Genomic DNA, 86217 nt, shown 5'->3' with positions numbered 1-86217 from the left:
CATCACCGGGATCGACACCGCGGCGATGATGCCGTCGATCATGTCCGGATCCGACATGCGGGACACGCCACCCTGGGCGCGGATGTCGGCCGGCACCCGCTCGAGCGCCATGACGGCGACGGCGCCGGCGTCCTCGGCGATCTTCGCCTGCTCCGGGGTGACGACGTCCATGATGACGCCGCCCTTGAGCATCTCGGCCATCCCCCGCTTGACGCGGGCAGTTCCAGTCGTGGGGGCGGTATCGGGGGTGCTCACGGCAAACTCCATCAGTTGTGGCCTGTACACGGGACCGCCCGGACGGGCGCCGAAGATCGACTGCCGCCGGTGCGTACCGTCGATCCTAGTGCCTCAGCGAATCGACCGAACCCCGGGTTCGTCGCCGCGCGCGAGCAGCCCACGCACCTCCGCGACCAGGTCCGGAAGGTCTTCCGGGTACACCGTCTCGCCGCCCGCCGCGATCTGCCGCATGTCCTCCGGCGTGCACCAGCGATGCCCGGAGATCGCGCGGCGTTCGAGTTCGGTGAACCCGCTCCGCTGCGGCGTGAAGGCCGGGTGCGCCAGCGCGAAGAAGAGCTCCTCGGACCGGATCAGGTCACCGTCGTACGGGAACACCGCGACACGCCGCCAGATCGGCCCCCGCAACTGTGCGGCGTCGACAGCGAGACCGGTCTCCTCCCGGATCTCCCGCACCGCGGTCTCGCGCAACGACTCCCCCGACTCCACACCGCCGCCGATCGTGAACCAGAAGTACACGTCCGGGACCTGCGGGTCGTGCCCGCGCAGCAGCAGCACCCGGCCGTCCTCGTCGACCAGGACGACGCGCGCCGACGTGCGCATCTCGTCGACCCCCTGACCGGCACCCGCCGACGGCGTGGTCCGCTCGGCGATCTCGAAATACGTGGGCAGCGGCGCGGTTCCACCGAGGTGCAGCAGTCGCACCGACCGCCGGGTTCGCAGCGCGAGGGTGTCGCGGACGGCGTCGTTGTGGAACCGGCGGGCGATCAGCACCCGCGCCTCCGCGTCGGCGAGTTCGGCGACGAGCTGCGGCGCGAGGACGTCGGACGGCACCGCCGACAGCGCCGACGACAGGCGGTTCTCGGCCTGCTCCCGTCCGGACCGGTCGGCCCGCTCCGCCTGATCGGCCAACGCGGCCAAGCGTTTTCCGTCCAGTTCCGGTGGCGGCTGGGAACCGAACGTGTACCCGGTCGGCACCACCGCGGCCGCCACCGCGCGGGCCACGACCGCCCGCCGTCCGAGCGCCGCGTCCAGCGCCTGCCACGACAGGTCGGACCGGACGTGCAGCCGATCCAGCCGATTCGCGGTCGAGTACGCCCACACCCCGGCCGCCACGAGCACCGCCACGACGAGCGCGAGCACCAGCACCGTGGTCGCCGAGAACGTCATCACGCCTCCACCCGGACACCGTGCGCACCGACGGTCACGGTCTCGTACACCCGCAGGATCTGCTCCGCGACCACCGGCCAGTCGTACTCGGCCACCACTTCGGAGGCCACGTCGATCAGTGCCCGGCGGCGGTCCGGGTCCGACAGCACGGCGTCGAGCGCCGCCGCGAGGGCATCCGAATCCCCGACCGGAGTCAGCATCCCGGCGGTCCCGTCGCGCAGCACCCGGCGGAACGCGTCGAGCTCGCTCGCCACGACCGGCGTCCGCGCGGCCATGGCCTCGACCAGCACGATCCCGAACGACTCGCCGCCGAGGTTCGGCGCGCAGTACACGTCGGCGCTGCGCAACGCCGACGCCTTCTCCTCGTCACTGACCTGGCCGAGCAGCCGCAGGTGCGACGCGTACCGGCCGGCCTCCTTGCGCAACCGGTCCTCGTCGCCGCGACCGACGACCAGCACCTGCAGGTCCGGATGGCGTTCGACCAGCGCCGGCAGCGCGCCGAGCAGGACCGCCATTCCCTTGCGTGGTTCGTCGTACCGGCCGAGGAACAGCACGGTGCCACCATCACGGGGGTACCCGTCCAGTGGCCGCGCGTTCGCGAAGGCTGGCACGTCGACGCCGTTCGGGATCTCCACCGCGTCCGAGCCGAGCGAGGTCACCTGCCACCGCCGGGCCAGCTCGGACACCGCGATCCGGCCGGTGATCTTCTCCAGGTACGGCTGCAGCACACCCTGAAAGGTGCTCAGCACCAACGACTTCGTCGTCGACGTGTGGAACGTCGCGACGATCGGGCCCTCCGCGATCTTCATCGCCAGCATGGACAGGCTCGGCGCGTTCGGCTCGTGGATGTGCAGGACGTCGAAGTCGTTGTCGGCGATCCAGCGCCGCACCCGCGCATACGACACCGGCCCGAAGGTCAACCGCGCGACGGACCCGTTGTACGGGATCGCGACCGCCCGTCCCGCCGAGACGACGAAGTCGGGCAGTTCGGTGCCGTCCGACGCCGGGGCCAGCACGCTGACCTGGTGACCACGTTCGATCATCACCTGCGCCAACTCGACGACATGCGCCTGCACCCCGCCGGGCACGTCGAACGAGTAGGGGCACACCATCCCGATCCGCACGTCATGACTCCATTCGGGCCCGGCGCGCCGCGGACAGGTCCGACAGCCACAGCGGCTGCAGCATGTGCCAGTCCGCCGGATGCGCCGCGATGTTGACTGCGAACCGGTCCGCGAGGGCCTGCGTGGCGGCCGCCACCCCACCGCTCGTGTCGATCGCGGGATCCACCGAGAAGCCCCAGTCGTCCCCCTCGAACCAGCAGTGCACCGGCAGCAGTACCGCACCGGTGTCGATCGCCAGCTTCGCGGGACCGGCCGGCATCCGGGTCGGCTCCCCGAAGAACGTCACCGGCACACCGCGTTCGGCGAGGTCGCGTTCGCCGAGCAGGCACACGACACGGTTGTCGCGCAGCCTGTCCGCGAGCTGCTCGAACGGCGGGGTCTCGCCGCCACTGAGCGGGAAGATCTCGAACCCGAGGCTCTCCCGGTACTCGACGAAGCGCTGGTACAGCGACTCCGGCTTCAGACGCTCGGCGACGGTCGACAGCCGGCCGTGGGACTGCACCAGCCAGACACCGGCCATGTCCCAGTTGCCGCTGTGCGGCAACGCCAGCACGACGCCCTTGCCCGCGGCCAGGCCGGCCTCGAGGTGCTCCTGGCCGAGAACCTTCGAGTCCAGCCGGCGTCCGAGCTCGGCCTGGTCCATCGACGGCAGCCGGAACGCCTCCCGCCAGTACCGCGCGTAGGAGCGCACCGACGCCCGGATCAGGTCGTCGGGCACCCGCTCCGGCGGGACACCCAGCACGCGGGCGAGGTTGCGCCGCAACTGAACCGGGCCGCCCCCGCGGCGAGCCGCGCGTTCGATACGGCGGCAGGCGAAATCGGCGCCGAGATCGAAGAGCCCGGTGGCGACCCGGTCCGGCAGGGCGCGGACCAGGCGCCATCCAGCGGCGTACCCGAGGTCGCTCACCCGCTCCGCGAGACTCACTGCGCCTGCCCGTCGGCACCGCCGACTTGCGCCTGCCCGTCGGCACCGCCGACTTGCGCCTGACCGTCGGCACCGCCGACCCCCGCCTGCCCGTCGGCACCGCCGACCCCCGCCTGCCCGTCAGGCTTGGCGATCGGCAGCAGTTCCCGGGCACCGGGCGAGTTCCGCACCGCGAGCACGCGCTGGAACACGGTGATCACGCTGGCGACGGCGAGGATCCACATCGCGACGTACACCGCCCACTCGAGCCAGCCGATCCCGAAATAGCCGGCGATACCGGTCAATCCGGCGCCGACGAGCACGATGATCAGACGGTCGGGGCGCTCGATCAGGCCGCCGTCGGCGGACAGGCCACTGGCCTCCGCGCGGGCCTTCGCATACGAGATGACCTGGGAGGTCACCAGGCAGATCAGCGTCGCAACGAACAGCGACGTGCTGTTCTCGTGGTAGACCGCCCACCACGCCAGGCCGGCGAAGATCGCGCCGTCGGCAATCCGGTCGCAGGTCGCGTCGAGGACCGCACCGTAGCGCGTGCCACCGCCCCGCGCCCGGGCCATCGCGCCGTCGAGCATGTCGAACATGACGAAGAACCAGATGAACATGGCCCCCCAGAACAGGTGCCCGGACGGGAACAAGGTCAGCGCACCCGCGACGCTGGCGACGGTGCCGAACACCGTCACCGCGTCCGGCGTCAGCCCGGTGCCGACCAGCGCACGACCCAGTGGCGCCGTCGCCTTCGACACCGACGCCCGACCCAGAATGCTCAGCATCGGTCCACGCTCCCGTTCGGCATCTACCGACCTCCGCCGACGGACAGCTCCTGCCACGCGGACGACAACAGGGCCCGGGTCTCCCGCAGCAGCTGCGGCATCACCTTGGTGCCACCGAGGATGGTGATGAAGTTCGCGTCCCCGCCCCACCGCGGCACGATGTGCTGGTGCAGGTGCTCTGCGAGCGAACCACCCGCTGCCGCACCGAGATTGAGGCCGACGTTGAACGCGTCCGGTCGTGACACACGTTTGATGACGCGGATCGCCTGCTGCGTGAACGCCATGAGCTCGGCCGATTCACCGGGCGTGAGGTCCTCGAGCGCAGCCACCTGCCGGTACGGCACGACCATCATGTGCCCGGGGTTGTACGGGTACAGGTTGAGCACCGCGTAGACGTGTTCGCCGCGAGCGACGATCAGTCCCTCCTCGTCGCTCATCTTCGGGATCGCGGTGAACGGTCCCTCGTCGGTCTCCGCGGCCTTCGGCGCCTCCGCGATGTACGACATCCGGTGCGGAGACCACAACCGCTGCAGGCGGTCCGGGTCCCCGGGGCCGGTGTCGACCATCGGCGACTCCCGCTGGTCCGGGGTCTCGCTCATCCGAGGTCACCGATCAGGTCGGCGGTCGGCGAGGCGTTGTCCCGGCGCCCGATCCAGTCGACGATCACCTCGACCGCCTTCGCCACGGGCACCCCGTTGACCTGGGTGCCGTCCCGGAACCGGAAGCTGACCGCGCCCGCTTCGACGTCGCGTTCGCCGGCGAGCAGCATGAACGGCACCTTCTGCGTGGTGTGGTTGCGGATCTTCTTCTGCATCCGGTCGTCGCTGACGTCGACCTCGGCACGGACGCCGGCCCTGCGGAGCCCGGCGACCACGTGGTGGAGATGGTCCTCGAACGCCTCCGCAACGGGGATGCCGACCACCTGCACCGGCGACAGCCACGCCGGGAACGCGCCGGCGTAGTGCTCGGTGAGCACGCCGAAGAACCGCTCGATCGACCCGAACAGCGCGCGGTGGATCATCACCGGTCGCTGCTTGGTGCCGTCGGTGCCGGTGTACTCGAGGTCGAAACGCTCGGGCAGGTTGAAGTCGAGCTGGATCGTGGACATCTGCCAGCTGCGGCCGAGCGCGTCCTGCACCTGAACGGAGATCTTCGGACCGTAGAACGCGGCGCCGCCCGGGTCCGGAACCAGGTTCAGGCCCGACGCCTCGCCGACCTCGCGCAGCGTGTCGGTGGCCTCCTCCCACAGCGCGTCGTCACCGACGAACTTGTCGGGATTCTTGGTCGACAGCTCGAGATGGAAGTCGTCGAGGCCGTAGTCCTTCAACAGGCCGAGCACGAACTGCAGCGTGGTGGTCAGCTCGTCGCGCATCTGCTCCTTGGTGCAGTAGATGTGCGCATCGTCCTGCGTCATGCCGCGGACCCGGGTCAGGCCGTGCACCACGCCGGACTTCTCGTAGCGGTACACCGAGCCGAACTCGAACAGCCGCAACGGCAGCTCCCGGTAGGACCGCCCCCGCGACCGGAAGATCAGGTTGTGCATCGGGCAGTTCATCGGCTTGAGGTAGTAGTTCTGCCCCGGCTTGCGCACGGTGCCGTCCTCGTTCAGCTCCTCGTCGATGTGCATCGCCGGGAACATGCCGTCGCGGTACCAGTCCAGGTGACCGGACACCTCGTAGAGGTGCTGCTTGGTGATGTGCGGCGAGTAGACGAACTCGTAACCCTCCTGCACGTGCCGCTGCCGCGAGTAGTTCTCCATCTCCTGCCGGATGATGCCGCCCTTGGGGTGGAACACCGGAAGACCCGAGCCGAGCTCGTCGGGGAAGGAGAACAGGTCCAGCTCGGCGCCGACCTTGCGGTGGTCGCGGCGTTCGGCCTCCGCGAGCAGCTCGAGGTGGTTGTCGAGCGCCTCGGTCGACTCCCACGCGGTGCCGTAGATGCGCTGCAGGTCCTCACGGGACTGGTCGCCGCGCCAATAGGCCGCGGAGCTGCGGGTGATCTTGAACGCCGGGATGTACTTGGTGGTCGGGATGTGCGGGCCGCGGCACAGGTCCTTCCAGATCACCTCGCCGGTCCGCGGATTGAGGTTGTCGTAGATCGTCAGCTCACCGCCGCCGACCTCCATCACCTCGGGATCGTCGATACCCGACTTGTCGTCGATGAGCTCGAGCTTGAACGGCTCCTTCGCCAGCTCGGTGCGCGCGTCCTCGATGTCGTCGACGACCCGGCGCGAGAAGCGCTGCGCGTCCTTGACGATCTTCTTCATCCGCTTCTCGAGGCGGGCGAGGTCCTCGGGCGTGAACGGCTCGGCGACCTGGAAGTCGTAGTAGAAGCCGTCCTTGATCGGCGGGCCGATGCCGAGCTTGGCCTCCGGGAACTCCTGCTGGACGGCCTGGGCGAGGACGTGCGCGCACGAATGCCGGATCACGCTGCGGCCGTCCTCGGTGTCGGCGGCGACCGCCTCGACCTCCACGTCGGTGTCGGGAATCCAGGACAGGTCCTTGAGGTTGCCCTCGGCGTCGCGCACGACGACGATCGCGTCGGAGCCCTTACCGGGCAGTCCGGCCTCCCGAACCGCCGTGCCGGCGGTAGTCCCGGCAGGCACCCGGACGCGGGCGGCTGGGGCTACTGATGCAGGCGTGGTCACGGCGATGTGCTCCTCGGTTGGTGGGCCGACCTTGGCGTCGGCGTCGGCAGTGCGCCCTCATGCTATCGGCAAAGCGGATCGGTTCCGCTCCTCACCCGAGCAGCGCGCGCAGCCGCGCCGTCCGCAGCTCGGGTACCTGGCGGGGACAGCTGACACACTTGGCGTGTTCTCCCGCCGCGGGGTCGTCGGCGCTCTGGGTCGGCACCGTCTCGTAGATCAGGCAGCAGGACGATCGCCAGACGAACCGGCGGGCCCCGTCCGCCGGCGCCGCGAACGGATCCGCGGTGATCCGGCCCACGGCGTCGACGTCGACGAACCGGGGCGACGGCAGCGGGCGTCCGATCGCCTCGCCGAGCCGCACCGCCAACGCGCTGCCTGCCGCCGGGCTGCCGAGCGCGGTGCCTGCGTCGAGCGCCCGGTTGCCGAGCGAGTCGGTGGCGATCGCCCACAGCGCGCGCTCACCCGCGCCCCCGAGTTCCGCGAGCACCTCGATCACCGATCCGAGGGCCCCGCGCAGCCCTCGGCCGACGTCGCGGGCCTCGGCGAGCGCCCGATCGGACCGGACCGTGCCCAGGTAGCCGTCCGGCCGCAGCGTGCAGCGCGACCGCGCCGGAGCCGGGTCCGGCGCGACACCGGCGGTCAGGAGCAACGTCACCGGGATCGTCAGCAGCGTGGAGCTGGCCGAGTACCACCACAGCGTCGCGTTCACCCGACGATCGGTGCTGTCCCAGCGGCGGCCGGTGTCGGCGATCCGGTCCGCGAGCCAGGCCCGGTCGGTGAGTGCGGCGCCGTCGAACTCGGTCGCGCCCGGCTCGGGGCACAGCGCACCGCGCAGCGACGGCACCGCGTCCAGCGCTCGCCGGTACGCCGACTCCAGGTCCCGATTCGTCATGACAGGTCCGCCGATTCCTCCGCCGCCAGCCCGCGCACCGACAGCGTCGGCCGACCGACGACGGGATCGGTGCGCACGACACCGATTATCCCGAACACCCGGGCCAGCAGCTCGGTGTCGAGCACCACGCCGGGCTCCCCCACCCCGACCACGGCACCACCGGACATCACCGCGATCCGGTCGCAGTACTCGACGGCCAGCCGCAGGTCGTGCAGCGTCACCACCACCGCGAGCCCGTCCGCGGCGAGGCTCCGCAGCAACTCCATCACCGTCAATTGATGGCGCAGGTCCAGATGATTGGTCGGCTCGTCGAGCAGCAACACCCGCGGCTCCTGCGCCAGGGCGCGGGCGATCGACACCCGCTGACGCTCTCCGCCGGACAGCTCGCGCACGTCACGTCCGGCGAGCTCGGTGAGACCGACCTGCGCGAGCACCCGGTCGACGATCACGCGGTCGGCCGCACCGGCCGGCTGCAGCCAGCCCAGGTGCGCCGCCCGGCCCAGGCCCACGGACTGGCGCACGGTCAGCCCCCCGGACACCGGCGGCTCCTGGGTGCCTGCCGCCAGATCACGGGCCACCGCGCGACGGGAGAGCCCGGCGACGTCACGCCCGGCGAGCGTGATCAGGCCGGCCCGCGGCCGCACGGCCCGATAGCAACAGCGCAGTGCGGTGGTCTTCCCGCTCCCGTTCGGGCCGACCAGCGCCAACACCTGACCGGCGCGGGCCTCCAGCTCGACTCCCGACAGCACCTCACGTCCACCGAGGTCAGCGCGCAGCTCGTGGATTCGCAACGCCGCGTTCATGATTCGGTCCTCCGATACTGACGAATCAGCATCACCACGAACACCGGCGCGCCGACCAGCGCCGTCACCACGCCCACCGGGAGTTCCGTGCTCGCGCTCACCGCACGCGCAGCGAGGTCGGCCAGCACCAGCACGACCGCACCGAGCAAGGCCGCGACCGGCAGCAACCGGGCCGCGCCGAGCCCGACGAGGAAACCGGCGACGTGCGGCACCAGCAGCCCGACGAAACCGATCCCACCCGCGACCGCCACCGCCGCACCGGCGAGCACCGAGACACCGAGCAGCACCAGCACCCGGAAACGACGCACGTTCATCCCGAGCGCGGCCGCCCCGTCGTCACCGGCGTGCAGCAGATCGAGCCACCGCGCGGAGGCCATCGACACCACCCCGACCACCGCCAGCGTGATCGCGGGCCACCACAGCGTCGACCAGCGGGCGTCGCCGAATCCGCCTGTCAGCCAACGCAACACCGCGGACAGCTGACGCTCGTCGGCGATCACCAGCAGCACGAACATGGTCAGCGCGGAGAACACCTGCGCCATCGCGACACCGACGAGAACCACGCCCGTCACGTTCTGGTGGCGGCCACCGATCGCGAGAGCGGCGAACAGCGGCACCATCGCGCCCAGGAATGCCGCGACCGGCAGCGTGAACGCCCCCAGCGCACCGGCGCCGACCCCGAGCACCGTCACCACGACCACACCGAACCCGGCGCCGGAGGACACCCCGAGCAGATACGGATCGGCGAGCGGGTTGCGGGTGACCGCCTGCGCGAGCGCACCGCCGAGGGCCAGCGCGGCGCCGACGACCGCGGCCGTGAGCGCCCGCGGCAACCGCGAATCGAGCACGATCCGCTCCCGCACCGGCGACCACCACGGCTCGAAAGCACCGCCGCTGACCCGGTGCCCGACGATCGCCCACACGTCACCGAGCGGGATCCGCACCGACCCGAACGACACGGCCAGCGCGAGCGCCATCAGCAACGCGCCGACGAGCCCCGCCACCAGCGCCACATACCGCACCCGCGCCGCGGTGGCGCCCGTGGCGGTACGCACCTCGCGTCCGGCCGCGGAACGCACCTCGCGGCCCGTGGCGGTAGCGGCCGCGCTCATCCCGCGGCGCCGAACACGTCCGGGTGCAGCGCCCGCGCGAGAGTGCGCACCGACCGGACCATCCGCGGTCCCTCGAAGAAGTCGTCCAGCGGGAGCGCCACGATCCGGTCGTTGCGGATCGCCGGTGTCACCGAGGCGATCGGCTGATTGCGCAGGTGGCTGCGCTTCTGCTCGACCGAGGCGGTGCCGTAGTCGAGGATCACGACCGCTTCCGGTGCGCGTTCGCCCACCGTCTCCCAGGTGGTGGGCGCGTACGGCCTGCGGCCGTCCGCGGTGATGTTGCGGGCGCCCGCGTACTCGGCGATCAGGTTGCCGATCCCGACCCCGCCGACGGACAGCGGCTCCTGCTCGCCGCTGTCGTAGAAGAACGTGGGCACCGGCGCCGCGTTCGCCGCGGTGAGGGTGTCGCGGATCTCGGCCAGCGGCGTCACGATCCGCTCCGTGAGGGCGGCCGCCGCTTCCTCGGTGCCGAGCAGTGCGCCGAGATCGGCGAAGTCCTTCTCCAGCAACCCGATCGAGGGGAACCCCTGCCCGCAGTACTCCGAGAACAGGAAGGTCGCGATGCCCTCCTTCTCGAGCGTGTCACGGTCGCGGCCCGCCTTCTCGTCGAAGGCGCTGCGCATCCCGCCGACCACCAGGTCCGGCTCGAGATCCCGGATCTGTTCCGCGCTCGGGTATTCCTTCGCCAGGCTCGGAATCGCTCGGAACTGCTCGGCGACCTCCGGCATCGGGTTCGGTTGTTCGCCGTAGCCCATGCCGACGATCCGGTCGCCCACGCCGAGCAGGATGAGCACCTCGGTGACGTGATCGTTCATCGACACGATGCGTCGTGGCGGGGACGCGAAGGTGGCGGTGCGGTCGCAGTTCGTCACGGTGACGGGCTCGGCGAAGGGCGCTGCCACGGGCCGATCACGGTCGGCGGCGCCGGTCGAACAGCCGGCGAGGGCCAGAGCGCACACGAGGACGAGGGAAGCGATGCCGCGTCGCTTGCCGGTGAGATTCACAGCAGACCTCTGGTTCAGGGGCCTGCCGAACAGTGGCCGGCGGATCACCCGGGCGTGCCGGGACTGACCGACCGGACCCCGCTTCGCAGACCACGACGAGTGGGAGTCACGAGGCGCGCGGCAGGTAATCGGGCTTGCCGCCTGAGGGCGGCCTACCGTTGCGGGCCAGCGCCGGACTTCGACCGGACTTCCCCTGCGCGAACGCCAGTAGTGCGGTGTCCAGTATGCCCGGTCAGAGTGGCGACCGAAGGAGCGGGTGGTCGAGCCCGACCCAGCCCCCGACCATGCCGAACAGGCCCAGCACCCACATCGTCGCGACGACGATCACGGCGGTCGCCAGCACCGACAACCCCTTGACCCAGGTCGACTGCCGCGCGAACCACGTCATGAACTGGTCGTATCGGGCCCGGGCGAACCGGAGCAGCCGGTACGCCCAGCCGAACTCCGAGCCGAGGATGCCCAGGCCGGCGAACACGATCAACCAACCCGGGCCGGGATACGGGATCGCGATGATGCCGACGACCAGGACTGCCGTCCCGACGACACCGACCGCGATCCGGTACCCGAGATTGAGCACCGGGTTGCCGGCGATCCGTCGCCGCAGCCGGAGCCACCTGTTCTCGGTGCGAGCCTGATCGATCACCGGATCCACGGTACCGCCGTCGTCAGCCGACGAGCGCCCGCCAGGCGGTGACCTTCGAGGGAACCGACGTCGCCGCATTGGCCGGGCTCGTCGACGGCAGCCGTGCCAGTGTCACGCCTGACGGGTGCACCCCGGCGGACACGACGGACCGCCGGTAGGCCATCTCCGCCTTCGCCCCGTTGAAGAAGACCCGGTCGATGCGGGAGTGCCGGGCGTACAGCCCGGCGAAGTCGTTGGCGACCTCGGACCCGGCTTCGATGGCGGCATCGGCGCTGCCCCGGCGCCGACAGACCTTGAACACGTCCCACAGTGCGACACCGTTGTCCTGCAGTGTCCGTACCCGCATCGCGTAGGGCTGGTCCGGGCCGGCCCCGAACAGCTCGCCCATGATCGGCCAGAAGGAGTTGCGCGGGTTTGCGTAGTACTTGCCGGCGACCAGCGAGGGAACGCCTGGCATCGAACCGAGGATAAGCGTGTGTGCGTTGTCGTCGATGACGGCAGGAAATCCGTGAACCAGCGTCATGACGATCCATTAGACAGCAAAAAGCCGGTGGCGAGAACCCTCGCCACCGGCCTGTCGCATTGTGGTCCCGGCTGGGATCGAACCAGCGACCTTCCGCGTGTGAAGCGGACGCTCTCCCACTGAGCCACGGGACCGTGCGTGTCGAACAGCGAGAAGCGCGGTGCGCCCTCGCGGCTGAACGAGGAGAAACCTAGCACGCCCCGGCGGAAGTGACGAAACCCGCAGGTCATGCCCGGAACGACAGCGCCCTGTCACCGATCCGACCCATTCTCACCGGGTCCACGCGCGTCGCCCGAGCCCGGGCATCGCCGGCACCGCGGCCCGCGGACGCCGAACCGCTCCGCTCGCCCCGAATTCCACCGGTGTAGTTCACGTCCACCGGTGGTGACCTGCGGATTTGGCGGTCCACAGCCGGTCGGCTACTGTTTGCATCGCAGCACGGAGGCAGCAACGCCCCCGAGTGAGCATGCGGATGTAGCGCAGCTGGTAGCGCATCACCTTGCCAAGGTGAGGGTCGCGGGTTCGAATCCCGTCATCCGCTCGAGAGGTTGGACTCGACCTTGCGGTGGAGTGGCCGAGTGGTGAGGCAACGGCCTGCAAAGCCGTGCACACGGGTTCGATTCCCGTCTCCACCTCTGCAAATGAAGTCTCGCGACGAACAACTGCGATGACAACCTGCGCGATTAGCTCAGCGGGAGAGCGCTTCCCTGACACGGAAGAGGTCACTGGTTCAATCCCAGTATCGCGCACCACGAGCACGAGAAGGGCCCCGGAAATTTTCCGGGGCCCTTCTTGCATTCGCACCGGTTCTGCAATTCCCACCGGCTTCCGGGCGGCGCACTCCCCTCCTCACCCCTCCGCGCCACCTGCCATGCCGGCGGGTCCACCCGAAATCCGATCCGCCACCCGCGAGCCCGACCCACGAGCGTCCGGCCACGGGAGCGCAGCCGCGGGAGGAACGGACATCTTCCCTGGTCAGGACACGAATTGGTGTTCGCGCCGTCCGTGGGCTAATGTTCCTTCTCGCAGCACGGAGGCGGCAACGCCCCCGAGCAAGCATGCGGATGTAGCGCAGCTGGTAGCGCATCACCTTGCCAAGGTGAGGGTCGCGGGTTCGAATCCCGTCATCCGCTCGAGAGGTTGGAGAGCAGCCTCACGGTGGAGTGGCCGAGTGGTGAGGCAACGGCCTGCAAAGCCGTGCACACGGGTTCGATTCCCGTCTCCACCTCAACGTGAAGAAACCGCTTCACGAGATCCTGCGCGATTAGCTCAGCGGGAGAGCGCTTCCCTGACACGGAAGAGGTCACTGGTTCAATCCCAGTATCGCGCACCAGAACGAAACCGAAGGGCCCCCGGAAACTCCGGGGGCCCTTCGGGCATTCTCGGCCCACTTTCGGGTATCTACTGACAGGGAGAACTCCGTCCGCCCCGAAGGGAGCCCCTCGTGGCAATCATGCCCGGCGAACCCGCGTTGCCCGCCGGCCCCGCCGCCGGCGGCGTCCTCCGCGTGACGGCGGGAACACTCGCCGCCGCCACCGACATCGTCGCCTGGTCCGGGCGCACCACGCTCGGCGTGCTGCGCAGGCTTCCCGGTGTCGCGGGCCCGCTGGACGACGTCGCTGCCGGGCTCGCGGCCCGCGGCGACGCGGCGCTGCAGACCGCGACCGGGATCGCGCGGGTCGTCCTGCGGACGATCGTCCGGGAAGTGGTCGCGGCCGCGCTGCTCGAGGTCGACCTGACCCGTGTCGTCCGCGACTACGTGGACCTGGACCTGATTGCCGCGGGCATCGACGTCGACGCGATCGCCGCGCGTGTCGACGTCGCCGCGATCGTCCGGCGCCTCGACCTGGACGCGATCGTCGACACCGTCGACCTGGAACGGCAGGTGCGGCGTGTCGACCTCGACGCGATCGCCGCCTCGCTGGACGTGAACGCGGTCGCCGCGTCGCTCGACCTCGACGCCGTCATCGCCCGCCTCGACCTGATCGGGTTGGCGGACACCATCATCGAGGGCGTCGACCTACCGCAGATCATCCGCGACTCGACCGGTTCCCTGTCCGAGGAGGCGGTACGCGGAATGCGCAGTCAGGGGATGCAGGCCGACGACGCGGTCGCCGGGTTCGTCGGCAAGCTGTTCGGCCGCGACCGGCACCACCCGGGCGTCCCGTCGACGGACCGAACGGCGATTGACGAGGAGCCCGGGCGATGAGTCACGGCACGGGAGGACACGGCGTCCCCGCACGACGGCCGGCGGGCATCGTGACCCGCGGTCTGGCCGCGGCGATCGACCTCGGTGTGGTCCTTGGCCTGCTCGGCGTCGGCTACCTGTCGCTGGTCTTCCTCCAACTTCTGTTGTCGCCGCAGACCTTCCGATTCCCGGAGCCCCGCCTGGTGATGTCGATCAGCGCGTGGCTCGCGGTGTCGGTGGTGTATCTGACCGGCTGCTGGGCGACGACGGGGCGGACCGTCGGATCGCTCGCGATGGGACTGCGTGTCACCATGCGATCACACCGGAGGGTCCGGTGGATCGTCGCCGCGGCCAGGGCGGTCACGTACGTGTTCTTCCCGGTCGGCCTGATGTGGGTCGCCGTCGACCCGCAACGACGCTCGGTGCAGGACATCGTCCTGCGCACCGAGGTCGTCTACGACTGGCGACAGGATCTCGACGCCGTCACCGTCTGAGAAATCCGGCCGGGCGTCACCGCGCACGACCGTCGTGCGCGGCGATCAGGTTGCGATACCAGTGGTAGGAGTCCTTCGGCGTCCGCTCGAGGGTGTCGTAGTCGACGTGCACGAGACCGAACCGCTCCTGGTATCCGGCCGCCCACTCGAAGTTGTCGAGAATCGACCACACGAAGTAGCCGCGCACGTCGACTCCGGCGTCGACCGCCTGCCGCAGCGCGGTGAGGTGGGCGCGGTGGTAGTCGATCCGCCGGGTGTCGCGGATCCGCCCGTCGGCGTCCGGGCCGCCGTCGTGGAACGACGCCCCGGACTCGGTGATGTAGATCGGGGGCAGCGAATCGCCGTAGCGGTCGGCGAACGTCTGGACGATCTCGCGCAGACCGTCGGGCACGATCGGCCAGCCGAAATCGGTGCGGGGGTAGCCGTCGAGTGCGACCGGACGGAACGGCATGCCCGGCGGCAGGTCCACCTCGAGCACCCCGGCCGTCCCCTCCTCGGAGTCCGGGGCGGCGATCACGGTCGGCTCGTAGTAGTTGATTCCGAACCAGTCCAACGGCTGCGAGATGATCGCCAGGTCGTCCTCGACCGGGCCCTGCAGCAGGGCCGCCAGTTCCGGGGCCGGGTAGCTGCCGCGCAGCACCGGGTCCGCGAACGTCCAGTTGACGATGTGGTCGTAGATGTCGGCGGCGTCGACGTCACCGGGCGCGTCGCTCGCGGCGTGCACGGGCGCGTGATTCGACGCGATCCCGATGTTGCCGCACCCGGCCGCCCGCAGCGCCTGCACCGCGAGCCCGTGCCCGAGCAACTGGTGGTGCGCGGCCTGCAGAGCCCCGAAGCCCAGTTCCAGCCCGGGGGCGTGCACCCCGAGGGCGTGCCCGTACAGCGTGTGCACCACCGGCTCGTTGAGCGGCATCCACATCGCCACCCGATCGCCGAGCCGGCGCCCCACGATGTCCGCGTACTCGGCCAGTCGTGCGGCGGTGTCCCGCTCGAGCCACCCGCCGGTGTCCTGCAACGCCTGCGGCAGGTCCCAGTGGAACAGCGTGACCGCCGGCCGGATCCCGGCCGCACACAGTTCGTCGATCAGCCGGTCGTAGAAGTCCAGGCCGGCCTCGTTGACGGCGCCGCGCCCGTCCGGCTGCACCCGGGACCACGACACCGACAGCCGGTACGCACCCACGCCCAGGTCCCGCATCAGCGCCACGTCCTCGCGGTACCGCCGGTAGTGGTCGGTCGCGAGGACCCCGGTCTCGCCGCGCACGATCGCGCCCGGACGTTCGCAGAAGACGTCCCAGATGGATCGGCCGCGCCCGTCCGCGTCGACCGCGCCCTCGATCTGATAGGCGGCCGCCGCGACGCCCCAGAGGAAGTCGGCGGGAAAATGCGGGTCCTGCTGTTGCGTGGTCATGGCAGCGAGTCTGACCAATCTTTGGACATCCGTCCAGTTCCGATTGTGTCGTCGGCCACACGTGGTTGAATGTCGCGAATGAGCTCCCCCACTCCCGCGGATCGGACCGCCCGGACGGCCGCCGCGACCGCGTTCGGCCTGCAGGGGTTCTTCCTCGCCTCGGTACTGACGCAGCTTCCGGCGATCAAGGACCGGTTCGGGTTCGACGACACGGTCATCGTGATCGCCGTGGTCACGGTGTCGCTGGTCGCCGGGGTGGGCAGCGTTCTGGCCGAGCGGCTGGCGACCCGCACCGACAGCCGCACCACCCTGCGCGTCGGTCTCGGCGTGGTCGTCGCCGCCGGTGTCCTGCTTGCCCTCTCGCACACGACGGTGCCGTTCTTCGCCGCGTTCGGCATCTACGGCATCGGCCTGGGCATGGTCGACGCCGCCACGAACATGCAGGCGGTGGCCATCCAGCACCGGTACGGGCGCTCGATCCTGTCGTCCTTCCACGCCGTCTGGAGCGTCGGCGCGATCATCGGCGCCCTGACCGTCTCGCTCGCCTCCGGACTCGACGTCGGGCTGACGGCGACGATCCTGGTGGGGGCCGCGGTGGTGGCGGCCGGGACGCTGCGGCTCGGGCCGCGGCTGCACCAGGCCGACGGCGAGGACCCGCTCGCGACGATGAATCCGGTTGGCGGCGTGCAGATCCCGTGGCGCCCGTTCCTGATGCTGGGGGCGGCGATGGCGCTGTTCTACGCGATCGACTTCGGCATCGGCAACTGGTCCGCGCTGTACCTGACGGACATGCTGCTGTCGAGCGCCAGCACCGCCGCACTCGCGATGGCGGCATACCAGGGCGCGGGCCTCGTGTCGCGGCTGACCGGCGACCTGTGGGTGCGCCGGTTCGGGGAGACCACCGTCGTCCGCGTCGGCGCGATCATCGGCGCGATCGGCCTGCTCGTCGCGGTCGCGGCGCCGACCCCGGCCGTCGCGATCGCCGGATTCGGTGTCGCCGGACTCGGCCTGCCCGTCGTCGCGCCACTGTGCTTCAGCGCCGCCGGCCAACTTGCGCCGCCCGAGCAGACGGACGCGATCATCGCCCGGCTGAATCTGTTCAACTACGCCGGAACCGTCATCGGCGGCGGCGTGGTCGGCGCGGTCGCGGCGGCCACCGATCTACGTGCCGGCTTCGGGGTGCTGCTCGCGTTCGCCGTCGTTCTGGTCGTTCTCGCACCCGCGTTCCACCCGAGTCGAGTGAAGGCGGCACCGGCTCCCGTCGATCCGGTCGGGTAGTGGTTGACTGGCCTCATGCCGAACTGGGGCTGGCTCATCGTGATGCTGATACTCGTCGACCTCGCCGTGGTCACCGCGTGGCTGCTCACGCGCCGCAAGACCGCCGTCGCCAACCCGTACAACCTCGCCTTCGTGCGCAATCTCGATCTCGAGACCCGGGACCGCATCGAGCGTCTCGTCGCCGACCACCGGCAGATCCACGCCATCACACTCCTGCGGGAACGGACCGGGCTCGGACTCGCGGACGCGAAAGCCGCGATCGACGCCATCGCCCGCGGCGAGTGGGTTCCGACCGCCGGACCCGACAGCGCTCCCCCGGCGGGGGGCTGGTCCGATCTGGTACCGGAGCTGCGGGAGCTGAAGGCGCAGGGTCGGCTGGACAAGGCCGCGCGACTGCTACGCGATCACACCGGGATGAGCCCGAGTCAGGCCAAGGACGCGGTGGCGCGGCTGTGACCGTCTCCGTCGCCAGGGCGACCGAAGCGGATGCTGCCGAACTGGCGGCCGTCGCAGCCGTCACCTTCCCCCTCGCGTGCCCGCCGTCCGTCACCGACGACGACGTCGCCGACTTCCTCGACACGGTGCTGTCCCGGTCGCGGTTCAGCGAATACGTGGCCGCACCCGACCGGACCGTGCTCGCGGCGACGGCCGGTGGCACGATCCTCGGCTACGCGATGCTCGTCGACGGCCTGCCCGACGACCCGGACGTCCGGGAGGCCGTGACGATCCTGCCGACGGTCGAGATCAGCAAGCTGTACGTGCTGCCCGATCATCACGGCGAGGGGGTGTCGCACCGGCTCATGGACGCCGCGCTCGCCCACGCCCGCGCCTCGGGGGCGGCGGGCGTGTGGCTCGGCGTGAATCAGCAGAACGTGCGGGCCCAGCGCTTCTACGCGAAGCAGGGCTTCGTGACGGTCGGGACGAAACGGTTCAAGGTGGGCGACCAGCTGCACCACGACTTCGTGATGCAGAAGCGCCTGCGGCGCTAGGCGGCGACCTCGAAGCGCGAGAGCGCCAGCAGACGCGACGTGGCGCGGAGGTACTTCTTGCGGTAGCCGCCGGCCAGCATCTCGGGGGTGAAGATCTCGTCGAGCTTCGCTCCGGACACGGTCACCGGGATGCTCGCGTCGTACAGGCGGTCGGCGAGGACCACGAGCCGCAGCGCCACCGACTGATCCTGCGCCGGGTGCACCCCGTCCAGGAACACCGCGGTGATGTCCTGGATCAGCTTGTTGTACCGCGAGGGATGCAGGGTGCTCAGGTGCGTGCACAGCTCGTCGAAGTCGTCGAGCGTGGCGCCCGGTGTCGCGTCGGCGCGCTCGCGCAGCTCCTCCGAGGAGATCGGCTCCGGGGCGGGCGGCAGGTCACGGTGCCGGTAGTCGGGGCCGTCGACGCGGATCGTCTCGAAGATCGAGCCGAGCTTCTTGATCTCACGCAGGAAGTCCTGGGCGGCGAAGCGGCCCTCGCCGAGCTGGCCGGGCAGCGTGTTCGACGTCGCGACGATCGACACCCCACGCGCCGACAGCTCGGTCAACAGGCGCGACACCAGCATCGTGTCGCCCGGATCGTCGAGTTCGAACTCGTCGATGCACAGGACGCTGTGGCTCGACAGCTGCTCGACCGCGTTGTTGAAGCCGAGGGCGCCGACGACGTGGGTGAGTTCGACGAACGTGCCGAACGCCTTCGGGCTCGGTGAGCTGTGGAAGATCGAGGCGAGCAGGTGGGTCTTGCCGACACCGAAGCCGCCGTCGAGGTAGAGGCCCGCGCCCGTGGCGGGGGCCTTCTTGCCGAACAGGCCGCGACGTCCGCCGGAACGGATCTTGGTGACCTTGCCCGCGAACTCCTCGGCCTTGCGGACGGCCGCGGCCTGACTGGGTTCGTTGGGATCCGGAATGTACGAGCCGAAACTCACCTCGTCGAACATCGCCGGCGGGACCATCTGTGCGATCAACTGGTCGGCCTGGACCACCGGATTGCGATCAACGAGACGCTCGTGCATGTGAACAGCGTATCGACGTGCTGTTATCGACAGTATGCGCCGCATCGATTTTGAGGGAAACCTCACATTGCTCCACGACGACGCGATCCGCGAGCTGTACGCCTACCCCGCGGACCCGGCCGCACCGTGGATCCGGGTGAACTTCGTCGCCAGCATCGACGGGGCGGTGTCAGCCGACGGTACCTCGGGTGGCCTCGGCACACCCGCGGATCGGCGGTTGTTCACGATCCTGCGCGAACTCGCCGACGTGGTCCTCGTCGGCGCGGCGACCGTGCGTGCCGAGAACTACGGCGGCGCGAAGCCGGGTGCGGCCGCCCGGCGCCGGCGCCGGGAGCGCGGTCAGGCGCCGGTCCCGCCGATCGCGGTCGTGACCGCGAGCGCCCACCTCGATCCACGGTCGCGGCTGCTGACCGACACCGCCGTCGCTCCCCTGGTGCTCACCGGCCGCGCGGCGCCGGCGGAGCGGACGGCAGCACTGTCGGCCGCGGGCGCGACCGTGCTGACGATCGGCGACGACACAGTGCCGAGCACCGGAATCCTGGCGGCACTGGCGGAGCGGGGACTGCACCGGGTGCTCTGCGAGGGCGGGCCGACGCTGTTCGGGCAGCTGCTCGCCGACGACGCCGTCGACGAACTGTGCCTGACCACCTCACCGGTGCTCGTGGCCGGGCGCTCCGGCCGGATCGCCGCGTCACCGGCGGCCACCCCGACACCGATGCGGCGCGCCCACCTGCTCGCCGACGACGACGGCACGATCCTGACCCGCTGGGTGCGCGATCGACCTGGCAGGCTGTGACGCATGCGCACACTGGGGTTGGCGGCACTGGTCATGGCGGTGTGTTGTGCCTGCGGCGCCGGACCGAGCGTGCGGCCGGACGTCGCGGTCGTCGAGCACCGCGACGGCGCCACCACCGAACCGTCCGGTGTCGACTCCGCGACCGCGACTCGGCTGCCGGCCCCCGCACATGATCTCGCCTGGCGCGACTGCACCGACAGCACCCTGGACGCCGGCGGTCTTCGTCCCGGTCCGGCGGGGCTGGTGTTCGAGTGCGCGGACGTCGTGGCACCGATCGACTCCGCCGGACCCGCCCTCGGGGTGTTCACGTTGGGCGTGCTGCGGGCGAGGCTGCCGCAGACCCCGGTCGACGCCGCGCCGCTGGTGGTGACGTCCGGCGCCGACCGGGCGTCGACCGCGACGCTGGCCGCGCTGGCCGCCGGCCCGGTCGGCACCCTGCTGTCGACCCGGCCGCTGGTCGCGGTCGACCGTCGCGGCACCGGCACCTCCACCCCGATCGAGTGCGGTAAGCCGATGACCGCGGAACTGCGCCGCCAGATGCTGGACCTCGGCCAGTTCACCCCGCCGCCGGTTGCCGGCGGCGACGCCGCCGACACCGTTCTCACGCTGGGCCGCGACGCGACCACCGCGTGCACCGATTTCCTCCAGCCCCACGAACTCGCGTTCGACGCCGCGCACGCCGCCGACGACCTCGAGCAGGTGCGCCGCGCCTGGGAGGTGGACCGGATCGGGTTGCTGGCGACCGGCAGCGGCGCCGACGTCGCGGTCGCGTACGCGACCGCGCACCCCGGCGCGCTCGGACGCCTGGTGCTCGACTCGCCTGCGGTCGTGCGGGCCGACGCCACGACGACCGCCGAGGCACGGATCCGCGGCGCGCAGGCCGCGTTGGCCGCGTTCGCGCGGCAGTGCGTCGCACTGGAGTGCTCGCTGGGGCCCGACCCGGTCGCGGCGGTGACGGACCTGACGAACCGGGCCCGCCGCGGCGAGCTCGGAACGATCTCCTCGAACGCGCTGCTCACCGCGATCTCGGACCACCTCGGGTCCCCGCGTGCGGACGTCACCGCCCAGGTCCGCGAGTTCGCCGACGTGCTCGCCGCCGCCGGCCGCGGCGACACCGGTGCGCTGCAGTCGCGGATCGACGCCGCCGCGGCGGCCACCGGTTCGGACGGCCTGTTCGTCGCGCGGTGCTCGGACGGACGTCAGTGGCCGACACCGGGGCGGGTGCGCGAGCTGATGCGCGACTGGGGTGAGAAGTACCCCGTGTTCGGCCCGGAAGGCGTGCTGCAACTGCTGCTCTGCGCATCGTGGCCGACCACCCCGACGCCGTCGGCGCCCACCACGGCGACGACCTCGGCACTGGCGATCGCCGGGGTCGCCGATCCGGTGGCCGGTGCCGGAGCACCGTCGGTGACGGGTGTCCTCGCGTCGGTCGGCACGCCCACGTCCACGGTCGCGTGGCTCGGGTCCGGCCATCCCGCGGTGTCCCATTCGCAGTGCGTCCAGCTGGCGGTCGCGGGCTACGCCCAGACCGCGGCGCTGCCCCCGGACGGCGGAGCCTGTCCCGGCTGAGCCGACGGCGGAGCCTGTCCCGGCTGAGCGGACGGCGGAGCCCGGCTGGGCGGGCGGCGGAGCCGGGGTGTCCCGACCTGGGCGGGCGCCGTTCCGGTGTACCGTGCCACGGTGTTCCTTCGACAGCTCGAGCCGCGCACCGCCCGCACCACCGCCGAGGTGGTGAAGTTCGCGCTGTGGCCGCTGGCGATCATGACCGTGCTGCACCGGGTGCTGGTGAAGGCCGTGAACGGGGCACGCACCGACGACTTCACGCCGGTGTACAGGGCGGCGCTGGCGTTCCTGAACCGGCAGCCGGTGTACACCGCGAACTTCAACTGGGTGGACCCGCACTACCTGTACGCGCCGAGCGGCACCCTGCTGCTGTCGCCGATCGCGATCATCGACCCGGAACGGTCCCGCTGGCTGTTCATCCTCGGCAACGCGGTCGCCGTCATCATCGCCGGCTACCTGCTGCTGAAGATGTTCGGGCTGGCACTCGACTCGGTCGCCGCGCCGATCCTGCTGCTCGGCATGTTCGCCAGCGAGACCGTCACCAACACCCTCGTCTTCACCAACATCAACGGACTGATCCTCCTCGGCGAGGTCGCGTTCCTGCTGCTGCTCCTGCGTCGCCGCGACGCCTGGGCGGGTGTCGCGATCGGGCTGACACTCGCGATCAAACCCGTCCTCGCGCCCCTGCTGCTGCTGCCGCTCGTCACCAAGCAGTGGCGGGCACTGGTCACCGCGATCGGCGTCCCGCTCGTGCTGACGGCGATCGCGTGGCCGCTGGCCGTCGACCCGATGGAGTTCGTGCACCACACGCTGCCGTACCTGATGGAGTCGCGGGACTACTTCAACTCCGCGATCGTCGGCAACGGCGCCTACTACGACCTGCCGAGCTGGATGATCCTGGCGCTGCGCGCGATCTTCGCGGTGGTCGTGCTGGTGTCGCTGTGGCTGCTCTACCGCTACTACCGCGAGGACCGGCTGTTCTTCCTCACCACCGCGACCGGCGTGCTGATGACGGCGTACTTCCTGATCGGCTCGCTGGGTCAGATGTACTACTCGATGATGCTGCTTCCGCTGCTGATGAGCGTGGTGCTGCGCAACTCGGTGATGCGGAACTGGCCTGCCTGGCTGGCGGTGTACGGGTTCATGACGTTCGACAGCTGGCTGTCGGGCCGTTTCCCCGCGACCGGCCGGGCCGCCGAGTACATGAAGTCGACGCTCGGGTGGAGCCTGCTGCTGCTGGTGATCTGCGGTGTTCTCGTCGCCCGTTACCTCACCGCGAAGCGGGAGGGCCGCCTGGACCGCGGCATCGACCCGGTGTTCGACGAGCCGGAACCGGAGAAGGTGCCGGTCGGCTGACACGCCGGCTGTGCCGACCTGAGTAGCGTGGAGCCATGACCTCCGACGCAGACCGCAGGCCCGGCTTCGAACTCAGCGATGCGCAGTGGCGCGAAAAGCTGACCCCCGAGGAGTACGCGGTGCTCCGACAGGCAGGCACCGAGCGACCGTTCGTCGGCGAGTACACCGACACGAAGACCACCGGCGAGTACCACTGCCGGGCGTGCGACGCCCTGCTGTTCACGTCGACCGAGAAGTTCGAATCGCACTGCGGCTGGCCGTCGTTCTTCGATCCGGCGGAGTCGGACGCGGTGATCCTGCGGCCCGACGACTCGCTCGGCATGCGCCGCGTGGAGGTGCTGTGCGCGAACTGCCACAGCCACCTCGGACACGTCTTCGAGGGCGAGGGCTACCCGACGCCGACGGACCAGCGGTACTGCATCAACTCGATCTCGCTGCGCCTGGTTCCGGCTCCCTGACGGGGTCTACTGCGGGTACATCTGCCCGATCAGGTTCTTGGCGATGGTCGACGCGGGGTCCCGGCCGTCGACACCGGGCGCGAGGTTCGCCCACACGACCAGGGTGACGTGATTGACGGGGTCGGAACCCATGAACGAGTTGTAGCCGGGCAGTTCTCCGGTGTGTCCGTACATCGGACCAAACTTCGCGATGCCCCAGCCGTAGCCCGCCGCCGACGGGTTGTTCGGGTCGGTCGGCTCGGGGCTGGCCATCCGCTTCTGCTGCATGTCGGCGCTGAGCACCTTGCCGTCGGTCAGCGCCTCCACCCACGTGGCGAGGTCGTCGGCGGTGGAGATGCCGGAGCCGGCCGCCCAGGCCCAGGACGGGTTGTCGAACGTGACGTCGGCCGGCGCCAGCGTGCCGTTGCGCGCGGCGGCCTGCATGTCCGCCGGCAGCGCCGGGTTGTCGATCGTGAGCATGTTGGTGCCGTAGAAGTAGCCGTGCGAGTTCGGCGCAGGCAACCCGGAGTCGGCCAGGTCGGGGAACATCGTGCTCGTCAGGCCGACCGGGCCGAACAGCCGGTCCCGGTAGATCTGCGGCAGCGGCTTGGCGTCGAGCTGTTCGGCGATCAGGCCGAGCAGCACGTAGTTGGTGTTCGAGTAGTGGTAGCCCTGTCCGGGCGGGAAGTACGGCGGGTGCGGATAGGCCAGCGCGAGAAGCTGATCCGGCGTCCAGACCCGGCCCGGGTCGGTGTCCATCGCCGAGTTCAGCTCGGGGGTCTCGGTGTAGTTGAACAGACCGCTGCGCATGTTCAACAGCTGCTCGACGGTGATGTTGGCGCCGTTCGGCACGTCGGGCCGGTACTTCGACACCGGGTCGGTGAGCGCGATCTTCCCCTCCTGCGCCTGCTGCAGGATCACGGTCGAGGTCCAGGTCTTGGTGTTGGACCCGACCCGGACGTGGTCGCCGACGGTGACCGGGGCGCCCCCGCCGCGTTCGGTCGTGCCGTAGGTCGCGGTGACGGTGCCGGTCGGGGTGCGCAGCAGCGCGACCGCGCCGGGGAGCAGGAACTCCTTCGCCCCCGACTCGAGCGCCGACTGCATCGTCGCCTGATCGACCGGTGTCACCGCGGAGGAGGTGGTGGTGGACCCGGACTCGGACCCCGAGTCCGAGCAGGCCGCGGCCAGGAGGGACAGCGCCACCGCGGCGCACGCCGCCCGAACACGTCGACCTCGAAATGCCTTGTCACGGTCCATGAACGACAACCGTACGCCGGATGACGCAGCGGCATGACCCATTCGCGGTCCTGCCGCCGCGCCGTGACGGGCGTCGCACCGTGCGTGCCCCGCCTGCGTGCGAGCCCGCGCGCCCATACGATCGCGAGGTCGGCGAACACGGCGAAAGGGACCTCGATGGATCGTCCTCGACATGCCGGGGCGGCACCGGCCCACGAACGGGTGCCGGTCGAGCACCGGCTGTTCGGCCTGGACAAGCGGGCACTCCTGCCGGCAGGCATCGTGCTCGGCGTCGGCCTGGTGTGGAGCATCGGACTGCCGCTGGTGAACGACGCGGTCGCGTGGGACGACCCGATCGTCGCCGGTGATGCGATCGACATGGGCGACGGCGTCAGCTTCGTCCCCCCGGTGGGCTGGCAGCTGACCGACGGTGTGCGCGTGAGCGAAGCGCCGGTCTCGGGCGTGTCGGCCGACAGCAGTGCCCAGGTGGCCAGCGGCGGCGTCCAGATCGAGGCCACCGGCGGAACCTTCTCCGGGGACGCCACCGCGCTGATGGACCAGATGACGTCGAACCTCGACGCCGAGGGCAGCGGCGTCACGATCACCGGTGGCCGCGGCACCCTCGTCACCGACAGCGGACTCGTCGGGGTCGGCGAACCGTTCACCTCGACCGACGGCGACGGCCTCGTCGCGACCTTCGTGCTGCCGAACGTGAAGGACTCCGGCCCGACGCCCGCACCGGGACCCACCCCGGCCCGCGAAACGGCCGGTGAGGCACCGGCGTCGCGCGCCGTCACCTTCGTCGTCCGCACCGCACCGGGCCAGTACGCCGCGAACGCGGCCGACATCGACGCCACCCTGCGCAGCCTCACCGCCGGAGGATCCCGATGACCGTCCGCCAGGACACCGACCCGAGTCCCGAACTGCTCGCCGCGCAGAAAAGAGCCCTGAACGAGTCCGGCTGGGGTGTGCGATTCCGCCTGTTCCAACCCCACAACCCCGCCTTCTGGGTCCTCGTGGTGGGACTCGTCGCCGGCCTCGCCACCGCCATTCCCATCGTCACGCACAGCGCGGCGCTCTACGGCACCGCACTCGCGGTGGGTGTCGTCGCGTTCGCGATCTACGCGATACCGTGGTGGATCTTCCTGCACCACCACGACCGCTACACCCCCCTGCCCGCCCAGTTCGTGGCGGTGGGATTCGTCTGGGGCGCGATCGCGGCGACCTTCTGGATGGCCTACAACGCCAACAACGCGGCGCTCTCGCTGTACGCGAAGCTGTTCGGGCACGGCTGGGCGATGTCGTGGGGCGCCGGGCTGACCGCTCCGTTCACCGAGGAGATCGCGAAGGCGACCGCTCTGGTCCTGCTCATCGGGCTCGGGTCACGGCTGGTGCGCAGCCCCTACGACGGCTTCGTGATCGGCGCCTTCGCCGGCCTCGGTTTCCAGATCGCCGAGGACATGCTGTACGCCGCGCAGAGCGCGGTCCACACCTTCGGCTCCGAGCAGCTCGGCCAAGCGCTCCGGATCATCCTCTTCCGCGGCGCCCTCGGCATCGTCTCCCACGCCCTGTTCTCCGCGATCTTCTGCGCGGGACTGGTGTGGTTCCTCGGCCGCCCCCGGGCGCAACGCAACCGGGCGCTCGGTGCCACGTTGATGGCGTTCTCGATGTTCCTGCACTTCGTCTGGGATTCGGCGGCCGCGCTCGCCGGTGCGCTGCTCGGCAATCCGAGCGTCGCGCTCGTGTTCACACTCGGCGCCGCGGTCCTCGGCCTGATCACGGTCGTGTGGGTCGCGCGCACGGCCTCCGACGTCGAAAAGCACTGGCTTCGAGACCTTCTCGCTCCCGAAGTCGCGCGCGGCACGATCGGCGACGCCGAGGTCGCCGCGCTGGCGGGCACCCGCAAGGACCGCACACGCTACCTCCACCGGCAGAAGCACGGGAAGCGGCGCGCACACCACGTTCTCGACGCGGTGGCCGACCTGGCGGCGGGAATCGCCCACGATCACGGCGCGGAGACCGCGGAGGTCGCTCACCTCCGGTCGGAGGTGCTCCGGGTGCGGACCACGGGCGGGTCGTAGGCGCGGATCGGCGGCACCGGCCCGTCGAACCGTTCGATCTGCACCAGGACGTGCTGTCCGGTGCTGCCGCGGGCGAGCTTCGAGGTCCCGACGTCGGGGGTGAGCACGTTCGGGTTCCCGTGCACGCACAGTGAATTCGGGTCGGCCGGATCGATCGGGTCGTACCACGCGCCGGTGGACAACTGCACCACGTCGGGCAACATGCCGTCGTCGAGCAGCGCCCCGGCCAGGCACGCGCCGCGGTCGTTGAACACCCGCACCACGTCCCCGGTGGCGATCCCGCGCGCCGATGCGGCGGCGGGATGCATCCGAATCGGTTCCCGCCCTTCGATTTTCGACGCCTGACTGGTGGCGCCGTGGTCGAGTTGGCTGTGCAGGCGGGTGCGGGGCTGGTTCGCGATCAGGTGCAGCGGGAAACTCTGCGCCCGCTCGCCGCCGAGCCATTCCTCGGGCTCGTACCAGGCGGGATGTCCGCCGCAGTCGTCGTAGCCGAAGCCGTCGATGTCCGCCGAGAAGATCTCGATCCGCCCGCTCGGCGTCCGCAGGGCGTTGCGCTCCGGGTCGGCACGGAAGTCCTCGAGCAACGTCAGGTCGTCCTCGGTGCGCATCGCCACGTGGCCCCGGGCCCAGAACTCGTCGAACTCGGGCGCCACTCCCCCGTCGGCGAGCACGAACCGGCGCCACTGCTCGTACAGGTGCGCGAGCCACTCCGCGGACGTGCGCCCCTCCGTGAACCGGTCCCCGAATCCGAGCCGGTACGCGAGCGCGGAGAAGGTGTCGTAGTCGTCGCGGGCGTCCGCGAACCGCGGCGTCGCGGCCTGCATCGCGACGAGCAACGGGTCGTTGCGGGCGCAGGCGAGGTCGTCGCGTTCGAGCGCGGTCGTGGACGGGACCACGATGTCGGCGTGACGGGCCATCGGCGTCCAGTACGGGTCGTGCACGACGATCGTGTCGGGCCGGGCCAGTGCCCGCCGCAGCCGGCCGAGGTCCTGGTGGTGGTGGAACGGATTGCCGCCCGCCCAGTAGACGAGCCGGATGTCGGGGAAGGTGCGCCGCTCGCCGTTGTAGTCGTACTCCCGACCCGGGTTCAGCAGCAGGTCCGAGATCGCGGCGACCGGGATGGAGTCCGGCACCGGGTTCTCGCCCTGGAACAGGGTCGGCAGCGGGTACGGCACCGGGGCGAGGCCGGGTTCGTTCATCGATCCGTAGCCGTGCCCGAATCCGCCGCCGGGCAGACCGATCTGGCCGAGCATCGCGGCCAGGGTGAGTCCCGCCCACGGCGCCTGCTCGCCGTGCCGGACGCGCTGCAGCGACCACGTGACGGTGACCAGCGTGCGACCGGCCGCCATTCGCCGTGCCAGGTCGGCGATCGTGTCGGCGGGCAGGCCGGACAGCGCGGCGGCCCACGCGGGGTCCTTCACGACGCCGTCGGTGCGGCCGAGCAGATAGTCCTCGAACTTGTCGTAGCCGACGGTGTAGCGGTCCAGGAACGCCCGGTCCACGAGATCGTCGGTCACCAGGACGTGGCACAGCGCGAGCATGATCGCCACGTCCGTGCCCGGCCGCGGCGCGAGCCACTGCGCGCGACCGTGCATGTCGTCACGCAGCGGGCTGATCGAGACGATCTCCCCGCCGCGGTCCCGCAGCGCGTCGAGCGCACCGCGGGTCGGATGGTTGCTGGTGCCGCCGTCGTTGACCGCGGTGTTCTTCAGCGGCACCCCGCCGAAGCACACCATCAGGTCGGTCTCGCGGGCGATGACGTCCCAGTTCGTCGAGCGGGAGAACAACTTCCAATGGGTACCCATCACACGCGGCATGATCACGCTGGTCGCGCCGAGCGAGTAGCTGTTCTCGGAGCGGGTGTAGCCGCCGAGCATCTTCAGGAACCGGTGCACCTGGCTCTGGGCGTGGTGGAACCGTCCGGGCGAGGACCAGCCGTACGAGCCGCCGTAGATCGCCCGGTTGCCGTGGGTGTCGACGACGCGCCGCAGCTCCCCGGCCAGCAGCTCCGTCAGCTCGTCCCAGGAGACGGCGACGAACTCGTCGGCGCCGCGCCGGTCGGACGGTCCCGGGCCCTGCTCGAGCCAGCCCCGCCGGACCGCGGGGCCGCCGACGCGCGACCGGTGCCGCACCGACCCGACGGCGTTGGCCAGGATCGGTGACGGATCGGCGTCACCGGCGAACGGCCGGACGGCGACGACCTCACCGCCGTCCGACTCGGCCTCGAACATCCCCCAGTGCGCCATCTGCTGGCGCCGCACCGACACGCTCACGACGGCCAGTCTGCCAGCGCGGCTCACGACACGACGAAGACGCCCGTTCCGGCGATGAACTCGCCGCCCGTCGTCATCGAGGCGGTCGCGAGCCCCGGCCCGGTGTACACGCTGACCGCCTCGCTGTACGGGACCTCCACCGTCCCGGAGGCTCCGGTGCCGAGGTTCCGCCAGTGCATGTGGTAGCTGCCCTTGACGGTCGGCTGTCCGGGCTGGGGCGGATCCAGGGCGGGGAAGGTCACCGTCCCGGGCGCGTCACCGGTGATCGCCACCGGGGTGAACGTACAGAAGAGCCCGGGGCCGCAGCTCCAGATCGAGTTGACGCTGACAAGTGGGATCTGAAAGGTGTTCACGCTGGGCGCGGCCGATGCCGCCGGTGTCTGGCCTGTCGTGGGCACGACCGCGAGGGCGGCCGCCACGACTCCTGCACACACCCATCGTTGTGGACCGGACATCGGGATGTCCTCCTCAGGTGAGGGACCGTTCGATCATCGGCCAGGAGTTGTGCAGGTCGTCCTGCCAGTAGCCCCACGAGTGGGTGCCGGTCGGCCGGAAGTCGTACGTGGCCGGGATCCCGAGCGAGGTGAGCCGGTCGGCCAGCGCGTGGGTGCACTGGTTCGTTCCCGCCTCGATGACGCCGCCGACGATCACCTGGTTGGCCAGGACGGCCGGATCCCCGTCGATCGACGGTCCGTCGAGGGTCTCGTGGGGGCCGGGCAGCCCGGTGCCGTTGCTGATGTACAGGTCGATCCCGCGCAGCTTCTCGGCGTTGACGACGGGGTCGTTGGCCACCCAGGCCGGATCGCTCGGCGGTCCCCACATGTTCGTGACGTCGCCGCCGCGGAAGTTGACGACGAAGGTCACGTAGTCCCGGCCGGGCGTGGTGCTCGTCTCGGCACACCCGCTGAAGGCACCGACCGCGCGGTACAGCGACGGCGCCGACTCGGCCAGGCCCAGCACGGACGTGCCCGACATCGACAGGCCCGCGATGGCGTTGACCCCGCTGGTGCCGAGCGTGGCGTCGACGATCGGGGGAAGTTCCTCGGTGAGGAAGGTGGTCCACTTGTTCACCCCGAGGACGGGGTCGGGCTTCTGCCAGTCGGTGTAGTAGCTGTACGCACCGCCGACGGGTGTGACGACGTTGACGTTCTTGTCGGCGAAGAAGTCGACCACGTCGGTCTTGGCCTTCCAGGTTGCCGAGTCCTGGCCGCCGCCTGCGCCGTTGAGCAGGTACAGCGTCGGTCGGGGCACGCTGGTGTCGGCGGGACGGATCACCTCGAGGCGGATCACCTTGTTCATCGCGGCCGAGTGGACGTACATGTTCAGTTGCCTGTCGTCGACCTTCTCGACGTGATCGAGGGCGGATCCGTCCGCGGAGGCCGGCGTGGCCGCGGGTAGGGCTCGCGCCCCGACCGGCGACGCGGCGGCCGCCGGACCGAACAGTCCGGACGCGGCGATGACGGCGACGGCCAGGAGGGCGCGCCGGTGTCCGATCGTGTTCATGACTGCTCCTCGTGCTCGACCGTGGTGCCCGACGACGGAGAACATTCCCCAACCACGGTAGACGGATGGCCGGACTCCGGCTGCCGAACAGGAACCGGAGTCGACAACGACCGGGCGAGTGCGGGCCCGATGACCGCGAGTGCGCGAGGTTCGATGATCTCGTTGTGCGCACAGTCCACCGGCTGTTCGTCGATGCGGCCGGTCACGAGGTGCCGCCACTCCTGCGACGACCGGGCACGGCCGGCGGCGTCCCCGTCGCGGGTGGCGCGGAACACGAGCAGGTCCCCGTCGTACACCTGCGGGACGAACTGGTGTCCGAGCCGCGTGGACTGCTGGTATCCGGCCGCGATCCGTTCGAGGTCGCGCCCGCGTACACCGGTCTCGATCCCCAGCGACTCGTCGATCAACCGCGCCGCGCGGTCGTAGGTCACCTCGCCCTCGGTGTCGACCTCGACTCCCAGCCCGTGCAGTAGCTCGCGGACGTCGAGGTCGCCGGGCGGCGGGTCCTCGCCGTCCAACGGAAAGCTGTCCAGAACTGTCAGGGTCGCGACGTCCTCGCCGGACCTCTGCAGGTCGACGGCCATGGCGTGCGCGACGACCCCGCCGAGCGACCACCCGAGCAGGTCGTACGGTCCGGTGGGCGCGATCGCCTGCACTTCCTCGACGTAGCGGTGGGCCAGTTGTTCGATCGACCGGTAGTCGCCGTCTCCGCTGATCGTGGGCAACTGAAGTCCGTACACGGGCCGGTCCGGGGGCAGGTGCCGAACCAGACCCGCGTATCCCCAGGACAGGCCGATCCCCGGGTGCACGCAGAACAGGGGTCTGCCGCTGCCCTGCGCGCGCAACGGGAGCGCCACGGCGAACGCCTCGTCCACGCCGGCACTCCGGGTCGGAATGTCGAGGCGACGGGCCGTCCCCGCCGGGGTGGGGTCGAGGAAGATCCACTGCAGCGGCACCCTCCGATGCAGTCTGGCCTGCAGGGCCCGGACCAACGCGGTGGCGAGGAGGGAGTTTCCGCCGAGGTCGAAGAAGCTGTCCGCGACACCCACCCGGTCCACGCCGAGCACCTCGACGAACGCCTCGACGACGATGCGCTGGGTTTCCGTTTCGGGGGGCCGGAACTCGACGCCGGACGAGCGGAAGTCGGGGGCGGGCAACGACTTCCGGTCGAGCTTGCCTGCCGGGGTCATCGGGATCCGATCGAGCACGACCACCGCGGACGGCACCATGTGCGCGGGCAGGTGCTCGGACGCGTGGGTGCGCAGCACCGCGGGCTCCACGTGCTGTCCGCCCTGGGCCTGCACGTACGAGGCGAGGACGGTGTCTCCCGACGGGCCGGTGGTACCGACGGTGGCGGCGAAGGCGACAGCCGGATGACGAGCCAGCACCGCGTCGATCTCCCCGAGCTCGATCCGGAAGCCCCGGACCTTGACCTGAAAATCGGTGCGGCCCACGTACTCCAGGGTCGGGCGCACACCGTTCCCGTTGGTTCCGCTCACCGGGTGGCGCCAGCGGACGACGTCGCCGGTCCGGTACATCCGGCGACCGGGGTCCCCGTGGGGGCAGGCCACGAATCGCTGCGCCGTGAGGTCCGCCCGGTTGTGGTACCCGCGAGCCAGCGCCGGCCCGGCGATGTACAACTCGCCGGCCACTCCGACCGGGACCGGCTGCAGTCGCTCGTCGAGGACCAGGAACGCGAATCCCAGTGCGGGCGCTCCGATGTTCACGCCCTCGCCCGGGCGCATCGCGGCACTGACGCTCGCCTGGACGGTCGTCTCGGTGGGCCCGTACCCGCTGTGCAGGTCGCGACCCGGCGCCCACTGCGCGACCACCTCGGGTGGGCACGCCTCCCCGACCAGGTCGAGGACCTTCAGTGCGTCGAGTCCACCCCGGTCGAGGGACGCGAGGGCCGTCGGTGTGATGGTGGCATGGGACACCTGCTCGCGACGGAACAGGTCCGCCAGCTCGGTGCCACCGTAGATCGTGGGCGGGACGATCACGACCCGGGCCGAGGCACTGGCCGCCATCATCAGCTCGAACACCGAGGCGTCGAAACTCGGGGAGGCGAGATTGGACACCCGGGACTCGTGCGTGACCCGGAACCGGTCGTGGGTTTCCGCGGTGAAGTTGGCCAGGCCCCCGTGGGTGACGACCACGCCCTTCGGTCGCCCGGTCGACCCCGACGTGTAGATGAGATAGGCCGGGTGCGCGAGATGCAGCGGGGTCGTCCGGTCCGCGTCGGTGACCGGTGCCGACGGCGCCGCCGCCACTTCCCCGGCGACGTCCTCGTCGTCGAGAACCAACCAGGAAACGGTGTCGGGCAGGGAGCCCCGGATTCCGGTCACGGTGAGGCCGATCGAGGCCCGGCAGTCGGTGAGCATGTAGGCGATGCGCTCGCGCGGGTAGGTGGGATCGACGGGCACGAAGGCCGCGCCTGCCTTGACGACCGACCAGATCGACACCACGTCCTCGATCGAGCGGGGCATACCGAGTGCCACGAACGTCTCCGGTCCCGCCCCGCGAGCGCGGAGGACCCGGGCCAGGCGGTTCGACCAGTCGTCGAGTTCGCGGTAGGTGACCCGGCGGTCGCCGCACGAGAGTGCGACCGACTCCGGATCGAGTGCGGCGGCGGCGGTCAGCAGGTCGGGCCACAGCCGGGCGCGCACCTCCGGTTCGCCGCGGGCCGGGACCAGGGTCCGCAGCTCCGTCTCGTCGAGGAACGGGAGGTCGCCGATCGGCAGCTCGGGATCCTCGGTGACCGCGTCGAGGATCTGCACGAACCGGGTGGCGAAGCCACGGACCGTGTCGGTGTCGAAGAGGTCGGCGGCGAAGTCGACCGCACCGATCATCCCGGCGGGCGCACCGTCGGCGTCGAACTCCTCCGCGAGAAGGAATTCGAGATCGTTCTTGACGACGTCGAGGCCGGCATCGACGCGTCGCACGTCCAGTCCCGGCAGTGCCGTCTCCGGTCGCTCGTTGTTCTGGAATTCCAGCGACACCTGGACGATCGGCGAGTACGCCGTCGACCGGGTCGGCCCGACCGCCTCCACGACGCGATCGAACGGGACGTCGGCGTGCGCGAACGCACCGAGGTCGACCTCCCGGCAGTGCGCCGACAGGGTGGTGAACGACTCGGCTCCGTTCACCCGCGTGCGCAGTGCGAGGGTGCCCACGAACATGCCGACCAGGTCGTCGAGTGCGGGTTCCCCGCGGCCGGCGATCGGCGTCCCGATCACGACGTCGTCGGTGTTGCCGAGCCGCGCGAGCAGGACGGCGAGCGCCGCGTGCACGGTCATGAACTCGGTGCAGCGAAGGCGTCGCGACAGATCCCGAATGCGGCGGTGCAGGTCGCCGCCGACGGTGAAGCGAACCCGCGTCCCGCGGAAGGACTGCTGGGAGGGCCGGTCGTGATCGGTCGGCAGTTCCAGCAGATCGGGCATGCCCGCCAGCGCCGTCCTCCAGTAACCGAGTTGCACCCCGATCAGCGATTCGGGGTCGTCCTCGGAACCGAGCAACTCCCGTTGCCACAGGGCGTAGTCGGCGTACTGCACCGGGAGCGGCGCCCAGTCGGGGGCGTTGCCGCGGACGCGTGCCTCGTAGGCGGCCGCCACGTCGCGCACCAGCGGCGCCATCGAGAATCCGTCCGCCGCGATGTGGTGCACCACCACGGCGAGCACGTGGTCGGTCGCGGTCACGGCGAACAGTCCGATCCGCACCGGAATGTGCGCGGTGACGTCGAAACCCACCGAGACCAGCCGGGCCAGTTCCTCCCGGAGGCGGTGCTCCCCGGATACGCGGACGGGTGTCAGCGCGGGCACCGCGCGCTCGACGGGCACGATCTGCTGCACCGGACCGGAGCCGCGGTCCGGGAAGGTCGTGCGCAGCGACTCGTGCCGGGCGACGACGTCGGACAGCGCCGAGTTCAGTGCTCGCACATCGAGTTCGCCCCGCAGCCGGACCACGATCGGGATGTTGTAGGCGGCCGATGTGGTGTCGAACTGGTTGACGAACCACATTCGTTGCTGCGCGAACGACAACGGAAGGTCCTCGGGCCGGGTGCGGGCCGCGAGCGCCGGACGCCGGGATGCCGCCGCACTCGAGCTCTCGATCCGGGCCGCCAGTGCGGCGACCGTCCGCGCTTCGAGCAGATCACGCACCCCGCAGCCGGTCCCGAGCGCCGCCCGCAGCCGGGCCGCCACCCTCGTCGCGCTGAGGGAGTTGCCGCCGATGTCGAAGAACTCGGCGTCCGCACCGACCCGTTCGAGACCGAGCACCTCCGCGACGACGGCGGCCACCGTCTCCTCGACCGGACCGGCCGGTGCCCGGTATCCTGCGGTGCCGGAACGCATGTCGGGCTTCGGCAGGGCCGCGCGGTCCAGCTTGCCGACCGCGGTCAGCGGGATGCTGCCGAGCACCGTGATCGACGAGGGCACCATGTGGGAGGGCAGGCGCTCCGCCAGGTACCGGGCGAGGTCGGCGGTGTCGAGCCGGCGGCCCGCCGCCGGCACGACGTAGGACGCCAGCAGGGTGTCGCCACCGGGCCCGCGGTCCGCGACCGTCGCCGCGTACCCGACGTTCGGCGCCGACACGAGGGTCGCGTCGATCTCGCCGAGCTCGATGCGGAAGCCGCGCACCTTGACCTGGAAGTCGGTGCGGCCCACGTACTCGATGCTGTGGTCGGCGGTCCACCGGACGATGTCCCCGGTGCGGTACATCCGCTCGCCGCGGCGGGAGGGGTCGGCCACGAACCGCCCGGCGGTCAGTGCCGGCCTGCGGTGGTAGCCCCGGGCCAGGCCGGGCCCGGCGAGGTACAGCTCGCCCGGGACACCGACGGGAACCGGCTGCAGCCGGGTGTCGAGCACCAGTTCGGTGACGCCGCGGACCGGCCCGCCGATCGTGATCGGGGCCCCGGGCGCCATCGGCTCGCTGATGTTGGACATGATCGTCGTCTCGGTCGGTCCGTACGCGTTGTACAGCCGGCGGCCGCCGCCCCGGGTACTCGGGTCATCGGGTGCAGCCCAGCGGGCGACGAGTTCGGGCGGGCAGGCCTCGCCGCCGAACACCAGGTCCTGCAGGTGCACCAGGCCGGTGGGGTCGAGTGACGCCAGCGCGGCGGTGGTGATGAACGCGTGGGTGACCGCCTTCTCGGCCAGCAGCCGCGCGAGGTCCTCGCCGCCGTAGACGGTGGGCGGCGCGATCACCATCGTCGCGCCGGCACCGAAGGCCTGCAGGTACTCGAACACGGACCCGTCGAAACTCGGTGTGGAGAAGTGCAGGGTGCGCGAGCGCGGTGTCGCCCGGAATCGTTCGAGCTGGTCGAGTGCGAAGTTGTCCAGCCCGCGATGGGTGACCACGACACCCTTCGGCCGGCCCGTGGACCCCGACGTGTAGACGACGTACGCGGCGGTGTCCAGGGTGACCGGACCGGTGCGATCGGCATCGGTCACGGGCGCGGCGGACTGCCGTGCGCACTCGCTCGCGAAGCCGGGTTCGTCGAGGATCAGCCACTGCACGCTGTCCGGGAGGCGACCCCGCTGCCCGGTCGTGGTCACGCCGACGGCGGCTCCGGAATCGAGGAGCATGTCGGTGATGCGCTCGTCGGGGTAGTTGGGGTCGATCGGGACGAACGCCGCCCCGGTCTTCGCCACCGCCCACACCGACAGCATCGATTCGGGGGACCGTGGGATCCCGACGGCGACGAAGGTCTCCGGCCCCACACCCCGCGCGACGAGTGCGCGGGCGACGCGACTCGACCGCTCGTCCAGATCGCGGTAGCTCAGCTCGTCGTCCTCGTAGGACAGCGCGATCGCGTCCGGGTCGCGCGCGGCCGCGTCACCGAGGATCTGCGGCAGGATGCGCGTCGACCCGCCCGGACGGCCTCGGACGGGCACGAGATCGGCGCGCTCGCGGTCGGTCAGCAGCGACAACGCGGCCAACGGCAGGTCCGGGCGGGTGCACGCGGCGAGCGCCCGCAGCACCCGCTCGGCGACGGCGCCGACCGCGTCCGCCGCGAACACGTCGGGGAGGTACTCGAACTTCAGGCGCAGGCGGGTGTCGACGGAGGCCACCAGGCTCAGCGGATAGTGCGCGGAATCTCGCGCGGCCACACCGGCGACCCGCATCCCGGCGACGTCGGTGTCGGTCGACACGTGGTCGACCGGGTACGACTCGAACACGGTCAGGGTGTCGAACCCGACCTCCGGGCCCGCCGCGCGCCGGATCTCGGCCAGCCCGACGTGGTGGTGGTCCAGCAGCGCGGCCTGCTCGGCCTGGACGCGGTCGAGCAGGGCACCCACGGTGTCGTTGGGGCGCAATCGGATCCGGACGGGCAGTGTGTTGATGAACAGTCCGACCATCGTCTCGACACCGACCAGGTCGGGCGGCCGCCCGGAGACGGTGGCACCGAACAGCACGTCGTCGCGGCCGGTCAACGTGCCCAGCACGATCGCCCAGGACACCTGGACGAGCGTGTTGACCGTCACGCCGCGGGACCGTGCGATCTCGCGCAGGCGGGCGGTGCGGTCCTCGTCGAGGTCGAACACCCACTCCCGCGCGATCGTGGCCGGCCGCCGGCCCCGCTCCACCGGAGCGTTCCCCGTCCCGGCCGCCAGCAACGTCGGCCCCTCCACCCCGGCGAGCGCCCCGGCCCACACCTGCAGGGACAGTGCCGGATCCCGGTGGGCCAGCCACGCCAGATGGTCGCGATAGTCGCGCACCCGCGGCAGCCGCGACGGGTCGGCGTCGGTGGCGTAGAGCGTCAGCAGCTCCTCGAGCAGCAGTGGCATCGACCACCCGTCGAGCACGATGTGGTGGTTGGTCGACACCAGGCGGTACCGGTTCGGCGCGGTCGCGATCAGCAGGAACCGGATCAGCGGGGCCCGCGTCACGTCGAACGGGCGGATCCGGTCCTCGGCCAGCAGTCGCTCGACCTCGGACGCCGCGGCGCGCTCGCCCCGGGCCGTCAGGTCGATCTCGTTCCAGCACACCGCCACCCGGTCCCGGACGACCTGAACCGCGGTGCCGGTCGGGTCGCGCAGGAAGGCGGTACGCAGGTTGGCGTGCCGCTGCAGCAGGGCGTCGGCGGCGCGGCGCAGCCGCCGCGCGTCCACGGCACCGGTGAGCTCGAGGGTCACCTGCACCAGGTAGGGGTCGACGGACTCGTCGGCGAGCTCGGCGTGGAACAGCATGCCCGCCTGCAGCGGCGTCAGCGGCCAGACGTCGGTCAGGTCGGGGCAGCGACGTTCGAGCGCGACGATCGCGTCCTGCCGGAGGTCGACGAGATCGAAGTCCGACGGTGTGAAGCCGCCGCCGCCGGACTCCACGTGCGCGCCGAGAGCAGACAGCGCCCGGGTCCACAGCCGCGCGAGTTCCTCGACCTCCTCGCGGGCCGGGACGCCCGGGCGGTAGGTCCACGTGGACCTCAGGCCGGGTCCGTCCCCCGACTCGACGGTCATCGCGTTGACGTCGACGTCGGCCACCGACATCTCGGGGGTCGCGGCGCCGCGCAGTCCGGGGTCGTCGACCGGCACCCACCCGGTCTCCGCCGCGGTCGGGCCCAGCCTGCCGAGGTAGTTGAAGCCGACCTGGGGCACCGGGAGCGGCGCGAGAACCCGGGCCGTCTCGCTGTTCAGGTATCGCAGCAGCCCGAATCCGATGCCGTGGTCGGGCACCGCGAGACGCTGCTCCTTGACCGCCGCGAGCGCGGCTCCCGCGGACGGGCCCCCGGCGAACGCGTCGTCGAGGTCCACGCCGCTCAGATCGAGCCGGACCGGGTGGATCGTGGTGAACCAGCCGATCGTGCGGGCGAGATCCGCCCCGGGCACCACCTGCTGTTCGCGTCCGTGGCCCTCGAGGCTCACCAGTGCGTCCGGCAGGTCGATCCCCCGGTGTCGGCGCCATCGGATCAGCGCCATGGCCAGCGCCGTCAGCAGTACGTCTGCGACGTCGGCGTGGAATGCCTGCGGCACGCGCGTCAGCAGCGTCTCGGTCAACTCGACGGGAAGCCCCGCCTCGACGACCTCGGCGGTGTCCGTGGCGGCCGGTGGGCGCGACCCCAGCACCGGGTCCGGCCCGTCCAGGATCCGGCGCCACCGGTCGACCTCGGCGGTGCGGCCGGGATCGTGGGCGTTCTCGGCGAGCGCGTGCGCCCATCGGCGCATCGACGTGCCGGGCTGATCCAGGGCCGGCGGCGCACCGGACCGCAGCCGCGCGCAGGCCGTGGCGAGGTCGGGGATCAGGATCCGCCAGGACACCCCGTCGACCGCGACGTGGTGGACCACGATCAGCACCCGGTTCGCCGGTGTGCCGATCGACTCGGGGCGACGGCCCGTGTCGAGCCACACCACCTGGATCATCACGCCCGACTCGGGGTCGAGCCGGCCCAGCGCCGCATCGAGTTCCCGAGCCCCGACCTCGGCGAATCCGGTGGCGTCCACCGGGACCCGCCGAACCACCGCGGCCGCCGAGACCGACCCCTCGGCCGGCACCTCCATCGCCCAACCCGACTCGGTGTGGGGGGTGCGGTGCAGCCGCGCCCGCAGGAGGTCGTGCCGGTCCAACAGGGCCTGCACCGCCCGCGTCAGCGTCTCGCCGTCCACCGTGTCGGGAACCGCGAGCAGCGCGGTCTGCGAGTACCGGCGGACATCCCCACCGGGTGCCCCGACGCCGTCACCGGATGCGCGGTCGAGCATCCACCGCACGACCGGGGTCAACGGAATCTCCCCGACGCCGCCACCCGGCAGTTCGTCGAGAACGACGGTCTCGGCGGACGTCCCGGCGATCTCGGCCAACCCCGCCACGGTCTTGCGCTCGAACACCTCGCGCGGCGAGATCACCACCCCGGCGGCCTTGGCGCGGGTCACCAGCTGGATGGACATGATCGAATCGCCACCGAGGGCGAAGAACGAGTCGCCGACACCCACCGAGTCGACGCCGAGGACCTGCGCGAACAGGCCCGCGAGGATGCGTTCGGTCTCGGTGGCCGGGTCCCGGCTCGCGGTCACCAGCCGCCCGAAGTCGGGTTCGGGCAACGCCTTCCGGTCGAGTTTGCCGTTCACAGTGAGCGGCATCGCGTCCAGGACGACGACCGCCGCGGGCACCATGTACGACGCCAGTCGCGCGGCCGCCGCGGCCGAGACCTCCCCCGGATCGAGCGCGACACCGGCTTCCGGCACCACGTACCCGACCAGACGATCCCCCCGTACCGCGGCCGCCGACTGCGCCACCCCCGCGGACGCGAGCAGCGCCGACTCGACCTCCCCGAGTTCGATCCGATAGCCCTTCACCTGCACCTGGAGGTCGTTGCGGCCGAGGTACTCCAGCTGCCCGCGCCCGTTCCAGCGGGCCAGGTCGCCGGACCGGTACATCCGCGACCCCGCGGCGGTGGGGTCGGCGACGAACCGGGCGGAGGTGAGTGCGGGCCGGTCGAGGTATCCACGCGAGACCTGCGCACCGGAGACGTAGAGTTCCCCGACCACGCCCGGCGGCACCGGGTGCAGTCGGGAGTCGAGCACCCGGACGCGCAGCCCGGGCAGACCGCGGCCGATCAGCGACCCGGATTCGTGCGCCGCCAGGTCGCGGTCGAGCGGCAGATGGCTGACGTGCACGGCGGTTTCGGTGATGCCGTACATGTTGACCAGGACCGGCGCGGTGTCGCGGCGATGCGCGTACCAGCGCTCCAGCCGCGCGAGGTCGAGGGCCTCCCCACCGAAGACCACGTACCGCAGGGACAGGGCGGGAGCGCCGGCGCGGCGGTCCGCCTCCGCCAACTGGTGGAATGCCGTGGGGGTCTGACTGACGACGGTGACGTGCTCGTCGCGGAGGAGTTCGAGGAACTTCTCGGGCGACCGCGCCGTGAAGTGGTCCACCAACACCAGCCGGCCGCCGTGCGCGAACGCGCCCCACATCTCCCACACCGAGAAGTCGAATGCGGCGGAATGGAACATCGTCCACACGTCGGTGACCCCGAATCCGAACAGCGGCCCGGTGTTCGCCAGCAACGTCACGACGTTGCGGTGCGAGACCTGCACCCCCTTCGGCCGCCCGGTCGATCCCGAGGTGTAGATCACGTACGCCACCGAATCCGGGTGCAGCGGACTGCGGCGGTCCGCGTCGGTCACCGGCAGGGGCGAGCGCCGCGCCGCCGCGGCCACGGTCCCGGGGTCGTCCACGACGACGACCGGGACCCCGTCGAACCGGAGGGTCTGGGCGTCGGCGGCCCTCGTGAGCACGCAGCGCGGTCGCGCATCGCGCAGCACGAAGCTCCGCCGCTCCGCCGGTGAGGTGACGTCCATCGGCAGGTAGCCGGCCCCCGACTTCACCACCGCCAGCAGCGCCACGACCAGCTCGACCGACGGCGTCATGGCCACGGCCACCAGCGTTTCCGCGTCGACGCCCCGCGCCAGCAACAGCCTCGCGAGTCGGTTCGCCCGCTCGTCGAGCTCCCGGTACGTCACCGAACGACCGTCCCAGCGCACCGCGACGGCATCGCCGTCCGCGGCCGAGACCCGATCGAACAGGTCCACCAACGACAGCGACCCGACGTCCTGCCCGGCTCGACACCCGGAGTCCAGCACGAGGGCACGTTCGGGCGCCTGCAGGATGTCGATGTCTCCCACCACGATGGTCGGGTCCCCGGCCACCGCCTCGACGACGCGCACGAGACGTTCGGCGAGACGCACCACCGACACACGATCGAACACGTCGGTCGCGTAGCGGAAGCCCGCGGTCATCCCTGCCGGCAGCCCGTGCTCGTCGACTCGTTCCGCCAGACTCAACTGGAGGTCGAACTTCGCCACGTCGAGGTCGACGTCGAGGGACTCGACGCCGAGGCCGGGCAGGTCGAGGTGAGTCCCGGCGGCGCCGCGGAATTCGAGCAGCACCTGGAACAGGGGGGTGTGCGAGGTGGAGCGCTCGGGTGCGAGGTCGTCCACCAGCCGCTCGAACGGAACGTCCGCATGCGCGAACGCGCCGAGGTCCACCGCGCGCACGTCGTCGAGCACGTCCGCGAACGACGATCCCGCCGCGACCGGGGTGCGGAGCACGAGCGTGTTGACGAACATGCCCACCACGTCGTCGAGTGCGGGGTGTCCCCGGCCCGCGATCGGCGTCCCCACCACCACGTCGCCGGATCCCGACACCCGGGCCAGCAGCACCGCGAACGCCGCGTGCATCACCATGAACAGCGTCGAACTGCGCTGGTGTGCAAGGGCACTCAGGCGGCGATGCGCGGAGGGTGCGAGGTCGAACGTGACGACGGCGCCCTGGACGGACCGGCGCACGGGCCGGGGTCGGTCCAGGGGCAGCGGCAGCACCTGCGGGACGCCGGACAGCGTCCGGGCCCAGTAGCCGAGCTGGTCCGAGAGAATCGACCCGGGCTGCTCCGCGGCGCCGAGAACCTCCCGCTGCCACAGACTGTAGTCGGCGTACTGCACGGGCAGCGGCACCCAGTCCGGGGCCCCGCCCCGCGCGCGTGCGCGGTAGGCGTGCATCAGGTCGCGGGCCAGCGGGGTCGTGGACGAGCCGTCGGCCGCGATGTGGTGCAGGGCGATGGCCAGAACGTGCCGCTCGGGAGCAGGTCGCAGCAGCCGCACCCGGATCGGAAGTTCCTCCGCCACATCGAATCCCCTGCCGAAGAACGCGGTGAGCGCGTCCCGGAGGTCCCGGTCGGCCACCGGAACCGGGTCGATGTCGACGTCGGTGGGCGCGACGATCTCCTGCCGGGGCCCGTCGACGGAACCGGGGAACACGGTCCGCAGCGATTCGTGCCGCGCGATGACGTCGCCGAGTGCCGCCCGCAGCGCCGGCAGGTCGACGGCACCGGTCAGCCGCAGCGCGACCGGAATGTTGTAGGCCGGTGACGAGGTGTCGAACTGGTTGACGAACCACATGCGCTGCTGCGCGAGTGAGAGCGGAAGCCGATCGGGCCGTGTCCTCGCGGCGAGCGCCGGGCCGGGCGTGGCCGTGGTCGGTCTCGGCTCGATCCGGGCGGCCAGGTCGGACACCACCGGCGCGTCGAACAACGTCGCGAGGGCCACGGGTGCGTCCAGCGCACCGCTGATCCGGGCCACGGCCCGGGTCGCGGCGAGCGAGTCGCCGCCACGGGCGAAGAAGTTGTCGTCGGCACCGACGCGATCGACACCGAGGACGTCGGCGAAGGCGTCCGCGACCGCCTTCTCCGCGGCGGTGGCCGGAGCGCGGTAGGCCCGCGCGGTGAGCTCCGGTTCCGGCAACGCCGCCCGGTCGAGTTTGCCGTTCGCGGTCACCGGCAGGTCGTCGAGCACGAGCGCCACCGACGGGACCATGTATCCCGGCAGCACCGTCGCCGCGAAGTCGAGAACGGCCCGCTCGTCCACGACCGCCCGATGCCCGTCCACCCCGCGCTCGGGAACCACGTATGCGGCCAGACGGTCGCCGCCCGGCCCGGACCGGAGCAGCACCACCGCCCGCGCCACGCCCTCGTGGCGCTCGACCACCGCCTCGATCTCCCCCAGCTCGATCCGCTGGCCCCGCAGCTTCACCTGGAAGTCGGTGCGCCCCAGGTACTCCAGCTCGCCGCCGCGGTTCCAGGCGACGAGGTCCCCGGTCCGGTACATCCGCTCCCCCGCTGCACCCCCCGTCGCTCCGCTCGCCCCGTCCGCGAACGGGTTCGCGACGAACCGCTCCGCCGTCAGATCCGCCCGGCCCCGGTACCCGCGCGCCAACTGGGCACCCGCGAGGTACAGCTCCCCCGCCACCCCGACCGGCACCGGGCGCAGCCGCGCATCGAGCACCAGCACCCGGGTGTTCCACACCGGCGTCCCGATCGGCACGGTTGCCCCGTCCGCATTGGTGACCTCGTGGAACGTCACGTCCACCGCCGCCTCGGTCGGCCCGTACAGGTTGTGCAGCTCCGCCCGCGACGCCGCGCGCAGCCGCCCCGCCGTCGCCGGCGCCAGCGCCTCACCGCTGACGAACACCCGGCGCAGCGAATCACACCCGCCCACGTCCGCCCCGGACAGGAACGCCTCCAGCATCGACGGCACGAAGTGCACCGTGGTGACCGCCTGGTCCCGGATCACCCGCTCGAGGTAGGTCGGGTCGCCGTGCCCGCCGGGCTCCGCGAGCGCCAGCCGGGCACCGACCTGCAACGGCCAGAACAGTTCCCACACCGACACGTCGAACGTGACCGGCGTCTTCTGCAACACCACGTCGTCCGCGGTCAGCGGATACTGGTGCTGCATCCACGTCAGCCGGTTCACGATCGCGGCATGTGTCACCACGACACCCTTGGGCCGACCGGTCGACCCGGAGGTGAAGATCACGTACGCCGCGTTCCCCGGCCGCAGCGGCGTCCGCCGCTCCGCGTCGGTGACCGGCGCCGGATCGAACCCGGACACGTCCAGCGCGTCGACCTCGACGACCGGCACCGTTCCCGGCAGCGCGACACCGTCCGCCCTCGTGGTCAGCACACACACCGGGGCCGCCGTCGCCAGCACGAACCCGACCCGGTCGGCCGGCTGCGCCGGATCGACCGGCAGGTACGCCCCACCGGCCGTGATCACCGCGTGGATCGCCACCAGCAGGTCCACCGACCGTGTCATCGCGACGCCCACCGACGACTCCGGACCCACCCCCACCGCAATCAGGTACCGCGCCAACCGATTCACCCGCGCGGCGAAGTCCGCGTAGGACAACGCCTCCGCGCCGCACACCACCGCGACGGCGTCCGGTGTGCGTCCGGCCTGCGCATCGACCGACCCGGCCAGTGTCGTCGCCGGCACCGCGTGCCCCGTCACGTTCCACCGCTCGACGACCAGTTCCCGCTCACCGGGCACGAACAGGTCGACCGCGCCGACCGGGCCGTCCACGTCACCGGCGATCGACCCCAGGATGCGGGCCAGCCGCTCGGCGACGCCCGCGACCGTGTCCCGGTCGACGACGCCCGGCTGGTGGTGCAGGCTCAGCCGCAGGCGGGGTTCGAGGGTCGACAGCACCGTGATCGGATAGTGGGTGGCGTCCCGGGCGTCGAGCCCGGTCACCCGAATCCCGGGGAGGTCGGCGTCCGCGCCCAGCCCGGACGTGTCGACGGGATACGACTCGAACACCGACAGGGTGTCGAACAGAGTGCCCAGCCCCGTCCGCGACTGGATGTCACCGAGCCCGAGGTGATGGTGGTCGAGCAGGGCCGCCTGCTCCGCCTGCAGGCGGACGAGCATCCGTGCGAACGTCTCGTGCGGGTCCACCCGCACCCGGACCGGCACGGTGTTGACGAACAACCCGAGCATGCCCTCGACACCGGGGAGTTGCGGCGGACGGCCCGAGACGGTGGCACCGAAGACGACGTCGTCGCGGGCGAGCAACCGGGACAGCAGCACCCCCCAGGCCGCCTGCACGATCGTGTTGACGGTGACCCCGTGGGTCTCGGCCACGGCGGCGAGGGCGTCGCACACCGGGTCCGGCAGCGGGACGTCGACCTCGCCGGGTACACCGCCGGCCGCCGCGGACGCCCGCGGCGCCAGCAGCGTCGGCTCCTCGAGTCCGTCGAGCGCCTGTTGCCAGGCCCGAGCCGACGTGTCGGTGTCGAGGCCCGCCAGCCACTCCAGGTAGGTGCGGTACGACGGCGGCCCCGCCGGGTCGACGCGACCGGCGTAGCGCCCCAGCAGTTCCCGCACCAGCAGCGGCATCGACCAGCCGTCGAGGACGATGTGGTGATTCGTGATCGCCAGCACGAATCGCTCGGGGCCTCCTCGGGCGGGGCGTCGGGCGGTCGGGGCGGTGCGAATCAGCGTCATCCGCACCAGTGGTGGCGTGTCGAGGTCGAAGCGGGCGATGCGGTCCTCGTCGAGGATGCGGGTGAGTTCCCGGTCCCCGGCCGGCCCGTTCGCGGTCAGATCCACCTCCCGCCACCGCGGCTCGACCGTGTCGAGCACGAGCTGTGCGGGCGCGCCGTCGTCGTCGTGGACGAACGCGGTCCGCAGAGTCGGGTGGTGGGCCAGCAGCCCGGCCGCGGCGGCACGCAACCGCACGGCGTCGACCGCACCCTCGAGATCGATCCGCAGCTGCGCCGTGTACACGTCCACCGCCCGCGCGGCCATGCGGGCGTGGAACAGCAGCCCCTCCTGCAACGGCGACAGCGGCCAGACGTCCTCGAGCCCCGCGAACCGGCTCTCCCACCGTTCGATCTGCCGCTGGCTGACCGGCACCAACGGGACATCGGACGGTGTCAGCCCACCCGCGCCCGGCCGGGACGTGTACGTGGCCAGGGCCTCGAGCGCACGCTGCCACCACTGCGCGAACGCCGCGACCTCGTCTTCGCGGAGCACCCCGGTCGGATAGGCGAACGACGCGCGCAGACGGGGCCCCTCGGGGCCGTCCTCGACGACGGCGTCGATGTCGAGCACGGACACGATCGGCATGTCGGCGTTCCGGGTGCCACCGAGGCCGTGCCGAGCCCCGCCGGCACCGACGCCGTGCCGAGCCCCGCCCGTGCCGTGCTCGCCGGTGGCCACCGGCAGCCAGGCGTCCGTTCCGTCCGTCGTGGTCACGCGCCCCAGATAGTTGAAACTGATTTGCGGGGAACGGAATCGGCGTAGCGACGCCGACGTCTCGTCGTCCAGGTGGCGCAGTATGCCGTAGCCGATCCCGTGATCCGGGATGGCCAGCAGTTGTTCCTTGACGACCTTGACCGCCTGTCCGGCCGCCGGACCTCCAGCCATCGCGTCGTCGACGTCGATCCCGGCCAGGTCCAGCCGCGCCGGGAACAGCGTGGTGAACCAGCCGACGGTGCGGGACAGGTCCGCGCGGCCTTCTCTGGCGAAGCCTCTGGCATCTGTTGCGAGGGCGTGCTCCTCGCGGCCGTGCCCCTCGAGCGTGATCAGGGCGTTCGGCTCGTCGATTCCCCGGTCGCGTCGCCAGGCGATCAGGGCCATCGTCAGCGCGGTGAGCAGCCCGTCTCCGACACGGCCGTGGAACGCGGCCGGAAGCGTGGTGAGCAGGGCGCCGGTCACCCGGGAGGGCACCACGACGGTGACGGTCGCCGCGGTGGCGTCCACGTCGATCGCGGGATCCAGTGGACGCGAACCGATCTGCGGATCCGGGCCGTCGAGGATGCCTTCCCACAGCTCGAGTTCGCCGGTCCGGTGCCGCACCGCGTCACGCAGGCCGTGCGCCCACCGTCGCATCGACGTGCCGACGGCCGGCAGGTCGGGTGTCAGCCCGGCCTGGAGCCTGCCGTACGCCGCCGCGAGATCGGCGACGAGAATGCGCCAGGAGACACCGTCGACCACCAGGTGGTGTGCCACGACCAGCAGGCGCCCGGTGCCGTTCGGGCCGTCGAACCAGACCACCCGCAGCATGTCGGCGGCGGTGGGGTCCAGGTGGCCGGCCGCGGAGTCGAGTTCGGCGGCCGCGCGCGTGGTGAAGTCGGCGCCGTCCACGGTGTCGACCGGAACCCGGCGAACGAGCGCGTCCGCCGGGGCCGCGCCGGGTGGCAGCACGTCCATGTCCCACCGCCCCGCACCGTCCGGGATCAGACGCGCGCGGAGCATGTCGTGCCGGTCCACCACCGCCGAGACGGCCCGGACGAGAATCTCGTGGGTGAGGTCGGCCGGTGCCGCCAGGACCAGCGCCTGCGTGAACCTGTCGAACCGCCCGTCGCTGCACCCGAGCAGCCATGCCGTGGTCGGCGTCAGCGGCATCGGGCCGACGCCGCCGCCCGGCAACTCGTCGAGCGTCACCGCCGGGACGGCGTCGACGCGCGCCACCTCGGCGAGACCGGCGACGGTGCGGCGCTCGAACACGTCCCGGGGCGCGAGGAGCACGCCCGCCGCTTTCGCTCGGGCCACGAGCTGTATCGACATGATGCTGTCGCCGCCGAGGGCGAAGAACGAGTCGTCGACGCCCACCGATTCCAGTCCGAGCACCTGCCCGAACAGTCCCGCCAGGAGGTGTTCGATCTCGGTGCGCGGCGGCCTGCTCCCGTTCGTCGCGGCGGCGAAGTCGGGTGCCGGTAGTGCTGTGCGGTCGAGCTTGCCGTGCACGGTCCGGGGTAGCGACTCGAGTGTCACCAGGGCCACCGGGACCATGTAGGGCGCCAACCGGCGACCGACGAAGTCGAGGACCTCGCGCGGATCGATCGACGCCCCGGGTTCGGGGACGAGGTAGCCGATCAACCGGTGTCCGGCGTCGCCGGTGCTCCGCACGTCGACCACGGCCTGGGCCACACCGTCGTGGGCGCGCAGCGCCGATTCGACCTCACCGAGTTCGATCCGGAATCCTCGGATCTTCACCTGCGAATCGGTGCGCCCGAGGTGGACCAGCCGCCCGCCCTCCGTCCAACGGGCCCGATCGCCGGTGCGGTACATCCGGCTCCCCGGCGGGCCGAACGGATCGGCGACGAAATGTGCGGCGGTCAGCGGGAACTGCCGGTGGTAGCCGCGGGCGAGACCGGGCCCGGCGAGATACAGCTCTCCCGCGACGCCGACCGGCACCGGCTGCAGTCGCGAGTCGAGGACGACCTCCGCGAAGCCGAGCGTGGGCGTGCCGATGGTGACCGGAGCCCCCGGCACCAGTGCACTGCTGACGCTGGACACCACCGTCGCCTCGGTCGGCCCGTACGCATTGAACATCCGCCGGTGGGGTGCCGCCCAGCGAGCGACCAGTTCGGGGGGACACGTCTCCCCGCCGGTGACGACGCACTCGAGATGGGTCAGGCCGGTGGGATCGGCCGATGCCAGTGCCACCGGCGTGACGAAGCAATGCGTGATCCGCTCGGATTCGAGCAACCGGGTCAGCTCGGCGCCGCCGTACACGGTCGGCGGTGCGATCACCATCGTGGCTGCGGCGCCGACGGCCAGCAGCAGCTCGAGCACGGCGGCGTCGAAGCTCGGCGACGCGAAGTGCAGCGTCCTCGATTCGGCCGTCACCCCGAATGTCGCCCGTTCCTGGGCGGCGAAGCCGGACAGCCCACGATGCGTGGTGACCACGCCCTTGGGCGTGCCCGTGGACCCGGAGGTGTAGATCAGATAGGCCGGGTTGTCGACCCGCATCGTCGACAACCGGTCGGTGTCGGCGACCGCGGCCGCCGAGTACGTCGACAGCCGGTCGTCGAAGTCGGGTTCGTCGAGCACCAGCCACGGCACCGCCGTGGGAAGCGGGTCGCCGCGCGCCGCGACCGCCACCCCGCACACGGCACCGGAATCGGTGAGCATGTGGTCGATCCGTGCCGCCGGATGATTCGGGTCCAGCGGAAGGAAGGCGGCCCCCGACTTGGCCACCGCCCAGTCGGCCAGGACGGAGTCGACCGACCGTGGCAGGTACGACGCGACCACGGCTTCCGGGCCGGCGCCGCGCTCGATCAGCATGCGGGCCAGTCGGTTCGAACGATCGTCGAGGTCGCGATAGCTCATCTCGCGACCGTCGAACACCAATGCCACGGCGTCCGGATCGTTCGCGACCGCCGCCGCCAGCAGATCCGGGAGCGTCCGGGGTGTCACCGCGGGGCCGCCTCGCGCCGGGGCCAGTTCGGTGCGTTCCCGGTCGTCGAGGAGGTCGAGGTCGCCGACCGGGGCGGCGGGGTCGGAGACGACCGACTCGAGGATGCGCTGCAGTCGTGTCGCGAACGCCGTGGCGGTGTCCTCGTCGAGGATGTCGGTCGCGTAGCCGAGGCGCGCGGCGATGCCGGCCGGGTTGCCGGCCGAGTCGACGTTCTCGGCCAGCGTCACCTGCAGGTCGAACTCGAGGGTGTCGATCTCGAGGTCGAGGTGCCGGACCCGCAGGTCCGGCAGTTCCAGAGTGGGACGAGCGATGTCCCGGAACTCGAGCATCACCTGGAACAGCGGCGAATACACCGTCGACCGGGTGGGGCGCACGGCGTCCACGACCCGCTCGAACGGGACGTCCGCATGGGTGAAGGCACCCAGATCGGTTTCCCGAGCGCGGTCCAGCACCTCGGCGAACGTGTCCCCTCCGCCGATGCGGGTGCGCAGGACGAGTGTGCCCACGAACATTCCGACCAGCTCGTCGAGCTCCCGCGTGCCGCGGCCGGCGATCGGCGTCCCGACCGCGATGTCGTCCGAACCGCTCAACCGTGCCAACAGGATCGCCAGCGCCGCGTGCATCGTCATGAAGACCGTCGCGCGGTGTTCCCGGGACAGCGCCACCACCGCGGCGTGCAACTCGGCGCCGATCGTGAAGTCGACGTGACCACCTCGGCGCGAGCGCACGGCGGGGCGGGGGCGGTCGGTGGGTATCTCGAGCACGTCGGGTAGATCCGACAGCGTGGCCGTCCAGTAGGCCAGTTGCCTCGACACCGGTGACGTCGCATCGGATTCCGACCCCAGCCAGTCGCGCTGCCACAGCGTGTAGTCGGTGTACTGCACCGGAAGCGGGGACCATTCGGGTGCCGAGCCGTTCACCCGCGACACGTACGCGTCCATGACGTCGCGGGCCAGCGGACCCATCGACCAGCCGTCGGCCGCGATGTGATGCACCACCGCCGCGAGCACATGAACGTCCTCGTCGAGGCGGAGCAGACACGCGCGCACCGGGACCTGCTCCGTCAGGTCGAATCCGGTGGTCAGCACGCGCAGTGCGTGGTCGTGGAGCTCGGCCTCACCCGCCACGTCGATCGGTTCGAGGCCGGGAACCGCGCTCGCCGCGGGCCGGATCACCTGGCGTGGTCCGCCCTCGGCGAGCGGGAAGACGGTGCGCAGGACCTCGTGTCGGTCGATCACGTCCGTCAGTGCCGCCCGCAGGGCGATCGCGTCGACTCGGCCGTCCAGCCGGAACGCGAACGCGACGTTGTACGCGGACGAGGACGTGTCGTACTGGTTGACGAACCACATCCGCTGCTGGGCGGGCGACACGGGGACGGCCGCACCGCGTTGCCTCCGCGTCAGGGGCGGTCGGGTTTCCCGCTCGTCCCCGGACTGCGCCGGCGCCGCCAGCCCCGCCACGGTCGGGGCGTCGAACACGTCACGGATGCCGATCCGGTCCCCGGGCGCGTCCTCGCTCGCGAGCGCAGCGTTGAGGCGCGCCACCAGCCGGGCGGCGAGCAGGGAGTTCCCGCCGAGGGTGAAGAAATCGTCGTGAACACCGACCCGCCGGACCGCGAGCAGGTCGGCGACCTCGGCGGCCACGATCTCCTCGATCGGAGTGCGGGGCGCCACGTGTGCGACCGCGGTGCCCTGGAAGTCGGGCTCGGGGAGCGCTGTCCGGTCCAGCTTGCCGCTCGCCGTCCGCGGCAACTCGTCGAGCACCGTCAGCGTCGACGGCACCATGTACTCGGGCAGGCGCGCGCGCAGCGACGCCGTCAGTGCTTCGAGATCCACCGCCCCGTCCGCGCTCACGAGATACGCGACCAGCGCCTCACCGATCCGGTCGTCGTGGCGCAGCACGGCCACCGCCTGCGCGACCGCGTCGTGCGCGAGCAACGCCGCCTCGATCTCCCCCAGTTCGATCCGCAGACCCCGCAGCTTGACCTGGAAGTCGGTGCGGCCCAGATACTCCAGCTCACCGTCCCGGTTCCAGGCGACCAGATCGCCGGTCCGGTACATCCGCTCGCCGACCGCGAACGGGTTCGCGACGAACCGATCCGACGTCAGATCCACCCGCCCCACGTACCCGCGGGCCAGCTGCACACCAGCCAGATACAACTCACCCGGCACACCCACCGGCACCGGACGCAACCGCGCATCCAACACGAACACCCGCGTGTTCCACACCGGCGCACCGATCGGCACCGACACCTCGTCGGCGACGGTCACCTCGTGGAACGTCACGTCCACGGCCGCCTCCGTCGGGCCGTACAGGTTGTGCAACCGCGCGCCCGGCAACACCTCCCGCAGCGCCGCCGCCGTCGCCGCGGGCAACGCCTCACCCGACGCGAACACCCGCACCAACGACGACAACGCCGGCTCCGCCGAATCCCCCGCCGCGTCGCTCGCCAGAGCAGCCACGAACACCGCCAGCATCGACGGCACGAAATGCGCCGTCGTCACACACTCGCCGGCGATCACCGCGGCCAGATACGCCGGATCCCGATGCCCGTCCGGCACCGCGACCACCAACCGCGCACCCACCTGCAACGGCCAGAACAACTCCCACACCGACACGTCGAACGTCACCGGCGTCTTCTGCAACACCACATCACCGGCGCCCAGCCCGTACTCGGCCTGCATCCACACCAGACGATTCACGATCGCCGCGTGCGACACCGCCACACCCTTCGGACGACCCGTCGACCCCGACGTGAAGATCACGTACGCCGTGTTCTCCGGACGCACCACCGCCGGCCGCTCCGACGCCCCGATCGGAGCACCCGAATACCCGGACACGTCGACCCCGTCCACGAGCAGGACAGACCTGTCCCCCGCCACCTCGACACCGTCTCGCGACGTGGTCAGCACGCACACCGGCGCCGCGGTGTCGAGAATGTGCCCGACCCGCTCGCGCGGCTGGTCCGGGTCCACCGGCACGTACGCACCACCGGCCGTGACCACCGCGTGAATCGCCACCAGCAGATCCACCGACCGCCGCATCGCCACCGCGACCAACGACTCCGGACCGACACCCACCGAGATCAGATGCCGCGCAAGACGGTTCACCCGGGCCCCGAAATCACCGTACGTCACCGACTCACCCTCGAAGGTGAGCGCGACCGCGTCCGGGTTCCCCGTACCGGACTCGAGCATCGACACCAACGTCCCGGCCGGGACGTTCTGGGTGGTGTCGTTCCACCGTTCCACCACGAGCTCACGCTCGTCGACACCGAGCAGACCGATGTCACCGACCGGCGAATCCGGCTCCGCGACGGCCGCCTCGAGTATGCGGACGATCCGTTTCCCGAATCCCTCGACGGTCGACCGGTCGAACACGTCCGACGCGAACGTGAACGCCGCCGAGGCCCCCTGTGCGCCGCCCGCGTCGTCGTAGCGTTCGACGAACGTCAACTGGAGGTCGAATTTGGACACACCGGTGTCGATCGCCACGACCTCCGCCGTGAGTCCCGGCATCTCCAGTCGGGGGTTCTCGGTGTTCACGAACTCCAACATCACCTGGAAGAGCGGCGAATACGCGGCCGCCCGGTCGGCCACGACGGCGTCCACCACGTCCTCGAACGGCACGTCGGTGTGACCGAACGCCGCCAGATCCGTGTCGCGGGCGCCGGCGAGCACCTCGGCGAACGTCGCCGCCGGCTCCACCGTCGTCCGCAGGACGAGCGTGTTCACGAACATCCCGACGAGGGAGTCGAGCGCCTCCTCGCCCCGCCCCGCCACCGGCGTCCCGATCGCGATGTCGGCGGACCCGCTCAACCGAGCCGACAACACGGCGAGCGCCGCGTGCACGACCATGAACATCGTGGCGCCGCGCCGGTGCGCGAGCGCGTGCAGCTCCCGATGCAGTTCCGCGGGAACGGTGAACCGGACGGTGCCACCGCGCAACGAGCGCTCCGCGGGCCTCGGACGATCCAGGGGCAGATCCAGCACGCCGGCGAGCCCGGACAGTGCCGCCTTCCAGTACTCCAGTTGCGCCGCGACGAGACTGTCGGGATCCCGGTCACTGCCCAGGAGTGCACGCTGCCACACGCTGAAGTCGGCGTACTGCACCGGTAGTGGAAGCCAGTCCGGCGTCCGGTGCTGCACCCGAGCGGAGTACGCGGCCGTCAGGTCGTGGGCGAGCGGTGCCAGCGATGACCCGTCCGCCGAGATGTGGTGAACCACCAGCAGGAGAACGTGGTCGTCGGCCCCGATCCGGAACAGGGCCCCGCGGAGGGGCACCTCCGCGCTCACGTCGAACCCCGCGGTGGCCAGTTCGGTCGTCAGAGCGCGCAGTTCGTCCTCGCCGTCGACGTCCCTCGGCGTCAGGTCCGGCACCGCCGACTCCGCAGCCAGGATCTCCTGACGCGGTCCCTCCGCCGACGGCGGATACACGGTGCGAAGCGATTCGTGCCGGTCGACGACGTCGCGTACCGCCGCCCGGAGCGCCTCCTCCCGGAGCGTCCCGGACAGGCGGACCGCCATCGGAATGTTGTACGCCGGTGAGGTGGTGTCGAGTTGATTGACCAGCCACATGCGTTGCTGCGCGGGCGAGAGCGGAACTCGGTCCGGCCGCGCCACCGCCACCAGGTTCGGGTGGCCGGGGCTCCGCGCGTCGGCGCGCTGGATCCGCGCGGCCAACTCCTCCACCGTCGGCGCCTCGAACAGCGTCCGCACGTGCAGGTCCACGGCCAGTGCGGTGTTCACTCGTGCGATCACCCTCGTCGCGCCCAGCGAATGTCCGCCGAGGTCGAAGAAGTTGTCGCGGCGACCGATTCGCTCCACACCCAGGACGTCGCCGAACACCTCCGCGACCAGCTGCTGCACCGGATCCGCCGGAGCCCGATACGCGCCGGCCGACCGGAACTCCGGGGACGGCAACGCCCGACGATCGACCTTCCCCGCCGGTGTCGTCGGCAGCTCGTCCAGAACGACGACCGCGGACGGCACCAGGTACGCCGGCAACCGGGCGACGGCGTGCTCGATCACCTCGGCGGACGTGAGCCGCTGCCCGACCCCGGGCACGACGTAGGACACGAGCACCGGCTCGCCGGACGGGGCCGTGCGCATCGTGGTCACCGCGGTCCGGACGCGCGGATGGGCGTGCAGGACCGCGTCGATCTCGCCTGGCTCGATCCGGAAGCCGCGGACCTTCACCTGGAAGTCGCTGCGGCCCAGGTACTCCAGTGTGCGGTCGGATCGCCAGCGGACCACGTCGCCGGTTCGGTACATCCGGTCGCCGGGCCCGCCGAAGGGATCGGCCACGAACCGTTCGGCCGTCAACCCCGGATTGCCGTGATACCCGCGTGCCAGGGCGTCCCCGGCGAGATACAGCTCCCCGGCGACGCCGGCCGGTACCGGATTCAGCCGGGCGTCGAGGACGACCTCGTGGAATCCGCGAAGTGGACCGCCCAGGGTGACGGCCCCGCCGGGCGCGATCGGTGCACTGATGTTCGACGCGACGGTCGCCTCGGTCGGCCCGTACGCGTTGCAGAGTCGGCGGCCGTCTTCTCCGGCGGTCGGGACGTGCGGAGCAGCCCACCGCTCGACCAGGTCCGGCGGACACGCCTCGCCGCCGACCACCACGACGCGGAGATCGGTGAGCCCGCCCGGGTCCACCGAGCCGAGCGCCGCGGTGGCGACGAACGCGTGGGTGACCCGCTCCGGCTTCAGGAGCCGGGACAGTTCCTCCCCGCCGTAGACGCCGGCCGGGGCGATCACCATCGTTGCGGCGGCCCCGAACGCCAGCAGGTACTCCAGGATCGACGCGTCGAAGCTCGGCGTCGAGAAGTGCAGGGTCCGTGACCCTCTCGTCGTTCCGAAGCGGGAACGCTGCTCCTCGGCGAGGCTGCCGAGGCCGCGGTGGGTGACCACGACCCCCTTCGGCCGACCCGTGGAGCCGGAGGTGTAGATCACGTAGGCCGGATTGTCCCGGCGCAGGGGCCGGACCCGCTCGCCGTCGGTGAGGGCGGACGCCGACGGACTGTCACCGCGGCGCCGGAGGTCGTCGTCGAGGACCAGCCACGGAATCGAATCCGGCAGCCGCGGACGCTCGGCGGACACCGTCAGCCCCAGGACGGATCCGGAATCGGCCAGCATGTGCGCGATACGCTCGGCCGGATAGTTCGGGTCGACCGGAACGAAGGCCGCACCCGACTTGGCCACCGCCAGCATCGACACGACCGACTCGATCGAGCGCGTGATGCCCAGCGCCACGGTGTTCTCCGGTCCGATGCCGCGGTCGACCAGCATGCGGGCCAGCCGATTCGTGCGCTCGTCCAGTGTGCGATAGGTCATCTCGACGTCGCGCCACGCGAGTGCGACACCATCGGGATTCGCGCGGACCGCCAGGTCGAACAGTTCGGGCAGAGTGCGGTCCGGTTGTCCGGGCGCGCCGGCCACCGGGACGAGGTCGGCTCGCTCGGCCTCCGAGAGAAGGTCGATCTCGCCGACGCCGATGCCCGGGTCGAGGGTGACGGTCGTGACGATCCGCCGGAAGCGCTCGCCCATGCTGCGCACGGTCGCGGAATCGAACAGGTCGGTGGCGAACCCGAGAGCCGCCGCGATGCCCGCCGGGTGGCCGTCGACGTCGAACGTCTCCACGGCGGTCGCCCGGAGGTCGAATCGGCCGAGCCCGGACGGCGCCGTGCTCGGGCCGACCCCGTCCGCGTCCGGGCACTCGAACAGCACCTGGACGATCGGGGCGAATGCGGGGGAATCACCGACCCGGAGCGTCCGGCTCAACTGCTCGAACGGGACGTCGCTGTGTTCGAACGCCTCCCCGTCGGCGCGGCGAACATGGTCGAGGAGTTCCGTGAAGGACATGTCCGGTTCGACGCGGGTGCGCAGCACGACGAGGTTCCTGGCGCCACCGGGGGCCGTGCGGTCCTCGACCGCGACCGGCGTCCCGACCGCGACGTCCGCGGTGTTCCCGAGGCGACTCATCAGGATGACGAACGCGGCGTGCAGCACCGCGAAGCGGTCCGTGCCGTGCCCGGCCGCCAGCGCGACCACGCGGCGATGGGTGTCCGCACCGATCGCGAGCTCGACCCGGCCCGCCCGCAGTGACTGTCTCGCGGGTCGGCCCCGGTCGGACGGCAGCGTCACCAGGTCGGGCAGCCCCGACAGCCGTTCGCTCCAGTACGCGAGCCGGCGGGCCCGGACGCGTCGGCGCTCGCCTTCGCGGGCGCTGGTCCGGTGGATCGTCGCGAGCACGGCGCGCGGGTCCGCGGCGACGAACTCCTCCAGCAGTTCGACGAAACGCCGGTGCTGCCCGCGCAGCGCGGCGCCCTCGTAGCGGTGCGGATTGGCCCGGAAGTCGACGACGAGCTCGGGGCCACTCGGGTACACGTTGACCAGGAGATCCTCCACCGGGCCGGATGTGAGGATGTGGAAGTCGCCGACCACGGAGCCGAGCCGAATGTCCTGGTGGAAGCGCATGACGTTGACCATCGGTCCGGCGAGCGCCGCACTGCGGTCCGCACCCAGGTCGCGGCTGATGTCGTCGAGTCCGCACCGCTGATGGCGCAACGCCCCGACCAGCTCGCGCTGGACGCGCGCCACCAGGTCCGCGACGGTGTCCTTCTCGTCGACCGAGATGGACAGCGGCGCAACCGTGACCATCATGCCGCCCGCATCGCGCAGCACCGACGTCGTCCGTCCCGACATCGGAACCTGCACGAGCACGGTGGTTTTCGCCGTGACACGGGACAGGTGGCAGGCGAACGCGGCGATGATCGCGGCCGCGGCGGCCCCCGTCCCGCCGCGACGGAGTCCGGCGACGGCCGCCTCCGACAACGGGGCGCTCTCGACCGTGCTCCCGGCGACTGCGGGCGCGGGGGTCGGGTCCTCGGCCAGGGTCGACCCCTCGACGCCCTCGGCGCGACCCGCCCAGTACTCCCGGTCCGCCGCGAACCGGTCCGAGGATCGGTAGCGGGCGTCGATGTCGTACAGCTCGTGCACGGTCGCAGCCCGGGGCGGATCGGGTTCGCGACCGGCCATCGCGGCCGTGTACCGGTGCGCGATGCGGTTGATGATCGTCATGGCGCCGTGACCGTCGAGCGCGACGTGGTGAATGCGGCTGTACCACAGGTGATGTGACTCCCCGACGCGCAGGATCGAGGTCTCGACCAGCGGATCGACGGCGAGGTCGAGCGGGGTCCGGTAGTCCCGCTGCATCCACTCGTGCGCGGCCGCGACCGGGTCGTCGGCGGCACGGAAGTCGATGACGGGCAGGGGAAGGTCGGTCGCGAGATCGACGTACTGGAGCGGCTCGCCGTTCTCCTCGACCACCCTGAGCAGCGGCGACTGGAACTCGCGCGCGACCACACCGGTTTCCCGTCGCAACACGTCGACGTCGACGTCGCCGCGCAACTCCACGTACTGCGCGATCGAGATCGGTACCGCAGGCCGGCGTTGCTGCGCGAACCAGGTCGCCCGCTGCGCCGAGGACAGCGGGAAGCGCACGCCCGCAGAGGTGTCGGTGGCGCGGTCCGGGATGTCGGCCGGCGTCACGGCGGTTCCTGTCCGCACGCGGTTCCCGAACGGCGACGGTGCGACCGGATCCGAACCCGGCGATACGAGAGGCGGAACCCGCGCTCCGCCCCGCAGATCATCCGATCGTCATACCCAGGGCACACAAGGACTTCATCTTCGCACAGCACGCGGCCCGGGGCAGGGGTTCGATTCTCGACCGCACCGCCGGCATCGACGCCGGTGCGGGAGGGTGCAGTCCGCTGGGAGGCGGCGGCCGTGACCACGGTCCGGACGCCGCCTCCCGGCGGTCGACGGTCAGGGCAGCGCGTTGACCAGCTGCTCGATCGTGACGCGGGGCCCGGAGAAGAACGGCGTCTCCTCGCGGACGTGCAGGCGGGCCTCGGTGGCGCGCAGGTCACGCATCAGGTCGACGATGCGGTCCATCGCCGGGGCCTCGAAAGCCAGGATCCACTCGTAGTCGCCGAGCGCGAACGCGGGCACGGTGTTGGCGCGCACGTCCGGATAGTCGCGGGCCTCCTTGCCGTGGTCGGCGAGCATCTTGCGGCGGTCGGCGTCCGGCAGCAGGTACCACTCGTAGGAGCGCACGAACGGGTAGACGCAGATGTAGTCGCCCGGCTCCTCGCCGGCGACGAACGCGGGCAGGTGGCTCTTGTTGAACTCCGCGGGACGGTGCAGGCACGCGTTCGACCACACCGGTGCGCTGGCCCGGCCGAGGATCGTGCTGCGCCGGAAGTCCGCGTAGAGCTTCTGCAGGTCCTCGATCCGCTCGGCGTGGTACCAGATCATGAAGTCGGCGTCCGCCCGCAGACCGGCGACGTCGTAGATCCCGCGCACCACGACGTCGGTGCCCTCGAAGGACGCGAAGAACGACTGGGCGTCGGCGATCGCCTTGCTGCGGTCCTCGTCGAGGGCGCCGGGCTGGACCTGGAACACGGAGAACATCGCGTACCGCAGGGTGGAGTTGAGTTTGTCGTAATCGAGGCGTGCCATGGCCCTATCCTGCCACCGTCGCCAGCAGGCGTGTCGCCGCCGTCGTCGCGGACTGCACGCAGGCCGGAACGCCGACCCCGTGCAGCATCGCGCCCGCGACCTCGAGACCGTCGACTCCCGCGATCGCCGCCTCGAGCTCCGCGACGATCTCCAGGTGTCCGGCACGGTACTGCGGCAGGCCGCCGTGCCAGCGCTGGACGACCGCGGCAACCGGCTGATCGGTGACTCCGCTGACGGTCGCGAGGTCCGCGCGGGCGAGGGTGATCAGCTGGTCGTCGTCGGCGTCGACGATCGCGGCGTCACCGAATCGTCCGAACGAGGCCCGGGCGAGGGTGACCTCGCGGGCACCGAGGTGGGGCCACTTGCGCGCCGAGAGGGTGAACGCCTTGGCCGCGAGATCCTCGCCGGTGGCCACGAGGATCCCCGAATTGTCCGGCAGTGCCGCCTCCTTCGGGAGTGCGAGCGCGACGACGACCGACGACGCGAGCGGGATCCGGCCCGCCTGCGTGGCCGCCGCGGGCACCGCCTCGGCGAGCAGTGTCGCGGCCCGGTCCGCGGGCACCGCGACGATCACGCCGTCGACCTCGCCGACCGGGTCGACCTCCCAGCGGCACCCGGAGCGCCGCAACGACGCCCCGGCGGTGTGCGCGTGGAACTCGGCACCCGATGCCGCCGCGAGCGCGTCCAGCAGGACCCCGTAGCCACCGCGCAGTGTCCCGAACACCGGGGCGTCCGAGGGCGGCGGCAGCGCCCGCCCGACCGCCTCGGTGAGGCTCGTGGCGCCCGCGTCGAGGGCCGCGGCCAGCGCCGGAACCGTGGCCCGGACGCTCGCGGTGTCGGCCAGCCCGGAGTAGACGCCGCCGAGCAGCGGGTCCACGGACCGGCGCACCACCTGCTCGCCGAACCGCGATCCGACGAGCGCGGCGACCGAGACGTCGGCGCCACGGTCCCAGTGCAGCGGCACACTCGGTTCGGCGTCGATCCGTGCGACGGTGTCGACGTCGACGAGTCCGGCGAGCGACCCCGACGTCGCCGGAATGCCCATCAGCGTGCCCGCGGGCAGCGGATGCAGCCGGCCGCCCGCCCAGATCAGCGGCCGTGCCGACGACGGGTTCTCGACCTGATCGGTCAGCCCGAGTTCGGCGAGCAGTGCAGGCACCTCGGGCCGGCGCGCGATGAACGCCTCGGCCCCGACGTCGACCGGCCCGTCCGCGATCGGAACGGTGCGCAGCTTCCCGCCGAACCGCCCCGACTCCTCGAGCACCACGATCCGGGCGTCCGGTCCGAGCCGGGTGCGCAGCCGGTACGCGGCGACGAGCCCGGAGATGCCGCCACCGACGACCGCGATCGTGGTCACAGCGAATGCACCAGCTCCACGACGTCGGTGAGCACCGCGGGATCGGTGTCCGGGAGCACCCCGTGCCCCAGGTTGAAGATGTGCCCGGTCGCGCCGGCGGCGACCGCCCGGTCGGCCTCGCCGGCGATCCGGCGGACCTCCCGCTCGATCGCCGGCCAGCCCGCGAACAGGACGGCGGGGTCGAGGTTGCCCTGCAGCCCCTTGCCGGGCCCGACCCGGCGACCGGCCTCGTCGAGCGGGACCCGCCAGTCGACGCCGACGACGTCGGCACCCGCCTCACCCATCACACCGAGCAGTTCCCCGGTGCCGACTCCGAAGTGGATCCGCGGGACCGCGGCCTCCGCGACCTCGGCGAACACCCGCTGCGAGTGCGGCAGCACGAACGTGCGGTAGTCGGCCTCGGACAGCGCACCGGCCCACGAGTCGAAGAGCTGGATCGCGTCGACCCCGGCGTGGAGCTGGGCCTTCAGGAACGCGATCGTCGTGTCCGCGAGGGCGCCGAGCAGGGCGTGCCAGACCTTCGGGTCCGAGTGCATCAGCGCCTTGGTGCGTTCGTGGTTACGGCTCGGACCGCCTTCGACCAGGTACGACGCCAGCGTGAACGGGGCACCCGCGAAACCGATCAACGGAGTGCCGCCGAGTTCGGTGGTGAGCAGGGAGATCGCCTCGGTGACCGCGCCGACCTCCTCGGGCCGCAGTCGGGGCAGCGCGGCGACATCGGCGGCGGTGCGCACCGGGTTCGCCACCACCGGACCGGTGCCCGCGACGATGTCGAGGTCGACGCCGGCGGCCTTGAGCGGAACCACGATGTCGGAGAACAGGATCGCGGCGTCGACCTTGTGCCTGCGGACCGGCTGCATCGTGATCTCGCAGACCAGCTCGGGGTTGAAGCAGGATTCGAGCATCCCGATCCCGGCGCGGATCTCCCGGTACTCCGGCAGGGACCGTCCGGCCTGGCGCATGAACCACACCGGGCGATGGGACGGCCGGCGGCCGGTCGCGGCCGCCAGCAGCGGCGCGTCGGTCAGGCGCCTGCGGTACGGGTACCGCGCGCCGGTGGTCATCGCCGAATTCGTGTCTTCCAGATCGCTCATGTGTCCCAACGCTCGTCGCCCGGTTCGTCCTACCGGTGGCCATGCTGCCAGACGGGCGAGCTCGACACCCAAGACGGCCGCGTCGCCCGGCGCGGACCTCGCCGGGCGACGCGCGATCCCCTACCGGTCGGACGACACGAGCATCGGCTCGCGAAGGTCGTAGTAGTCGATCTCACCCATCAGCGGGCGTTCCTCGTCGAACAGCGAACGCAGGTCGTCGGGCACCGTGATGTGCTCGTGTGCGCGCGCCTCGGACTCGGTCGTGTAGTAGACGGCCTCCACGTACCCGCCGTCGGTTGCGGACGCGAACGTGCCGCCGATGATCTCCGGCCGGACCGCGGGCAGCTTGTCGCCGGCCTCGATCATCAGCTCACGCAGCCGGGGCGCGTCCGTGGTGTGCCCCTCGAGGACCTGCACGAACCCGGCGTCGTCCGAGCCGCCCCCCAGCCACTCGGTCGCGTCCGCACAGTCCATGAACGTGACCGGGCCCTCGAAGCACTGCTCGGTCTCGGCCCACCACTCGCCCTGTTCCGGTCGCTCGCTGTTGCGGCGGGCCGCCTCCTCCGATTCGAACCGCACCAGCGCGATGAACGTGCCGTCCGGGCGCGTGCCCGAGGTCGACCCGAGGTAGCCCGTGGCCCCCGGTCGCAGCTCGTCCCGCCAGCGATCCATGCATCGGCGTAATCGCGGCTCGTCCGCGACCCTGCCCTGGATGACTTGCATGAACATCAGGTGCCTCCTCCGTGACGGCGTTTCGCCGTCAGGGTGAAACCCGCACGGTGGCCGACCCGTCGCTGTCCACCGCCGGCGGACGCCGACGGCCCGCGGCCGCGACCACTGCGGCTCCAATCTTTCGCCGCCCCCACCGCCGGGACAAGGGGGGTGGATCCGGCGCGCCTCCCGCGCGGACGATGGGCGGCGGTCTACCGTCCGGACTGTGACCATGTCCGGATCCAACGCCGAGCCAGCGCCGTTCCGCAGCGCCGTCGACTCGATGCACTCGGCATCGGTCCATCCGCAGATCGAGATCGGTCCGATCCGGCCGCCGCAACGGCTGGCTCCGTACAGCTACGCGATCGGCGCCGAGGTTCGGCATCCGGACACCGACGGCATCTCCGAGCAGAGCGAGGGCGACGCGTTCGGACGGCTGATCCTGCTCTACGACCCCGCGGGGGACGAGGCCTGGAACGGCACGATGCGCCTGGTCGCGTACATCCAGGCCGACCTGGAGGCCGACCTGGCCGCCGATCCGCTGCTGCCGGAGGTGGCGTGGAGCTGGTTGGTCGATGCGCTCGACGCGCACCACGAGCAGGTGACCGCACTCGGTGGCACGGTCACCGCGACCAGTTCCGTCCGCTACGGCGACATCGCCGGCCCGCCGCACGCGCACCAACTGGAGCTGCGGGCGTCGTGGACGGCCGCGACCACCGCGCTCGCCCCCCACGTCGAGGCGTTCTGCGACGTCCTCGCCGCCGCGGCCGGGCTGCCGCCGGCCGGCGTCACATCGCTCGGCCGCTGACCGGGACGGCATCCTCCGCCAGGGCCCCCGCCCGCACCGACCCGAGGAACGCCGCGACACCGCGGATCACCTGGTCGGTGCGAATCGAGTGGAAGATGTCGAACGCGTGCTGCGCACCCCGCAGTTCGGCGTACCCGACCGGGTTGCCGGCCACGGCCCGCAGCCGGCGCACGAAGTCCCGGGCCTCGGCGACCGGGATCAGCGAGTCGTTGGTGCCGTGGATCACCAGGAACGGCGGGGCCTCGGCATGCACCTTCGCCAGCGGTGACGCGGCCAGGTATGCCTCCGGGAAGGGGGCATCCTTGCCGAGGATCATCTCGCTCAACGCGCTTTCGACACGTTGCCGAACGGCCTTGATCCCGGATTCGCCGGCGAAATCGTAGGCGCCGTAGAACGGGACGCAGGCCTGGACCGAGGTGTCGACCTCCTCGAATCCCGGCTGCAGTGCCGGGTCGTTCGCGGTGAGCGCGACCATCGCCGCCAGATGGCCACCCGCGGATCCACCGGTCACCGCGAGGAAGTCGGGATCGGCGCCGAAGCGGGGGCGCTCCTCACGCATCCAGCGCACCGCGCGCTTGAGTGCGATCAGGTGTTCGGGCCATACCGCCTTCGGGGAGAGCGGGTAGTTCACCGCCGCGCACACCCAGCCGCGGGACGCCATCTCGACCATCAGCGGCAGGCCCTGCTGGTCCTTGTTCCCGATCACCCAGCCGCCGCCGTGGATCTGCAGGAGCATCGGGGCGCCGGCCGGGGTGTCGCGATGGTGGTACACGTCCGCGTGGAAGCGGGTGCCGCCGGGCGCGTAGGCGAGGTTGCGCACCCGGCGCACCTCGGGGCGCCGGAAGTCGAACGGCCGGGCCGCGGACCGCCAGTCGAGCGGTGCGCCCGACGCCGGGTCGGTGACGCCGATCTCGGCGAGCGCGGCGGCCATCTCGGCGCCGGCGCGGCGGCCCGCGACGATGTTCGCCGTCAGCCCGGCCGACGCTGCCGCCGCCAACGCGAGGCCGATCCGGTCGGTGCGGGACCGGACGCCGTAGCGGGCGGTGTGCACGCCCGCGTCGACGATCGTGGCCGCCAGGAGTTGGGGCGCGAGCTCGGAGGTGAGCCACCCCGAGAGGAAGGCGGGAACAGAAGTGGGCATACCGGGCACCGGCCGCAGGGCGTTGACCGCGGCCGCAGCGTTGAACACCTGCCTGACCAGGAAGGACTTCGTCATGTGACGCCTTTCACGTGCAACGATGCGATATCGAGACTTGTTTCGCCGTCACACATTTTAGAACAGGTTCTAGCATGAGACACATGGAGAGACTGAGCGGTCTGGATTCCACCTTCCTCTACCTCGAGACTCCCACACAGTTGCTGCATGTGTGCGGACTGATCGTCCTTGACGTCTCGACGATCCCAGGGGGCTACAGCTATCCCGCCCTGAAAGCCGAACTGTCCGCCCGGATCCGGGGCATGCCGGGGTTCCGGCGCAAACTGTTCGATTCCCCGCTGAACCTCGACCATCCGGCCTGGGTGGAGGACAGCGACTTCGACATCGACCGGCATCTGCACCGGGTCGCGGTGCCCGCGCCCGGCGGGCGCGTCGAACTCGAGGAGCTGTGCGGACACATCGCCAGCCAGCAGATGGACCGCACGATCCCCCTGTGGGAGATGTGGGTGATCGAGGGGCTCGACGACGGTTCGGTCGCGGTGATGTCGAAGATGCACCACGCCAACGTCGACGGGGTGACGGGCGCGGGCATGATGGCGCAGCTGTGCAGCCTGACACCGGACGCACCGCGCCCCGAACCCGATCCCGACCAGCGTGAGGCCGGGCGGGGCAGCACGGTCGACCTGGCGGTCAGTGGGCTCGTCGGCTTCGCGACGCGGCCGTTGAAGATGGTGCAGGCGCTGCCCGCGAGTGTCACGGTGCTCCCGAAGTGGATCCGGCGGGCACGGCGCGGCGAGGCGATGCCGGCCCCGTTCACCGCACCCCGCACCTCGCTGAACGGTGCGATCACAGGGCACCGCACCCTGGCCTGGACCCAGCTCGACCTCGACAAGGTCAAGCTGGTCAAGAACACCTTCGACGTCAAGGTCAACGACGTCGTGCTGGCCATGGTCGGCGGGGCCCTGCGCCGCTACCTCGACGGCCGCGACGAACTGCCCGACAGCTCGCTGGTCGCGATGGTGCCGGTGTCCGTGCACGACACCTCCGACCGCCCGGGCACCAACCAGATCTCCGGCATGTTCACGCAGCTGGGCACCCAGATCGCCGATCCGGTCGAGCGCCTCCAGCAGGCCAACACGCACAACACGATGGTCAAGTCGCACAACGCTTCCCTCGGCGCGACGCTGCTGCAGGACTGGTCGCAGTTCGCGGCGCCGACCCTGTTCGGCGGTGTCATGCGGGCCTACTCGTCGCTGCGGCTGGCCGACCGTCACCCGGTGGTGACCAACCTGATCGTCTCGAACGTGCCGGGTCCGCCGATGCCGCTGTACTTCCTGGGTGCGCGGATCTCCGCGATGTACCCGCTCGGGCCGATCTTCCACGGCAACGGGCTGAACGTGACGGTCATGTCGCTGGACGGCACGCTGAACGTCGGGCTCGTCTCGTGCCGTGAGCTCGCACCCCACCTGTGGGACCTGGCGGACGCATTCGGGCCCGCGCTCGACGAACTCGTCAAGGCCGCACGCGCGACGTCACGGAAGCGACCGCGGGCAGCAGCCCCGCAGTGAACTCCCGCGACTCGAGCACGCACGCGGCGTGCCCGGCCCGCACCTCGTAGGTCGACGCTCCCGCGACCTGGCGCGCCATCCAGCGCTGACGACGCGGCGGGATGATCTGGTCCTTCGCGGTGACCACGACCGAGGTGGGCAGGGTGAGATCGGCGATCCATCCGGAGGAGTCGAACTTGCCCACCTCGGCCACCGCTCGACCGACGGCACCGGGTGCGGTGCTGCGGAACTCCCGCAGCGCCCACTCGCGGTCCCGGCCGCCCGCCGCCTCCGCGGGCGGCGGCACCGGGCCCGCGCCCGGACGCAGTGTGCCCATCGACGTGTTCAGCGCCTCCAGCGCGATCCGCTCCCGAGGCGTCCGCTTGAACGCGGTGGTTCCCGCGCACAGCACCATTCCCGCCACCCGGTCCGGGTGGGCGCGGGCCGCGAGCTGGGAGACCAGCGACCCCATCGAGTACCCGACGACGACGAACCGGTCCAGTTCCAGCACGTCGGCGAGCGCGGCGACGTCGTCGGCGCAGTCCTCGAGGGTGAAGCGATCCGAACGGATGCCGCGGCCGTGCCACCGCTGATCGAACGTCACGACCCGGCCCTTGGCGGCGAGCGTGTCGATCACCGGATACCAGGTGAGCGCTCCGGTGCAGGCCAGCGCGTGCAGCAGGATCAGCGTCGGCCTGCCGGTCGCGGTCGCCGGCCCGGAGTCGATGACGTGGGTGCTGCCCCGGCCGGGCAACTCCACGTCGCGGCCCGGCGGCAGGGCGCCGACCGGTGCGATGCTCCCCCACGTCGCCATGACCCGTCTCCTCCGTCCGACACCCAATACTGAAACGCGTTCTAGCGTAGCCGAGCCCTCTGCGTGCGCAAATGCCGCGGACGGTCGTCCGAAACTCCGCCGGACACACCCGCACGGCGACGCCTGCGGGCGCCGGCGGGGCACGGCGCCGTAAAGTCACTGTCCATGTCAGAGCCGAGCGGGCCCGCGCCCGCACGCACCGCGGTCCCCCTCCTCGCACCCGTGGACGGACTGCCCGAGGTCGTCGACTCGCCGCGGATGGTCGCGGATGCGGCGGCGCGCCTGGCCGCAGGCACCGGGCCCCTCGCCGTCGACGCGGAGCGCGCGTCCGGGTTCCGGTACTCGAATCGGGCGTACCTGCTGCAGTTCCGGCGCGCGGGCGCCGGCACCGTCCTCGTCGACCCGATCCCGGTGGCCGACGAACTCGGCCCGCTGGCGGAGGCGATCAACCCACTGGAGTGGGTGCTGCACTCCGCCGACCAGGACCTGCCCGGCCTGGCCGAGCTCGGTCTGCGCCCCGCCGCGCTGTACGACACCGAACTCGCCGGACGCCTGGCCGGATTCGACCGGGTCGGCCTGGCCGCGATCGTCGAGCGCATGCTCGGGCTGGAGCTGACGAAGGGGCACGGGGCGGCGGACTGGTCGAGCCGGCCGCTGCCCGAATCCTGGCTGAACTACGCGGCCCTCGACGTCGAGGTACTGGTCGAACTGCGCGACGCGATGGCGGCCGAACTCGAATCGCAGGGCAAGACCGACTGGGCGACACAGGAGTTCGAGCACATCCGGCTTGCCGGACCGCCGAAGCCGAAACCCGACCGCTGGCGCCGCACCTCGCAGATCCACTCGCTGAAGTCCCCGCGCCAACTCGCCGCCGTGCGCGAGTTGTGGCAGACCCGCGACGAGATCGCGAGCAGGCGGGACATCGCGCCCGGGCGGGTGCTGCCCGACTCGGCGATCGTCGCGGCCGCGAGCGCCGACCCGAAGTCGATCGATGCGCTGCGTTCGCTGCCGGTGTTCGGCGGGCCGCGCCAGCGGCGCAGCTCACGAGTGTGGCTGCAGGCCCTCGAACGGGCCCGCGCCCTGCCCGACTCGCAGCTGCCCCCGCTGACGCAGCCGTTCACCGGCCCGCCGCCCGCCAACCGCTGGGCCCGCAAGTTCCCCGAGGCCGCGGAACGTCTGTCCTCGGCCCGCACCCAGATGACGTCGCTGAGCGAGCGCGTGCACGTCCCGGTGGAGAACCTGCTGACCCCCGATCTGGTGCGCAGGCTGTGCTGGGATTTCACCCCCGCCGACCATCCACGCTCCGACCCGGACGGATTGCTCACCTTCGTCGAGGCGACGCTGCGCGACGGTGGCGCCCGGTCGTGGCAGCGGGAACTGACCGCACCGGTGCTCGCCCGCGCGCTCGGCGGCAGCTGAGCGCTACCGTGCGGCGGCCACCGCCAGCATCAGGTCCGTGCACCGCTCGACGAGGGCGTCGGGGTCGATCTCGAGGACCTCGTCGAGCCACGCGGTGAGGATCTGCGCGAAACCGCCGACGACGAAGTGGGCGACCAGGTCGACGTCGGGACCGGCGGGTAGGTCGTAGAAGTCGACGGCCTGTGCAGTGGTGAGTCCGGCGAACATCCGCGCCGACTCCAGACGTTTGTGGGCCAGAACGGAATTCACCGGACCGGAGAACAGCAGGCGCCCCAGCCTGGGGTCCCCCGAGATCTCCCGGACGATGGTGGCGACGGCGGCGCGCACCACCGCCCGCTCCGCCTGTGGCGCCTCGGCGATCGCGCGGAGCGTGGTCGCCGCGATCCGCTCCACGGCGTGGTCGTAGACGGCGACGGTCAGCGCGTCACGGTCGGTGAAGGACTCGTAGAAGTAGCGGGTCGCCAGTCCGGCGTGCTTGCAGACCCCGCGCACCGACAGCGCCGGCTCGCCGTCCGGCGCACCGAGCAGGTCGAGCCCGGCGTCGATCAGCTGGGCGCGCCGCTCGGCACGTCGCCGATCACCCTCGACACCCGCGTAGACCCGCGCCGACGACGTCATGCCGACCATCATTCCATCCACCCCTGGACCGCACACATATATGTGAGTACAGTCGTATCCAGATTGGTTGGGCGATGACCGAACGAGCGATCTGGAGGGGCAGATGTCGGTTGCACCGGAGAAGGACGGTCACGTGTCGGACACGGGGTCCGCGACAGCGGAACCGGCCCCGTATCGGCCGATCGACGGCGGACCGGTGCTCGCTCAGGTCGACGGGGTGTCCCTGATGGCCGGTGCGGCGAACGTCATCATGCAGCTCTCGTGGCCGGGTGTCGGATACGGCGTGATGGAGAGCAAGGTCGAGTCGGGCCGCCTGTTCGACCACCCCGTCAAACGCAGCCGCACGACCCTCGCCTACCTCGCGGTCGCGGCGATGGGCACCGAGGACGAGAAGCGGCTGTTTCGCCGGGGCGTCAACCGGGCACACGCGCAGGTCCGCTCCACCGACCGGAGCCCGGTGACGTACAACGCGTTCGATCCGGAGTTGCAGCTGTGGGTCGCGGCGTGCATCTACCGCGGCTTCGAGGACACCCATCGCGTCCTGCGCGGCGAGTACTCCCCCGCCGAGCGCGAGTACTACTACCAGCGCGGCGCGGTGTTCGGCACCACGCTCCAGGTCAAGCAGGAGATGTGGCCCGAGAACCGCGACGCGTTCGAGGAGTACTGGACCGAAGCGATGAAGAAGGTGTCGATCGACGATGCCGTGCGCGCCCACCTCGACGTCATCGCCCGCGCCGGCTTCGCGCACCCGATCGTCGCGAAACTGATCGGCCCGCTCAACCTGTTCATCACGAAAGGGTTTCTCCCGCACGAGTTCCGGGACCAGATGCACTATTCCTGGACGAGCCGGGACCAGACCCGATTCGATCGGCTGACGACGGTGATCGCCACGGTCAACCGGTTCCTGCCCTCGATCGTGCGCCAGTTCCCCTACAACTACCTGATGGCGGACCTGCGCTGGCGCATCCGCACCGGCCGCGCGCTGGTCTGACGCGGGCACCGTGTTGCACACGCAACCGGCCACACCTGGACGACCGACGACTCGGCCCGCCCCATGACGCGGGACGGGCCCAATCGCGCGACGTCTCAGGCCGCGGCCGGCTTCCAGGTCGACACCGCCCAGATCACCACGACGTCGAGGGCGATGATCAGGATCGACCACCACGGGTAGTAGGGAATCCAGAGGAAGTTCGCGATGATCGAGATCGCGGCGACCACGATCGCCGACACCCGCGCCCACCCGGCGCCGGTGAACAGCGCGAAGCCGACCGCCGCGACGATCACACCGAGCACGATGTGGATCCAACCCCAGGTGGTCAGGTCGAACTTGTAGACGTACTGGATGCCGACCACGAACACTTCGTTCTTGGCGACCGCGGCAACTCCCTGGAAGAACTGGATGATGCCGACGGTCACCATGATGATGGCGGCCCCGAGCGACACCCCCTCCGTCCAGCCCTGCTTGGTCGACGTTGTTTCGGACATGACCGTCCCCTTCCGTAGGACTGACCGATCCTGATCGCGGGCGGGCCGCCCGACGCTCCCCATTGTCGGCGCACGTCCGTCAATCCGCCTGACATCGAGTTCATTTCGTGTCGTGACCACCGTCGCCGCAGCCGCGATCGTCGGCATCGAGGTCGCGGGCGTGTACTGATTCCCAGGGTGTTCGTGCGCCGTGCGACGGCGGATTCCCCCACGCCAGTCGATCAATCGCCGCGGCCGGGTTGTCGAGTGCGCGATCGGATCACGTCGCCGGGATCAGATGGGCGTCGCCGAACTCGTTGGGTGTCCAGCGCGGGGTCAGGGCCGAGATGTAGTGCTGCGGGCCGTGGTCGTCCAGCGAGTACCGGAACGGCAGGCCCCGCAGGAGCCGGAACCTGCTCGCCACGAAGCCCAGCGGGGCCTCGATGAGCCCGAGGACGTCGCCCATCTGCGTGATCGGCTCGTCGGAGGTGTCCCGCCACGCGTCGCCGCGGTCACAGCGGTATTCGCGCCCGAAGTGCGCGAAGTGGTCGGAATCGGTCGGCGGGAGGTGCGGCACCACGTCCTTCCGGTAGACGTAGCGGAGCACGTTCCGGTCGAGGAACTCGTTCGCGGTGCAGGCCGCCGCGAACCCCGGCGAGCCCACCATCGGTGCGCCGAAGGTGTAGGCACCCTTGAACACCGGCTCGAAGAGTTCGATGTACTCCTTCTCGACCGACAGCATCACCGCCATGAGCGCGGCCATCGCTCCGCCCAGGCTGTGTCCGGTGAGGTAGAGCGTGGTCATCGGACCCGCCATCGGCTCCATCGGCGCGCCCTCGTCGTCATCGAGGACGGAGCGCCCCTCGAGCGCCCGCTGCAGCGCGGCGACCACCGCGAACCGGGTCGCGCGCACGTTGCGGTAGAACCCGGCATGGACGGCATGCGCGTCGGCATCCGCGGCCTCGGTCTTCGGAAACGGGAAGGCGATCCTGTCGGGGTGCACGTCGGCGTCGATCAGCCAGTTGACCAGGTCCGTCGGTGTGGTGCCGCGATAGGCCAGGATCACGACGCTGCCGTCACGGCTCTGGATCAGGAAGGCGGTGGACCTGATGAACATCGCATCCACGGACATCTCCACCCGCAGGCAGTGATTGTCCACCAGGCCCATCCGCGCGAGCATCATCGCCACCGTCTCGGCGTCCGAGTAGGCGTAGCCGGCCGCGACCGCGAGGGTGTGCGCCACAGTCGGGTCGGGCTGCTGCCCTACCCCGGCGAGGGTCGCGCCGAGATCGTGGTACACCGGGAAGGTGGGCGACGAAGTCGGCTTGACCGGCCGGTATGCGGACAACGGCTGTGCAATCGACCCCTCGATCAGCATGACGCGACGCTACCCGACTGCACCCGGGCCCGTGAGGTGAGCGATGGACCCGCCTCCACCGCCATCCGGTGTCGTGACCGACACGAGCGCCGTCGGGAATCCGCAGATCATCGAGCGCTTCTCGTGCTGCGGCGCGTTGGGCGACGATCCGGTTCGGCCCGTCGGCGGCTCCGCCGAGTCCAGTGGGCGGAGACGACGAGAGGGGGCGCGGCGATATGCTCACGCGGACATCACGCACCAGGGCAGGAGTGGAGCATCAGCGCACGAGAGTTGCGGCCGGGCAGTCTCTTCGCCGGATACCGGATCGAGCGGCTCCTCGGCGCAGGCGGCATGGGCAGCGTGTACCTCGCCAGGCACCCCAGCCTGCCGCGCCTCGTCGCGCTCAAGCTCCCCGATCCGGCGCTGACCAGCGACCCGCAGGGACGGGACCGTTTTCTCCGCGAGGCCGACCATGCGGCGCTGCTGGATCACCCGAACATCGTCACCGTCTACGACCGCGGAGCGGAACGCGATCCGCGTGGCGGTGCCGAGCAGCTCTGGATCTCGATGCAGTACGTGGACGGCACCGATGCCGCGACCCCGCTGAGGCAGGGGCCGATGCCGGTGGACCGCGCCGTCCGCATCGTCGGCGACATCGCCCGCGCTCTGGACCACGCGCACGCCCACGGGGTCCTGCACCGCGACGTCAAACCGGCGAACATCCTGCTCACCGTGCCGCGTGCCGGGGAGCCGGAACGGGCACTGCTCGCCGATTTCGGGATCGCGAAGGGCCTCGAATCGACGTCACTCACGCGGACCGGCACGGTCGTCGCGAGCCTGCAGTACGCGTCGCCGGAACAGATCGAGGGCCGGCCGCTCGACGGGCGCAGTGACCAGTACGCGCTCGGTGCCACCCTGTGCCACTTGCTCATCGGGCATCCGCCGTTCCCGGACACCGACCCCGCCTACCTGGTGCATGCGCACCTGAACCTGCCCGCCCCCCGCGTGACGGCGGCCCGCCCCGATCTGCCGCCGGCACTCGACGCGGTGCTCGCGCGAGCGCTCGCGAAGAACCCACCGGACCGTTTCCCGTCCAGTGCCGCACTCGCCGCCGCGGCGCGGTCCGCGCTCGAGGGGCCCCGCGCCGGCGCGCCCGGAACACCCTCTCCGACAACGCACCTCGCGACGCCGCTGCCGACGGAGACGGTCGGCGCGTCGGCGCCGCCGCCACCGCCGCCGCCGCGGCGCCGCCTCCTGGTTCCGGTCGCCGCGGGCGCGGCCGCCGCCGCGCTCGCCGGCGCGGCGGTCACCGCCTGGCTCCTCGGCGACAGTGGCGACACGGCGGGGAGCGCACCCGTCGCGACCTCGAATGCCGCTCCGCCGCCCACGCACACCGAGACGGTCGTCGTGCCGGCCCCGACCACCCAGCGCCCGACCCTCCCGCCGACGACCACGCAGCCGCCCACCTCCGGCAAGAAGGTGCCGCCCGGCCGCGCACCCGGACGGACCGTCGGGTACGTCTCGGGAGCCGACGAGCAGGGGTTCACCGACGGCGACGGGCCGCGGTGCAATCACACCAACCCGGCGGTCGCGGTGGCCCGTACCGAGGAGTCCGCGATCGTGGTGTGCCAGGCCGGCGTCGGTCGCTACTACTACATCGGGCAGGGCTCCAGCGACACCGCGGAGATCGAACTCGACGACCCGAAGCGGTCCGGTGACGGTTTCACCGCGACGAACGGGTCGGTGAAGTACGTCCTCGACTCGGACGCACTGACGATCACCGACGACGGTGACCTGGTGGCCCGCGAGGACGTGCTCGAGTACCGCTTCGGCGGGTAGGCGAGCGCGTCCGGATCGACCGACCGGCCTCCGAGGTCGCGGCAGGGATGCCGCGACCGGCTCCTCCGCGCCGCCCTGGCGTGCCGCGATCACGCCCGCGTGCCGGTACCCCAGGTATTGACGTAGAGTAAGTTACCGACGGGTAGCGAGCGGCGCCGCGCGCTACCAGGGCAACCCGAGCCTCACCACCCGACCACGGTGGCGAGCATCTCCACCAGGAGGAATCAGCGTGTCTCCATCCACTCAGCAGGGTCGGGGCGTCGTCTTCGTCGACGGCATCCGCACCCCCTTCGGCAAGGCGGGGGCCAAGGGCATCTACGCCGACTCCCGCGCCGACGACCTGGTCGTCAAGGCGATCCGCGAGCTGCTGCGCCGCAACCCGCAGCTGCCTGCCGAGCGCATCGACGAGGTCGCCATCGCCGCGACCACGCAGACCGGTGACCAGGGCCTGACCATCGGCCGCACCTCCGCCATCCTCGCCGGGCTGCCCGAGACCGTGCCCGGCTTCGCGATCGACCGCATGTGCGCCGGCGCGATGACCGCCGTCACCACCACCGCGTCGGGCATCGGTTTCGGCCAGTACGACGTGGTGATCGCCGGCGGCGTCGAGCACATGGGCAGGCACCCGATGGGCCAGGGCGCCGACCCGAACCCGCGGTTCCTGGCCGACAAGCTGGTGGATCCGTCCGCGCTCGTGATGGGCAACACTGCCGAGAACCTGCACGACCGGTTCCCGTCGATCACCAAGGACCGCACCGACGCGTACGCCGTCGCGTCGCAGAACAGGTACGACGCCGCGAAGAAGGCCGGTTTCATCGCCGACACCCTCGTCCCGGTCGCGACCCGCGCCGAGAACGGCTGGGGCCTGGCCACCGAGGACGAGCCGCCGCGTCCCGGCACCACGATCGAGGACCTCGCCGCGCTGAAGACCCCGTTCCGGCCGGCCGGCCGGATCACCGCAGGCAACGCCGCCGGCCTGAACGACGGTGCGACCGCGTGCATCCTCGCCGGTGAGGACACCGCCGCCGAACTCGGCCTGCCGGTCGGCATGCGGATGGTCGGCTTCGCCTTCCAGGGCGTCGACCCCGCGGTCATGGGCATCGGCCCGGTCCCGGCGACCGAGAAGCTGCTCGCCCGCACCGGCCTGAAGATCGAGGACATCGGCCTGTTCGAGATCAACGAGGCGTTCGCGGTGCAGGTGCTCGCGTTCCTCGAGCACTTCGGCATCGCCGACGACGACCCGCGTGTCAACCAGTGGGGCGGGGCGATCGCGTGCGGCCACCCGCTCGCGTCCTCCGGGGTGCGCCTGATGACGCAGCTCTCGCGCCAGTTCGCGCAGAACCCCGACGTCCGCTACGGCCTGACCACGATGTGCATCGGCCTGGGCATGGGCGGCACCGTCATCTGGGAGAACCCCAACCACGCTGATTACCAGGCGGGAGCCAAGTAAATGACCGACATCACAACCGCTTTCGCCGACGAGGTCGTCACGAACGCCTACACCAAGCTGGTGTCCGTGCCCGGCATCGAGGGCCCGGTCGCGCTGATCACGCTCGACAACGGCTTCGACCACACCAAGCCGAACTCGTTCGGCCCGCGCGGCCTGCTCGCGTTCGACGCCGCGCTCGACGAGGCGTTCGCCGCCAACCCCGCCGCGATCGCCGTCACCGGCAAGCCGTTCATCTTCGCGGCCGGCGCCGACCTCAAGGGCGTCCCGTCGATCACCTCCCGCGAGCAGGGCCTCGAGCTCGGTCGCCTGGGCCACAAGGTGTTCCGTCGCCTGCGCGACTCGGCCGTCCCGACGTTCGGCTTCGTCAACGGCCTCGCGCTCGGCGGCGGACTCGAGGTCGGCCTGCACTGCCACTACCGCACCTACGCCGACAACGTGCCCGCTCTCGGCCTGCCCGAGGCGATGCTGGGTCTGGTGCCCGGCTGGGGCGGAACCCAGTTGCTGCCCAACATCGTCGGGCCCGCGAACGCGGTCACGATCGCTGTCGAGAACCCGCTCAACAACGGCAAGGTGATCGGCGCGGCGCAGGCCGCCAAGCTCGGTCTCGCCGACGTGGTCCTCGGCTCCGCCGACTTCCTCGAGCAGTCCCTCGCCTGGGCGGCGAAGGTCCTGGCCGGCGAGATCGTCCCCGCCCGCCCGGAGATCGACCGCGGCGCCGGCTGGGACGAGGCCGTCGCCCGCGCGAAGGCGATCGTCGCGGGCAAGACCAAGAACAACGCCCCCGGCGCCGTGCGCACCGTCGAACTGCTCGACGCCGCCCGCAACGTCGATCTCGCCGACCCGGCCACCCTCGACGCCGGGTTCGCCGCCGAGGACGAGGCCCTCGCCGACCTGCTGATGACCGACGAGCTGCGCGCAGGCCTGTACGCGTTCGACCTGGTGAACCGGCGTGCCAAGCGGCCCGCAGGCGCGCCGGACAAGTCGCTGGCCCGCACGATCTCCGGGGTCGGCATCGTCGGTGCCGGCCTGATGGCCAGCCAGCTCGCGCTGCTGTTCGTCAAGCAGCTCAAGGTGCCGGTGATCCTCACCGACATCGACCAGGAGCGCATCGACAAGGGTGTCGGCTACGTCCACACCGAGATCGACAAGCTGCAGGGCAAGGGCCGGCTGTCCCCCGACGGCGCCAACCGGCTCAAGGCGCTGGTCTCCGGCTCGCTGGACAAGGCCGCGTTCGCGAAGACCGACTTCGTCATCGAGGCCGTCTTCGAGAACATGGACGTCAAGAAGAAGGTGTTCGCCGAGCTCGAGGAGCACATCGCCCCCGAGACCATCCTCGCGACCAACACCTCCTCGTTGTCGATCACCGAGATGGCCGCGGACCTGCGGCACCCGGAGCGGGTCGTGGGCTTCCACTTCTTCAACCCGGTCGCGGTGCTGCCGCTGCTCGAGATCATCAAGGGCGAGAAGACCGACGACGCCACTCTCGCAACCGCTTTCGCGACCGCGAAGTCGCTCCGCAAGTCCGCGGTGCTGTGCGGCGACAAGCCCGGTTTCGTGTTCAACCGGCTCGTCACCCGCACCCTCGGCGAGGTCATGACCGCCGTCGACGAGGGCACGCCCTTCGACGTCGCCGACAACGCCGTGGGCGCGCTCGGCATGCCGATGAGCCCGTTCACCCTGCTGGCGCTGGTCGGACCGGCCGTCGCGCTGCACACCGGCGAGACGCTGCAGGCCGCCTACCCGAAGCGGTTCGTCTCCTCCCCCGGCCTCGAGGCACTGGTGGAGGCCCGCAAGCCCGGCGTGTGGACCTACGGACCCGAGGGCCAGGTCGTCGACCCCGAGGTCGCCGCGCTGTGGCCGCAGGGCGACAGGGCGTCGACCGCCGACGAGGTGCTGGAGCGCACCCGTCGCGCGATGGCCGAGGAGATCGCGATCATGCTCGACGAGGGTGTGGTCGCGGCGGCCCAGGACATCGACCTCTGCCTGATCCTCGGCGGCGGCTTCGGCTTCTGGAACGGCGGCATCACGCCGTACCTCGACCGCACCGGAACCTCCGAGGCCGTGAACGGCACGCGGTTCCTGGCGCCGGGCGTGGCAAGCGTCTGACGCGGACCAACACACCCCGAAACGGGCGCGGCACGGAATTCCCGAGCCGCGCCCGTTTCGTCTGATCACACCCCGCCCTCGGGCCCTCGACCTGGCGGAATGATCGGGCAAGCGACCCGTCGACTGCACCGGCGCGGGGTGCACACGCGGGTTTCGGGGGGCCGTGACCACGCCATTCGCGATAGGGTGCACGAGCCCGGTAATCGCGGCTGTGCACGGCCGCACTGACGAAAGGCCCGAACAGGATGCGAGTCAGACGACCGAGAGGCGGGACATCGCTCCCGCGGCTCACACGCTCGATGGTGATGTCGATGGCGATCCTGCTGCCGCTCGGGGCGTCGGTAGCAGGTCCGGTCGGGGTCGCGAACGCCGCCTTCGACAGGAATTTCGGGTACGACTTCTGGGTCGACAGCGACATGGGTCCGATCAAGTCCCGGATCTTCCGCGCCGCGGACGGCAACACCGACCGGGTGGTGTACGCACTCGACGGGATGCGCGCCCGCAACGACCTCAGCGGCTGGGAGCTCGAGACCAACGTCGCCCACGCGCTGACCGGCGCGAACATCAACGTCGTGATGCCGGTCGGTGGGGAGTCCAGCTTCTACGCGGACTGGAACGCGCCGAGCACCTGGGGTCCGGGCGAGCTCGGGTCCTCCACGGGCAGCTCCGGCGGGTCGTCGGGGCTGGGCAGCTCGGATGCCGCGGGCGACGTCGACGGCAAGGCCAACACCTACCGGTGGGAGACCTTCCTGACCCAGCAGTTGCCGAGGGCGCTCGCCGCCCGGGAGGGGTTCCGGTCCACCCGCAACGGCGTGTTCGGCCTGTCGATGGGCGGCAGCGCGGCACTGACGCTCGCCGCCTACCACCCGCAGCAGTTCAGCTTCGCCGGGTCGTACTCCGGCTTCCTCAACAACTCCGCACCCGGCATGCGCGAGGCACTTCGCCTCGCGATGGTCTCCGCGGGCGGATTCAACATCGACGCGATGGCGCCGCCGTGGGGGCCGCAGTGGCTGCGGATGGACCCGTTCGTCTTCGCGCCGATGCTGAAGGCGAACGACACGCGGCTGTGGATCGCCTCCGGCAGCGGGGTCCCGGGTCCGGGCGACGTCAGCGACGCGCTCGGCGTCGTCCAGTCGGTGCCGCTGGAGGCGCTGGCGCTGGCCAACACCCGCGCGTTCGAGGTCCGGATGGCCTCCATCGGAGCCGGGAACGTCCACTACGACTACCCGCAGACCGGTGTCCACAACTGGAAGAACTGGGAGGACCAGGTCATCCGGATGATCCCCGACCTGTCCGGCAACATCGGCTGAGCCGGGCCTCGGCACCAGGATCACTCCTCCGGACCGGGACCGATCAGCGGTCCGACACTCCGCGCCCCGGGCACCGGCCCGGGGCGCGGAGTCGTCTGCGGCCGGTCCCCGTCCGGGCGGTCGGGCGCCCGCGGGCGACGGCGCCCCGGCGGCGAATGAAATAGGCTAGCCTCACCTAACGTGAAACGCAGTCTTCTTCGCGCGGCCGTCGCCGCGCTCGCCCTCACCGCCGCCGTCGGATGCTCGACCGGCGCCCCCGATTCCGACACCCCCGACGACGGGGACGGCGCCTACCCCGTCACCATCGCCAACACGTTCGGCGCCACCACGATCGACCGCGAGCCGCAGCGCCTGGTCACGATGGGCTGGAACGCGCAGGACGTGCTCTACGCCCTCGGCCTGAGGCCGGTCGGCCAGCCGAAGTACAGCTACGGAGCGGACCCGAACGGCGTGATGCCTTGGGCGCAACCGTATTTCGACGCCGAGACCACCACCCTCTACGAGCACCCCCAGTCCGGCGAGCCGTCGATCGAGACGATCGCGACGCTGACACCGGACGCGATCCTCGCACCCTACGAGGGGTTCGATCGCGCGTACTACGACAAGCTCAGCGCGCTGGCGCCCACCGTCGCCTACCCGGGCGAGGCCTGGCAGACCACCTGGCAGGACCAGACCACCATCGTCGGACGCGCCGTCGGCAAACCCGCCGAGGCGCAGGCCCTGGTGGACGGTCTCGGAAAGACGCTGTCCGACACCGCATCCGCGCACCCCGAGTTCGCCGGCAGGACCCTCACCGTGGTCAACCTCGACACCGCCTCGGGTGAGGCGAACGTCTACCTGCCCACCGACCCGCGGGTGCAGGTACTCACCGAACTCGGGTTCGTGAACGCGCCCGGCGTCGAGGCCCTCGCCCGCGACAACAGCGCGGGCACCTTCTACAGATCGATCTCCCTGGAGAACCTGCGCGACATCGACGCCGACGTCGTCGTCGCCTTCGTCGACGCCGCCTCGGATGCCGCAACCCACCCCGCGGTCGCGCAACTGTCGGCGGTCGGCCGCGGCTCGGCGGTACTGATGAGCGACCAGCGGGTCATCTCCGGACTGAGCAACGTCAACGTGCTCAGCATCCCCTGGGTCCTCGACACGATCGTGCCGGAATTGTCCACGGCCGCCCGGTCTGCAGGCTGAGGGCGGCGGGCCGCGGGACGGCGAGCGCGCCCGCCCGATTGGCAGTAGCGTCATAGTGCCCCGGGTGTGTCACGACGCAATGGGGCGTCGACCCGGGCCCCGAGGGGGTCGACATGGCCACGAGCGACACCGCGTTCGGCGGAACGGGGTCCGGGGCCACCGGGGCCGCGGTCGGGCGCGCCGTGATGATCGCCGCCGCGGCGGCGCTCGGCGGATTCCTCTTCGGTTACGACACCGCCGTGATCAACGGCGCGGTCGGCGCCATCCGGGACAAGTACGACATCGGCGCGGGCGGAACGGGATTGACCGTCTCCCTGACCCTGCTCGGCGCCGCACTCGGGGCCTGGCTGGCCGGCGACGTCGCCGACCGGCTCGGCCGGATCAGGGTCATGCAGATCGCGGCCGTGCTGTTCTTCGTCGGCGCGCTCGGCTCCGCGTTCCCGTTCAGCGTCTACGACCTGACGGCGTGGCGGGTCGTCGGCGGCGTCGCCGTCGGCTTCGCGTCGGTGATCGCGCCGGCGTACATCGCGGAGATCTCCCCCGCCTCGATCCGCGGCCGGCTCGGGTCGATGTACCAGCTGGCGATCGTGCTCGGCATCGCGATCTCCCAGCTGGTCAACTACGCCCTCAACGCCGCGGCCGGCGGGGCCCGCGGACACCTGCTCGGCATCGAGGCCTGGCAGTGGATGCTCGCGCTCGAGGCGGTGCCCGCGCTGCTGTACCTGATCGTGACCTACCCGATCCCCGAGTCGCCGAGGTTCCTCGTCCTGCGCGGCCGCGCCGACCAGGCCCGGGAGATCCTCGCGGACCTCGAGGGCGGCGGCGACGAGGTCGTGGCCGTGCGGATGGCGGAGATCGGCGCATCGCTGCGCGAGCACCGCACCAAGACGACTCTGCGCCAGCTGTTCTCGAAGCCGCTCGGCGTCGCACCGCTGGTCTGGGTGGGGATCGCGCTCGCCGCCCTGCAGCAGTTCGTCGGCATCAACGTGATCTTCTACTACTCGTCGACCCTGTGGCAGGCGGTCGGCTTCGGCGAGGACCGCTCACTGCTGATCAGCGTCGTCAGCGCACTGGTCAACATCGCAGGCACGTTCGTCGCGATCGCCGTGATCGACCGGATCGGGCGCCGGCCGCTGCTGCTGGTCGGATCGGTCGGGATGGCCGTGTCCCTGGCCACCGCGGCGATCTGCTTCAGCTCGGCGGTCGTGACCACCAACGACATCGGCGAATCCGTCGCCACCCTCGAGGGCACCTCCGGCACCGTCGCCCTGATCGCCGCCAACACGTTCGTGTTCTTCTTCGCGTTCTCGTGGGGCCCGGTGGTGTGGGTGCTGATCAGCGAGATGTTCCCGAACCGGGTGCGGGCCGCGGCGGTCGGAGTCGCCACCGCCGCGAACTGGGTGTCGAACTTCCTGATCTCCGCGACCTTCCCCGCCCTCGCGGACTGGAACCTCTCGGTGACCTACGGCGGCTATGCGGTGATGGCGGCGGTGTCGTTCTTCGTGGTGTGGAAGTTCGTCACCGAGACCCGCGGCCGCACCCTCGAAGCCGCCGGCTGAGCCGGCGACCCCCGCGCGGCCGCGACCCGATCACCCCTGCTGGGAGATCCCGGTGTCCGCGGCCGACGGCGCGTCCTCCTCGGAGCGGAGTCCGGCCACCCAGCCGGTGATCTGCCGGGCGAGATCCTGGGCGGTCAGCCCGAGGTCGGCCAGCACCTGATCACGGGACGCATGATCGAGGAACCGCTGCGGAACCCCGACGTCGCGGGCGGGTGTGTCGACGTCCGCGGCCCGCAGGGCGGCGGACACGCTCGACCCGATGCCGCCGTGGACACCGCTGTCCTCGAGGGTGACGACCATCCGGAAGTCGCGGCCGAGCTCCACCACCGGTCGCGGCACCGGCAGTACCCACCGGGGGTCGACGACCGCGGCCGAGATGCCTTGCTGGGCAAGCCGGTTCGCGGTCTCGAGCGCGACCGTCGCGAACGGGCCGACCGCGACGATCAGGACGTCACCCCCGCGCCGCTCCGGCATCGCGAGCACGTCCACGCCGTCGATCCGCTCGATCGCGGGAATGTCCTCCCCGACGGCACCCTTCGGGAACCGCACCGCGGTCGGCCCGTCCGAGACGTCGAGCGCCTCACCGAGCTCCTCGCGCAGGGTCGCGGCGTCGCGGGGGGCGGCGACCCGCATCCCGGGCACGATCCCGAGCAGCGAGAAGTCCCACATGCCGTTGTGGCTGGCGCCGTCCGGTCCCGTGACACCGGCCCGGTCCAGGACCAGGGTCACCGGCTGCTTCAGGAGCGCCGCATCCATCAGCAACTGGTCGAACGCCCGGTTCAGGAACGTCGAGTAGACCGCGACGACCGGATGCAGGCCACCCAGTGCGAGACCGGCCGCCGACGTCACCGCGTGCTGCTCGGCGATGCCGACGTCGTAGGTGCGCTGCGGATAGCGTTCCCCGAACGCCGCCAGACCCGTCGGGCCCGGCATCGCCGCGGTGATCGCGACGATGTCCTCGCGGTCGGCGGCCCGGGCGATCAGCTCCTCGGAGAACACCGAGGTCCAGTCCTGGACCGGGGTGCTGGTCGAGCGCCCGGTGCGCGGGTCGATCACGCCGGTCGCGTGCATCTGGTCGGCCTTGTGGTTCTCGGCGGGCGCGTAGCCCATCCCCTTGCGGGTCACGGCGTGCACGATCACCGGCCCGCCGAAGTCCTTGGCCCGGCGCAGCGCCGACTCCATCGCCGCCTGGTCGTGCCCGTCCACCGGTCCCAGGTACTTGACGCCGAGGTCGGTGAACATCACCTGCGGGCTGACCATGTCCTTGATGCCGGCCTTCATCCCGTGCAGCAGCTGGTACGCCGCCCGGCCGATCCACGGCATCTTCTTGACCATCCGGCGGCTGTTGTCCAGGACCCGCTCGTAGCCGGGCTGCAGCCGCAGCGCCGCGAGGTGGTCGGCGAGGCCGCCGATCGTCGGCGCGTACGAGCGGCCGTTGTCGTTGACCACGATGACCACCGAGCGGTCCTTGCCCGCCGCGATGTTGTTCAGCGCCTCCCAGCACATGCCGCCGGTCAACGCGCCGTCGCCGACGATCGCGACCACGTGCCGGTGCTGGCCGGTCAGCTCGAACGCCTTCGCCAGCCCGTCCGCGTACGACAACGCGGCGGACGCGTGCGACGACTCGACCCAGTCGTGTTCCGACTCCGCGCGACACGGGTATCCGGACAGGCCACCCTGCTTGCGGAGCGTGTCGAACCGGTCCTTGCGGCCGGTGACGATCTTGTGGACGTAGGCCTGATGCCCGGTGTCGAACAGCACCGCGTCCCGCGGCGAGTCGAACACCCGGTGCACGGCGAGCGTCAACTCCACCACACCGAGATTCGGACCCAGGTGGCCGCCGGTCGCCGCCACCTTCTCCACCAGGAACCCGCGGATCTCCGCGGCGAGTTCACGCATCTCGGCGAGGGTCAGACCGCGAAGATCTCCGGGCGTCTGGACTCGAGAAAGAACACCCAACGAGATCGCTCCCTCCGCAGAACTGCACGTGCTCGAAACCCGCCGACCGCCGACCGGTCGACCGGCCCAGTCTACGGAGCCCGACTCCCGACGATCGCCAGGCATACCGTCCGGCGCGGCCGGGACGGCACGCTGCCTGCTCATTATGCCGGTCACGGTGAGTCAGTTCACAGGTCGCGGGCCGCCGCAGGGGGTGAGAACCTGGACGCCATGCGCACAGTCGTGGACGCGATCATCGGCGAGGTGTACGACCGCTGCCGCGGCAACCGGGACGGAGCCCTGGCCGACTACATTCCCGAACTGGCCCAGGTGCGCCCGGACGGCTTCGCGTTGTGCGTGGCGACGACCGACGGCCACGTGTACGAGACGGGCGACGCCGACACCGAGTTCACGATCCAGTCGATCTCGAAACCGCTGACCTACGGACTGGCCCTCGCGGACCGCGGGCCCGCCGCGGTCGCGGCCAAGATCGACGTCGAGCCGTCCGGGGAGCCGTTCAACGAGATCAGCCTCGACCCGGTCACCGAACGGCCCCGCAACCCGATGATCAACGCCGGCGCGATCACCGCCGCCTCCCTCATCGCCGGCGACGACCCCGCCGAACGGTTCGAGCGGGTCCGGCGCTGCTACTCCACCTACGCGGGCCGCGAACTGGGCCTCGACCGGCGGGTGTACGAGTCCGAGGCGCGCACCGGGCACCGCAACCGGGCCATCGGCCACATGCTGCGCTCGTTCGGCATCGTCACCGACGACCCGGACGAGGCGGTGGACCTGTACTTCCGGCAGTGTTCGATCAACGTCACCTGCCGGGACCTCGCGCTGATCGCGGCGACGCTCGCGAACAACGGCACCCACCCCCGCACGGGCCGGCGAGCGCTGGCCCCCGAGCACGTCGAGCAGGTGCTGTCGGTGATGACGTCCTGCGGCATGTACGACGCGGCCGGCGAGTGGATCACGCAGGTCGGGCTGCCGGCGAAGAGCGGGGTCGGCGGCGGCGTCCTGGCGGTGCTGCCCGGACAGATCGGCATCGCGGTGTACTCGCCCCGCCTCGACGCGCACGGCAACAGTGCCCGCGGCGTGCAGGCGTGCCGGGAACTGTCCCGCACGCTGGATCTGCACTTCCTCCACGTCGGTCGCGCCGCCCGCTCGGCGATCCGCTCCACCCACACCGTCGACCGGGCACCGTCGCGACAACGCCGCAGCGCCGCCGAACGCGACACGCTGGCCCGGGTCGGCCGGCGCGCCCGGATCTACGAACTGCACGGCGACCTGTTGTTCTCCGGTGCCGAATCCGCGGTCCGGGCGGTCGCGGAACACGCCGACGACCTGGACGCGGTCGTCGTGGACCTGCGCCGCGTCGACGAGGTCGGCGACGTAGCCCGTCGGATGCTCGCCGACCTGCGCACGGACCTGGCCGCGCGGGGGTGCCGGTGCACCTTCGTCGACCCCGACGGTCACCTCGGGCACACCGCGTCGAGCGTCGACCGCTCCGAGCGCATCTTCGCCGACCTCGACCGCGCACTCGAATGGGCCGAGGACGAACTGCTGGACCGGCACTGCGACGGCGGACGGATCCCGGCGGCGATCGCGCTGGCCGACCACCCCCTGCTCGCCGGCCTGTCCGCCGCCCAGTTCGACCACATCGCCGCCGAACTCGACCTCGTCGACGCGCCGGGAGGGCACACGGTGGTCCGGCGCGGCGACGACCCGGTCGGCATCGTGCTGATCCTGTCCGGCCGGGTCAGCACGATCGTGACCGGACCCGACGGGACCGAACACCGGATCACGACCCTGGCACCCGGCATGACGTTCGGCGAGATGCCGACCCTGATCGGCGGCACGTTCCTCAACGACGTGCGTGCCGACACCGCGACCCGGCTCGCGGTCCTGAGCCCGGAGCGCTTCGCGAAACTGACCGACGCCGCACCGGACCTGAAGCTGGCGCTGGTGACCCGGCTCGCCCAAGGTGCATACGCCCAGCTCGACAGCGCGATTCGCAGCCTCGGAGGTGCCGGGTCGCCGGCGCCGACACTCGGCTTTCTTTCGTAATTCCGTTGCCCGATCCACCCGAAACGGACAGGCTGGAGCCCATGCCCCTCGACCTCGCGATCGAAACGAACGCTCTCGTCAAGCGCTTCGGCACCACCGTCGCGGTGGACGGCGTCGACCTCGCCGTGCCCCGCGGCGGCGTCTACGGCGTCCTGGGCCCGAACGGTGCCGGGAAGACGACGACGATCCGCATGCTCGCCACCCTCCTCGACATCGACGGCGGCACCGCGCGGGTGCTCGGCCACGACGTGGCCCGCGAGGGCGACACCGTCCGCGGCAAGGTCGCGCTGACCGGACAGTTCGCCTCCCTGGACGAGGACCTGACCGGCACCGAGAACCTCGTGTTGCTGTCCCGGCTGTACGGCTTCTCCCGCTCCGCGGCCCGCGCCCGATCCGAGCAGCTGCTCGGCGCGTTCGATCTCGCCGATGCCGCGGGACGGCAGGTGAAGAACTTCTCCGGCGGCATGCGACGGCGCCTGGACATCGCGGCGTCGATCATCGTGACCCCCGAGCTGATCTTCCTCGACGAACCGACCACCGGCCTCGATCCGCGCAGCCGCAACCAGGTGTGGGAGATCGTCCGCGCCCTGGTCGCGGGCGGCACCACGGTCCTGTTGACGACCCAGTACCTGGACGAGGCCGATCAGCTCGCCGACCGGATCGCCGTGATCGACCGCGGCCGCGTGATCGCGGAGGGCACCAGCGGCGAACTGAAGGCGTCCGTCGGGTCCGGTGCGCTGCACGTCCGCGTCGCGGACCCGGAGCGGCGCGGTGAGGCCGCCACCGTCCTCGCCGGGGTGCTCGGTGTCGACGTCACGATCGAGCCCGACCCCGCCGCGCTCAGCGCCCGCATCGAGGACAACGGCCGCGTCGCCCGCGCCCTGGCCGCCCTCGACGACGCCGGGATCGCGGTGACCACCTTCGCACTCGGGCAGCCCAGCCTGGACGAGGTGTTCCTCGCCCTCACCGGCAAACCCGCCGACAGCCACACCGGTCGGCCCGCCGACAGCCACACCGGTCGGCCCGCCGACAGCCACACCGGTCGGCCCGCCGACACCGACACCGCGCTGGAAGGGACACCGTCATGACCTCCACCACCGTCACCACCGCCTCCCCGGCCACGGCGGTCGGCGAGGCGCTGGCGCCGTCCGGCCCGCGCCCCCGGCGCGCGGGTGCGGTGGCGGCGTCGCTGTCGTTCGGCTGGCGGGCGCTGCTGAAGATCAAGCACGTCCCCGAGCAGCTGTTCGACGTGACCATGTTCCCGATCATGTTCACGCTGATGTTCACGTACCTGTTCGGCGGCGCACTCGCCGGATCCACGGAGGCGTACGTCCAGTTCCTGATTCCGGGCATCCTGGTGCAGACGGTCGTGATGATCACGATGTACACCGGGCTGACCCTGAACAAGGACATCGAGAAGGGCGTGTTCGACCGGTTCCGGTCGTTGCCGATCTGGCGGCCCGCACCGCTGGTCGGGGCACTGCTCGGCGACGTGGCCCGCTACACGATCGCATCGGTGATCGTCATGGTCCTCGGCCTGTTGCTCGGATTCCGGCCGGCCGGCGGGGTGCTCGGCGTCGTCGCCGCGGTCGCCCTGTTGCTGCTGTTCTCGTTCGCGATGTCGTGGGTCTGGACGATGTTCGCGATGCTGCTGCGCACCGAGCAGGCGGTGATGGGCGTGTCGATGTTCATCCTGTTCCCGCTCACGTTCGCCAGCAACATCTTCGTCGACCCCGCGACGATGCCGAACTGGCTGCGCGCGTTCGTCGACGTGAACCCGATCAGCCAGCTCGTCACCGCGATCCGCGGACTGATGGCAGGCGACGTCACCGCCGCCCAGCTCGGGGTCGTTCTGGCCTGGTGCGTGGGGTTCGTGGTGCTCTTCGGACCGATCACGATGCGGCTCTACAACCGCCGGACCTGAGCCACACAGCGGACAGCGGCCCGGCCCC

At 71.2% G+C, this 86217-nt stretch carries 53 protein-coding genes, 7 tRNA genes and 1 pseudogene; 30 read left to right on the top strand and 31 right to left on the bottom strand.

Going from position 1 to position 86217, the window contains the following annotated elements; all coding sequences use genetic code 11:
- The 14 genes and pseudogenes from ABD951_RS09490 to ABD951_RS09425 form a co-directional block, all read right to left on the bottom strand.
- Positions 1–267, bottom strand: a pseudogene (locus tag ABD951_RS09490) (pyridoxal 5'-phosphate synthase lyase subunit PdxS); the annotation flags it as partial.
- 81 nt (positions 268–348) lie between these two features.
- Positions 349–1404, bottom strand: coding sequence for an NUDIX hydrolase (locus tag ABD951_RS09485; protein ID WP_345343898.1), 1056 nt, complete (start codon positions 1402–1404; stop codon positions 349–351).
- Positions 1404–2528, bottom strand: coding sequence for a glycosyltransferase family 4 protein (locus tag ABD951_RS09480; protein WP_345343896.1), 1125 nt, complete (start codon positions 2526–2528; stop codon positions 1404–1406). Before ABD951_RS09480 ends, ABD951_RS09485 begins: the two co-directional genes overlap by 1 nt.
- A gap of 1 nt (position 2529) precedes the next feature.
- Positions 2530–3453, bottom strand: a complete 924-nt coding sequence (locus ABD951_RS09475) for a phosphatidylinositol mannoside acyltransferase (RefSeq protein ID WP_345343894.1) — start codon at positions 3451–3453, stop codon at positions 2530–2532.
- Complete coding sequence (pgsA, locus tag ABD951_RS09470) at positions 3450–4223, bottom strand: phosphatidylinositol phosphate synthase (protein WP_345343892.1); 774 nt, start codon at positions 4221–4223, stop codon at positions 3450–3452. Before pgsA ends, ABD951_RS09475 begins: the two co-directional genes overlap by 4 nt.
- Positions 4224–4246: 23 nt before the next feature.
- Positions 4247–4822 carry an ATP adenylyltransferase gene (locus tag ABD951_RS09465; protein WP_345343890.1) on the bottom strand — a complete coding sequence of 192 codons (576 nt, stop codon included), beginning with the start codon at positions 4820–4822 and terminating at the stop codon, positions 4247–4249.
- Positions 4819–6870 carry a threonine--tRNA ligase gene (gene thrS / locus ABD951_RS09460; RefSeq protein ID WP_345343888.1) on the bottom strand — a complete coding sequence of 684 codons (2052 nt, stop codon included), beginning with the start codon at positions 6868–6870 and terminating at the stop codon, positions 4819–4821. The genes ABD951_RS09465 and thrS overlap by 4 nt, the downstream gene beginning before the upstream one ends.
- 91 nt (positions 6871–6961) lie before the next feature.
- On the bottom strand, positions 6962–7762 hold the full coding sequence (locus tag ABD951_RS09455; RefSeq protein WP_345343886.1) for a hypothetical protein: 801 nt from the start codon (positions 7760–7762) through the stop codon (positions 6962–6964).
- Complete coding sequence (locus ABD951_RS09450; RefSeq protein ID WP_345343884.1) at positions 7759–8565, bottom strand: ABC transporter ATP-binding protein; 807 nt, start codon at positions 8563–8565, stop codon at positions 7759–7761. The genes ABD951_RS09455 and ABD951_RS09450 overlap by 4 nt, the downstream gene beginning before the upstream one ends.
- Positions 8562–9542, bottom strand: coding sequence for a FecCD family ABC transporter permease (locus ABD951_RS09445; protein WP_345343987.1), 981 nt, complete (start codon positions 9540–9542; stop codon positions 8562–8564). The genes ABD951_RS09450 and ABD951_RS09445 overlap by 4 nt, the downstream gene beginning before the upstream one ends.
- Positions 9543–9673: 131 nt before the next feature.
- A complete protein-coding gene (locus ABD951_RS09440; RefSeq protein ID WP_345343882.1) occupies positions 9674–10681 on the bottom strand; it encodes an ABC transporter substrate-binding protein in 1008 nt (335 codons plus the stop codon).
- 232 nt (positions 10682–10913) lie between these two features.
- Positions 10914–11324, bottom strand: a complete 411-nt coding sequence (locus ABD951_RS09435; protein ID WP_345343880.1) for a TIGR02611 family protein — start codon at positions 11322–11324, stop codon at positions 10914–10916.
- 22 nt (positions 11325–11346) lie between these two features.
- Positions 11347–11781 (bottom strand): DNA-deoxyinosine glycosylase, encoded by a 435-nt coding sequence (locus ABD951_RS09430; protein ID WP_425569804.1) that lies wholly within the window; start codon positions 11779–11781, stop codon positions 11347–11349.
- 128 nt (positions 11782–11909) lie between these two features.
- A tRNA-Val gene (locus ABD951_RS09425) sits at positions 11910–11981 on the bottom strand.
- A gap of 334 nt (positions 11982–12315) precedes the next feature.
- Here ABD951_RS09425 and ABD951_RS09420 point away from each other — a divergent pair.
- From ABD951_RS09420 to ABD951_RS09385, 8 genes are all read left to right on the top strand, one after another.
- Positions 12316–12388: transfer RNA gene (locus ABD951_RS09420), tRNA-Gly, on the top strand.
- Between the two features lie 23 nt (positions 12389–12411).
- Positions 12412–12482 (top strand) — tRNA-Cys (locus ABD951_RS09415).
- Positions 12483–12524: 42 nt separating this feature from the next.
- Positions 12525–12599, top strand: a tRNA-Val gene (locus tag ABD951_RS09410).
- A 308-nt stretch (positions 12600–12907) separates the two neighbouring features.
- Positions 12908–12980: transfer RNA gene (locus tag ABD951_RS09405), tRNA-Gly, on the top strand.
- Positions 12981–13004: 24 nt separating this feature from the next.
- A tRNA-Cys gene (locus ABD951_RS09400) sits at positions 13005–13075 on the top strand.
- Between the two features lie 30 nt (positions 13076–13105).
- Positions 13106–13180, top strand: a tRNA-Val gene (locus ABD951_RS09395).
- 120 nt (positions 13181–13300) lie between these two features.
- The gene (locus ABD951_RS09390; RefSeq protein ID WP_345343983.1) at positions 13301–14056 is read left to right on the top strand and encodes a hypothetical protein; all 756 of its coding nucleotides are present in this window, start codon (positions 13301–13303) and stop codon (positions 14054–14056) included.
- A complete protein-coding gene (locus ABD951_RS09385; protein WP_345343877.1) occupies positions 14053–14529 on the top strand; it encodes an RDD family protein in 477 nt (158 codons plus the stop codon). Before ABD951_RS09390 ends, ABD951_RS09385 begins: the two co-directional genes overlap by 4 nt.
- A 16-nt stretch (positions 14530–14545) precedes the next feature.
- Here the strand turns inward: ABD951_RS09385 and ABD951_RS09380 are convergent, their stop codons facing one another.
- On the bottom strand, positions 14546–15937 hold the full coding sequence (locus ABD951_RS09380; RefSeq protein WP_345343875.1) for a GH1 family beta-glucosidase: 1392 nt from the start codon (positions 15935–15937) through the stop codon (positions 14546–14548).
- Positions 15938–16015: 78 nt separating this feature from the next.
- Here ABD951_RS09380 and ABD951_RS09375 point away from each other — a divergent pair, with 78 nt between their 5' ends.
- The 3 genes from ABD951_RS09375 to ABD951_RS09365 are packed head-to-tail and all read left to right on the top strand — an operon-like array spanning position 16016 to position 18204.
- Complete coding sequence (locus ABD951_RS09375) at positions 16016–17215, top strand: MFS transporter (protein WP_345343873.1); 1200 nt, start codon at positions 16016–16018, stop codon at positions 17213–17215.
- A gap of 15 nt (positions 17216–17230) precedes the next feature.
- The gene (locus ABD951_RS09370; protein WP_345343871.1) at positions 17231–17671 is read left to right on the top strand and encodes a hypothetical protein; all 441 of its coding nucleotides are present in this window, start codon (positions 17231–17233) and stop codon (positions 17669–17671) included.
- Complete coding sequence (locus ABD951_RS09365) at positions 17668–18204, top strand: GNAT family N-acetyltransferase (protein ID WP_345343869.1); 537 nt, start codon at positions 17668–17670, stop codon at positions 18202–18204. The genes ABD951_RS09370 and ABD951_RS09365 overlap by 4 nt, the downstream gene beginning before the upstream one ends.
- Here ABD951_RS09365 and zapE read toward each other — a convergent pair.
- Positions 18201–19214 carry a cell division protein ZapE gene (gene zapE / locus ABD951_RS09360; protein WP_345343867.1) on the bottom strand — a complete coding sequence of 338 codons (1014 nt, stop codon included), beginning with the start codon at positions 19212–19214 and terminating at the stop codon, positions 18201–18203. The two genes, ABD951_RS09365 and zapE, sit on opposite strands and share 4 nt — an antisense overlap.
- 34 nt (positions 19215–19248) lie before the next feature.
- Between zapE and ABD951_RS09355 the strand changes: the two genes are divergently transcribed.
- The 4 genes from ABD951_RS09355 (at position 19249) to msrB (ending at position 23387) form a co-directional block, all read left to right on the top strand.
- Positions 19249–20010, top strand: coding sequence for a pyrimidine reductase family protein (locus ABD951_RS09355; RefSeq protein ID WP_425569803.1), 762 nt, complete (start codon positions 19249–19251; stop codon positions 20008–20010).
- A 3-nt stretch (positions 20011–20013) separates the two neighbouring features.
- Entirely contained in the window at positions 20014–21579 is a 1566-nt protein-coding gene (locus tag ABD951_RS09350) for an alpha/beta hydrolase (RefSeq protein WP_345343863.1), read from the top strand.
- 96 nt (positions 21580–21675) lie between these two features.
- On the top strand, positions 21676–22929 hold the full coding sequence (locus ABD951_RS09345) for a glycosyltransferase family 87 protein (protein WP_425569802.1): 1254 nt from the start codon (positions 21676–21678) through the stop codon (positions 22927–22929).
- A 35-nt stretch (positions 22930–22964) separates the two neighbouring features.
- Positions 22965–23387: a peptide-methionine (R)-S-oxide reductase MsrB gene (gene msrB, locus ABD951_RS09340; RefSeq protein ID WP_345343859.1), complete on the top strand. Its 423-nt coding sequence runs from the start codon at positions 22965–22967 to the stop codon at positions 23385–23387.
- Between the two features lie 6 nt (positions 23388–23393).
- Here msrB and ABD951_RS09335 read toward each other — a convergent pair whose 3' ends face one another.
- Positions 23394–24623, bottom strand: coding sequence for a serine hydrolase domain-containing protein (locus ABD951_RS09335; protein WP_345343857.1), 1230 nt, complete (start codon positions 24621–24623; stop codon positions 23394–23396).
- A 156-nt stretch (positions 24624–24779) separates the two neighbouring features.
- Between ABD951_RS09335 and ABD951_RS09330 the strand changes: the two genes are divergently transcribed.
- Together ABD951_RS09330 and ABD951_RS09325 are read left to right on the top strand one after the other, a co-directional pair.
- Positions 24780–25493: a hypothetical protein gene (locus ABD951_RS09330; protein WP_345343855.1), complete on the top strand. Its 714-nt coding sequence runs from the start codon at positions 24780–24782 to the stop codon at positions 25491–25493.
- Positions 25490–26683, top strand: coding sequence for a PrsW family intramembrane metalloprotease (locus ABD951_RS09325; RefSeq protein ID WP_345343853.1), 1194 nt, complete (start codon positions 25490–25492; stop codon positions 26681–26683). Before ABD951_RS09330 ends, ABD951_RS09325 begins: the two co-directional genes overlap by 4 nt.
- Here the strand turns inward: ABD951_RS09325 and ABD951_RS09320 are convergent.
- The 8 genes from ABD951_RS09320 to ABD951_RS09285 all read right to left on the bottom strand — a co-directional run bounded on the left by ABD951_RS09320 (position 26635) and on the right by ABD951_RS09285 (position 61640).
- Positions 26635–28929 carry a molybdopterin-dependent oxidoreductase gene (locus ABD951_RS09320; RefSeq protein WP_345343981.1) on the bottom strand — a complete coding sequence of 765 codons (2295 nt, stop codon included), beginning with the start codon at positions 28927–28929 and terminating at the stop codon, positions 26635–26637. The two genes, ABD951_RS09325 and ABD951_RS09320, sit on opposite strands and share 49 nt — an antisense overlap.
- 50 nt (positions 28930–28979) lie before the next feature.
- A complete protein-coding gene (locus ABD951_RS09315; RefSeq protein ID WP_345343851.1) occupies positions 28980–29375 on the bottom strand; it encodes a hypothetical protein in 396 nt (131 codons plus the stop codon).
- A 49-nt stretch (positions 29376–29424) separates the two neighbouring features.
- Positions 29425–30459, bottom strand: a complete 1035-nt coding sequence (locus tag ABD951_RS09310) for an alpha/beta hydrolase (RefSeq protein ID WP_345343849.1) — start codon at positions 30457–30459, stop codon at positions 29425–29427.
- On the bottom strand, positions 30456–57488 hold the full coding sequence (locus tag ABD951_RS09305) for a non-ribosomal peptide synthase/polyketide synthase (protein ID WP_345343847.1): 27033 nt from the start codon (positions 57486–57488) through the stop codon (positions 30456–30458). The genes ABD951_RS09310 and ABD951_RS09305 overlap by 4 nt, the downstream gene beginning before the upstream one ends.
- A gap of 276 nt (positions 57489–57764) precedes the next feature.
- Positions 57765–58460 carry a hydrogen peroxide-dependent heme synthase gene (gene hemQ, locus ABD951_RS09300; RefSeq protein ID WP_345343845.1) on the bottom strand — a complete coding sequence of 232 codons (696 nt, stop codon included), beginning with the start codon at positions 58458–58460 and terminating at the stop codon, positions 57765–57767.
- A gap of 4 nt (positions 58461–58464) precedes the next feature.
- On the bottom strand, positions 58465–59817 hold the full coding sequence (locus ABD951_RS09295; RefSeq protein WP_345343843.1) for a protoporphyrinogen oxidase: 1353 nt from the start codon (positions 59815–59817) through the stop codon (positions 58465–58467).
- Entirely contained in the window at positions 59814–60911 is a 1098-nt protein-coding gene (hemE, locus tag ABD951_RS09290) for a uroporphyrinogen decarboxylase (protein WP_345343841.1), read from the bottom strand. The genes ABD951_RS09295 and hemE overlap by 4 nt, the downstream gene beginning before the upstream one ends.
- A 120-nt stretch (positions 60912–61031) precedes the next feature.
- Complete coding sequence (locus ABD951_RS09285; RefSeq protein WP_345343839.1) at positions 61032–61640, bottom strand: hypothetical protein; 609 nt, start codon at positions 61638–61640, stop codon at positions 61032–61034.
- A 214-nt stretch (positions 61641–61854) separates the two neighbouring features.
- Here ABD951_RS09285 and ABD951_RS09280 point away from each other — a divergent pair, with 214 nt between their 5' ends.
- Entirely contained in the window at positions 61855–62430 is a 576-nt protein-coding gene (locus tag ABD951_RS09280) for a DUF3000 domain-containing protein (RefSeq protein ID WP_345343979.1), read from the top strand.
- Here the strand turns inward: ABD951_RS09280 and ABD951_RS09275 are convergent.
- Positions 62411–63646: an alpha/beta hydrolase gene (locus ABD951_RS09275; protein ID WP_345343837.1), complete on the bottom strand. Its 1236-nt coding sequence runs from the start codon at positions 63644–63646 to the stop codon at positions 62411–62413. The genes ABD951_RS09280 and ABD951_RS09275 overlap by 20 nt on opposite strands.
- Before the next feature lie 83 nt (positions 63647–63729).
- On the opposite strand from ABD951_RS09275, the gene ABD951_RS09270 reads away from it, so the two are divergent.
- The gene (locus tag ABD951_RS09270; protein WP_345343835.1) at positions 63730–65154 is read left to right on the top strand and encodes a WS/DGAT/MGAT family O-acyltransferase; all 1425 of its coding nucleotides are present in this window, start codon (positions 63730–63732) and stop codon (positions 65152–65154) included.
- Here ABD951_RS09270 and ABD951_RS09265 read toward each other — a convergent pair.
- Positions 65099–65947: an alpha/beta fold hydrolase gene (locus tag ABD951_RS09265; protein ID WP_345343833.1), complete on the bottom strand. Its 849-nt coding sequence runs from the start codon at positions 65945–65947 to the stop codon at positions 65099–65101. The genes ABD951_RS09270 and ABD951_RS09265 overlap by 56 nt on opposite strands.
- 165 nt (positions 65948–66112) lie before the next feature.
- Between ABD951_RS09265 and ABD951_RS09260 the strand changes: the two genes are divergently transcribed.
- The gene (locus tag ABD951_RS09260) at positions 66113–67366 is read left to right on the top strand and encodes an HRDC domain-containing protein (RefSeq protein WP_345343831.1); all 1254 of its coding nucleotides are present in this window, start codon (positions 66113–66115) and stop codon (positions 67364–67366) included.
- A 3-nt stretch (positions 67367–67369) separates the two neighbouring features.
- Here the strand turns inward: ABD951_RS09260 and ABD951_RS09255 are convergent, their stop codons facing one another.
- Complete coding sequence (locus ABD951_RS09255; protein WP_345343976.1) at positions 67370–67993, bottom strand: TetR/AcrR family transcriptional regulator; 624 nt, start codon at positions 67991–67993, stop codon at positions 67370–67372.
- Between the two features lie 217 nt (positions 67994–68210).
- Here ABD951_RS09255 and ABD951_RS09250 point away from each other — a divergent pair, with 217 nt between their 5' ends.
- Entirely contained in the window at positions 68211–68975 is a 765-nt protein-coding gene (locus tag ABD951_RS09250; protein ID WP_345343974.1) for an oxygenase MpaB family protein, read from the top strand.
- A gap of 95 nt (positions 68976–69070) precedes the next feature.
- Here the strand turns inward: ABD951_RS09250 and ABD951_RS09245 are convergent, their stop codons facing one another.
- Positions 69071–69469 carry a DUF7144 family membrane protein gene (locus ABD951_RS09245; RefSeq protein WP_345343829.1) on the bottom strand — a complete coding sequence of 133 codons (399 nt, stop codon included), beginning with the start codon at positions 69467–69469 and terminating at the stop codon, positions 69071–69073.
- Positions 69470–69728: 259 nt separating this feature from the next.
- Positions 69729–70826 carry a lipase family protein gene (locus ABD951_RS09240; RefSeq protein ID WP_345343827.1) on the bottom strand — a complete coding sequence of 366 codons (1098 nt, stop codon included), beginning with the start codon at positions 70824–70826 and terminating at the stop codon, positions 69729–69731.
- A 270-nt stretch (positions 70827–71096) separates the two neighbouring features.
- Here ABD951_RS09240 and ABD951_RS09235 point away from each other — a divergent pair, with 270 nt between their 5' ends.
- The 6 genes from ABD951_RS09235 (at position 71097) to ABD951_RS09210 (ending at position 80257) form a co-directional block, all read left to right on the top strand.
- On the top strand, positions 71097–72644 hold the full coding sequence (locus ABD951_RS09235; RefSeq protein ID WP_345343825.1) for a serine/threonine-protein kinase: 1548 nt from the start codon (positions 71097–71099) through the stop codon (positions 72642–72644).
- A gap of 229 nt (positions 72645–72873) precedes the next feature.
- Positions 72874–74094, top strand: coding sequence for a thiolase family protein (locus tag ABD951_RS09230; RefSeq protein WP_345343823.1), 1221 nt, complete (start codon positions 72874–72876; stop codon positions 74092–74094).
- Positions 74095–76200, top strand: a complete 2106-nt coding sequence (locus tag ABD951_RS09225; protein ID WP_345343821.1) for a 3-hydroxyacyl-CoA dehydrogenase NAD-binding domain-containing protein — start codon at positions 74095–74097, stop codon at positions 76198–76200. It abuts the gene before it with no gap.
- Between the two features lie 245 nt (positions 76201–76445).
- Entirely contained in the window at positions 76446–77510 is a 1065-nt protein-coding gene (locus ABD951_RS09220; RefSeq protein WP_425569801.1) for an alpha/beta hydrolase, read from the top strand.
- Between the two features lie 180 nt (positions 77511–77690).
- Complete coding sequence (locus ABD951_RS09215) at positions 77691–78698, top strand: iron-siderophore ABC transporter substrate-binding protein (protein ID WP_345343817.1); 1008 nt, start codon at positions 77691–77693, stop codon at positions 78696–78698.
- A 113-nt stretch (positions 78699–78811) separates the two neighbouring features.
- A complete protein-coding gene (locus ABD951_RS09210) occupies positions 78812–80257 on the top strand; it encodes a sugar porter family MFS transporter (RefSeq protein WP_345343815.1) in 1446 nt (481 codons plus the stop codon).
- Between the two features lie 30 nt (positions 80258–80287).
- On the opposite strand, the gene dxs is transcribed toward ABD951_RS09210, so the two are convergent.
- Positions 80288–82216, bottom strand: a complete 1929-nt coding sequence (gene dxs / locus ABD951_RS09205; protein WP_345343813.1) for a 1-deoxy-D-xylulose-5-phosphate synthase — start codon at positions 82214–82216, stop codon at positions 80288–80290.
- A gap of 210 nt (positions 82217–82426) precedes the next feature.
- On the opposite strand from dxs, the gene glsA reads away from it, so the two are divergent.
- From glsA to ABD951_RS09190, 3 genes are read left to right on the top strand one after another with little or no spacing between them, the layout of a single operon-like run.
- Positions 82427–84265, top strand: a complete 1839-nt coding sequence (glsA, locus tag ABD951_RS09200) for a glutaminase A (RefSeq protein ID WP_345343811.1) — start codon at positions 82427–82429, stop codon at positions 84263–84265.
- 41 nt (positions 84266–84306) lie between these two features.
- Complete coding sequence (locus tag ABD951_RS09195; protein ID WP_345343809.1) at positions 84307–85353, top strand: ATP-binding cassette domain-containing protein; 1047 nt, start codon at positions 84307–84309, stop codon at positions 85351–85353.
- On the top strand, positions 85350–86189 hold the full coding sequence (locus tag ABD951_RS09190) for an ABC transporter permease (protein ID WP_345343807.1): 840 nt from the start codon (positions 85350–85352) through the stop codon (positions 86187–86189). Before ABD951_RS09195 ends, ABD951_RS09190 begins: the two co-directional genes overlap by 4 nt.
- Positions 86190–86217 lie beyond the last annotated feature (28 nt).

It is taken from the genome of Rhodococcus olei (genome assembly GCF_039540555.1).
Lineage (GTDB): Bacteria > Actinomycetota > Actinomycetes > Mycobacteriales > Mycobacteriaceae > Rhodococcus_G > Rhodococcus_G olei.
The sequence above is the reverse complement of the archived record's forward strand: the minus strand, read 5'-3'. Positions and strand labels throughout refer to the sequence as shown.

Coding starts and splice junctions, on each gene's coding strand:
- ABD951_RS09485 (WP_345343898.1), bottom strand. CDS start 1,404: ATGACGTTCTCGGCGACCACGGTGCTGGTGCTCGCGCTCGTCGTGGCG.
- pgsA (WP_345343892.1), bottom strand. CDS start 4,223: ATGCTGAGCATTCTGGGTCGGGCGTCGGTGTCGAAGGCGACGGCGCCA.
- ABD951_RS09465 (WP_345343890.1), bottom strand. CDS start 4,822: ATGAGCGAGACCCCGGACCAGCGGGAGTCGCCGATGGTCGACACCGGC.
- ABD951_RS09455 (WP_345343886.1), bottom strand. CDS start 7,762: ATGACGAATCGGGACCTGGAGTCGGCGTACCGGCGAGCGCTGGACGCG.
- ABD951_RS09450 (WP_345343884.1), bottom strand. CDS start 8,565: ATGAACGCGGCGTTGCGAATCCACGAGCTGCGCGCTGACCTCGGTGGA.
- ABD951_RS09445 (WP_345343987.1), bottom strand. CDS start 9,542: ATGGCGCTCGCGCTGGCCGTGTCGTTCGGGTCGGTGCGGATCCCGCTC.
- ABD951_RS09430 (WP_425569804.1), bottom strand. CDS start 11,781: ATGCCAGGCGTTCCCTCGCTGGTCGCCGGCAAGTACTACGCAAACCCG.
- ABD951_RS09390 (WP_345343983.1), top strand. CDS start 13,301: ATGCCCGGCGAACCCGCGTTGCCCGCCGGCCCCGCCGCCGGCGGCGTC.
- ABD951_RS09385 (WP_345343877.1), top strand. CDS start 14,053: ATGAGTCACGGCACGGGAGGACACGGCGTCCCCGCACGACGGCCGGCG.
- ABD951_RS09380 (WP_345343875.1), bottom strand. CDS start 15,937: ATGACCACGCAACAGCAGGACCCGCATTTTCCCGCCGACTTCCTCTGG.
- ABD951_RS09375 (WP_345343873.1), top strand. CDS start 16,016: ATGAGCTCCCCCACTCCCGCGGATCGGACCGCCCGGACGGCCGCCGCG.
- ABD951_RS09370 (WP_345343871.1), top strand. CDS start 17,231: ATGCCGAACTGGGGCTGGCTCATCGTGATGCTGATACTCGTCGACCTC.
- zapE (WP_345343867.1), bottom strand. CDS start 19,214: ATGCACGAGCGTCTCGTTGATCGCAATCCGGTGGTCCAGGCCGACCAG.
- ABD951_RS09355 (WP_425569803.1), top strand. CDS start 19,249: ATGCGCCGCATCGATTTTGAGGGAAACCTCACATTGCTCCACGACGAC.
- ABD951_RS09350 (WP_345343863.1), top strand. CDS start 20,014: ATGCGCACACTGGGGTTGGCGGCACTGGTCATGGCGGTGTGTTGTGCC.
- msrB (WP_345343859.1), top strand. CDS start 22,965: ATGACCTCCGACGCAGACCGCAGGCCCGGCTTCGAACTCAGCGATGCG.
- ABD951_RS09335 (WP_345343857.1), bottom strand. CDS start 24,623: ATGGACCGTGACAAGGCATTTCGAGGTCGACGTGTTCGGGCGGCGTGC.
- ABD951_RS09330 (WP_345343855.1), top strand. CDS start 24,780: ATGGATCGTCCTCGACATGCCGGGGCGGCACCGGCCCACGAACGGGTG.
- ABD951_RS09325 (WP_345343853.1), top strand. CDS start 25,490: ATGACCGTCCGCCAGGACACCGACCCGAGTCCCGAACTGCTCGCCGCG.
- ABD951_RS09320 (WP_345343981.1), bottom strand. CDS start 28,929: ATGGCGCACTGGGGGATGTTCGAGGCCGAGTCGGACGGCGGTGAGGTC.
- ABD951_RS09310 (WP_345343849.1), bottom strand. CDS start 30,459: ATGAACACGATCGGACACCGGCGCGCCCTCCTGGCCGTCGCCGTCATC.
- hemQ (WP_345343845.1), bottom strand. CDS start 58,460: ATGGCACGCCTCGATTACGACAAACTCAACTCCACCCTGCGGTACGCG.
- hemE (WP_345343841.1), bottom strand. CDS start 60,911: ATGAGCGATCTGGAAGACACGAATTCGGCGATGACCACCGGCGCGCGG.
- ABD951_RS09285 (WP_345343839.1), bottom strand. CDS start 61,640: ATGTTCATGCAAGTCATCCAGGGCAGGGTCGCGGACGAGCCGCGATTA.
- ABD951_RS09280 (WP_345343979.1), top strand. CDS start 61,855: ATGTCCGGATCCAACGCCGAGCCAGCGCCGTTCCGCAGCGCCGTCGAC.
- ABD951_RS09275 (WP_345343837.1), bottom strand. CDS start 63,646: ATGACGAAGTCCTTCCTGGTCAGGCAGGTGTTCAACGCTGCGGCCGCG.
- ABD951_RS09270 (WP_345343835.1), top strand. CDS start 63,730: ATGGAGAGACTGAGCGGTCTGGATTCCACCTTCCTCTACCTCGAGACT.
- ABD951_RS09265 (WP_345343833.1), bottom strand. CDS start 65,947: ATGGCGACGTGGGGGAGCATCGCACCGGTCGGCGCCCTGCCGCCGGGC.
- ABD951_RS09260 (WP_345343831.1), top strand. CDS start 66,113: ATGTCAGAGCCGAGCGGGCCCGCGCCCGCACGCACCGCGGTCCCCCTC.
- ABD951_RS09255 (WP_345343976.1), bottom strand. CDS start 67,993: ATGGTCGGCATGACGTCGTCGGCGCGGGTCTACGCGGGTGTCGAGGGT.
- ABD951_RS09250 (WP_345343974.1), top strand. CDS start 68,211: ATGGCCGGTGCGGCGAACGTCATCATGCAGCTCTCGTGGCCGGGTGTC.
- ABD951_RS09245 (WP_345343829.1), bottom strand. CDS start 69,469: ATGTCCGAAACAACGTCGACCAAGCAGGGCTGGACGGAGGGGGTGTCG.
- ABD951_RS09240 (WP_345343827.1), bottom strand. CDS start 70,826: ATGCTGATCGAGGGGTCGATTGCACAGCCGTTGTCCGCATACCGGCCG.
- ABD951_RS09225 (WP_345343821.1), top strand. CDS start 74,095: ATGACCGACATCACAACCGCTTTCGCCGACGAGGTCGTCACGAACGCC.
- ABD951_RS09220 (WP_425569801.1), top strand. CDS start 76,446: ATGCGAGTCAGACGACCGAGAGGCGGGACATCGCTCCCGCGGCTCACA.
- ABD951_RS09210 (WP_345343815.1), top strand. CDS start 78,812: ATGGCCACGAGCGACACCGCGTTCGGCGGAACGGGGTCCGGGGCCACC.
- glsA (WP_345343811.1), top strand. CDS start 82,427: ATGCGCACAGTCGTGGACGCGATCATCGGCGAGGTGTACGACCGCTGC.
- ABD951_RS09195 (WP_345343809.1), top strand. CDS start 84,307: ATGCCCCTCGACCTCGCGATCGAAACGAACGCTCTCGTCAAGCGCTTC.
- ABD951_RS09190 (WP_345343807.1), top strand. CDS start 85,350: ATGACCTCCACCACCGTCACCACCGCCTCCCCGGCCACGGCGGTCGGC.